97 protein-coding genes (2 of these 97 only partly in view) are annotated in these 112,248 nt (G+C 68.9%); 52 read left to right on the top strand and 45 right to left on the bottom strand.

Annotated features, from left to right (window positions below; all coding sequences use genetic code 11):
- The 5 genes from ACQ4L4_RS27625 to ACQ4L4_RS27605 all read right to left on the bottom strand — a co-directional run.
- Positions 1 to 30, bottom strand: the beginning of a protein-coding gene (locus ACQ4L4_RS27625; RefSeq protein WP_431101977.1) for an acetyl-CoA C-acyltransferase. The gene continues 1,185 nt to the left of window position 1, outside the view; the window shows 30 of its 1,215 coding nt (coding positions 1-30); the start codon lies at positions 28 to 30; the stop codon falls past the left edge of the window.
- A gap of 26 nt (positions 31 to 56) precedes the next feature.
- Complete coding sequence (locus ACQ4L4_RS27620; protein WP_431101976.1) at positions 57 to 2,453, bottom strand: 3-hydroxyacyl-CoA dehydrogenase/enoyl-CoA hydratase family protein; 2,397 nt, start codon at positions 2,451 to 2,453, stop codon at positions 57 to 59.
- Positions 2,454 to 2,532: 79 nt separating this feature from the next.
- Positions 2,533 to 3,015 carry a DUF2147 domain-containing protein gene (locus ACQ4L4_RS27615; RefSeq protein WP_431101975.1) on the bottom strand — a complete coding sequence of 161 codons (483 nt, stop codon included), beginning with the start codon at positions 3,013 to 3,015 and terminating at the stop codon, positions 2,533 to 2,535.
- A 96-nt stretch (positions 3,016 to 3,111) separates the two neighbouring features.
- A complete protein-coding gene (locus tag ACQ4L4_RS27610; RefSeq protein WP_431101974.1) occupies positions 3,112 to 4,902 on the bottom strand; it encodes an acyl-CoA dehydrogenase C-terminal domain-containing protein in 1,791 nt (596 codons plus the stop codon).
- Positions 4,903 to 4,957: 55 nt separating this feature from the next.
- Positions 4,958 to 5,722 carry a TetR/AcrR family transcriptional regulator gene (locus ACQ4L4_RS27605; protein ID WP_377157177.1) on the bottom strand — a complete coding sequence of 255 codons (765 nt, stop codon included), beginning with the start codon at positions 5,720 to 5,722 and terminating at the stop codon, positions 4,958 to 4,960.
- 316 nt (positions 5,723 to 6,038) lie between these two features.
- Here ACQ4L4_RS27605 and ACQ4L4_RS27600 point away from each other — a divergent pair, with 316 nt between their 5' ends.
- The 10 genes from ACQ4L4_RS27600 to ACQ4L4_RS27555 all read left to right on the top strand — a co-directional run bounded on the left by ACQ4L4_RS27600 (position 6,039) and on the right by ACQ4L4_RS27555 (position 18,576).
- Positions 6,039 to 6,545 (top strand): chemotaxis protein CheW, encoded by a 507-nt coding sequence (locus ACQ4L4_RS27600; RefSeq protein ID WP_431101973.1) that lies wholly within the window; start codon positions 6,039 to 6,041, stop codon positions 6,543 to 6,545.
- Positions 6,542 to 7,963 carry a CheR family methyltransferase gene (locus ACQ4L4_RS27595; RefSeq protein ID WP_431101972.1) on the top strand — a complete coding sequence of 474 codons (1,422 nt, stop codon included), beginning with the start codon at positions 6,542 to 6,544 and terminating at the stop codon, positions 7,961 to 7,963. The genes ACQ4L4_RS27600 and ACQ4L4_RS27595 overlap by 4 nt, the downstream gene beginning before the upstream one ends.
- Positions 7,960 to 8,520 (top strand): chemotaxis protein CheW, encoded by a 561-nt coding sequence (locus ACQ4L4_RS27590; RefSeq protein WP_431101971.1) that lies wholly within the window; start codon positions 7,960 to 7,962, stop codon positions 8,518 to 8,520. The genes ACQ4L4_RS27595 and ACQ4L4_RS27590 overlap by 4 nt, the downstream gene beginning before the upstream one ends.
- Positions 8,521 to 8,536: 16 nt before the next feature.
- Positions 8,537 to 9,997, top strand: coding sequence for a methyl-accepting chemotaxis protein (locus ACQ4L4_RS27585; RefSeq protein WP_431101970.1), 1,461 nt, complete (start codon positions 8,537 to 8,539; stop codon positions 9,995 to 9,997).
- A gap of 50 nt (positions 9,998 to 10,047) precedes the next feature.
- A complete protein-coding gene (locus ACQ4L4_RS27580; RefSeq protein ID WP_431101969.1) occupies positions 10,048 to 12,171 on the top strand; it encodes a hybrid sensor histidine kinase/response regulator in 2,124 nt (707 codons plus the stop codon).
- Complete coding sequence (gene cheB, locus ACQ4L4_RS27575; RefSeq protein ID WP_431101968.1) at positions 12,168 to 13,334, top strand: chemotaxis-specific protein-glutamate methyltransferase CheB; 1,167 nt, start codon at positions 12,168 to 12,170, stop codon at positions 13,332 to 13,334. Before ACQ4L4_RS27580 ends, cheB begins: the two co-directional genes overlap by 4 nt.
- Positions 13,331 to 16,309, top strand: a complete 2,979-nt coding sequence (locus ACQ4L4_RS27570) for a response regulator (RefSeq protein ID WP_431101967.1) — start codon at positions 13,331 to 13,333, stop codon at positions 16,307 to 16,309. The genes cheB and ACQ4L4_RS27570 overlap by 4 nt, the downstream gene beginning before the upstream one ends.
- Before the next feature lie 61 nt (positions 16,310 to 16,370).
- Complete coding sequence (locus ACQ4L4_RS27565; RefSeq protein WP_431101966.1) at positions 16,371 to 17,105, top strand: response regulator; 735 nt, start codon at positions 16,371 to 16,373, stop codon at positions 17,103 to 17,105.
- Positions 17,106 to 17,304: 199 nt separating this feature from the next.
- On the top strand, positions 17,305 to 17,865 hold the full coding sequence (locus ACQ4L4_RS27560; protein ID WP_431101965.1) for an HNH endonuclease: 561 nt from the start codon (positions 17,305 to 17,307) through the stop codon (positions 17,863 to 17,865).
- Between the two features lie 243 nt (positions 17,866 to 18,108).
- Entirely contained in the window at positions 18,109 to 18,576 is a 468-nt protein-coding gene (locus ACQ4L4_RS27555; RefSeq protein WP_377157203.1) for a glycine zipper 2TM domain-containing protein, read from the top strand.
- A gap of 88 nt (positions 18,577 to 18,664) precedes the next feature.
- On the opposite strand, the gene ACQ4L4_RS27550 is transcribed toward ACQ4L4_RS27555, so the two are convergent.
- From ACQ4L4_RS27550 to cyoA, 9 genes are all read right to left on the bottom strand, one after another.
- A complete protein-coding gene (locus ACQ4L4_RS27550) occupies positions 18,665 to 18,961 on the bottom strand; it encodes a HepT-like ribonuclease domain-containing protein (protein WP_431101964.1) in 297 nt (98 codons plus the stop codon).
- A gap of 63 nt (positions 18,962 to 19,024) precedes the next feature.
- Entirely contained in the window at positions 19,025 to 19,315 is a 291-nt protein-coding gene (locus tag ACQ4L4_RS27545; protein ID WP_431101963.1) for a nucleotidyltransferase family protein, read from the bottom strand.
- An 87-nt stretch (positions 19,316 to 19,402) separates the two neighbouring features.
- On the bottom strand, positions 19,403 to 19,975 hold the full coding sequence (locus ACQ4L4_RS27540) for a response regulator transcription factor (RefSeq protein ID WP_431101962.1): 573 nt from the start codon (positions 19,973 to 19,975) through the stop codon (positions 19,403 to 19,405).
- A complete protein-coding gene (locus ACQ4L4_RS27535; protein ID WP_431101961.1) occupies positions 19,962 to 21,371 on the bottom strand; it encodes an ATP-binding protein in 1,410 nt (469 codons plus the stop codon). The genes ACQ4L4_RS27540 and ACQ4L4_RS27535 overlap by 14 nt, the downstream gene beginning before the upstream one ends.
- Before the next feature lie 10 nt (positions 21,372 to 21,381).
- Positions 21,382 to 22,140, bottom strand: a complete 759-nt coding sequence (locus tag ACQ4L4_RS27530) for an SURF1 family protein (protein ID WP_431101960.1) — start codon at positions 22,138 to 22,140, stop codon at positions 21,382 to 21,384.
- Positions 22,140 to 22,562, bottom strand: a complete 423-nt coding sequence (cyoD, locus tag ACQ4L4_RS27525) for a cytochrome o ubiquinol oxidase subunit IV (protein WP_431101959.1) — start codon at positions 22,560 to 22,562, stop codon at positions 22,140 to 22,142. The genes ACQ4L4_RS27530 and cyoD overlap by 1 nt, the downstream gene beginning before the upstream one ends.
- The gene (cyoC, locus tag ACQ4L4_RS27520) at positions 22,559 to 23,167 is read right to left on the bottom strand and encodes a cytochrome o ubiquinol oxidase subunit III (RefSeq protein ID WP_431105026.1); all 609 of its coding nucleotides are present in this window, start codon (positions 23,165 to 23,167) and stop codon (positions 22,559 to 22,561) included. Before cyoC ends, cyoD begins: the two co-directional genes overlap by 4 nt.
- 38 nt (positions 23,168 to 23,205) lie before the next feature.
- A complete protein-coding gene (gene cyoB / locus ACQ4L4_RS27515) occupies positions 23,206 to 25,200 on the bottom strand; it encodes a cytochrome o ubiquinol oxidase subunit I (RefSeq protein WP_431101958.1) in 1,995 nt (664 codons plus the stop codon).
- 65 nt (positions 25,201 to 25,265) lie between these two features.
- Positions 25,266 to 26,249 carry a ubiquinol oxidase subunit II gene (cyoA, locus tag ACQ4L4_RS27510; protein ID WP_431101957.1) on the bottom strand — a complete coding sequence of 328 codons (984 nt, stop codon included), beginning with the start codon at positions 26,247 to 26,249 and terminating at the stop codon, positions 25,266 to 25,268.
- Between the two features lie 308 nt (positions 26,250 to 26,557).
- On the opposite strand from cyoA, the gene ACQ4L4_RS27505 reads away from it, so the two are divergent.
- The 6 genes from ACQ4L4_RS27505 (at position 26,558) to ACQ4L4_RS27480 (ending at position 33,907) form a co-directional block, all read left to right on the top strand.
- Positions 26,558 to 27,916, top strand: coding sequence for an MFS transporter (locus ACQ4L4_RS27505; protein WP_377157218.1), 1,359 nt, complete (start codon positions 26,558 to 26,560; stop codon positions 27,914 to 27,916).
- 270 nt (positions 27,917 to 28,186) lie between these two features.
- Positions 28,187 to 28,693: a MarR family winged helix-turn-helix transcriptional regulator gene (locus ACQ4L4_RS27500; RefSeq protein ID WP_377157219.1), complete on the top strand. Its 507-nt coding sequence runs from the start codon at positions 28,187 to 28,189 to the stop codon at positions 28,691 to 28,693.
- A 25-nt stretch (positions 28,694 to 28,718) separates the two neighbouring features.
- The gene (locus ACQ4L4_RS27495; RefSeq protein WP_431101956.1) at positions 28,719 to 31,112 is read left to right on the top strand and encodes an FUSC family protein; all 2,394 of its coding nucleotides are present in this window, start codon (positions 28,719 to 28,721) and stop codon (positions 31,110 to 31,112) included.
- Positions 31,109 to 31,327 carry a DUF1656 domain-containing protein gene (locus ACQ4L4_RS27490; protein ID WP_377157221.1) on the top strand — a complete coding sequence of 73 codons (219 nt, stop codon included), beginning with the start codon at positions 31,109 to 31,111 and terminating at the stop codon, positions 31,325 to 31,327. Before ACQ4L4_RS27495 ends, ACQ4L4_RS27490 begins: the two co-directional genes overlap by 4 nt.
- A 97-nt stretch (positions 31,328 to 31,424) precedes the next feature.
- Complete coding sequence (locus tag ACQ4L4_RS27485) at positions 31,425 to 32,375, top strand: efflux RND transporter periplasmic adaptor subunit (protein ID WP_431101955.1); 951 nt, start codon at positions 31,425 to 31,427, stop codon at positions 32,373 to 32,375.
- Entirely contained in the window at positions 32,372 to 33,907 is a 1,536-nt protein-coding gene (locus ACQ4L4_RS27480; protein WP_431101954.1) for a TolC family protein, read from the top strand. Before ACQ4L4_RS27485 ends, ACQ4L4_RS27480 begins: the two co-directional genes overlap by 4 nt.
- A 156-nt stretch (positions 33,908 to 34,063) precedes the next feature.
- On the opposite strand, the gene ACQ4L4_RS27475 is transcribed toward ACQ4L4_RS27480, so the two are convergent.
- Both ACQ4L4_RS27475 and ACQ4L4_RS27470 read right to left on the bottom strand, forming a co-directional pair.
- Positions 34,064 to 36,532, bottom strand: coding sequence for a CehA/McbA family metallohydrolase (locus tag ACQ4L4_RS27475; protein ID WP_431101953.1), 2,469 nt, complete (start codon positions 36,530 to 36,532; stop codon positions 34,064 to 34,066).
- 21 nt (positions 36,533 to 36,553) lie between these two features.
- Positions 36,554 to 37,288: a PEP-CTERM sorting domain-containing protein gene (locus tag ACQ4L4_RS27470; protein ID WP_431101952.1), complete on the bottom strand. Its 735-nt coding sequence runs from the start codon at positions 37,286 to 37,288 to the stop codon at positions 36,554 to 36,556.
- A 391-nt stretch (positions 37,289 to 37,679) separates the two neighbouring features.
- On the opposite strand from ACQ4L4_RS27470, the gene ACQ4L4_RS27465 reads away from it, so the two are divergent.
- Both ACQ4L4_RS27465 and ACQ4L4_RS27460 read left to right on the top strand, forming a co-directional pair.
- Positions 37,680 to 38,744, top strand: coding sequence for a flavodoxin family protein (locus ACQ4L4_RS27465; protein ID WP_431101951.1), 1,065 nt, complete (start codon positions 37,680 to 37,682; stop codon positions 38,742 to 38,744).
- Between the two features lie 59 nt (positions 38,745 to 38,803).
- Positions 38,804 to 39,052, top strand: coding sequence for a hypothetical protein (locus tag ACQ4L4_RS27460; RefSeq protein WP_431101950.1), 249 nt, complete (start codon positions 38,804 to 38,806; stop codon positions 39,050 to 39,052).
- Positions 39,053 to 39,141: 89 nt separating this feature from the next.
- On the opposite strand, the gene ubiE is transcribed toward ACQ4L4_RS27460, so the two are convergent.
- The 3 genes from ubiE to ACQ4L4_RS27445 form a co-directional block, all read right to left on the bottom strand.
- A complete protein-coding gene (gene ubiE, locus ACQ4L4_RS27455) occupies positions 39,142 to 39,873 on the bottom strand; it encodes a bifunctional demethylmenaquinone methyltransferase/2-methoxy-6-polyprenyl-1,4-benzoquinol methylase UbiE (RefSeq protein WP_431101949.1) in 732 nt (243 codons plus the stop codon).
- 58 nt (positions 39,874 to 39,931) lie between these two features.
- On the bottom strand, positions 39,932 to 40,366 hold the full coding sequence (locus tag ACQ4L4_RS27450) for a gamma-butyrobetaine hydroxylase-like domain-containing protein (protein WP_431101948.1): 435 nt from the start codon (positions 40,364 to 40,366) through the stop codon (positions 39,932 to 39,934).
- 241 nt (positions 40,367 to 40,607) lie between these two features.
- Positions 40,608 to 42,416 carry a S8 family peptidase gene (locus ACQ4L4_RS27445; RefSeq protein ID WP_431101947.1) on the bottom strand — a complete coding sequence of 603 codons (1,809 nt, stop codon included), beginning with the start codon at positions 42,414 to 42,416 and terminating at the stop codon, positions 40,608 to 40,610.
- A 413-nt stretch (positions 42,417 to 42,829) separates the two neighbouring features.
- Between ACQ4L4_RS27445 and ACQ4L4_RS27440 the strand changes: the two genes are divergently transcribed.
- From ACQ4L4_RS27440 to ACQ4L4_RS27425, 4 genes are all read left to right on the top strand, one after another.
- Positions 42,830 to 44,866 carry a M13 family metallopeptidase gene (locus tag ACQ4L4_RS27440; RefSeq protein ID WP_431101946.1) on the top strand — a complete coding sequence of 679 codons (2,037 nt, stop codon included), beginning with the start codon at positions 42,830 to 42,832 and terminating at the stop codon, positions 44,864 to 44,866.
- 411 nt (positions 44,867 to 45,277) lie between these two features.
- Positions 45,278 to 45,811, top strand: a complete 534-nt coding sequence (locus ACQ4L4_RS27435; RefSeq protein ID WP_431101945.1) for a hypothetical protein — start codon at positions 45,278 to 45,280, stop codon at positions 45,809 to 45,811.
- Positions 45,812 to 45,885: 74 nt separating this feature from the next.
- Positions 45,886 to 46,887 carry a Bug family tripartite tricarboxylate transporter substrate binding protein gene (locus ACQ4L4_RS27430; RefSeq protein WP_431101944.1) on the top strand — a complete coding sequence of 334 codons (1,002 nt, stop codon included), beginning with the start codon at positions 45,886 to 45,888 and terminating at the stop codon, positions 46,885 to 46,887.
- Between the two features lie 267 nt (positions 46,888 to 47,154).
- Complete coding sequence (locus ACQ4L4_RS27425; RefSeq protein ID WP_431101943.1) at positions 47,155 to 49,089, top strand: methyl-accepting chemotaxis protein; 1,935 nt, start codon at positions 47,155 to 47,157, stop codon at positions 49,087 to 49,089.
- A gap of 97 nt (positions 49,090 to 49,186) precedes the next feature.
- Here ACQ4L4_RS27425 and ACQ4L4_RS27420 read toward each other — a convergent pair whose 3' ends face one another.
- Entirely contained in the window at positions 49,187 to 53,110 is a 3,924-nt protein-coding gene (locus tag ACQ4L4_RS27420) for a DUF3683 domain-containing protein (protein ID WP_431101942.1), read from the bottom strand.
- 508 nt (positions 53,111 to 53,618) lie between these two features.
- Here ACQ4L4_RS27420 and ugpB point away from each other — a divergent pair.
- From ugpB to ugpQ, 5 genes are all read left to right on the top strand, one after another.
- A complete protein-coding gene (ugpB, locus tag ACQ4L4_RS27415; RefSeq protein WP_431101941.1) occupies positions 53,619 to 54,944 on the top strand; it encodes a sn-glycerol-3-phosphate ABC transporter substrate-binding protein UgpB in 1,326 nt (441 codons plus the stop codon).
- An 80-nt stretch (positions 54,945 to 55,024) separates the two neighbouring features.
- Complete coding sequence (gene ugpA / locus ACQ4L4_RS27410; RefSeq protein ID WP_431101940.1) at positions 55,025 to 55,912, top strand: sn-glycerol-3-phosphate ABC transporter permease UgpA; 888 nt, start codon at positions 55,025 to 55,027, stop codon at positions 55,910 to 55,912.
- A gap of 1 nt (position 55,913) precedes the next feature.
- A complete protein-coding gene (gene ugpE / locus ACQ4L4_RS27405) occupies positions 55,914 to 56,762 on the top strand; it encodes a sn-glycerol-3-phosphate ABC transporter permease UgpE (RefSeq protein ID WP_421034733.1) in 849 nt (282 codons plus the stop codon).
- 73 nt (positions 56,763 to 56,835) lie between these two features.
- Positions 56,836 to 57,921 (top strand): sn-glycerol-3-phosphate import ATP-binding protein UgpC, encoded by a 1,086-nt coding sequence (locus tag ACQ4L4_RS27400; RefSeq protein WP_431101939.1) that lies wholly within the window; start codon positions 56,836 to 56,838, stop codon positions 57,919 to 57,921.
- 47 nt (positions 57,922 to 57,968) lie between these two features.
- Positions 57,969 to 58,748, top strand: a complete 780-nt coding sequence (gene ugpQ, locus ACQ4L4_RS27395; RefSeq protein WP_431101938.1) for a glycerophosphodiester phosphodiesterase — start codon at positions 57,969 to 57,971, stop codon at positions 58,746 to 58,748.
- Positions 58,749 to 58,814: 66 nt separating this feature from the next.
- Here the strand turns inward: ugpQ and ACQ4L4_RS27390 are convergent, their stop codons facing one another.
- The 3 genes from ACQ4L4_RS27390 to ACQ4L4_RS27380 all read right to left on the bottom strand — a co-directional run bounded on the left by ACQ4L4_RS27390 (position 58,815) and on the right by ACQ4L4_RS27380 (position 62,836).
- On the bottom strand, positions 58,815 to 59,429 hold the full coding sequence (locus ACQ4L4_RS27390; RefSeq protein WP_431101937.1) for a GNAT family N-acetyltransferase: 615 nt from the start codon (positions 59,427 to 59,429) through the stop codon (positions 58,815 to 58,817).
- 17 nt (positions 59,430 to 59,446) lie between these two features.
- On the bottom strand, positions 59,447 to 60,841 hold the full coding sequence (locus ACQ4L4_RS27385) for an MFS transporter (protein ID WP_431101936.1): 1,395 nt from the start codon (positions 60,839 to 60,841) through the stop codon (positions 59,447 to 59,449).
- 363 nt (positions 60,842 to 61,204) lie between these two features.
- Positions 61,205 to 62,836 (bottom strand): gamma-glutamyltransferase family protein, encoded by a 1,632-nt coding sequence (locus ACQ4L4_RS27380; RefSeq protein WP_431101935.1) that lies wholly within the window; start codon positions 62,834 to 62,836, stop codon positions 61,205 to 61,207.
- A gap of 186 nt (positions 62,837 to 63,022) precedes the next feature.
- On the opposite strand from ACQ4L4_RS27380, the gene ACQ4L4_RS27375 reads away from it, so the two are divergent.
- A complete protein-coding gene (locus ACQ4L4_RS27375) occupies positions 63,023 to 63,295 on the top strand; it encodes a hypothetical protein (RefSeq protein WP_431101934.1) in 273 nt (90 codons plus the stop codon).
- 166 nt (positions 63,296 to 63,461) lie between these two features.
- On the opposite strand, the gene ACQ4L4_RS27370 is transcribed toward ACQ4L4_RS27375, so the two are convergent.
- Both ACQ4L4_RS27370 and bfr read right to left on the bottom strand, forming a co-directional pair.
- Complete coding sequence (locus ACQ4L4_RS27370) at positions 63,462 to 63,698, bottom strand: (2Fe-2S)-binding protein (protein ID WP_377157268.1); 237 nt, start codon at positions 63,696 to 63,698, stop codon at positions 63,462 to 63,464.
- Between the two features lie 242 nt (positions 63,699 to 63,940).
- Complete coding sequence (gene bfr / locus ACQ4L4_RS27365; RefSeq protein ID WP_377157270.1) at positions 63,941 to 64,417, bottom strand: bacterioferritin; 477 nt, start codon at positions 64,415 to 64,417, stop codon at positions 63,941 to 63,943.
- Between the two features lie 221 nt (positions 64,418 to 64,638).
- Between bfr and hemP the strand changes: the two genes are divergently transcribed.
- The 8 genes from hemP to ACQ4L4_RS27325 all read left to right on the top strand — a co-directional run bounded on the left by hemP (position 64,639) and on the right by ACQ4L4_RS27325 (position 73,447).
- Positions 64,639 to 64,863, top strand: coding sequence for a hemin uptake protein HemP (gene hemP / locus ACQ4L4_RS27360; RefSeq protein WP_067277199.1), 225 nt, complete (start codon positions 64,639 to 64,641; stop codon positions 64,861 to 64,863).
- Between the two features lie 176 nt (positions 64,864 to 65,039).
- Positions 65,040 to 67,247, top strand: coding sequence for a TonB-dependent hemoglobin/transferrin/lactoferrin family receptor (locus tag ACQ4L4_RS27355; RefSeq protein WP_431101933.1), 2,208 nt, complete (start codon positions 65,040 to 65,042; stop codon positions 67,245 to 67,247).
- Positions 67,248 to 67,263: 16 nt separating this feature from the next.
- On the top strand, positions 67,264 to 68,361 hold the full coding sequence (locus ACQ4L4_RS27350; RefSeq protein ID WP_431101932.1) for a hemin-degrading factor: 1,098 nt from the start codon (positions 67,264 to 67,266) through the stop codon (positions 68,359 to 68,361).
- Positions 68,355 to 69,236 (top strand): heme/hemin ABC transporter substrate-binding protein, encoded by an 882-nt coding sequence (locus tag ACQ4L4_RS27345; RefSeq protein WP_431101931.1) that lies wholly within the window; start codon positions 68,355 to 68,357, stop codon positions 69,234 to 69,236. Before ACQ4L4_RS27350 ends, ACQ4L4_RS27345 begins: the two co-directional genes overlap by 7 nt.
- A gap of 58 nt (positions 69,237 to 69,294) precedes the next feature.
- Positions 69,295 to 70,392: a FecCD family ABC transporter permease gene (locus tag ACQ4L4_RS27340; protein ID WP_431101930.1), complete on the top strand. Its 1,098-nt coding sequence runs from the start codon at positions 69,295 to 69,297 to the stop codon at positions 70,390 to 70,392.
- Entirely contained in the window at positions 70,392 to 71,180 is a 789-nt protein-coding gene (locus tag ACQ4L4_RS27335; RefSeq protein WP_431101929.1) for an ATP-binding cassette domain-containing protein, read from the top strand. Before ACQ4L4_RS27340 ends, ACQ4L4_RS27335 begins: the two co-directional genes overlap by 1 nt.
- A complete protein-coding gene (locus ACQ4L4_RS27330) occupies positions 71,177 to 71,944 on the top strand; it encodes an energy transducer TonB (protein ID WP_431101928.1) in 768 nt (255 codons plus the stop codon). The genes ACQ4L4_RS27335 and ACQ4L4_RS27330 overlap by 4 nt, the downstream gene beginning before the upstream one ends.
- A gap of 12 nt (positions 71,945 to 71,956) precedes the next feature.
- Positions 71,957 to 73,447, top strand: a complete 1,491-nt coding sequence (locus tag ACQ4L4_RS27325) for a DUF2325 domain-containing protein (protein WP_431101927.1) — start codon at positions 71,957 to 71,959, stop codon at positions 73,445 to 73,447.
- Between the two features lie 93 nt (positions 73,448 to 73,540).
- Here the strand turns inward: ACQ4L4_RS27325 and ACQ4L4_RS27320 are convergent, their stop codons facing one another.
- Positions 73,541 to 74,335 (bottom strand): hypothetical protein, encoded by a 795-nt coding sequence (locus tag ACQ4L4_RS27320; protein WP_431101926.1) that lies wholly within the window; start codon positions 74,333 to 74,335, stop codon positions 73,541 to 73,543.
- Positions 74,336 to 74,341: 6 nt separating this feature from the next.
- On the opposite strand from ACQ4L4_RS27320, the gene ACQ4L4_RS27315 reads away from it, so the two are divergent.
- Positions 74,342 to 74,551: a DUF2325 domain-containing protein gene (locus ACQ4L4_RS27315; protein ID WP_431101925.1), complete on the top strand. Its 210-nt coding sequence runs from the start codon at positions 74,342 to 74,344 to the stop codon at positions 74,549 to 74,551.
- Positions 74,552 to 74,563: 12 nt separating this feature from the next.
- On the opposite strand, the gene ACQ4L4_RS27310 is transcribed toward ACQ4L4_RS27315, so the two are convergent.
- Complete coding sequence (locus ACQ4L4_RS27310) at positions 74,564 to 75,370, bottom strand: SDR family NAD(P)-dependent oxidoreductase (protein ID WP_431101924.1); 807 nt, start codon at positions 75,368 to 75,370, stop codon at positions 74,564 to 74,566.
- A 112-nt stretch (positions 75,371 to 75,482) separates the two neighbouring features.
- Between ACQ4L4_RS27310 and ACQ4L4_RS27305 the strand changes: the two genes are divergently transcribed.
- A complete protein-coding gene (locus tag ACQ4L4_RS27305) occupies positions 75,483 to 76,022 on the top strand; it encodes a MarR family winged helix-turn-helix transcriptional regulator (protein WP_431101923.1) in 540 nt (179 codons plus the stop codon).
- A 60-nt stretch (positions 76,023 to 76,082) separates the two neighbouring features.
- On the opposite strand, the gene ACQ4L4_RS27300 is transcribed toward ACQ4L4_RS27305, so the two are convergent.
- On the bottom strand, positions 76,083 to 77,315 hold the full coding sequence (locus tag ACQ4L4_RS27300) for a serine hydrolase domain-containing protein (protein WP_431101922.1): 1,233 nt from the start codon (positions 77,313 to 77,315) through the stop codon (positions 76,083 to 76,085).
- A gap of 89 nt (positions 77,316 to 77,404) precedes the next feature.
- Between ACQ4L4_RS27300 and ACQ4L4_RS27295 the strand changes: the two genes are divergently transcribed.
- Both ACQ4L4_RS27295 and ACQ4L4_RS27290 read left to right on the top strand, forming a co-directional pair.
- The gene (locus tag ACQ4L4_RS27295) at positions 77,405 to 77,809 is read left to right on the top strand and encodes a tautomerase family protein (protein WP_431101921.1); all 405 of its coding nucleotides are present in this window, start codon (positions 77,405 to 77,407) and stop codon (positions 77,807 to 77,809) included.
- A 189-nt stretch (positions 77,810 to 77,998) separates the two neighbouring features.
- On the top strand, positions 77,999 to 79,117 hold the full coding sequence (locus ACQ4L4_RS27290; RefSeq protein ID WP_431101920.1) for an ABC transporter substrate-binding protein: 1,119 nt from the start codon (positions 77,999 to 78,001) through the stop codon (positions 79,115 to 79,117).
- A gap of 22 nt (positions 79,118 to 79,139) precedes the next feature.
- On the opposite strand, the gene ACQ4L4_RS27285 is transcribed toward ACQ4L4_RS27290, so the two are convergent.
- The 3 genes from ACQ4L4_RS27285 to ACQ4L4_RS27275 form a co-directional block, all read right to left on the bottom strand.
- On the bottom strand, positions 79,140 to 79,532 hold the full coding sequence (locus ACQ4L4_RS27285; RefSeq protein WP_431101919.1) for a GFA family protein: 393 nt from the start codon (positions 79,530 to 79,532) through the stop codon (positions 79,140 to 79,142).
- Positions 79,533 to 79,593: 61 nt separating this feature from the next.
- Positions 79,594 to 80,205: a hypothetical protein gene (locus ACQ4L4_RS27280; protein WP_431101918.1), complete on the bottom strand. Its 612-nt coding sequence runs from the start codon at positions 80,203 to 80,205 to the stop codon at positions 79,594 to 79,596.
- Between the two features lie 122 nt (positions 80,206 to 80,327).
- On the bottom strand, positions 80,328 to 80,792 hold the full coding sequence (locus ACQ4L4_RS27275) for a DoxX family protein (RefSeq protein ID WP_431101917.1): 465 nt from the start codon (positions 80,790 to 80,792) through the stop codon (positions 80,328 to 80,330).
- 459 nt (positions 80,793 to 81,251) lie between these two features.
- Here ACQ4L4_RS27275 and ACQ4L4_RS27270 point away from each other — a divergent pair, with 459 nt between their 5' ends.
- From ACQ4L4_RS27270 to ACQ4L4_RS27255, 4 genes are all read left to right on the top strand, one after another.
- Complete coding sequence (locus tag ACQ4L4_RS27270) at positions 81,252 to 82,403, top strand: carbohydrate-binding protein (protein WP_431101916.1); 1,152 nt, start codon at positions 81,252 to 81,254, stop codon at positions 82,401 to 82,403.
- Positions 82,404 to 82,563: 160 nt separating this feature from the next.
- Positions 82,564 to 83,073, top strand: a complete 510-nt coding sequence (locus ACQ4L4_RS27265; RefSeq protein WP_431101915.1) for a hypothetical protein — start codon at positions 82,564 to 82,566, stop codon at positions 83,071 to 83,073.
- Between the two features lie 34 nt (positions 83,074 to 83,107).
- Positions 83,108 to 83,656, top strand: a complete 549-nt coding sequence (locus tag ACQ4L4_RS27260) for a DUF2867 domain-containing protein (protein WP_431101914.1) — start codon at positions 83,108 to 83,110, stop codon at positions 83,654 to 83,656.
- Positions 83,657 to 83,701: 45 nt separating this feature from the next.
- The gene (locus ACQ4L4_RS27255) at positions 83,702 to 84,553 is read left to right on the top strand and encodes a class I SAM-dependent methyltransferase (protein WP_431101913.1); all 852 of its coding nucleotides are present in this window, start codon (positions 83,702 to 83,704) and stop codon (positions 84,551 to 84,553) included.
- 48 nt (positions 84,554 to 84,601) lie between these two features.
- On the opposite strand, the gene ACQ4L4_RS27250 is transcribed toward ACQ4L4_RS27255, so the two are convergent.
- The 3 genes from ACQ4L4_RS27250 to ACQ4L4_RS27240 are packed head-to-tail and all read right to left on the bottom strand — an operon-like array spanning position 84,602 to position 86,865.
- A complete protein-coding gene (locus ACQ4L4_RS27250) occupies positions 84,602 to 85,099 on the bottom strand; it encodes a hypothetical protein (RefSeq protein WP_431101912.1) in 498 nt (165 codons plus the stop codon).
- 1 nt (position 85,100) lies between these two features.
- Entirely contained in the window at positions 85,101 to 85,583 is a 483-nt protein-coding gene (locus ACQ4L4_RS27245; protein WP_431101911.1) for a DUF6869 domain-containing protein, read from the bottom strand.
- A 19-nt stretch (positions 85,584 to 85,602) separates the two neighbouring features.
- Positions 85,603 to 86,865, bottom strand: a complete 1,263-nt coding sequence (locus ACQ4L4_RS27240) for an MFS transporter (protein WP_431101910.1) — start codon at positions 86,863 to 86,865, stop codon at positions 85,603 to 85,605.
- 282 nt (positions 86,866 to 87,147) lie between these two features.
- Here ACQ4L4_RS27240 and ACQ4L4_RS27235 point away from each other — a divergent pair, with 282 nt between their 5' ends.
- The gene (locus ACQ4L4_RS27235) at positions 87,148 to 87,930 is read left to right on the top strand and encodes a CsgG/HfaB family protein (protein WP_431105025.1); all 783 of its coding nucleotides are present in this window, start codon (positions 87,148 to 87,150) and stop codon (positions 87,928 to 87,930) included.
- A gap of 199 nt (positions 87,931 to 88,129) precedes the next feature.
- Entirely contained in the window at positions 88,130 to 90,754 is a 2,625-nt protein-coding gene (locus ACQ4L4_RS27230) for an RICIN domain-containing protein (protein ID WP_431101909.1), read from the top strand.
- A 116-nt stretch (positions 90,755 to 90,870) separates the two neighbouring features.
- Here the strand turns inward: ACQ4L4_RS27230 and ACQ4L4_RS27225 are convergent, their stop codons facing one another.
- The 4 genes from ACQ4L4_RS27225 to ACQ4L4_RS27210 form a co-directional block, all read right to left on the bottom strand.
- Positions 90,871 to 93,693 (bottom strand): alpha-galactosidase, encoded by a 2,823-nt coding sequence (locus tag ACQ4L4_RS27225; RefSeq protein WP_431101908.1) that lies wholly within the window; start codon positions 93,691 to 93,693, stop codon positions 90,871 to 90,873.
- Complete coding sequence (locus ACQ4L4_RS27220) at positions 93,690 to 94,832, bottom strand: amidohydrolase family protein (RefSeq protein WP_431101907.1); 1,143 nt, start codon at positions 94,830 to 94,832, stop codon at positions 93,690 to 93,692. The genes ACQ4L4_RS27225 and ACQ4L4_RS27220 overlap by 4 nt, the downstream gene beginning before the upstream one ends.
- 54 nt (positions 94,833 to 94,886) lie before the next feature.
- The gene (locus ACQ4L4_RS27215; RefSeq protein WP_431101906.1) at positions 94,887 to 95,711 is read right to left on the bottom strand and encodes an endo alpha-1,4 polygalactosaminidase; all 825 of its coding nucleotides are present in this window, start codon (positions 95,709 to 95,711) and stop codon (positions 94,887 to 94,889) included.
- A gap of 182 nt (positions 95,712 to 95,893) precedes the next feature.
- Positions 95,894 to 98,782 (bottom strand): TonB-dependent receptor, encoded by a 2,889-nt coding sequence (locus tag ACQ4L4_RS27210; protein ID WP_431101905.1) that lies wholly within the window; start codon positions 98,780 to 98,782, stop codon positions 95,894 to 95,896.
- Between the two features lie 335 nt (positions 98,783 to 99,117).
- Here ACQ4L4_RS27210 and ACQ4L4_RS27205 point away from each other — a divergent pair, with 335 nt between their 5' ends.
- The 5 genes from ACQ4L4_RS27205 (at position 99,118) to ACQ4L4_RS27185 (ending at position 104,685) form a co-directional block, all read left to right on the top strand.
- Entirely contained in the window at positions 99,118 to 100,008 is an 891-nt protein-coding gene (locus tag ACQ4L4_RS27205; RefSeq protein ID WP_377157320.1) for an EamA family transporter, read from the top strand.
- A 51-nt stretch (positions 100,009 to 100,059) separates the two neighbouring features.
- On the top strand, positions 100,060 to 101,403 hold the full coding sequence (locus ACQ4L4_RS27200; RefSeq protein ID WP_431101904.1) for a D-tagatose-bisphosphate aldolase, class II, non-catalytic subunit: 1,344 nt from the start codon (positions 100,060 to 100,062) through the stop codon (positions 101,401 to 101,403).
- Positions 101,404 to 101,521: 118 nt separating this feature from the next.
- Positions 101,522 to 102,697, top strand: coding sequence for an SIS domain-containing protein (locus tag ACQ4L4_RS27195; protein ID WP_431101903.1), 1,176 nt, complete (start codon positions 101,522 to 101,524; stop codon positions 102,695 to 102,697).
- 93 nt (positions 102,698 to 102,790) lie between these two features.
- On the top strand, positions 102,791 to 103,804 hold the full coding sequence (locus tag ACQ4L4_RS27190) for a BadF/BadG/BcrA/BcrD ATPase family protein (RefSeq protein WP_431101902.1): 1,014 nt from the start codon (positions 102,791 to 102,793) through the stop codon (positions 103,802 to 103,804).
- 68 nt (positions 103,805 to 103,872) lie between these two features.
- Positions 103,873 to 104,685, top strand: coding sequence for a DeoR/GlpR family DNA-binding transcription regulator (locus ACQ4L4_RS27185; protein WP_431101901.1), 813 nt, complete (start codon positions 103,873 to 103,875; stop codon positions 104,683 to 104,685).
- A gap of 47 nt (positions 104,686 to 104,732) precedes the next feature.
- Here the strand turns inward: ACQ4L4_RS27185 and ACQ4L4_RS27180 are convergent, their stop codons facing one another.
- From ACQ4L4_RS27180 to ACQ4L4_RS27150, 7 genes are all read right to left on the bottom strand, one after another.
- Entirely contained in the window at positions 104,733 to 105,893 is a 1,161-nt protein-coding gene (locus ACQ4L4_RS27180) for a hypothetical protein (RefSeq protein ID WP_431101900.1), read from the bottom strand.
- Positions 105,894 to 106,132: 239 nt separating this feature from the next.
- Entirely contained in the window at positions 106,133 to 106,987 is an 855-nt protein-coding gene (locus ACQ4L4_RS27175) for a ChaN family lipoprotein (protein ID WP_431101899.1), read from the bottom strand.
- A 178-nt stretch (positions 106,988 to 107,165) separates the two neighbouring features.
- Entirely contained in the window at positions 107,166 to 107,516 is a 351-nt protein-coding gene (locus ACQ4L4_RS27170) for a hypothetical protein (protein WP_431101898.1), read from the bottom strand.
- Between the two features lie 171 nt (positions 107,517 to 107,687).
- Positions 107,688 to 108,749 carry a S49 family peptidase gene (locus tag ACQ4L4_RS27165; protein WP_431101897.1) on the bottom strand — a complete coding sequence of 354 codons (1,062 nt, stop codon included), beginning with the start codon at positions 108,747 to 108,749 and terminating at the stop codon, positions 107,688 to 107,690.
- On the bottom strand, positions 108,750 to 109,136 hold the full coding sequence (locus ACQ4L4_RS27160) for a Rieske (2Fe-2S) protein (protein WP_377157334.1): 387 nt from the start codon (positions 109,134 to 109,136) through the stop codon (positions 108,750 to 108,752).
- Between the two features lie 105 nt (positions 109,137 to 109,241).
- The gene (locus tag ACQ4L4_RS27155; protein ID WP_431101896.1) at positions 109,242 to 109,898 is read right to left on the bottom strand and encodes an HAD family hydrolase; all 657 of its coding nucleotides are present in this window, start codon (positions 109,896 to 109,898) and stop codon (positions 109,242 to 109,244) included.
- 19 nt (positions 109,899 to 109,917) lie between these two features.
- The gene (locus ACQ4L4_RS27150) at positions 109,918 to 110,958 is read right to left on the bottom strand and encodes an RluA family pseudouridine synthase (RefSeq protein ID WP_431105024.1); all 1,041 of its coding nucleotides are present in this window, start codon (positions 110,956 to 110,958) and stop codon (positions 109,918 to 109,920) included.
- Positions 110,959 to 111,737: 779 nt separating this feature from the next.
- Between ACQ4L4_RS27150 and ACQ4L4_RS27145 the strand changes: the two genes are divergently transcribed.
- Positions 111,738 to 112,248, top strand: the 5' end (the start) of a protein-coding gene (locus ACQ4L4_RS27145; RefSeq protein WP_431101895.1) for an Rne/Rng family ribonuclease. The gene runs 2,639 nt beyond the window's last position; only the first 511 of its 3,150 coding nucleotides appear in the window; its start codon is at positions 111,738 to 111,740; its stop codon lies beyond the right edge, outside the window.

The raw sequence follows: 112,248 nt of genomic DNA, 5'->3' as shown, positions 1-112,248 counted from the left end.
GATGTAGGCGTCTTGAACTTGCTTGCTCATGATGTGTTCCTTGTGTGCCGCTCGGATCAGTTGCGGACCGGCTTGCCGGTCTGCAGCATGCCCATGATTCGCTCTTGGGTCTTCGGATGCTCGAGCAGGCTGCAGAAGTGCTTGCGCTCCAGCGACATCAGGTATTCCTCGGTCACCAGCGAACCGGCTTCGACTTCACCGCCGCACACCACGTCGGCGATCAGCGAGGCCAGGTGGAAGTCGTGCGCGCTGATGAAGCCGCCGTCACGCATGTTGGCCAGTTGGGCCTTCACGGTGGCGATGCCGGAACGGCCCGCGACCGGGAACCTGGCCTTGAGCGGGGCGCGGTAGCCGGAGTCCGCCATCGCCTTGGCCTGGGCCGTGGCGACGAACAGCAGCTCGTCCTTGTTGGGGACGATGATGTCGCTGTCGAGCAGGTAGCCCAGCTTCTGCGCTTCCAGCGCGGAGGTCGCCACCTTGGCCATCGCGGCGTTGGTGAAGCCGTCCTTCAGGAAGGCGAAGATGTCCGCGTTGGCGTTGCCGGCCGAGGCCATCTCCGCCGCGCGGCGCGCGATGTAGGTCAGGCCGCCGCCGCCCGGGATCAGGCCGACGCCCACTTCCACCAGGCCGACATACGACTCCATGTGCGCGACGCGGCGGGCGCAATGCACCGCCAGTTCGCAGCCGCCGCCCAGCGCCAGGCCGCGCATCGCGGCGATGACCGGGACACTGGCGTAACGCACGCGCAGCATCATGTCCTGCAGCTTCTTCTCTTCCGGGGCGATGCCCTTGGCGCCCTTGCTCATGAAGACCGGCATCAGCGCTTCGAGGTTGGCACCGGCGGAGAACACGTCGTCCGGCGACCAGATGACCAGGCCCTTGTACTTGGCCTCGGCGATCTCGACGGCCTTGAGCAGGCCTTCCGTGACCGTCGGGCTGATCAGGTGCAGCTTGGCGTTGATCGAGGCGATCAGCACTTCGCCGTCCAGCGACCAGACGCGGACTTCCTCGTTCTTGAACTCTTCGGTGCCGGCCTTCAGCGGCTCGACGGCGCCTTCGCCGACCAGCGCTTCGGGGAAGGCCTGGCGCTCATAGACCGGCAGCTTGGCGCGCGGCTTGAACTTGCCTTCGGCGGCGCTCCACGAGCCGTCCTTCGAGTGCACGCCGCCGTTCTCGGCAACCGGGCCTTCGAAGACCCAGGCGGGCAGCGGCGCGCTCGACAGCGTCTTGCCGGCGTCGATGTCGGCCTTGACCCATTCCGCGACCTGCTTCCAGCCGGCGGCTTGCCACAGCTCGAACGGGCCCTGCTGCGAGCCGAAGCCCCAACGCATGGCGAAGTCGATCTCGCGCGCGGTGTCGGCCACGGTGTCCAGGTGCACGGCCACGTACTGGAAGGAGTCGCGCAGGATGGACCACAGGAACTGGGCCTGCGGATTGCTCGATTCGCGCAGCAGCTTGATGCGGTCGGCGGCCGGCTTCTTCAGCATGCGCGCGACGATTTCCTCGGCCTTGCCACCGCCGGTGACGTACTCACCGGTGGCGAAGTCCAGGCGCTGGATGTCCTTGCCGACCTTCTTGTAGAAGCCCGCGCCGGCCTTCTGGCCCAGCGCGCCCTTCTCGATCAGGCCCGCCAGCACCTTGGGCGTGGCGTAGGTCGAGTAGAAGGGGTCATCCTTCAGGTTGTCCTGCATCGTCTTGACGACGTGCGCCATCGTGTCCAGGCCCACCACGTCCGCGGTGCGGAAGGTGCCCGACGAGGCGCGACCCAGCTTCTTGCCGGTCAGGTCGTCGACGACGTCGACGGAGAGGCCGAACTTCTCGGCCTCGATCATCGTGGCCATCATGCCGGCGATGCCGACGCGGTTGGCGACGAAGTTGGGCGTGTCGTTGGCGCGCACGACGCCCTTGCCGACCGCCGAGGTCACGAAGCTTTCGAGCTGATCGATGACTTCGGGGTTGGTGGTCGGCGTGTTGATCAGCTCGACGAGGTACATGTACCGCGGCGGGTTGAAGAAATGGATGCCGCAGAAGCGCGGCTTGATCGATTCCGGCAGGACTTCCGACAGCTTGGTGATCGACAGGCCCGAGGTGTTGGACGCCACGATCGCGTGCGGCGCGACGAAGGGCGCGATCTTCGTGTACAGGTCCAGCTTCCAGTCCATGCGCTCGGCGATGGCCTCGATGATCAGGTCGCAGTCCTTGAGCAGCTCGAGGTGTTCCTCGTAGTTGGCCTGCTGGATCAGCGCGGCGTTCTCGGCCACGCCCAGCGGCGCCGGCTTGAGCTTCTTCAGGCCCTCGACGGCCTTGGTGACGATGCCGTTCTTCGGGCCTTCCTTGGCGGGCAGGTCGAACAGGACGACCGGCACCTTCACGTTGACCAGATGGGCGGCGATCTGCGCGCCCATCACGCCGGCGCCGAGCACGGCCACCTTGCGAACTTGGAATCGACTCATGGTTTCTCCAATGAACATCCCGAGGATGTAGGAATGTGGTTTGTACGGCGCGCTCATGTCGGCGCGTCCATCGATCGCTTTATTCGACGCGGATCCAGGTCTGCGTGCGGCCCAGCATCGGCATGCCGACGAAACCGCGGACCTCCAGCTTCTTGCCTCCGTCGACCGGACGCAAGCGGACGCGATAGACCTTGCCGTTGCCCGGGTCGAGGATGTCGCCGCCGTCCCAGAGCGCGGCGTCGCCGACGTTCTTCTTGACGCCGCGCAGGATGGTCAGGCCGATGATGGGCTGGCCCTTGCGCTCGTCGCTGCACTCGTCGCACTTGGCGTCCTGCTTGCCCGGATCCGTGATCTTCTCGATCTTGCCGGAGAGCACGCCGTTGGTCTCGCCGATGCGGACCGTCGAGCGCTCCTGCTTGGTGTCGTCGTCGATGGTCTTCCAGACGCCGACCGGGGTGGTGGCCGTGGCGGCAGTCCCGGCCGGGGCCGAGGCCTGCGCGAGCGCCAGGTTGGCGGACAGTCCGAGGCCCAGGGCGACGGCGGTGGCGAACAGCGGTTTCATCTTGTCTCTCTCCGATCTTTTATTTGGGAACGCAGCGGCGGACGCGCCAGGTGGAACGCGGGCGCCCCGCTCGAGGGGGCGCCCGTGACGCTGTCCTCAGAACAGCGCCTCGTCCATTTCCATCAGCGGGTTCAGGCCGGCGCGGGCGGTGCGGATCAGGCTCGCGGTCTCGGGCAGCAGCTTGGCGAAGTAGAAGCGCGCCGTCGCCAGCTTGGCGGTGTAGAACGGATCGCCGCTGTCCTTCTTCTCCAGCGCCAGCTTGGCCATGCGCGCCCACATGTAGGCGAAGCACAGGTGACCCACCACGCGCAGGTAGTCCACCGCGGCGGCACCGACTTCATCGGGGTTCTGGAAGGCCTTCATGCCGATCTCGGTGGTCAGCTTGGTGACCTTGTCGCCGATGTCGGCCAGCGGGTTGATGAACTCCTGCATCGCTTCGCTGGTGCCCTCTTCCTCGACGAACTCGGCGATCTTCTTGCCGAACTTCTTCAGCGTCGCGCCGTTGTTGCCCAGGATCTTGCGGCCCAGCAGGTCCAGCGACTGCACGGTGTTCGTGCCTTCGTAGGTCATGTTGATGCGCGAGTCGCGCACGAACTGCTCCATGCCCCACTCGTGGATGTAGCCGTGGCCGCCGAAGACCTGCATGCAGTGCGAGGTGGCGATCCAGGCGTTGTCCGAGATGAAGGCCTTGATGATCGGGGTCAGCAGGGCGACTTCGTCCTCGCAGGCCTTGGCCTCGTCGGCGTCGTCGCTGCTCAATGCCTTGTCCAGCTGCAGCGCGGTGTAGGCCGACAGCGCGCGGCCGCCTTCGGCGTAGGCGCGCGCGGTCAGCAGCATCTTGCGGACGTCGGGGTGGACGATGATCGGATCGGCCGGCTTGTCCGGCGACTTCGGGCCCGACAGCGCGCGCATCTGGATGCGGTCCTTGGCGTAGACGACGGCGTTCTGGTACGCCACTTCGGTCAGGCCCAGCGACTGGTTGCCGACGCCCAGGCGGGCGGCGTTCATCATCACGAACATCGCCTGCAGGCCCTTGTTGGGCTGGCCGACCAGCGTGCCGACGGCGCCGTCCAGCACGATCTGCGCGGTGGCGTTGCCGTGGATGCCCATCTTGTGTTCCAGGCCGCCGCAGTAGACCGGGTTGCGCTCGCCCAGCGAGCCGTCGGCGTTCACGTTGAACTTCGGCACGATGAACAGCGAGATGCCCTTGGAGCCTTGCGGCGCGTCCGGCAGGCGGGCCAGCACCAGGTGGACGATGTTCTCGGCCAGGTCGTGCTCGCCGGCGGAGATGAAGATCTTCTGGCCGGTGATCTTGTAGGTGCCGTCGGCCTGCGGCTCGGCCTTGGAGCGCAGCAGGCCCAGGTCGGTGCCGCAGTGCGGCTCGGTCAGGCACATCGTGCCGGTCCATTCGCCGGAGGTCAGCTTGGGCAGGTAGGTGGTCTTCTGCTCCGGCGTGCCGTGCGCGTGCAGCGCTTCATACGCGCCGTGGCTCAGGCCCGGGTACATGGTCCAGGCCTGGTTGGCCGAGTTCATCATCTCGTACATGAACTGGTTCAGCAGGACCGGCAGGCCCTGGCCGCCGTACTCCGGGTCGCACGACAGCGAGGGCCAGCCGCCCTCGACGTACTGCGCGTAGGCTTCCTTGAAGCCCTTGGGCGCCTTGACCTCGTGCGTGGTCTTGTCCAGCGTGCAGCCTTCCTGGTCGCCCGACAGGTTGATCGGGGTCAGGACTTCCGACGCGAACTTGCCGCCCTCTTCCAGCACCGCGTTGATGGTGTCCTCGTCGACCTCCGCATGCGCGGGCAGCAGCTTCAGCTCGTCGACTGCGTGCAGCAGCTCGTGCAGCACGAACTTCATGTCGCGCAGGGGCGGGTTGTACTGAGGCATGGGGGTCTCTCCTGAGGATTGGTTCTGTGAAAGGATCGAAAGGGACTCGCCCCGCTCAGGCGCGCTTGCGTCCCGAGGCCGCGGCCACGGTCGCGCCGGCGGCGGCGGAGTGAGGAGGCGTCTGCCGCGTCTCGGCATCGGCCTTGCGGCCGGCCGGCGTGGCGAAGCTGCCGAGGATGCGCTCCAGGCCCGTGCGGGCCCTCGCCAGCGCGCCTTCGCTGCGCAGGAAACGCGCGTCGTGATGCAGCGACAGGATCAGGCCGTGCATCTCGAAGAGGATCTGGTCCGGATCGGCGTCCGGCACGAGGTGACCGACCTCCTGCGCCAGCAGGATGGCCTTGCGGATCGCGGCGTGCCAGTCGCGCACCATGCCCACCAGCGCGTCGCGCACCAGGCCCGGCCGGTCGTCGAATTCGACGGCGCCGCTGATGTAGATGCAGCCCGAGTCGACCTCGACCGAGGTGCGGTGCACCCAGCGCTCGAACAGCGCGCGCAGGCGCGGCAGGCCGCGCGGCTGGCGGATCGCGGTGTAGAAGACTTCCTCTTCGAACTTGGCGTGGTACTCGCGCACCACGGCGATCTGCAGTTCCTCGCGCGAGCCGAAATGGGCGAAGACGCCGGACTTGCTCATCTTCGTCACATCGGCGAGCGCGCCGATGGACAGCCCCTCCAGCCCCATGTGCGAGGCCAGGCCCAGCGCCGCGTCGAGGATCGCGGCACGGGTCTGCGCGCCCTTCTGCAGCGAGCGCGAGCCGCTGCGCGAGGAGGCGAGCGGCTTGGCGGCGACAGGCTTGGCGGAGGTGAAGGAGGAGGTGGACACGGTGCCCGGAATAATAAAACGAACGATCGTTCTATTTTGAGCAGTTCCGGGCCGGAAACGCAATCCTTGACCACCCTTTTTTAGTGATGCCGGCCTAAAAAAAGCAAGCGGCTCGTCCGAGTTCAACAGCCCGGCATGACCGCATCACGACGATGCGGCCGCGATGACGACGCCGTGATGCGGGTTTACCCGACCCCGCGCGTCCGACTTCTCTGCGACGCTGGCTCACCCGCGGGGCGTGAGAGCCGAAGTGACCTTCGACGACACGCGCCCGCCAAGCGCCGGCATAGACTGGCGCAAACAGGGAGCCACAAGAATGCACCAGCCATCGAATGGCGTGTTCCGGGTTCTGGTGTGCCGGGTGCACGCCCGGCTGTGCGGCCTGCCGCTGGACGCCATCGAGGAGACCCTGCGGCCGCAGCCGCTGCGGCCGCTGGCGTCGCCGGTGGTCCATGTCCAGGGCCTGGCGCGCATCCGCGGCGACTGGCTGCCGGTCGTCGAGCTGGCCGGGCTGCTCGGCCTCGAGCCGGCGCCGCCGCGTCGCTACGTGATCGTGCGGGCCGGAGGGCGCCGCGTCGCGCTCGCGGTGACCGAGGTGCTCGGCCTGCAGGCCCTGCCGGCCGACGAGGTCCGCGCCCTGCCCCCGCTGCTGCGCGATCGCGAGCACGGCGCCATCGCCGCGCTGGCGGAGCGCGACAACGATCTGATCGCCGTCCTCGACCAGGCGCGACTGCTGCCGGAAGAGGCGCTGTCGGCGCTCCACGACATCGACGGACCGTCGGACGACGGGACGCTGCCGGCTCGAGCGGGGGCCGGCTCATGACGCGCGCCGCGCCGGCCGCCCTCGATCCTCCTCTGCTGCTGCCGCGACTGCGCGTGTTGCTCGCCGGCCGGCTGGGACTGCATTTCGACGAACGACAGGATGACCGTCTCACCGCGGCGCTCACGCGCGTCGCGGGGCCGGTCAGCCCGGAACGCTTCCTCGACCAGATGGAGCTGGCGCCGACGCGCGCCCGGCTCGACGCGCTGGCGGCGGAACTGACCGTCGGCGAAACCTTCTTCTTCCGTCACCCCGAACAATTCGACGCGCTGCGGTGCGACCTGCTGCCCCTGCTGGTGCGGGGCGCCTCGGGCGCCGCGGACAGCGCGCCCACCCGGCGACTTCGCGCGCTGTCGGCCGGCTGCGCCAGCGGCGAGGAAGCCTACACCCTCGCGATCACCCTTCACCGCGCCGGCCTGCAGGCGCAGGGCGTGGACTGGGACGTGCTCGCGGTGGACCTGAACCCGGCCGCGCTGGCCCGTGCCACGGCGGCCCGCTACGGCGAGTGGAGCCTGCGCGCGACGCCGCAGGAGCAGCGCGACCTCTGGTTCCGTGGCGTCGATCCCGGCCTGTGGACGCCGCTGCCGGCGATCCGCGAGCGCGTGCGCTTCGCGCAGCGTCACCTCGGTCAGCCGGACGCGATGTTCTGGGCCCCCGGCAGCTTCGACATCGTTTTCTGCCGCAACGTGCTGATGTACTTCGAGCCCACCGCGCTGCGCCAGGCGATCCGCAATCTGACCGGCGCGCTGGCACCGGGCGGCGTGCTCTTCCTGGGCCACGCCGAGACGCTGCGCGGCAAGGACGAGGCGCAGGAGGCCGGCCTCGTGCTGAGGCAGGCGCATGGGTGCTTCTTCTATCGGCGCGAGGCGCCCGAGACGGCGCCGTCCTGGCCCTTCGCATGGCCGGCCACGGTGCCGGGCCCCGCCGCCACGCCGGTGACGGAGACGCAGGGGCAGACCGCGGCCGCCGTCCCGGTCTCGTCCCGGGACGTCCCGCGCCCGGACGCGGGCGCCGACCAGGCCCTGCTCGACGAGGCGCTGCAACTGATCGAAGCCGGCCAGGTGGAGGACGGGCTGCGCGCCTGCGCGCGCCTGCTCATCCCCGGTACACCGGCCACGCTGCAGGCCGAAGGCCTGTTCCTGCAAGGACTGGCCATGGAGGAGCGCGGCCAGTTGCCCGCCGCCGAATGGCATCACCAGCGCGCCGCCGCCAAGGACGCCGCCTTCGCGCTGCCGCATCTGCGGCTGGGCCTGCTCGCGCGCCGGCGGGGCGAAATCGTCGCGGCCGGCCGCGAACTGCGCCGCGCGCTGGAACTGCTCGACCACGAATCGCCCGAACGGCTGCGCCGCTTCGGCGGCGGTTTCGACCGCGACGACCTGCGGCGCCTGTGCCGCGACGAGATGCAGGAGACCCGCGCATGACGCAAGCGTCCCGCGAGCTGCTCGCCGAATGGCGCGAGTCCTTCGACCGCTCGTTCGGCGAGCCGCGCCGCCACGCCGACGAGGAGGCGGTCCTCGACGTACTGGGCATACGGATTGCCGGCGACCCGTTCGCCCTGAACTTGGCCGACCTGGCCGGACTGACGCCCGCGATGCCCGCCGCCCCGTATCCCGCCGCCGCCCCCGGGCTGCTCGGACTCGCCGGCCATCAGGGTCAGGTCTTGCCGCTGTACGACCTGCAGGCGCTGATCGGCCGCGGCCCCGCGGGCGTCGTGCGCTGGTGGGCGATCGCGCGCGGCGCGCCGCTGGCGCTCGCCTTCGAGGGATTCGACGGCCAATGGCGGCTCGCCGCCGGCGACCGGCTGCAGCAGAGCGACGCCGCCGGCACCGGCTGGGCCGTGCGCTGCGGCGGCGCGCTGCGTCCGCTGATCGAGCTCGACGGCCTGATCGCCGCCGTCACGGCCAACGCCGACAACGGTGCGCCGACATCGGCGACGACCTTCACGACGACAACAAGCGCCGGCGCCGCCGGCCGATGACAGGGAGACCCGTGCCATGTGGACCTTCGGAAGAAAGCTGTCGGTGGGCTTCGCGCTGTCCTTCGCGCTGCTGCTGCTCATCGGGATCCTGTCCTACCGCGGCGTCGACGTCATGACGCAGACCAGCTACCAGGTGGCCCGCACGCATGCGGCGGTGGGTCACATCGGCACGGTGATGAGCCTGATGAAGGACGCGGAGACCGCGCAGCGCGGCTACCTGCTGACCGGCGAGGAGTCCTACCTCGAGCCCTATCGCAGCGCGGCGAACAACGTGCCGCGGGAGCTGGCGGAGCTCAAGGCGCTCATCCGCGACAACCCCGCGCAGCAGACCCGGCTCAACCAGGCGACCACGATGATCGACGGGCTGATGCAGCTGCACAAGGACCGCATCGAGACGCGCCGCGCCGGCGGCCTGGAGACGGCCTTGAAGACGGTGGCCCTGGGTGAAGGCAAGCGCCGCATGGACGAACTGCGCGCGGTCGTCGGTCAGATGGAGGAGGAAGAGAACGAGGTGCTGCGTGAACGCGCGCGGGAGGTCGAGTCCACCGCCGCCACGGTGCGCGCGGCCATCGTCTGGGGCACGGTGGCGGGCGCGCTGCTGGTCCTGATCGCGGCGCTGACGCTGAGCCGCGCGTTGAGCGGGCAGGTCGGCACGGCGGTGAAGCACGTGCAGCGCTCCTCGGCGGAGCTGCAGGCCGCGGCGAACCAGCAGGCCGCCGGCGCGCGCGAGACGGCGACCTCGATGACCGAGATCTCGACCACCATCTCCGAACTGCTGGCGACCTCGCGCCAGATCGCCGACAGCGCGCAGCGCGTCGTCGTCATCGCCGAGCAGACGGCCGGCCTGGCGCGCGGCGGCGACGGCACGCTGCAGTCGGCGCGCGAGAGCATCGCCGCGATGCGGCGGCAGATCGACCTCGTCGTCGACCACATGCTGGACCTGGGCCGCAAGTCGCAGCAGATCGGCGTCGTGCTGGACCTGGTGGGCGAGCTGGCCGAGCAGACCAACATCCTGGCGATCAACGCGACCATCGAGGCCACCGTGGCCGGCGACGCCGGCCGGCGCTTCAGCGTCGTGGCGGACGAGATCCGCAAGCTCGCCGACCGCATGACCGCGTCGACCAAGGAGATCCGCCTCCAGATCGACGACGTGCGCGGCGCGGTCAACACCACCGTGATGGCGACCGAGACCGGCTCGAAGGCGGTCGACGCCGGCGCGCGCCAGTTCGACGACGTCGCCGCCAGCTTCGCCAAGATCGCCGGTCAGGTCGTCACGACGACGGACGCGGCGCGCGAGATCGAACTCTCCACCAAGCAGCAGGCCACCGCCGTCGAGCAGCTCAACGTCGCGCTGTCCAACACCGCGCAGGCCTCGCGCGAGACCGAGGCCAGTTCCGGCCAGACCTCGCAGACCGCCACCGAGCTGGCGGAGATGTCGCGCGACCTGCTGCGCCTGGTGCAGTCGCAACCGACCTGACGCGGCGGCAACGCCTTCCACTCCACTGTCAACCCGAGACACCGATCGCCGTGGCCAAGGACCCCTACCGCTTCTTCCGCGTCGAAGCCCGCGATCTGCTGCGGCAGATGGGCGAGGCCGTGCTCGCCGCGGAACAGGCGCCCGCGCACGACCTGCCCCCGCGGCTGCTGCGGCTGGCCCACACGCTCAAGGGCGCCGCGAGCGTCGTGCGTCTGCCGGCGATCGCCGCGCAGGCGCATGCGATCGAGGACCTGCTGACGCCGCTGCGCGACAGCGGCGACGCGCCGGGCCGCGCCGAGCTCGACGCGCTGCTGGCGCTGATCGACGCCGCCGAGGCATCGATCACGGCGCTCGACGCGCCCGCGGCGGGCACGGGTGCGGGCGCGATGGACAAGGCGGGCGCCGCGGCATCGACCGGGAAGGCCGAGGCCTCCGCCGGGCCGGTCCCGGCCGCACAAGCGCCCGAACGCGTCGATGGGCGGGGCGATGGGCACGTCGATGGGCGCGTCGACGATCCTGTCGACGACCCCGTCGGCGCGTTGCTGACGATTCCCCAGTTGGTGCCCGAGGAACTCGACGGCTTGCTCGCCGACATCGCGCGCGCGCAGGGTCACCTCGCGCCGCTGGAGCGCGCCGGCTTGCTGCTGCGCGAACTGCGCGGCGCACTGGAAGACCAGCAGGAGATGCTGGCCGGCCCGCTGGCGCGCATCGAGGAGCAGATCGAACGCGGCGCGCGCCAGCTCGCGCGCGAGCTCGTCGCCTTGCGCGACAGCGCCGAGCAACTGCGTCTGCTGCCGGCGTCACAGCTGTTCGCGCCCTTGCAGCGTGTGACTCGCGATGCCGCGCGCTCGCAGGACAAGCAGGCGCGACTCACGGGCCACGGCGGCGACGTGAAGCTCGAGGCCGCGCTGCTGAACGCCATTTCCGCCGCGCTGGTGCAGATGGTGCGCAACGCCGTGGCGCACGGCATCGAATCGCCGGCTGAGCGCGTCGCCGCCGGCAAGCCGCCGCAAGGTCGCATCGAGTTGCGCATCGAGCGCCGCGGTCGCGACGTGCTGTTCTGCTGCTCGGACGACGGCGCCGGCCTGGACCTGGACGCCGTGCGGCGCACCGCCGTCGACAAGGGCGTCCCCGGCGCGGCCCATCTCGACGACGAGGCGCTCATCGACCGCCTGCTGCGCGGCGGCCTCAGCACCGCGCGCCGCGTGGACGCGCTGGCCGGCCGCGGCGTCGGCATGGACGTGGTCCGCGACACGGCCGACCGGCTCGGCGGCCGGTTGACGCTGCGCAGCCGGCGCGGCGAAGGCACGACGGTCGAGCTCTGCGTTCCGCTGCAGCTGGCCGCGTTGCGCGCGATCCGCCTGTGCGCCGGCAGCGTCTCGGCCTGGGTGCCGCTCGAGGCCGTGGAGCGCGTGCTGCAGCGTCCCGCGCTGAACGGCTCGCAGGTGGCCGTCGACGACGAACTCCTCCCCCATCTGTCGCTGGCCGAGGCGCTGCGCCCCGACGAAGCCGCCCCGCCGCCGCGCTCGGCGCTGGTGCTGCGCGCGGGCGGGCAGCGCGCGGTGCTGGGCGTGGATTCGCTGGACGGCGTCACCAGCGTCGTGCTGCGCCCGCCGCCGGCCCTGCTGCCGGCGTCGCCGCTGATCTCCGGCCTGGCACTGGACGCGGCGCAGCAGCCGGTGCCGGTGCTCGCCCCCGACGGCCTGATCGCCGCGGCGCGCCAGGCGCGCCCCCGCCCGGTCGCCGCGGCGCCGCGCACCGGGACGATCCTGGTCATCGACGACTCGCTGACGACGCGCATGCTCGAGCAGAGCATCCTGGAAGCCGCCGGTTATCGCGTGCACATGGCGGCGTCCGCCGAGGACGGCCTGGAAGCCGCCCGGCGCGAACGTTATGCGCTGATCCTGTGCGACGTGGAGATGCCGGGCATGGACGGATTCGAATTCATGACGCGCATCCGCGCCGACGCGGCGCTGCGCGACATCCCGGCGGTGCTGGTCACCTCGCGCAATGCGCCGGAGGACCTCGCGCGCGGCAAGGCGGTCGGCGCGGACGGCTACATCGTCAAGGGCGAGTTCGCGCAGAACGAGTTCCTGGCGCAGGTCGCGCGGCTGGTCGCGCGCTCGGCCGAGGCCGGCGCGGGCGGCGTGCCGCTGCAGGGAGCCTCGGCATGAGCAGCGGTTCCGGAGCATCGGGCGCGGCCGGCGGTGTCGGCGGTGTCGGCGGTGTCGGCGGTGGTGGCGGCATCGGCGGCCTGGGCGGCAGCGCGCCGCCGTCGACGAAGACGCTGCGGGTGCTGGTGGTCGAGGACTCGATCACCGTGATGGCGCACATCCGCGAGGTCCTGGCCGCGCAGCGCGACATCGAGGTCGTCGGCGAAGCCCACGACGGCGCGCGGGCCGTGGCGCTGTGCCAGCAGCTGCGGCCGGACGTCGTCTCGATGGACATGATGCTGCCCGGCATGGACGGCCAGGCGGCGACCGAGGCCATCATGGCCCACTGCCCGACGCCGATCCTGATCGTCTCGTCGTCGACCAACCGCGGCGAGCTGCTGCGCACCTACGAGGCGCTGGCCGCCGGCGCTGTCGAGGTGCTGGAGAAGCCCAGCGCCGGCCAGCCCGAGGGCGAATGGGAGGCGCGCTACGTGACGCTGCTGCGGCTGGTGGCGCGGATCCGCGTCATCACGCATGTGCGGGCGCGCATCGGCGCCCGGCCCGCCGGGGGCCTGTCCGCGCTCCCGCCGACGCCGCACCGCACGGTGCTGGCCCTGGGCGCGTCCACGGGCGGACCAGGCGCGCTGATGAAGGTGCTGCAGTCGCTGCCCGCGCCGGCGCCGTTGCCGCTGCTGATCGTGATGCACATCAATGCCGTCTTCAGCCGGGGCTTCGCCGAGTGGCTGGACGCGCAGACGCCGCACCGCGTGCGCTACGCCCACGGCGGTGAACGCCTGCACGACCTGGCCGGCCAGGTGGTGCTGGCGCCGCCGGACGTGCACATGGTCGTGCGCGGAGGACAGATCGAGCTCAGTCACGCGCCGCCGCGGCACTCGTGCCGGCCGTCGGTGGACGAGCTCTTCGAATCACTGGCCGCGGAGATCGGCCCGGGCGTCGCGGCGGCGCTGCTGACCGGCATGGGTCGCGACGGGGCGCAGGGCCTGCTCGCGATCCGGCGCGCGGGCGGATCGACGCTGGCGCAGGATGAAGCCAGTTCGATGGTCTACGGCATGCCGCGGGAAGCCGCCCAGCTGGGCGCCGCCGAGCGCGTGCTGCCGTTGACCGACATCGGCCCCGCCCTGTTGGGCTTGAGCGGCATGGCCTGGGGAGGGGCCCGCACATGAACAAGAGAACCCTCATCGTGGAGGACAGCCTGACGGTCCGCATGGACCTGCGGGAGGCGCTCGAGGATGCCGGCTTCGACTGCATCGAATGCGCGACCCTGGCGCAGGCCCGGGCCGCCCTGGCCGACGGCATGCCCGCGCTGGTCCTGCTGGACAACCAGCTGCCCGACGGCGACGGCGGCAACTGGCTGGCCGAGCTGCGCGCCACGCCGCAAGGCGGCGCCGACTGCATCGTGCTGATCCTGTCCAACGCCTCGCAGGCCGGCGACCGGCTGCGCGGCATCGCGCACGGCGCGGACGAGTACGTCGGCAAACCCTACGACCGCACCTACGTCGTCGACCGCGCCCGCGAGCTGGTGCGCCAGCGGCAGGCAAGCGTGGCGACGCCGGAGCCGCATGTCGCCTCCGTGCTGCTGATCGACGACAGCGAGACCTTCCGCGAGGCGCTGGGCGAGGCCCTGGAGCCGCACGGCTACGACATCCACATGGCGGCGCACGGCGAGGAAGGCCTGCGCCAGGCCGCGGCGCTGCGGCCCAACGCGGTGATCGTGGACCAGCACATGCCGGGCATCGACGGCGCCGCGGTGATCCGCCGGCTGCGCCTGGACCCGGCGCTGCGCCACACGCCCTGCCTGCTGCTGACCGCGGACGAAGGCCCGGAGGCGGAGCTGCGCGCGCTGGAAGCCGGCGCCGATGCGTTCGCGCGCAAGCAGGACGACGTGGACCTGATCCTGGCGCGCGTCGCCGCGATGCTGCGCAGCGCCAAGTCCAGCCTGCCCGAGCAGGGCGCGAGCCTGCTCGGCCCCAAGCGCCTGCTGCTGGTCGACGACAGCGCGAACGTGCTGGCGGAACTCGGCGCGACGCTGCGCGACGACGGCTACGACGTGATCGCCGCCGGCACCGGCGAGCTGGCGCTGGAGCTGCTCGCCGTGCAGCCGGTGGACGCGGTGCTGCTCGACGTGCAGATGCCGGGCATCGGCGGGCTGGAGACCTGCCGCCGCATCAAGTCCGCGCCGGCCCTGCGCGACATCCCGGTGGTGCTGCTGACGGCCTTCGAAGGGCGCGCGTCGATGCTGGCCGGCCTCGAGGCCGGCGCCGACGATTACGTCGTCAAGGCCAACGGCGAGGTCGAGCTGCTCAAGGCCCGGCTGCGCGCGCAGCTGCGGCGCAAGCAGTTCGAGGACGAGGCCCGCCGCGTCCACGCCGAGCTGCACAGCAACGCGCTGGAAGCCGCCGAGGCGCGCGCCGCGCGCGACCTGGCCGACAGCCGCGCGGAACTGCTGGCCGTGCTGCAGCAACGCAACGACGCGCTGGAGCAGCTCAATGCCGAGCTCAGCCGCGCCAGCAGCGCCAAGACCGCCTTCCTGTCGACGATGTCGCACGAGCTGCGCACGCCGCTGAACGCGGTGATCGGCTTCGCCCAGCTGATGCGCGACGGCGCGGCGGGTCCGGTCAGCGACCGGCAGTCCGAGTTCTGCAACCACATCCACAACGCGGGGCAGCATCTGCTGTCGCTGGTCAACGACCTGCTGGACATGGCCAAGATCGAGGCCGGCCGGGTCGACCTCGACATCGAGCCGGCGGACCTCGACGAGCTGCTGCGCGACGCGCTGGCGATCGTCCAGGAGCGCGCGCGGCTGAACCGCATCCAGATGGACTTCTTCGGCGTCGGCGGCGGCCAGCGGCTGTGCGTCGACCGCCGCCGTCTGCGGCAGATCATCTACAACCTGCTCTCCAACGCCGCGAAGTTCACGCCCAAGGGCGGCAACATCCGGCTCGAGGCGCGCCGCGTGACGCGGCTGCGCGCGCGCGAGGCGCTGCCGGGCTTCCCGGACGGACGCCGCTCCGAGCTGCCGGACAACGAGTTCGGCGAGTTCATCCAGATCAGCGTCACCGACAACGGCATCGGCATTCCGCCCGATGGGCTGGACAAGCTGTTCCAGCCCTTCAACCAGGTCCGCAACGTGCTGACGCACAAGGTCGAGGGCACCGGCCTGGGACTGGCGACGGTGGCGCGCCTGGTGCAGTTGCACGGCGGCGCGGTGGCGGTGAGCAGCGCGCCGGACCAGGGCAGCTGCTTCACCTGCTGGTTGCCGTGGCGCGAACCGGTGGTACCCGACGTCATCCTGCCGGACGAGCCCGGCGCGCGCCCGCTGGCGCTGGTGATCGAGCACAACGCGCCGGCCGCGGCGCTGATGCAGACGCAGCTGAACGCAGCGGGCTTCCGCGTGCGCCACGTGGCCTCCGCGGAGGCGGCGTTGGAGCTCGCGCCGCAGCTGCGGCCCGACCTGATCACGCTGGAGGTCAACCTGCCGGGCGGACTGGACGGCTGGGAGCTGCTGTCGCGCCTGAAGAACCTGCCGGGCTGGGCGCACATCCCGGTGGTGGTGGTGTCGGTGGACGCGGGGCAGGAGGTGGCGCTGTCGCTCGGCGCGTCGGCGGTGCTGCACAAGCCGGTGTCGCGCAAGGCGCTGAGCAAGGAACTGGAGATGCTCGGCTTCAAGCCGACGGCCACGCGCAAGTTCCTGGTGCTGGCGATCAGCGACGCGCCCGGCGACCTGCAGTCGCTCAGCGCGCACCTGTCGCAGCCGGGCTTCTCGGTGCTGCGCGCGACCGGCGGCAAGGAAGGCATCGAGCTGGCGCGGCGCCATGTGCCCGACCTCATCGTGCTGGACCTGCTGATGACGGAGGTCGACGGCATCGGCGTCGTCGAGGCGCTGCAGCGCGATCCGCTCACGGCGGCGATCCCGGTGATCGTCGTCGCGGCCTCGCAGCTGACGAGCCGCGACCGCGAGCTGCTGAACCGCCACGTGCAGCGCGCGACCGCCACCCGCGACCCGGCCGTCGAGGGGGCCGCGCCGGCACCCGCGCCGGGCACGCGCGCACCGCCGAACCCGCAGGGCCACTTCATGGACGAGGTCAAGCGCGCGATCAGCCGCACGAGCTGGGGCGACCTCGACCCGCTGGACGAATGAACACGAACGAGACCTGTGACGAGGGAGACACGACATCACGATGCAAGCGACCGCGATTCCCATGACCATCGTCCTCGTCGAGGACTCCCTGACCATCCGCCGCCAGCTGCTGCAGCGGCTCGACGCGGTGCCCGGGCTGCGCGTGGTCGGCGAGGCCGCCGACGAGGCCACCGCCCTGACGCTGATCGGCCACCTGCGGCCGGACGCCGTGCTGCTGGACCTGTCGCTCGCCCAGGGCGGTTCCGGCCTGGCGGTGCTGAAGGCGCTGCGCAAGCAGGGCTACGCGGGGCAGGTGCACGTGCTGTCGCACCAGACCGACGCCTACCGCGCGGCGGTGCTGGCGGCGGGCGCGAACGGCTTCTTCGACAAGGCCGAGGAACTCGACGTGATGCTGTGCCAGCTGATCGGTCGGACGGAGGTGCCCGCGCCCGAGCCGCTCTCGCCCGCGGCGCTGCGGGAGCGCCTGGACCAGACGGTGAAGCTCGCGATGCGGGACGGCGCCGAGGTCGTCGTGCACATGATCGCGGGGCCGCCCGCCTCGCTGCCGCCGCTGGCGGTGCAACTGATCGTCGCGCTGGACGGTGCGGACCTGGTCGGCTGGAGTGGCACGCCGGGCGATGCGCAGCTCTGCGTCGTGCAGCTCGACAGCGACGACACGCCCACGCTGCGGGAGCGGCTGGACGCGCTGGCGCCGGAGACGCGGCTGGGACAGGCGCGGCTGCCGGACGATGCGCTCTCGGCGGGCGGGCTGGTGGCGGTCGCGGAACTCCGGGCGCGGGGGAAATTGCCGTCCTGAGACGTGACGACCGTGCGACCGGGGGCATGACTCGAACGGGTCAGCGCATCCTGGTCATTCACCGACTTGAACCTCGGCCAATGGGCGCCTAAGTTCGGCGAACAGCTGAAATAACGTCTCGGCGGCACCACCGTGCCCGTCTGGCACTTGAGTTGCCCCCTCCGACTGGATTACTCTCTGTCGCAGGAGGTCAACGACCGTGGACGTTCTGCAGCTGGACATCTCGGGCCGACCGCAGGCCTGGATCTCGTCGAAGGAAGCAGCGGTTCTGTACGCCAGCGACGCGATCGCGTGGACGCTGGGGGCGCCCTTCCACGTCCTGCGCGGCGGGTACCAGCGTCTGACCGGTCTGCAGTCACGGATCGAGCTGCATCCGATCGTGGCGGTCCGCGGCGCGGTCCCGAGCCGCGCCTGGCGCCAGGCGCCGGCGCTCTCCAACTTCAAGCTCTTCGCGCGGGACCGCCATGTCTGCGCCTACTGCGGGCACGTGCTGCACGCCGACCTGCTGACGCGGGAGCACATCCAGCCGGTGTCGCGCAACGGCCGGGACACGTGGATGAACTGCATCACCGCCTGCCGCGCCTGCAACGGCCGCAAGGGCAACCGCACGCCGGAAGAGGCGCACATGTCGCTGCTCTACTTGCCCTACGTGCCCAGCCTGCACGAGGACATGATCCTGCGCGGCCGCCGCATCGTGGCCGACCAGATGGAGTTCCTGCTGGCGAGCGTGCCGAAGTCGTCGCGCTTGTATCTGCTCTAGCGCGACCTGCAGCCGATCCTCTCATCGCGCCGCAGTGCCCCGCACGCCTGGGAAGCCCCCTTGCCCGTGCTGCCGTTGCAGTCGTTCGCAAGCGCTTAAGAGGCACCAAAGCCGACTCCTGTAGAGTCACTCCATGCCCTGTTGCGGACGGCATGTCCCATGCCCGCGAGGTAAAGACTTGTTGCCTGGTCAACGGAAGGTCACAGATGTTCGTTGGCCGGTGCATCGATTTGGAGAACTGAGATGAAGAAGCTGCTGATTGCCACGATGGTGGTGGCCCTGGCCGCCTGCACGACGACGAATCCCGACGTGATCCAGCGCGGCGACGCGCAGCGTCTGTCGCAGGTGCAGGACGCCACGGTGCTGTCCTGGCGGCCGGTGACGGTGGACGGCTCGCAGAGCGGCGTCGGCGCCGTCGCGGGCGCGGTGGCGGGTGGCGTGGCCGGCGGCAGCGTCGGCGGCAGCCGGGAAGGCGTGATCGTCGGTGTGCTGGGCGCGGTGGCTGGCGCGGCGCTGGGCAACGCCGTGGAGCGCAGCACGACGAAGGAACAGGCTGTCGAGATCCTGCTGCAGCTGCGCAACGGCGAACGCCGCGCGATCGTCCAGGCGCAGGGCAACGAGAACTTCGCCTCCGGCGAGCCGGTGATCATCGTCACCACCGGCGGCAAGTCGCGCGTGATGCGCGCGCCGCAGGCGACGCGCACGAACTGAGCGGCTGCGCCAGCGAGCGCATGTTGCGCTCGGCAGGACGACAACGAAGGGGCCTCGCGGTCCCTTCTTGCGTTTCTGGAGCCCCTGGTCAGCCTTGGTTGATTGCAGCCACCCGCACTGCAGGCAATTGCCTCAACAGATCGACCAGACGGACATCCACCGTGTCCCAGATCAAGTGGATGTTGATGTCGATGGCGCGGTGGGCAATCCGATTTCGCAAGCCCCTCATGAGGCGCCACGGCACGTGTGCATTGGCGGCGAGAAACGCCTCATGCTCCGCCAGCAGCCTCGCAGCGGCTTCTTCCCAACACCAGGAGATTGAAAAGCACCGCGTGTTGCGTTTTCTTCTCTGCCAGAAAGTCGGCCTTGCCGAGTCCGTCCACATGGCTGCACGCAAAGCTCGCGGCTTCCTCCATGTGCTCCAAATGGTCGACCAAGCTGAACCTGCTCATACGGGTCGCGCCTCCGCGAGAACCTGGCTGCGATATTTGATCGGCACTTCAGGCGGCGTCAGCAGGCACACGGGAACGCCCAATGCCTCTTCGAGGTCGAGGTAGAGTCCCCCGAGATCGAACAGCGACGCCCCGGGCAGCGCGTCCACCAACAAGTCCAGTTCCTCGTTGTCCTGATCCTTGCCATGCACCACCGAGCCGTACACACGCAGGTTGGTGGTGGGATATCGGGCCACGATCGCACCCAATTGGTCTCGCTTCAGAGCGAGTGCTTCAGAGGGCCTCATTCATGCTCCTTTCGCTGCGGAAAGCTCACCGCAGTCAGAAAAGGATAAGGCCGCTCCGACGCGCTCAAAACGAGCGGTGTTGCGGAATCACTTCACCCGCTGCTTCTCGAGCTTGCGCGCCAGCGTGCGCCGGTGCATGCCCAGCCGACGCGCGGTTTCCGAGATGTTGAAGTCCGTCGCCGCCAGCGTCTCGTGGATGTGTTCCCACTCCAGCGTCTTGATGGACGTGGTCGCGCGGTCGGTGACCTCGACCTCGGCATCGCCCTGCGCGCGCGCGAACGCGGCCTCGATGTCGTCGGTGTTCGCCGGCTTGGCCAGGTAGTGCCGCGCGCCGAGCTTGATCGCCTCCACCGCCGTCGCGATGCTCGCGTAGCCGGTCAACACCACGATCACCATCTCCGGATCGTGCTCATGCAAGGTCTGCACGCACGCCAGGCCCGAACCGCCGCCTGCGAGCTTCAGGTCGACAACCGCGTACTCCGGCGCTTCCTCCGGTCCGCGATCGGTCAGCAGCTTCTGCACCTGCTCGGCGCTCGTCGCGCGCAGCACCTGGTAACCGCGGCGTTCGAACGAGCGCGACAGCGTCCGCGCGAACGCGTCGTCGTCCTCGACGATCAGCAGCAGGCGGTCGGTATCGGTGTCCAGGTCATCCGGCGTCATGGACGGCATTGTCGGGGAGTCCAAGGGGCGCCAGCGCGGACAGGGGCATTCGGATTTCCACCTCGGCGCCGCCGCCCTCCTCCGCCAGCCGGTTGCGCGCCTGCAGCTTCCCGCCCAGCGAGCGCACCACGTTCAGCGCGAGGAACAGCCCCAGCCCGCCGCCCGCGCGGCCCTTGCTCGATTGATAGGGCTTGCCGAAGCGCTCCAGCATCTCGGGCAGGAAGCCCGCGCCGCGGTCGCTCACCTGCAGCACCAGCTCGCCGTCCTGGGCGAGCGCACGCAGCGTCACCGGCCGGCCCGGCGCGGCCTCGAGCGCGTTGTCCAGCACGTTGTCGATCATCTGCTTGAGCCCGACGTCCGACACGATGCGCACCTTCGGCAGGTCCGGCGCCGGCAGGTAGGCCAGGCCGTGATGCGGCCGCGTCGCGCGCCAGTGCTCCGTCAGGTCGTCGAGGAAGACCTGCAGCGTGGTCACCACCGGCGCCTCGCCGCGCAGCTCGCCCGCCGACATCAGGATCCCGCTGACGATCGCCTTGCAGCGGCGCAGCTGGATCTGCATTTCCTCGATCTCCTCGCGCAGCTCCGGATCGCCGGCGAACGGCGCCATCCGCGACCAGTCGCCCAGGATCACCGACAGCGTCGCCAAAGGCGTGCCGAGCTCGTGCGCCGCGCCCGAGGCGAGCAGGCCCATGCGGACGATGTGCTCCTCCTCGGCGGCGCGCTGGCGCAGGTCGGCCAGGCGCGCGTCGCGCTGGCGCAGGTTGCGTCCGATGCGCTGGATGAAGATCACCAGCAGCGCCGCGTTGATCGCGAAGCAGATCAGCAGGCCGCCGATGTAGTGCGGCGGCAGGGCCAGCCCTTCCATGTCCGGCACCAGCAGCGGCAGGTGCCACTGCGTCAGCGCGACGAAGCAGCCGCCCGTCACCGCCACCGTGAACCAGATGTAGCGGGAAGGCAGCAGCACCGCGCCCACCGCGATCTGCAGCAGGAACAGGAAGATGAAGGGATTCGTGACGCCGCCGCTGTAGTACAGCTGGCCGCTCAGCACCGCGATGTCGACGAGCAGGCCGGCGAAGAGCTCGGCGTTGCGCACGCTCGGCACCCAGCGCGTGCGCAGCCAGCAGGCGACGTTGAACAGCACCAGGATCGCCAGCAGCGTCAGCATCTCCGGCATCGGCAGCCGGATGTGCAGCGCGAACTGCACCGACAGCACCGTGCCGAACTGCCCCGCCGCCGCCAGCCAGCGCAGCTGCACCAGCTGCTGCAGGTTGTTGCGGCCGGCCTGCAGCGCGCCCTCGCCGGACGAGTCCGCGATGCCCAGCGTCCCGGCCGCGCCGTCCAGGTAGCGGCTGTCGTCGGGGTGGTCGTCGTCCGGATCGGGACGGCTCAGCGGCATGGTGGCGGCCTCAGTCCGCCGTGCGGCGGCGCTCCGCGCGCCACAGCCAGAGGCCCACGCCCGCGAGCATCGCCGCCATGGCGAACCACGTCAGCGCGTACTGCAGGTGGTGGTTGTTGAAGCGCACCACCGTCAGCCCGCCGCGCGGCCACTGGGTCTGGTCGTCCGCCGCGGCGGCGTCGACGAAGTACGGTGCCACCGGCCCCTCGACGACCTTGCGCGCCTTGGCGATCGCGTCGACATCGCGCGAGTACCAGCGGTCCTCCGCCGGCACGTTCCTGCGCAGCAGGCTGCCGCCCGGCTCGCTCAGGCGCAGCAGGCCGATGACGCGGTCCTCGCCCTGCGTCTCCGACGCCGTGCGCGACGCGCGGGTCTTGAATTCCGGCGGCACGAAGCCGCGGTTCACCAGCACCCAGTCGCCGCGCTCGGTGCGCAGCGGCGTCAGCACCCAGTAACCGGTGCCGAGCTCGGTGCTCGCGCCGACCAGCGTCTCGCGCGAATGGTCGAAGGTGCCGGTGAGCGCGACCTTGCGGTATTCGTCGTCGACCTTGGTGATCGCGTCCCAGCGGTCCGCGCCGGGCGCGCGCTCGGGCGCGGCGGCCAGGCGCTTGTCCAGCCGCGCGATCAGGTCTTCCTTCCACGCCAGCCGCTGCACCTGCCAGACGCCGAGCGCCACGAAGACCGCAAACGAAAGGGCCGCGCCCAGCAGCAACGCCCAGAAGGCGATGCCGCGGCGCGGCCGCTGCGGTTCCGGAGGGAACGCCGTCATCAGGGCATGTTGCGCATGTCGTGGACCGGCATCATGTTGCTGTTCAGGTGGAACATCACCCAGATCGAGCCGGCCAGCATGATCACCACGACGGCGATCGTGAAGATCAGCGACAGCATGGACCAGCCGCCCTCGACCTTCGAGTTCATGTGCAGGAAATAGACCATGTGGACCACGATCTGCACGACCGCGAAGCCCAGCAGCACGATGCCCATCGCCGCCGACGACGAGATCGACTTGGTCATCACCAGGAAGAACGGGATCGCCGTCAGGATCAGCGACAGGATGAAGCCGATCAGGTAGCCCTTGACGGTGGCGTGGTAGCCGACGTCCTCGTGATCATCGTGGCCGTGGCCGCCATGGCCCTGATCGTGGCCATGGGCGTCATGCCCCTGGCCGTGGTCTTGGTGGTTGTTGCTCACGGCAGCACTCCCATCAGATAAACGAAGGTGAAGACACCGATCCAGATCACGTCCAGGAAGTGCCAGAACATCGACAGGCAGATCAGGCGGCGCTTGTTCTCCTTGGTCAGGCCCAGCTTGGAGACCTGGATCATCAGCGTCACCAGCCAGATGCAGCCGAAGGTGACGTGCAGGCCGTGCGTGCCGACCAGCGTGAAGAACGAGGAGAGGAACGCGCTGCGCTGCGGACCCGCGCCTTCGTGGATCAGGTGCGCGAACTCATAGAGTTCCACCGCCAGGAAGCACAGGCCGAGCACGCCGGTGATCGCCAGCCAGGCCAGCGTGCCGGTCTTCTTGTTGCCCAGCATCTTGATCATGGCGAAGCCATAGGTGATCGAAGACAGCAGCAGGAAACCGGTGTTCAGCGCCACCAGCGGCAGGTCGAAGAGGTCGGCGCCCGACGGGCCGGCCGCGTAGCTGCGGCCCAGGACCGCATACGTCGCGAACAGCACCGCGAAGATGAGGCAGTCGCTCATCAGGTAGATCCAGAACCCGAGGAGCGTGCCGTGCTGCGGGTGGTGGTCGCCGTTGTCGTAGAACACCGGCGTGCCGGTGTTGTTCGTCATGGTCGTTGCTTGCATGTTGGAGTTCGCTCGCTGCGCAATCAGGCCTGGGCGGCCAGCACCTTGGTGCGGGCTTCTTCCGTGCGGGCCACTTCATCCGCGGGGATGTAGTAGTCACGCTTGTAGTTGAAGGTATGGACGATCGCCGCGATGACGGTCACCGCGAAGGCGACACCCGCCACCAGCCACATGTGCCAGATCAGGGCGAAGCCGAACAGCGTCGACAGGCCGGCCAGGATCACGCCGGCGCCGGTGTTCTTCGGCATGTGGATCTCCTTGAAGCCGGCGACCGGACGCTGGTGTCCGCGGGTCTTCATGTCGTGCCACGCGTCGTGGTCGTGGACCACCGGCGTGAACGCGAAGTTGTACTGCGGCGGCGGCGACGAGGTCGACCACTCCAGCGTGCGGCCCTGCCACGGATCGCCGTCGAAGTCGCGCAGCTGGTCGCGCTTGAAGTAGCTCACCACCAGCTGGATCAGGAAGCTGCCGATGCCGGCCGCGATCAGCAGCGCGCCGAAGGCGGCGATCTGGAACCAGATCTGGAACGACGGATCGTCGAAGTGGCTCATGCGGCGCGTCACGCCCATCAGGCCGAGCACGTACAGCGGCGTGAAGGCGACGAAGAAGCCGATCTGCCAGAACCAGAACGAGCACTTGCCCCAGAACGGATCCAGCTTGTAGCCGAAGGCCTTCGGGAACCAGAACGAGATGCCCGCCAGCAGGCCGAACAGCACGCCGCCGATGATCACGTTGTGGAAGTGGGCGATCAGGAACAGCGAGTTGTGCAGCACGAAGTCGGCCGGCGGCACCGCCAGCAGCACGCCCGTCATGCCGCCGATCACGAAGGTGACCATGAAGCCGACGGTCCAGTACATCGGGACCTCGAACTTGATGCGGCCGCGGTACATCGTGAACAGCCAGTTGAAGATCTTCGCGCCCGTCGGGATCGAGATGATCATCGTCGTGATGCCGAAGAACGAGTTGACGCTGGCCCCCGATCCCATCGTGAAGAAGTGGTGCAGCCACACCAGGTAGGACAGGATCGTGATCACGACCGTCGCGTAGACCATCGACGCGTAGCCGAACAGCTTCTTCTGGCTGAAGGTCGAGACGACTTCAGAGAAGATGCCGAAGGCCGGCAGCACCAGGATGTAGACCTCGGGGTGGCCCCAGATCCAGATCAGGTTGATGTACATCATGGCGTTGCCGCCAAGATCGGTCGTGAAGAAGTTGGTGCCGACGTAACGGTCCAGCGACAGCAGCGCCAGGGCCGCGGTCAGGATCGGGAACGAGGCCACGATCAGGATGTTCGAGCACAGCGAGGTCCAGGTGAAGACCGGCATCTTCATCATGGTCATGCCCGGCGCGCGCATCTTGATGATGGTCGCGATCAGGTTGATGCCCGAGAGCGTGGTGCCGACCCCCGCGACCTGCAGCGACCAGATGTAGTAGTCCACCCCCACGCCCGGACTGGCGAGCAGCCCCGACAGCGGCGGATAGGCCAGCCAGCCGGTGCGCGCGAATTCGCCGACGAACAGCGAGGCCATGCACAGCACGGCGCCGCCGGTGGTCATCCAGAAGCTGAAGTTGTTCAGGAACGGGAAGGCCACGTCGCGCGCGCCGATCTGCAGCGGCACGACGTAGTTCATGAAGCCCGTGATCAGCGGCATCGCCACGAAGAAGATCATGATCACGCCGTGGGCGGTGAAGACCTGGTCGTAGTGGTGCGGGGGCAGGAAGCCCAGCTGGTCGCCGAAGGCGATGGCCTGCTGCGCGCGCATCATGAGCGCGTCGGCGAAGCCGCGCAGCAGCATGACCAGGCCCAGCACGATGTACATGATGCCGATCTTCTTGTGGTCGATGCTGGTCACCCAGTCGCGCCAGAAGGGGCCCCAGAGGCGGAACTTCGTCATCAGCGCGAGGAGGACGAGGCCGCCCAGCGCAACCATGGCGAAGGTGCCGATCAGGATCGGCTCGTGCAGCGGAAGCGCCTCCAGGCTGAGGCGCCCGAAGATGAGCTTTTGAACGTCAATCATCTTGGATCTCTGTTGTGCTTGCGATCCCGGCGCGGCTGGTCACAGCGAACGCACCGGGAAGCCGGTCAGTTACGGGTGGCCGAGGCCTGCCATTGCGAGGCGTACTGCCCCGCGTTGTCAGGCGTGCACAGCGCGGCCACGAAGATCCGCTTCTGCTCGTTGCTCCAGGGCTTGCTGGCCAGGCCGTCGATGGCGCCCTTGCCGCCGCCGCCGGCGGCGTCGATGGCCATCATCTGGCCCATGCACATCTTGGAACCGTCGACGCAGCGATTGACGACCGCGTCGAACAGGCCGGGGGCGACGCTCGAATAGCGGCGCACCGGCTGGCGCTCGGAGGGCTTCTCGAGATCGAGGTACAGCTCCTTGGTCAGCGCGACGCCGTCGGCCTTGTTGCGCTCGACCCAGGCGGCGAACTCGTCGTTGGACAGGCCGTGGAACTTGAAGCGCATGTGCGAGAAGCCGTCGCCGCTGAAGTTGGCGGAGAAGCCGTCGTACACGCCGGGCTTGTTGATCACCGCGTGCAGCTGGCTCTGCATGCCGGGCATCGCGTAGATCATGCCGGCCATGGCGGGCACGTAGAACGCGTTCATCACGGTCGACGAACTGATCTTGAAGTGGATCGGGCGATCCACCGGCGCGACCAGTTCATTGACGGTCGCCACGCCCTGGTCCGGATAGATGAACAGCCACTTCCAGTCCAGCGCCACGACCTCGACGTTCAGCGGCTCGACACCGGCGGGGATCGGGCGCTGCGCGTCCAGACGTTCCAGCGGGCGGAAGGGGTCCAGCTTGTGGGTGCTGATCCAGGTCATCGCGCCCAGCGCGATGATGATCAGCAGCGGCGCGCCCCAGATGATCAGTTCCAGACGGGTCGAATGGTCCCACTCCGGCGAGTAGGTCGCCTGGGTGTTGGACGCGCGGTAGCGGAAGGCGAAGACCAGCGTGAGGATGATCACCGGGACGATGATCAGCAGCATCAGCAGCGTCGATGCGACGATGAGCTGCGCCTGCTGGTTCGCGATGTCGCCCGAAGGTTTCATCACGACCATGTTGCAGGCGGTGAGGGGCAGCGCCAGAGCCAGCAGCCCGAGACGGGCCAGTGACCGGATGGGGCCGGCGGGACTTGTTTTTGCAGATGCTTTGAGGTACATGGGACTCAGCAGACCATCAGGCGTAGTTCACGCGGAACCCCCTTCCTCGCCTCGGGTTCCCCGTCAGCGGAAACCTGGTGGGGTTTCTTCCGAAGGGAAAGCGATAAAGGGGAAAACGACACTTGTCGACCGTTGCACGCCGGGCGCAGATTTTGCCCGATTGACCAAAGCTAACTATTGGACATTTTGTCCCAGGTAGGAGACGTATGAACAGCAGCACCCTTCCGACAGCCGGGCAACACCTCGCGACCGTGGGGCAGCCGCTGCCGCGAGGCAGCGGGGTGGCGACGAAAGAGGAACAGGACGCGGTCGCCCCGGGCGACATCGCGGTGGGCGTGGTGATCGGGCGGGCGTCGGAGTACTTCGACTTCTTCGTCTACGGCATCGCCTCGGTGCTGGTGTTCCCGTCGATCTTCTTCCCGCACATGGAGCGGCTGGAAGGGACGCTGTACGCCTTCGCGCTGCTGGCGCTGGCCTTCGTGGTGCGCCCGATCGGCACGCTGGTCGGCATGGAGATCCAGCGGCGCTTCGGCCGCAGCGTGAAGCTGACGGTGGCGCTGTTCCTGCTGGGGATCTCGACCTGCACGATCGCCGTCCTGCCCGGGTTCAACACCTGGGGCGGCGCGGCCATCGGCCTGCTGGCGCTGTGCCGGATCGGTCAAGGCCTGGCCCTGGGCGGCTCCTGGGACGGCCTGCCCTCGCTGCTGGCGCTGAACGCCCCCGAAGGCCGGCGCGGCTGGTACGCGATGCTGGGGCAGCTCGGCGCGCCGATCGGCTTCCTGATCGCCGCGGCGCTCTACGCCTACCTGTGGAGCAGCCTGGCGACCATCGACTTCCTGAGCTGGGGCTGGCGTTTCCCGTTCTTCGCCGCGTTCGCGATCAACGTCGTGGCGCTGTTCGCACGACTGCGCCTGGTCGTGACGCACGAGTACGAGAAGAACCTCGAGGAGCATGAGCTCGACCCCTGCGACGTCGACGAGCTGTTCGAGAAGCAGGGCGCCACCCTGTTCATCGGCGCGTTCGCGGCGCTGGCCAGCTATGCGCTGTTCCACATCGTCACGGTGTTCCCGCTGTCGTGGGTGATGCTGTACGGGGACCAGAACGTCACCCAGTTCCTGGTCGTGCAGATCATCGGCGCCCTGCTGGCGGCGGGGGCGATGCCCATCTCCGGGCTGATCGCCGACCGGATCGGCCGGCGCAGCACGCTGGGCATGCTGGCCACGACGATCGGCATCTTCAGCCTGTTCGCCCCGATCCTGCTGGACAGCGGGACCATGGGCCAGAACATCTTCATCCTGGTCGGCTTCGTGCTGCTGGGGCTGTCGTACGGCCAGTCCTCGGGCGCGGTGACGTCCAACTTCCTGCCCCACTTCCGCTACACGGGCGCGGCACTGACCTCGGACCTGGCCTGGATCATCGGCGCGGCCTTCGCCCCGCTGGTGGCGCTGGGGCTCTCAGCGAAGTTCGGGCTCTGGGCGGTCACCGCCTACCTGCTGTCGGGCTCCATCGTCACGCTGGTGGCGCTGCGGACCAACCGCATGCTGACGATGAAAGACAAGGATTGACCCCCGGCGCGTCCGACGCCTTGCGCGCCTGACGCCCAAAGTCGCTACACGGGCTTGACAGCCCGCGACGCGAAAAAGCAACGGCCGATCGGGAGATCGGCCGTTTTCCTTTGCCCCTCGCCCGACGCGCATCGCCCTCGCGCATCGCGCTCGCCCGTGCGAGCCGGGTGCGACCGACCGACCGACCGACCGACCGACCGACCGACCGATCGATCGACCGGAATGACCCTACTTAATTAGATAGCAAGCTACCTAATTAGAATCACGGTCATGACGTCCTCGAACTCCAAGCCCCCTCGCACCTTGACGCGCACCGCGCGCGAGACCGCGCTGATGTCGATCGGCATGACGCTGCCCGTGCTGGAGCGGGCGTACCGCGCGAAGGCCAACCTGGCCATGGCGCACGTGGGGCTGTCGCAGGCGCTGGCCTGGCCTCTGGTGATGATCGGCCGGCGCGGCGACGGCTTGCGGCAGGGCGAGCTGGCGACGCTGCTGAGCATCGAGGGCCCGTCGCTGACGCGTTCGGTGGACCAGCTGATCACCGGCGGCTTCATCGAGCGCCACGAGGATCCCGACGACCGTCGCGCCAAGACGCTACACCTGACCGCCTTGGGCGCGGACGCCTGCGAGCAGATCGAGGACACGCTGCGCGACCTGCGCAACGCGCTGTACGAGGGCATCCCGGACGCCGACATCGAAGCCGCGCTGCGCGTCTTCGCCACGCTGTCCGAGCGCGTCGGCGCGCCGAAGGCGATCGTGCCGCCGCGGCGCAAGTGAGGCCGACTTCCGCAGCCCCTCGGTCATGAAGTTCCCCGCCCTTTCCTTCCCCACCCTGCGTCGCCCCGCATGGCGACCGCCGTCGCTGCGCGCGCTGCCTCCGATGAGGCTTCCTCAGCTGCCGGCCCTGCTGCGGCCCGGCTTCACCGTCGCCGAGTGGCTCTTCTCGTTCAAGGCCTTCGCCGCCGCGATGCTGGCGGTGTTCCTGGCGAGTTGGGCCGGCCAGCCCCGGCCGTTCTGGGCGCTGATGACCGCCTACGTCGTCGCCAATCCGCTGGCGGGCGCGGTGCGTTCGAAAGGCCTGTTCCGCTTCATCGGCACGCTGGTCGGCGGCGCGGCGGCGGTGCTGCTCGTGCCTCGCTTCGCCAACGCGCCGGAACTGCTGAGCCTGGCACTCGCGCTGTGGGTGGCGGGCTGCCTGTGCCTGTCGTTGCGCGATCGCACGCCGCGCGCCTATGCCTTCATGCTGGCGGGCTACACGGCGGCGCTCATCGGCTTCCCGTCGGTGGACACTCCGCTGGCGATCTTCGACACCGCCGTCGCGCGCCTCGAGGAGATCGGCCTGGGCGTGCTGGCCGCCACGCTGGTACACAGCCTGGTGCTGCCCAACAGCCTGTCGACCTCGGTGCTGGGTCTGCTGGATCGCACGCTCGGCGACACACGCACCTGGCTGACCGACATCGCGGCGCGCCGCGACGGCGGCGCCGACCGCCGCCGCGTCGCCAGCGACATCACGCAGTTGCGGCTGCTGTCGATCCACATTCCCTTCGACACCAGCCACTTGCGCTGGACCGCCGATGCCGTGCAGGCGATGCAGGACGGCGTCGCCGCGCTGACGCCGATGCTGGCGGGCGTGGAAGACCGGCTGCAGGCCCTGGAGGCTCATGCCACGCGCACGCAAAGCGACGTCGATCCCGGCGCCGAGACCGGCACCGAGGCCGATCACGGCCGGCGGGATGCCCTTCCCGATGACATACGCGCGATGCTCGGCGCGATCGGGCCCTGGCTCGCCTTGCCGGCCGCGGAGGCCGAAGCCCGGCTCCCCGCCCTGCGCGCGCAACTCGCCGCGCTGACCGGCGACGCGCCGCGCAGCCGTCTGGCCGACGATCCCTGGGCGCGATTGCTGCGCGTCGCGCTGGCGGAACGGCTGGGCGAACTGCTCAACGGCTGGTTGCATTGCATGCAGCTGCGCGCGGACATCGACCGCGGCCTCTCGGGCGAAGCCATGCCCTCGCGGCCCGCGCCGGCGCTGCGCGGTCCCAAGCTCCACCGGGACATGGGCATGGCGTTGTGGTCCGGCGCGGCCGCGCTGATCGCGATCCTGGTCTGCTGCGCGTTCTGGATCCTCACCGGCTGGCCGATGGGCGCGGCCGCCGCGATGATGGCGGCGATCTTCTGCTGCTTCTTCGCGGCGATGGACGACCCGGTGCCGGCCATCAACGGCTTCCTCCACTGGACCGTGCTGTCGATGCCCTTCGGCGCGCTCTACGTGCTGGTGCTGCTGCCGCTGGTACAGGACATGTGGACGCTGATGGCCGTCTGCGCGCCGATGTTCCTGATCGTCGGCGCGTACGTCGGCCGGCCGTCGACCTTCGGCGCCGCATTGCCCTTCCTGTTCGGCGTGATCGGCACGCTGGTGATGCACGACACCGCGCAGGCGGATCTGACGAGCTTCCTGAATTCGATGTCGGGGCAACTGGCCGGCGTCTTCGTCGCGGCGCGGGTCGCGCGGCTGATGCGCTCCGTCGGCGCGGACTGGAGCGCCCGCCGCATCCAGCGCGCAACCTGGCGCGAGCTCGACGACCTGGCCCGCCTGCCGCGTTCCGCCGGCCGCGCGCAGGCCTACCTGCTGCGCATGCTGGACCGCATCGCGCTGCTGGCGCCGCGCGTGGCGCAGGCGGGCGGCTCGGTACCGGGCGTCCCGACCGACGATGCGCTGCACGACCTGCGCGTCGGCGCCGACCTGGTGGCGCTCCAAGGCGCGCGCGGCCAGTTGCCGGGCGAGTCGACGCTGCCGCTGCAGCCCTTGCTGACGGCGATCGGCAACTGGCAGCGCGCGCGCATCGCCGGTGACGCCGACGCGATCGCATCGCCGCCCGCCCTTCTGCTGGAACGGCTGGACACGGCGCTCGCGCGTCTCGTCGAGGTGTACCCCACTTCCCGGTCGCTGCCGGCCGAAGCGATCCCCGCCGCCAGCGCGTTGACGGGCTTGCGTCGCAACCTGTTCCCGCAGGCGCCGGAGCCGCGACTGCCCGTCGACGCGATCGTTTCCCCCGAGGGGCCGGATCGATCAGCAGAGGTCGGCCCCACCGATGAGATGGAGCCGACCAATGAGATGGAGTCGACCGACGAGAGCGAACCGATCGACACGACCGACTCGAGCCACTCGAGCGATCTGAACAAGGAGAACCCGGCATGACCGGCGCAGTGGATTTCTTCGGGCTCTACCTGCCCTGGCTGATGCCGCTCGCGGCGCTGGCGCTGCTCGCGCTGTCCGCCGTGCGGCGACTGCTCGCATGGGCCGGCGCATACCGCTGGATCTGGCATCCGGCGCTGTTCGACCTCGCGGTCTACGTGCTGCTGCTGTGGGCCCTGAGCGTCGCCTCGCTGCGCGTGCTGCACGGGCCGGGATGACGACGCCGACGACCTGCCGTCTTCAACGAGCGACCTCTCCGCATGACCGGTCGACCGATCAACGCATGAACGATTCCGGAAACCTGGACGCCACGACATGAAGCCTTCTTCCTTCCCCCTGCGCCGCGCGATCTCGATGGTGGTCACCCTGGCGGCGGTCGGCGGCGCCCTGTGGGCGGCCGGCAAGCTCTGGGACCATTACGAGCTCCAGCCCTGGACACGCGACGGCCGCGTGCGCGCCAACGTCGTGCAGATCGCACCCGATGTGTCCGGCCTCGTCACCGCCGTGCCGGTGCAGGACAACCAGCAGGTGGCCGCCGGCGCGCTGCTGTTCGAGGTCGACCGCGCGCGCTACGAGCTGGCGCTGCGGCAATCGCAGGCGCAGCTGTCGGCGCAGAAGGTCGTGCTGGCGCAGGCGCTGCGCGAGGCCGATCGCAACAAGGGACTCGGCACGCTGGTCTCGCAGGAAGCGAGTGAGCAGACCCGCAGCCGCGCCGAGCAGGCGCGCGCCGCCGTCGCACAGGCCGAGGTGGCCGTCGACAGCGCCAAACTCAATCTGGCGCGCGCCGAGATCCGCGCGCCGTCCGCCGGCACCATCACCAACTTCGACCTGCGCCAGGGCGCCTACGCGACCGCCGGGCATGCGGTGCTCGCGCTCGTGGATGCGGGCTCGCTGTACGTCGAGGGCTACTTCGAGGAAACCAAGCTGCCGCGCATCCACGTCGGCGACGCCGTCGAGGTCAAGCCGATGGGCGCGAGCCGCGCGCTGACGGGCCGCGTGGAGAGCCTCTCCGCCGGCATCGCCGACCGCGACCGCAGCACCAGCGCCAACCTGCTGCCCAGCGTGAACCCGACCTTCAACTGGGTGCGGCTGCCGCAGCGCGTGCCGGTGCGGGTGAAGCTCGATCCGCTGCCGGCGGGGGAGCGGCTCGTCGCCGGTCAGACAGTGACGGTGCAGGTGATCTCCGGCACGACGGCCAAGGGCTCGGCAACGGCAACCGCCGCGGCAACGGCGGGCTCGACAGCAAAGGCGGAGTTGAAGTCATGAGCGTCGTGATGAGACCGCTGCTGGCGGTGATCGCCGCCGCAGCGTTGGCGGCGTGCTCCACCACGCCGAAGGGACCGGACTATCGGGTGCCCGCCGACGCCGTCGTGATGAAGCCGCGCGCATCGGCGCCCTTCCTTGAACAGGCACGCGCCGCGGACGCCGCGAAGATGGCGAGCGCCGATGCCGGCGCGGATCGGACGGCGGCGACGCCGGTCCCCTTCGACGCGGCACCGCTGCCGCCGCATTGGTGGCGCCTGTTCCAGGACCCCAGGCTGGACGGTCTGGTGGAACGCGCCCTCGCGCGCAACACCGACCTGCGCCAGGCGGTCGCGAACCTGGAACGCGTCCAGGCCCTCGAGTCCGAAGTCGCCGGCGGCGAGAAGCCGACCGTCAGCGTCAACGGTGGTCCGAGCTACGGTCACCCGTCCGGCCTGTCGATGCTCAGGAAGGACTACGTGCCGCCCGACGCCTACCGCTACAGCGCGGGTGTGGGCCTCTCGTACCAGCTCGACCTGTTCGGCCAGATCCGCCGCGCGATCGAGTCCTCGCATGCGAGCACCGAGGCGGCCTCGGCCGCGCTCGACCTCGTGAAGGTCAACGTGGCGGCGGGCACGGCGCGCGCGTATGCGGAAGCCTGCGCGACCGGTCAGCGGCTCACATCCGCGCAGCATTCGGTCGATCTGCAACGCGAGGCGATCGATGTCACCGAGCGTCTGCAGCGCGCCGGCCGTGTCGGCGAGATCGACGCGGCGCGCGCCCGCAGCCAGCTCCAGCAACTGCGGGCGGCGCTGCCGCCGTTGCTGGCTCAGCGGCAGTCGGCGCTGTACCGCCTCGCGACCTTGACCGGCGAACTGCCCGAGGACTTCCCGCGCGAGTTGGCCGACTGCCACGTCGCGCCGCAGGTGACCGGCACGATCCCCGTCGGCGACGGTGCCGCGCTGCTGCGCCGCCGTCCCGACATCCGTCAGGCCGAGCGCGAGCTGCATGCAGCGACGGCGCGCATCGGCGTCGCGATCGCGGACCGCTATCCGAAGATCAGCCTGGGCTTGTCGGCCGGCTCGGCGGGCACGCTCGCGGGCTTCGGAAAGAGCGACACGCTGAGCTGGAGCCTCGGACCGCTGATCTCGTGGACCTTGCCCAACAACGGCGTCGCCGACGCGCGGATCGCGCAGGCCGAGGCCGGCACGCGCCAGGCCGCGGCCCGTTTCGACGGCACGGTGCTGAACGCGCTGCGCGAGACCGAGACCGCCCTCAACCAGTACGCCCGCGAGCTGGACCGCCGCGCGGCGCTGCAGGCCTCGCGCGACGAGGCCGCGATCGTCGCCGGACAGGCCCGGCGCCTGTACCAGGGCGGCAAGGTCGCCTATCTCGACGCGCTGGACGCCGAGCGCGCGCTCGCCGCGAGCGATGCCGCGCTGGCCGCCTCCGAGGCCACGCTGATCGACGAGCAGGTCCAGCTGTTCCTCGCCTTGGGCGGCGGCTGGGAGTCGAACGAGGAACGGCCCGACGCGCCGGTGCACGCCGCGCGCTGACGAAAAAAAGGCGGTCCTTCGCGGGACCGCCTTCTTCTGACTTCACCGGCTGCTGGCCCTCACCCCCACCCTCTCCCGCGAGCGGGAGAGGGAGCAAGGGTGAGAGCGCTCGCGCCGCCTCCTCCCCGGCCGCCCCTCAGCGGCCGTGTTCCTTCATCAGGGATAGCTGATCGTCAGCTTGTAGGGCGAGGTCGTGCTCGATCCCGAGTACGACATCACCTTGATGTAGACCGTCTGCGCGGTCGCGCCGTTCTGGTACGTCAGCGACTCCGTGCTGCCGACCGCTTCCGAGCGTGCCAGGCCCGTGCCGGTGGACTTCACCACGTACAGGTCGTAGTCGATGCTCGACGAGGTCGGGCCGGTCATGTCCACGCGCAGGCGCTGGTTGGCGGCGAGCGTGACCTTGAAGAAGTCGATGTCGCTGGCGCTGCCGATGAAGCCGGTCAGCTGGTTGCGGCTGCCGACGGCGTTCGCGGCGGAGATCGTGTTGTTGGGCTCGACCTCATCCGCCGCGTCGACCACGTTGTTGACGGTGAAGCTGACCGGCGTCGAGGTCGTCGTGTTACCGGCCGCGTCGTAGGCCTTGGCGGCCAGGCTGTGCGTGCCGTTGGCCAGCTGCGCCGAGTTGACGGCGATCGAGTACGGCGCCGTCGTGTCGATGTCGCGCAGCGCGCCGTCCAGCCAGAACTCGACCTGCGTCACGCCGACGTTGTCGCTGGCGGTGGCGGAGAACGTGATCGTGCCGGTGGTGCCGTTGACCGCGGCGGTCACCGAGGGCGGCGTGGTGTCGCCGCCGCTGACGCCCTGGTTGACCCAGATCGGCGCGGACCACAGCACCTTGCCGTCGTCCTGCGTGACCTTGGCGTAGTAGAAGTGCTTGCCGTTGGCCGGCGTGACGGTGGCGGTCGGGTTGCTGCTCAGCAGCGTGACCGTGCCGTTGCGGCCGGGCACGCCTTCCCAGATCTCGGTCTGCACGACGGTGCGGCCGTTCGGGTTGTAGAACCCGACGTTCAGCGCCAGCGCGCCCGCGTTGTCGAAGCGCTCGCCCATGATCTTGCCGTTGGCGCTGAAGATCAGTTGCGAGTTCTTGTCCAGCGTCGCGAAGACGCGGCGCGCCTTCAGCGCGTCGACCAGCGCGGCCTTGCTCAGCGGCGTACCCGTGGGGATCAGCACCGCGGTGCGGTTCGTGTAGGACTTGCCCCAGTTGGCGCAGTGGTTGTCCTGGTTGGTCGCTGGCGCCACGTGGAAGCCGCGCTCCAGCAGCTTCTTCCACGAGCCTTCGTACGAACTGCGCGAGGTCTCGGTCTCGGTCGTGTTGGACGAGAACGCCGAGGTGTTCATCACCTCCGACATCACCATCACCTCGTCGCCATCGGCGCTGTAGGCCATGTCGGTGCCGCTGATGATGAACTGGCCGCTCGAGTCCGGATGGTTGAACTGGCCGATCAGCCCCTGGGCGCGCATCACCGAGTACAGCGTGGCGTAGTCGTTCTTGGCGATGTAGCGGTCGCCGAAGAGCTCGTTCTGCGCGTTGTATTCCCACGAGAACAGCTCGTTGCTGTTGAAGATGTTCAGGTGGCCGCCGTTGCTGATGACGCCCCACTCCATGCCGTACATGGCCAGGAAGCCGGCGTTGGCCGCGGTGTAGTCGGCCGCGATCTGCAGGCCGCGCTGGTAGCGCGCCTTGGCCGCGGTGGCGCTGCCGCTGGTGTTGGTGCTGGACGAGCCGTCGTAGTAGTGGTTGTGGTCGGTGTTGGCGAAGATGTCCAGGCCCGCGTCCTTCGCGTACGGGAAGGCCGCGTCGGGACCGAAGGCGCCGCTCTGCGCCGGCTGCGACGAGTTGCAGCTGCCGATGGCGCCGCCGCCGTCGGAGTCGTTGGTCTGGCCGTGGAAGCTGCCGTAGTAGATCGTGTAGGGCCACGAGCCAGCGCCCACCGCCGCCGACTGCGCGCGCACGCGCTGGTCGGCCTCGCCCGCGGCGCCCATCGCCAGCGGACGCAGCGTGCCCATCGCGATCCTGGCCGGCTTGCCGATGGCGAAGTTCCAGCTCTGTTCGACCGCGTGGCCGCCTTCGCCGGCCTGCTGGGCGGCGAGGATCTCGGCGAACTGGGCGTCGCCGCCGCTGCTCTTCAGCGCGACGTCGGCCTTGGCGCTGAGCGCGGTCAGCGTCGCGGTGTAGATGCCGTCCGGCAGGCCGGCACTGCCGCGGCCGGCCCAGTTCAGCGTGACGCTCTTGACGTCGCCGGCGTACTTCTCGACGCCGCTCCAGCGCTTGACGACGGCACCGGCGGGCGAGCGCAGTTCGACGCGATAAGCCAGCAGCGTGCCGGCGGGCGCGCCGACGTAATCGAGGTGGACCGCGAAGTCGCGCGCGCCGGTGGTTTCGGCGCCGGTGAACGGCACGTCGAGCGCGGCGTCGAACTCGTGGTGGTCCGGGTACTTGGCCGAGGGATCGGCGGTCAGCGCGGTCGCGCGGTCATCGGGCGTGGTCGCCTGCTGCTGCGTCTGCGACTTCTCGCCGTTGAGGCCGCCGCCGCAGGCGGTCAGCACGACAGCCATCGCGCTCAGCGTGGTGAGGCGCAGCACGGCGCGTCCGGACTGGGGGAACAGGGTGCGGAAGTTCATGGGAGTTCTCCTCGACTTGGTTCAGGCCTGCTTGCGGCGGCGGATGCTCAGGCCCATCGCGCCCAGCGCGACCACGGCCAGCGCGATCGAGGCGGGCTCGGGCACTTCCGGCACGTCGACCTCGGGGATCAGCGAGCCGGCGAACTGGACCATGTCGTAGCGGATGGTTCCGCCGGTGCCGTAGTTGCCGCCGGTGCCGGCGTAGGCCTGCGTGCCGGGCGCGAACATGCTGACCAGTTGCACCGCGAAATTGGCGTTGTCGTCGACGCCGGCGATGTCGGAGAAGTTGAAGCCCAGCCCCTTCACGAAGGCGCTGTCGCGCAGCATGCGGAAGGTGGTGGCCTCGACCCAGTTCTCGCCGTCGATCGTGTACAGCAGCGCCGTCCAGGCGGACGCGGTGGCGCTGTTGCGCTGGTCGAAGGTCAGGACGATGTCCTGGAATCCGGTGGTGTCGATCGAGAACTGCACGCCGGTCGTGCGGTCGCCCGTGCCCTGGCTCGCGTAGCCGGCGGTGTTGAGCGCCATGCTGCCGCCGGTGGTGTCCGACGAGCCGGACTGGCTGACGAAGGTCGTGGACACGCCCAAGGTGTCCAGGAAGGCGCCGCCGTGGTCGGTGTAGGTCGGCTTGGTCGAATAGACCGGCTGGTTCTGGGCGTTGACGCCGACCTGGTTGAAGCCCCACAGCGCGACGGTGTCGGCCTGGGCCAGACCGGCCCACAGGAGACCTGCGGCGAGCAGGATGGATTTGAATTTCATGGCAACCCCGGACAGTCGTTTCGATGATTCAACGGTTTGCGCAAACGTTTACGGCAACAATTTGTCGGCAAATCATGTGAAGTTGTGCGCTTGACTTCACGCACATGAAGGAACGGGCGGAGCGTAGGGTCGCTTCGTGACAAGCAGGTTGCGGGGAACCCCGGAGACGGGAATGCCGCACCCCGCGTTTGAGGGGGAGGTCGACGGCGGGGTGCCCGCCCACGGTGCGATGCGCCGCGCAGGCCGCGTGATCAGGGTGCATGTCGCACCTCCCTGGACCGGTCGCCGCGAGACGCGTAGGACAACACCCGCCGCACAAGGCGCCGTCGTCCGACGGTGGTCTCCCGCGGGGCCCCGAATACTGTCCGCACCGCCACCCGAGGGGCCGCCGATGACCGTGATCCGCAAGGGCCAGCAGCCCGCGGAGCTGACCCGCGAGCAATTCCATGAGCGCTTCATGCGCCGCTTCCAGGACCCGGCCTACCGCGCCGAGCACGAGGCCATCGCGCGCCTGGAGGTCATCGCCTTCGAGGCGATGAAGGAGGGCCGCAAGTCGCCGATCACCCGTCCGGCGGGCAGCGGCTTCAAGGACCCGTCGTACGAGACCTCGGTCGAGTGGCTGGACGCGCATCAACGGCTCAAGCTGGCGCAGCAGCGCTGGAGCGATCCGGCCACGCGTTCGCGCGTGCTGCTCGTCTGCGGCAGCGACCGCAACGACGGCACCTGCCCGGGGGAGATGTCCAAGACCTGGCGTCTGACCCAGATCGCCAAGGACCAGCTGAGCCGGCACGACGTGATCATCGATGTCCTGGACCTGAGCCTGATCACCTCCGAGTACGGGCGCCAGATCCATCCGTGCAAGGGCTGCGTGTCCACCGCGATGCCGCTCTGCCACTGGCCCTGCAGCTGCTATCCGAATCACGCGCTCGACCAGTCCAGCGACTGGATGAACGAGATCTACGAGCGCTGGGTCTCCGCGCACGGCGTGATCCTGTTCACCCCGACCTACTGGTACCAGTCGCCCAGCGCACTGAAGCTGATGATCGACCGCCTGGTCTGCGCGGACGGCGGCAATCCCGATCCGACCTCCACCCACGGCAAGAAGGCCGCGGAAGCCAAGGCGATCGAAGAGAAGGGGTGGGACTATCCCAAGCACCTCGAAGGCCGCGCCTACGGCCTGGTGGTGCACGGCGACGTGGCGGGCGTGGAAGCTCAACGCCGCAACCTCGGCGACTGGCTAGACTGGATGGGCCTGATCGACGCCGGGAACCTGTCCCGGCTGGACCGCTACATCGGCTACTTCGAGCCCTACTTCAACAGCCACGAGGCGCTCGACCGCGACGAGGCCCTCCAGAACGAGGTCCGCCTGGTGGCCGACCTCGTCGGCGACGCGGTCAAGCAGTTGCGGGAGGGAAAGCTGCCCCGTTCCAATCGCAAGGCCGTCCGCCCGAAGTGACGACGGCCTTGCCATTCCGTACGACCTCCCCTCGACTCATCGATTCAAGGAGCACTCCGATGGCCCATTCCCCCTCCCATTCGACGCATCAACTCCGCCCGGAACTGCCAGCCGACACGCCGCCGTTCCCGACCTCCGATACCGACGTCGATTCCGACGACCTCGACAGCGTCTACGGCCAGCTCGTGAAGGGCGTGGGCCATGAGTTCGTCACCGACGGCAACGTCGACGAGCTCGCCCGTCGCGCCGAGCAGGACGGCCACCCCATCCTCGCCACCGAACTCCGGGAGTGGAAGGCGCCCTGCTGACGCCGGCCCGCTGATCTCCGTTCCCCAATGAGCCAGGGCCCCTTTCGGGGCCCTGTTTCTTGAGACGCGGGGTCAGGCCTTGCCGTCGCTCAGCACTTGATGCCGGCGTGCAGCGCCACGACGCCGCCGGTCAGGTTGTGCACATCCACATGACCGAAGCCCGCCGTCTTCATCATGGCCTTGAGCTCGGCCTGCGGCGGGTGCATGCGGATCGACTCGGCCAGGTAGCGGTAGCTGTCGGCGTCGCCGGCGATCAGCGAGCCGATGCGGGGCAGGATCTTGAAGGAGTACCAGTCGTAGGGCTTGCGCAGCGGCTCCGCGACCTGCGAGAACTCCAGCACCAGCAGCCGGCCGCCCGGGCGCAGCACGCGGTTCATCTCGGCCAGCGCCTGGTCCTTGTGCGTCATGTTGCGCAGGCCGAAGGCCACGCAGACCAGGTCGAAGGAGCCGTCCTTGTAGGGCAGCGCCTCGGCGTCGCAGAGGTTGGTGGGCAGGACCATGCCTTCGTCGATCAGACGCTCGCGGCCGGTGCGCAGCATGGCCTCGTTGATGTCGGTGTGCACGACCATGCCGCGCTCGCCGACCTTCTTCGCGAACAGCCGGGCCATGTCGCCCGTGCCGCCGGCGATGTCCAGCACCCGGTCGCCCGGCTTCAGGTTGGCCACGGCCAGCGTGTACAGCTTCCAGGCGCGGTGCATCCCCATCGACATCAGGTCGTTCATGACGTCGTAGCGCGCGGCGACCGAGTCGAACACGCCGCGCACGCGCCTGGCCTTGGCGGTTTCGTCGACGGACTCGAAGCCGAAATGGGTGGAGCTCATGGTGGGGTCCTGCTGAATGGGGGCGCGTCGGGGGCAATCGCCGCGCAAGGTCGATCGATCAATGGCTGCCGCAGCTGCCGCCGCCGTGCGAATGGCCGCCCGCGGCCTTCGTCGCCATGGGCGCGTCGCGGTCCAGGCCCGCGGCGGCCAGCTTCTCTTCGTACTCGCGCATCAGGCGGTCCTGGTCACGGCCGAGCTCGTACAGATAGGCCCAGGTGAACAGGCCGCTCTCGTGGCCGTCGGAGAAGGTCGGCTTCAGCGCGTAGTGGCCGACCTGCTCGACCGCGACGATGGTCACGTCGCGCTTGCCGGTCTGCAGTGTCTCCTGGCCGGGACCGTGGCCCTGCACTTCGGCCGACGGGCTGCGCACGCGCATCAGCTCGAACGGGATGCGGAAACGCACACCGTCGGTGAAGGCGAGCTCCAGCACCTTGGACTGCTGGTGCACGACGATGTCGGTGGGGAGCGGAGTGGTGGAATCGATGCCGGCCATGATCACGCGATCTCCCCGGCTGACCGGGCACATCGCTGCGAAAAACAAGCAGGCAGTGTACCGGTGCATGGTCTCGCACCAAGGGCGGCAGGTCGGGTGAGGGATCGGGGAGCCCGGCCGGCGGGGTGGGCAAAGAAAAAAATCCCGCCAGCTTTCACCGGCGGGATTCAACGGGAGCCCCGTTCGGGCCCGAGGCACCCGGCTTACCAAACGAGGAGAGTGGCAAGTCCTGCGGGGCTCCTTACCAGCTCAGGTTCAGCGTGTACGTGCCGCTGGTGCCCGAGTAGTAATAAGCCCGCACGTACACGACGATCGACGACGATCCGGTGTTCGCGTACGTGAAGCTGTCGACGGCGCCGGCGCCGTTTTCGCTGAGCTTGAGCTGCGTGCCGCTGCTGTTCTGCAGCTGCAGGTCGAAGTCCTTGCCGCTGGCCGGCGTCAAGGTCGCGCTCAACGTCTTGCCCGCGGGCAGCGTGACCTTGAAGTAGTCGTTGGTGTCGGAGGTCGACAGGCTGCCCGTCACCTGGACCGGCGCGCTGACGGTCTGCGGCGCGGTGCGGCTGTTGTTGGGCTCGACCTCGGCGATCGTGCCGCCGCCACCGCCGCCGCCCTTGATCGCCGTGATCGCGGCGTTCGCGTCCAGCAGGCCGGAACCGCACTGGCTGCAGGTGCCGGGGAAGGCGCGGGCGCTGCTCTTGAGCGCGGCCGTGATCTCGTCCGGCGTGGCGGTGGGCTTGGCGCTGTACATCAGGGCCGCGACACCGGCCACGTGCGGCGTGGCCATCGAGGTGCCCTGGTAGTAGGCGTAGCTGTCGGCACCCGGCGTGCTGGTGCCGTTGTTCAGCGTCGACAGGATGCCGTTGCTGGCGCTGGAACGGACGTCGCCGCCCGGCGCGGCCAGCGTCACGATCGAGCCGTAGTTCGAGTAGTACGCGCGGGCGCCGTTGCGATCCGTCGCCGCGACCACGACCACGCCCGAGCAGTTCGCCGGGCTGGAGTTCGACGCGTTCTGGTTCTCGTTGCCGGCCGCGACGATGACGCTGGCGCCGCGCGAGCGGGCGCCGTTGATCGCCGTCTGCGTCGTGGTGTCGCAGGCCCCGCCACCGCCCAGCGACAGGTTCAGCACCTTGGCCGGCGTCGCGTTGGTCGGCAGGCCGGAGACGCTGCCGCCCGAGGCCCAGGTCATGCCGTCGGCGATGTCGGAGGTGTAGCCGCCGCACTTGCCCAGCACGCGGATCGGCTGGACCTTGGCGTTGTAGGCGATGCCCGCCACGCCCAGGGCGTTGTTGGTCTTGGCCGCGATCGTGCCGGCCACGTGCGTGCCGTGCCAGCTGGACGTGGAGGCCGGGTCGCCGGCCTGGCACTCATTGGCGGCGTTGTAGTCGCCGGGGTCGCTCGGGTCGTTGTCACGGCCGTTGCCGTCCACGGAGACCGTGGTGTCAACGATCATGTCGTAGCCCGCGACGATCTGGCCCGACAGGTCCGCATGCGGCCGGTAGCCGGTGTCGATGACCGCGACCACGACGCCGGTGCCGGTCGCCTGGTCCCAGGCCGCCGGTGCGCGGATGCCGCCGACGCTCTCGGACAGGTCCCATTGCGAGCCGTAGCTGCTGTCGTTCGGCACGAACAGCGCGTGCATCTTGCGGTCGGGTTCGACGTATTCGACGTTGGCGTCCTGCGCCTTGATCCGGTCGCCCAGCTCGCGCAGTTCCTGCAGGTTCAGCCGGCGGTCGAGCTTGAACACGTGGGCGCCGGTACCCATCTGGCGCACCAGCGACAGCCGGGTGCCCAGCGGCGCCGCCAGTTGCTGCAGGCGCTCGGTGCGGGCGCCGATGGCATCGCTGGCCACCGATTGCGCCTGGATCGCGGCGCCCAGGCGCCCTTGCACGACGGTGCTGCCGTCCTTGTATTTCACGATCAGACGATCGGTCTGTTCGCTCAGTTGCCGCGGCGCCTTGTCGATGTCCACCGACGACACGCCCGCCTGGGCGGCGCCCATCGTGACGAGACCCACAGCCAGCGCGACGCTGAGCTTGTTCAATCGCAACATGCTTGTCATCTCCAGAGTTCTCGATCGACGCCGGGTTCGCCGACGCCTGCAAAGCCCCGAACGTCTGGCGCGTTGGCACCGCTGGTGGGGCACGCCGATCGGCCCAATCCGATTGGCGTGCGATGCAGTGTAGGAAGACAGTTGGGCGCCAACCGACCTACCTGAAACAGTTAACAGGAAGGAATACCCCTATAACCTATTTGTGTCAAAACGCAGACTTTGATCTGCCAATCGCCCCTTTCTTACAGCTAACGCCCTGATTCGTAATGTTTGCGCGCAGTTTGCGGACCTGCGCGAACGGCGTGCCCGGGGTGTCGGAAGCCATGCGCGGGACGCCTCGGATGGCGGGGGACAGGGGGGTCGATTAGCCTGTGCGGCTTGTCGTTTTCGCCACACATTGGTGACAAATAACCATGCTTCCACTACGCCTGATTGCCGCCGCGGCTGTCTCCACCCTGGCCCTGGCCGCAGCGCCGGCGCGCGCGCTGGATGTCGCAAGCTTCTCGCCCGACGTCCAGCCTTGCGCCGACTTCTATGACTACGTGAACGGGCCGTGGGTCGCCCGCACCGAGTTGCCGGCCGACCGCACCCGGATCGGGAGCTTCGACGCGCTGCGCGTGGCCAACGACCGGCTGCTGAGCGATGCGCTGGCGGAGCTGCTGGCCAAGCCGGAGCTGCAGAAGTCGCCGGGCCTGAAGCAGGTCGCCGCGTACTACGCCAGCGGCATGGACCGGGCCGCCATCGAGGCGCAGGGCCTGAAGCCGATCAAGCCGTTGCTCGATCGCGTCGCCTCGATGAAGTCGGCGGAGGACCTGCCCTTCGTGCTGGCGCAGTTGGGCCGCGTGGGCATCGCCGCGCCGGTGGGCGCCTCCGTGCGCGCCGACGTCAAAAACACCCGCGTGAATGTGCTGACGCTGGGCCAGTCGGGCCTGGGCCTGCCGGACCGCGACGACTACTTCAAGGACAGCGACATCGCCAAGAAGCTGCGCACGGCCTACCGGCTGTATGCGCAACGGTTGTTGTCGTCGGCGGGGTTCGACGCCACGCCGGCCGCGATCGACGCGCTGATGGCCTTCGAGTCCCAACTGGCCGACGCGACGACGCCGCGCGCGCAGCTGCGCGATCCGCTCAAGGTCTACAACCCGATGACCACGGCCGAACTCGCGGGCAAGGCGCCGGGGCTGGCCTGGGACGGTTATCTCAAGGCGCTCACCCGCAGCGACACGCGGGCCGGCGGCGTCGAACGGCTGATCGTGGCGCAACCTGACTTCCTGGCGCGCGTCGCGCAGATGGCCGGGAAGGTGCCGCTCGCCACCTGGCAGACCTACCTCCGGATGCGCGTGCTGGAGAACAGCGCCGCCCGCCTGCCGAAGGCCTTCGCCGAGGCGGACTTCGACTACCGAGGCGCGACCATCTCCGGGCTCGAGCAGCCGATGCCGCGCAACGAGGAAGTCATCCAGCTGATCGGCGGCCGCACCGGCGGCAGCCCGCTGGGCCTGGCGCTGGGCGAGCTGTTCGTGTCCAAGGCCTTCTCGCCCGAAGCGCAGCGCCGCGCGACCCTGCTGATCGGCGACGTCAAGGCCGCGATGAAGACGCGCATCCAGAACCTGGCCTGGATGAATCCGGACACCAAGGTCAAGGCGCTGGAGAAGCTCGAGGCGATGCAGCCCAAGATCGGCGCGCCCGCGTCCTGGCCGAAGTACGAGGGCATGACGCTCGATCCGAAGGACTTCGCCGGCAACCAGCTGCGCGCCGCGGCCTGGTTCCACGGCGAGCAGATCAAGGACCTGGACCGCCCGAGCGACCGCACGCGCTGGACGATGTCGCCGTACATCGTGAACGCGCAGGCGGGCGGCCTCAACGAGATCACCTTCCCGGCCGGCATCCTGCAGCCGCCGTTCTTCGACGCGAAGGCCGACGACGCCGTCAACTACGGCGGCATCGGCATGGTGATCGGGCACGAGATCGTCCACCACTTCGACGACCGCGGCCGGCAGTTCGACAGCATCGGCAGCCTCAACGACTGGTGGACCGCCGCCGACGCCGAGAACTACAAGGCACGCGCCGACCGCGTCGTGGCGCTCTACGAGAGCTACGAGCCGGTCAAGGGCACGCACATCAACGGGCGGCTCACGCTGGGCGAGAACATCTCCGACATGGCCGGCATGCCGATCGCCTTCGACGCGCTGCAGAACGCGCTGCGCCGCACGGGCAAGACCGACAAGATCGACGGCTTCACCCCCGAGCAGCGCTTCTTCCTGTCCAACGCCATGGTCTGGCGCAACAAGTCGCGCGAAGCGGCGCTGCTGAACCAGCTGCGCACCGACCCGCACTCGCCGGGCAAGTTCCGCGTGCTGGCGCCGATGTCCAACATGCCGGAGTTCGCCAAGGCCTTCAGCTGCAAGAGCGGCGACGCGATGGTGGCGGCGGATCCGATCAAGGTCTGGTGACGCGCCGACCCCGCCGCGGCGACACCGTGCCGCGGCCCCCGGGGCCTGCCCGCCGTGAGGCGCGGCAGGCCCCGTGCCATTCGGGACCCATGCCTTTCGGGACGGCCGCGCGGAAATCATGGCCCGAACCCATCACGCCGAGGGTCAGGTCTTGTCATCGCGTCGTCATGCGCTGCGGCGCCGATCGTCATGCATGACTTTCGACCCGATGGATACTGGGGAAAGTCGATTCACGGCTGGTCGCGACGATGTGCGTTTCGTCGCGGAATTCCGGCGCTCCGCCCCCCGCCTTCGACGCTTGGTCGCGCGCCGCTTGGTCGAGGCCCTCGTGCTGCCTACGCTGAAAAAAGACCGATCGTTCCGCCACCGAGACGCGGGCCGCGACGGTTCCTCAGCCCACAGGAGCACGACATGCACGCCACCATCCGCCCCGTCCGCCACGCCCCCGCGAACTTCCTCCGCGCCGCCGCCCGTCTCACCGCCGGCGCGGTCTTCGCCGTCCTGACCGCGGGCGCCGCGCAGGCGGCGCCCGACGACCTGCAGCGCGTCGAGATCTCCGGCCGCCGCCCCGGCGAGATCCCGCGCACCGACGTGCGCGCCACCTGCCCCGGTGTCGACAAGGCGCTGGGCGACCGCCTGGGCCGGGTCCAGTTCATCGAAGGCAAGGAAGGTCTCTCCACGGTCAGCTTCCGGCTGAACGGCAACGTCATCAGCGAGGTGCAGGACCGCGGCCCCCTCGCCTACCGCACCCCGCTGCGCCGGGCCGTGCGCGCGCTGCAATGCCAGGGCGCGGCGCGCGACACGCTCTACGTGATGCAGGTGTCGTTCCGCAACGAGGACTCGCGCGACGACATGAGCGGCCGCATCGCGCTGCTCGAGATGGCACCGCCGGCGGCAGGATCGACGGGCGGCGCGGCCAGCGCGGCGATGGTCGACGGGCGCTGATCGGGTTGTTCCGGGAGGGGTCTTCCCCGGCGGCTGGCTAGGATGGCCGGCACGACAACCCGGAGACCCCATCCATGCCCGTCCGCTCCACCGACGCCGCGCGCCGTTCCCTGCTGATCACGGGCGCCCTGGGCGCCAGCGCCGGCGCGCTGGGCTGGCCCGCCACGGCACGCGCGCAGGCCTGGCCGTCCAAGCCGGTCCGGTGGGTCGTCGCCTACCCGGCGGGCGGCGGCTCCGACTTCCTGGCGCGCCAGCTGGCGCCGGTGCTCGGCAAGGCGCTGGGGCAGACGCTGATCATCGACAACAAGCCCGGCGCGGCGGGGATCATCGGCACCGACAACGCCGCCAAGTCGCCGCCGGACGGCTACACCATCCTCACCGGCGACAACGGCGCGATGGTGTTCAACAGCGCGCTCTACAAGAAGCTGCCCTACTCGCCGGCGGACTTCGCGCCGGTCGGCTTCATGGCCCGCTTCCCGCTGCTGCTGGTGGTCAACCCCAACGCCGGTTTCAGCTCGGCGAAGCAGTGGCTGGACACCATCAAGGCCAGGCCCGGCAAGTACAGCTATGCCTCGCCCGGCGTCGGCAGCCCGCACCACCTCGCGATGGAGCTGCTGAAGGATCGTACCCACAGCTACATCGTCCATGTGCCTTATCGCGGCACGGCGTTCTCGACGCAGGACCTGATCGCGGGCGTCGTGCCGATGGGCATCCTCGACACCGCCGCCGCCCTGCCGCACCTGCGCGCCGGCAAGCTGAAGGCGCTGGCGGTCCTCGCGCCCAAACGCATTGCCGCACTGCCCGAGGTGCCCAGCTTCGACGAGACCGGCGTGACCGGCGTCGACGTCAGCGCTTGGCAGGGCCTCTTCGTCCCGAAGGGCACGCCCGAAGCGATCGTGGCGAGACTGGGCGCGGAGTTGGGGAAGGCGCTCACACAGCCGGAACTGAAAGCGAAGCTGGAGGATTTCGGCCTTGAGGTCGCGCCGGGCGACGCCGCCGCGTTGGCACGTTTCATCCAGTCCGAAACCCAGAAATGGCATGCGCTGATCCGCAGCCGCGGCATCTCGGCGGAGTGAGCCGTTGCACCGGCCGGGAGAGTCGACCGTCCGGTCGGTCATCCCCCGGGAGGTGATAGCGCTGTCCTCCTCTGAGGGAGACCGCGCTGATTACTTCACGTGACCGTGAAATAGCCACGGGTTATCCCTTGAAGGGCGATAAACGAAACGCCCTGACAGGCTTTCATACGCAATACAGTTTGACCAAGCGCAAAGACAAAACGACAACGACGCGCTAGGAGACCTCCCCATCACTCCAGTTCCGCCTCATCGCGGAGCCGTCCGGTCATGAACAACAACAACGCCGTGCGCGCGACGGTGGCCCGTCGCGTCTCCATCTGGTCCAGTGCCGCGATCGCGGTCCTTCTCATCGTCATCTGCGGCGCCCTGTCCTGGGTGCTCACCAATCAGGCGCGGCAGCGCACGCAGGATTACATGTCGGCGGAGGCGGCGTCGGTGGCGCGCGTCGCGGATGCCCTGGACCGCACGGCGCGGGATTCGGCCAACCGGCTGTACGACGTGCTGGCGGGCGACTTCGAAGGCGGCACCTTCACGCTGGACGGCGACGGGGAACTGGCCTTCAACGGCCAGAAGCTCAACGGCAATTTCGACGCGGTCGACCGTTTCACGCGTCGCACCGGCGGCGTGGCGACGATCTTCGCGCGCAAGGGCACGGACGACTTCGTCCGCATCACCACCTCGCTGAAGAAGGAAGACGGCTCGCGCGCCGTCGGCACGACGCTGGACCGCGCCGGCGCCGCCTTCGGCAAGCTCTCGACGGGCGACACCTATGTGGGTCCGGCGACGCTGTTCAAGGTGCCTTACATGACGCGCTACTCGGCGATCAAGGACGCGGGCGGCAAGGTCGTCGGCATCCTGTTCATCGGCTTCGACATGCGCGGCCTGCAGCAGGAACTCGTGAAGATGGCCGACGCGGTCAAGCTCTACGACACCGGCGGGCTGTACCTGCTCGATCCGGGCAAGACGCCGGCCGACGCGCTGCTGCGCGCGCACCCACGCTCGCAGGGCAAGAAGCTGTCGGAAGTGATGCCGGCCGACCAGGCCGAGCAGTACGTCAAGAGGCTCCTCGACGATCAGGACGGCGTGCTGGAGACGGTCCAGGCCGTCTACGGCGAGAGCTACAAGGACGCGTTCGCGGTGGCGCGCAAGTCTCAGGCCACCGGCTGGTGGGTGGTCGCCGAGGCCTCGCGCGCCCAGGCGCTGGCGGCGCACAACACCACGCTGTGGGTGCTGTGGGGGCTGATGCTCGCGACCGTGGTGCTGCTGGGGCTGGGCGTGACCTGGATGCTGGGACGCTGGGTCGGGCAGCCGCTCGCGGACCTGAACGAAGCCGTCGCCGCGGTCGCGGCCGGTGATCTGACCCGGCCGGTGATCGTGCGTCAGCAGGACGACCTCGGGGCCTTGGCCGCGGGCGTCGAACGCATGCGCCTGCAACTCGCGCGCACCATCAACGAGGTGCGCCAGGCCAGCGATTCCATCGGCACCGCGTCGGCGGAAGTCGCCGCCGGCAGCCGCGACCTGTCGGCCCGGACCGAGCAGTCGGCCAGCCATCTGCAGGAGACCGCCTCCGCGCTGGAAGAGCTCGCCAGTTCCATGAGCCAGACCGCCGCGTCGGCCGCGCAGGCCCATCAGCTCGTCGGCGAGTCCGACCGCGCCGCGCAGCGCGGCGGCAACGTCGTCGCCCAGGTCGTGACCACCATGGACGCGATCTCCGCCGCCAGCCGCCAGATCGGCGACATCATCGGCACGATCGACTCGATCGCCTTCCAGACCAACATCCTGGCGCTCAATGCCGCGGTCGAGGCCGCGCGAGCCGGTGAACAAGGTCGCGGCTTCGCGGTCGTCGCCGCCGAAGTCCGGCACCTCGCCCAGCGCAGCGCGGAAGCCGCCAAGCAGATCAAGGGACTGATCACCACCAGCGGCGAACGCGTGGAGTCCGGTGCCAAGCTCGTCGGCGACACCGGCGAGGCCATGCGCGACATCGTCACCAGCGTGAAGCGCGTGACCGACATCATCGGAGAGATCTCAACCGCGTCGCGCGAGCAGTCGCTGGGCGTCACCCGCATCAACGGCGCGGTGGCCCAGCTCGACCAGGGCACGCAGCAGAACGCCGCGCTCGTCGAGGAAAGCACCGCCGCCGCGGAAAGCCTGCGGGAGCAGGCGCATCGTCTGGTGGAGCAGGTCGGGCAGTTCCGGGTCTGACACGCACCGCACCGCCCCAATGAAAAGCCCGCCTTCCGGCGGGCTTTTTCGTTGGCGTCGCGCTGACGTCGCGTCGGCGCGTCGGCGGCTCAGCTCCTCAGACCAGCACCCGCTCGATGCCCCCGTTGTTGGCCTTGGCGACGTACTCGGGCATCCAGTTCTCCCCGAGGATCTTGCGGGCCATCTCGACGACGATGTAGTCCGCCTCGAGCAGGCCGTTCTGCAGATCGTCGCCGTAGCGGCTGAGCCCCTGCAGGCAGGACGGGCAGCTGGTGAGGATCTTGAGATTCTCCTCGGCGCCGACCTTGCCCGCCGCCCGCAGCTGCGTCTCCGCCTTGCGCAGTTCCTCTTCCTTGCGGAAGCGGACCTGGGTCGAGACATCCGGTCGCGTGACACCCAGCGTGCCGCTCTCGCCGCAGCAGCGCTCGCTCTTCATGACCTCGGGGCCGACGAGCGCCTTGACGGTCTTCATCGGATCCTGCAGCTTCATCGGCGAGTGGCAGGGATCGTGATAGAGGTAGGCCTGCTTGGTGTCGAGCTGGATGCCCTTCTCGAGCAGGTACTCGTGGATGTCGATGATGCGGCAGCCGGGGAAGATGTCCTCGAACTTGTAGCCCTGGAGCTGGTCGTAGCAGGTCCCGCAGCTGACCACCACCGTCTTGATGTCGAGGTAGTTCAGCGTGTTGGCCACGCGATGGAACAGCACGCGGTTGTCGGTGATGATCTTCTCGGCCTTGTCGAACTGACCCGACCCGCGCTGCGGATAGCCGCAGCAGAGGTAGCCCGGCGGCAGCACGGTCTGCACGCCGGCGTGCCAGAGCATGGCCTGCGTCGCCAGCCCGACCTGGCTGAACAGCCGCTCCGAACCGCAACCCGGGAAGTAGAAGACCGCCTCCGCTTCCGCCGAGGTCTTCTGCGGATTGCGGATGATGGGGACGTAGTCCTTGTCCTCGATGTCGAGCAGCGCGCGCGCCGTCTTCTTCGGCAGGCCGCCCGGCAGCTTCTTGTTGATGAAGTGGATGACCTGTTCCTTGATCGGCGCGGGTCCCACGGTCGCCGGCGGCGCGCCGGTCTGCTTGCGCGCGACGCGCTTGAGCAGGCTGTGCGCGATGCGCTGCGCCTTGAAGCCGACGCCGACCATCGCCGCCCGGGCGATCTTGATCGTCTCCGGGTTGGTCGCGTTGAGCATCAGCATCGCCGCCGCATTGCCGGGGCGGAAGCTCTTCTTGCCCATCTTGCGCAGCAGGTTGCGCATGTTCATCGTGACGTCGCCGAAGTCGATCTTCACCGGGCACGGGTTCAGGCACTTGTGGCACACCGTGCAGTGGTCGGCGACGTCCTCGAACTCCTCCCAGTGCTTGATCGACACGCCGCGGCGGGTCTGCTCCTCGTACAGGAAGGCCTCGACCAGCAGCGAGGTCGCGAGGATCTTGTTGCGCGGGCTGTAGAGCAGGTTGGCGCGCGGCACGTGGGTCGCGCACACCGGCTTGCACTTGCCGCAGCGCAGGCAGTCCTTGATGGACTCGCTGATCGCGCCGATGTCGCTCTGCTGCATGATCAGCGACTCATGCCCCATCAGCCCGAAGCTGGGCGTGTAGGCGTTGGTCAGGTCGGCGAAGGTCGTCTGGCTGCCATGGCCGCCGGTCCCCGGGCGCAGCAGCTTGCCCTTGTTGAAGCGCCCTTCCGGATCGATCCGGGCCTTGTAGCCGGCAAAGCCCGCCAGCTCCTCATCGGTGAGGAACTCGAGCTTGGTGATGCCGATGCCGTGCTCGCCGGAGATCACGCCGTCCAGCGAGCGCGCCAGCGTCATGATCCGCGCGACCGCCTCGTGCGCGGTCTGCAGCATCTCGTAGTTGTCCGAGTTCACCGGGATGTTGGTGTGCACGTTGCCGTCGCCGGCATGCATGTGCAGCGCCACCCAGACGCGACCGCGCAGCACTTCCTTGTGGATGCGCTTGCAGGCCTCCAGGATCGGCGCGAAGGCGCCGCCCGCGAAGACGTCCTGCAGCGGCTTGAGGATCTGGCGCTTCCAGCTCGCGCGCAGCGTGTAGTCCTGGAGCTGCTCGAAGTAGGAGCGATCGCCTTCACGAGGGACGTCCAGCTCCTGCATCCAGGTGCGCCATTGCAGGCCGGTCTCGTCCAGCAGCGCCAGCGCCTGCGCCACGCGGTCCTCGAGCAGCTCCGCGCTCGGGATCTCGCCGGCGTCGTCGCCCTTGCCCAGCGGCAGGTTGCCGTCGGCGAAGAAGGTGCGCAGCGCGTCGATCAGCGCCAGCTTGTTGCGCAGCGACAGCTCGATGTTGATGCGCTCGATGCCCAGCGTGTACTCGCCCATGCGGGGCAGCGGGATCACGACGTCCTCGTTCACCTTGAACGCGTTCGTGTGCTTGGAGATCGCCGCCGTGCGCTTGCGGTCCAGCCAGAACTTCTTGCGCGCATCGGCGCTGACCGCGACGAAGCCTTCGCCCGAACGGCCGTTGGCCAGGCGCACGACCTCGCTGGTGGCGCGCGCGACCTCATCGGCGTCGTCACCGACGATGTCGCCGATGAGCACCATCTTCGGCAGCCCGCCGCGCTTGCTCTTGGTGGCGTAGCCGACCGCCTTCAGGTAGCGGTCGTCCAGATGCTCGAGGCCGGCGAGGATGGCCCCGTTGGGCTTCTTCATCTCGCCGAACATGAAGTCCTTGATGTCGACGATGGACGGCACGCAGTCCTTCGGATTGCCGAAGAACTCCAGGCAGACCGTGCGCACATGCGCCGGCATGCGGTGCACGATCCAGCGCGCGCTGGTGATCAGGCCGTCGCAGCCTTCCTTCTGGATGCCCGGCAGGCCCGCGAGGAACTTGTCGGTGACGTCCTTGCCCAGGCCCTCCTTGCGGAAGGTGCGGCCCGGGATGTCCAGGCGCTCGGTACGCTCCAGCGTCTTGCCGGTCGCGTCGTAGTAGTGGAGGTCGAAGCTCGCGACCTCGACGTCATGGATCTTGCCCAGGTTGTGGTTGACGCGCACGACCTCGAGCCACTTCGCATCCGGCGTCACCATGCGCCACGAGGCGAGGTTGTCCAGCGCCGTGCCCCAGAGCACCGCCTTCTTGCCGCCGGCGTTCATCGCGATGTTGCCGCCGACGCACGAGGCCTCGGCCGAGGTCGGATCGACCGCGAAGACGAAGCCGTGCAGCTCCGCCAGGTCCGACACGCGCTGCGTGACGACGCCGGCCTCGGTCCAGATCGTCGGGATCTCGCGATCCAGGCCGGGCAGGCGCTGCATCTCGACGCCACGCATGGCCTCGAGCTTCTCGGTGTTGATCACCGCGCTGTTCCAGACCAGCGGCACCGCGCCGCCGGTGTAGCCGGTGCCGCCGCCGCGCGGGATGACCGTCAGCCCCAGCTCGAAGCAGCCCGCCACCAGCGCGGCCATCTCGGCCTCGGTGTCCGGGGTCAGCACGACGAAGGGGTACTCGACACGCCAGTCGGTCGCGTCGGTCACGTGCGCGACGCGCGACAGCCCGTCGTACTTGATGTTGTCCTTGGCGGTGGTCTTCGCGAAGACCTTGGTCGCGCGCTTGCGCAGCTCGGCCACCTGCTCGAACTGGTGCGAGAACGCGGCCACCGCCGCCTCCGCCGCGGTCAGAAGTTCACCGACCCAGGCGTCGCGCTTGGCGTCGTCTTCCGGATGACGGCGGCGCTGCACTTCGCCCAGGCGATGGCGCAGCGCGCCGATCAGCGCCTCGCGACGCTTGGGGTTGTCCAGCAGGTCGTCCTGCAGGTAGGGATTGCGCTGCACGACCCAGATGTCGCCGAGCACCTCGTACAGCATCCGCGCGGAGCGGCCGGTCTGGCGCTCGGTGCGCAGCTGGTCGAGCAGCTGCCACGCGCGGGCGCCGAGCAGGCGAAGGACGATTTCGCGATCGGAGAAGGACGTGTAGTTGTACGGAATCTCGCGCAGCCGGGCGGCGGGCGCGTGCGGCTGGATCAGGTCGCCGGCCATCGCGGGGTCGGCGGGCATCAGCAGATGCGGTGCATTCATGGCGGCCAGGTGCTCGCGCACCGGGGTTGCGGCAGGCCGGCGTCCAGGGGAGCGGACACCGATGCCAGGCTGGAAAGACAGGCGGAGAAGGCAAGGCCCCGCGACCGGACAGCGCCCTGGACTTGTGGTCCCCGCACCCGCTGGACACGGGCATGGAAGCGGCGTTCGCGAATGGCCGCGATCGGCGGCCGGCCCGGTCTGGGCAATGGTCGGAATCCTAACCCACCCCCAGAGGGCCATCCCCGGCGAGGGACTCTATAAACCTCGGCGTCCCCGCGGCCGATGCGGCATCGATTCGGGATGCACCGCTAGGCGCAAGCCACAGCCATAGCAACGCTATGGCGAGGACTTGCAACGACGCGGGGCGCCCGAAGCGATGCTGCAGCGGCTGCGGGGAAGTTCGCCAGTGTCACAATGGTTGCATAAGCTCGCCGGCCCTCGGCGGACCGTCCACCCGACGATGTCCGCCGCGGACCGCAGAACCACCCTCCCCGAGCATCGGAGACCCATGAAGCACCTCCCGACTTCCCTGTTGGCCACATCGGCCGTCGCGCTCGCCGCGCTGATCGCCCCCGCCGCCGCGTCGGCGCAGACCGAGATCCAGTGGTGGCACGCGATGGGCGGCGCCCTCGGCGACTGGGTCAACGACCTGGCCAAGGACTTCAACGCCAGCCAGAAGGACTACAAGATCGTCCCGACCTACAAGGGCAGCTACGACGAGTCCATGGCCGGCGCCATCGCCGCCTTCCGCGCCGGCAACGCGCCGCACATCCTGCAGGTCTTCGAGGTCGGCACCGCCACGATGATGGCCAGCAAGGGCGCGATCGTGCCGGTGGGCCAGGTCATGCAGCAGGCCGGCGTGAAGTTCGACAACGGCGCCTACGTGCCCGCCGTCGCCGGTTACTACACCGCGCCGAACGGCCAGATGTTGAGCTTCCCGTTCAACAGCTCGACCACCGTCTTCCACTACAACAAGGACGCGTTCAAGGCCGCCGGCCTGGACCCGAACAAGCCGCCGAGCTCCTGGCCCGAGGTCGTCGCCGCCGCCGCCAAGCTCAAGGCCGCCGGCCACAAGTGCCCGTTCACCACGAGCTGGGTCAGCTGGACGCAGCTGGAAAGCTTCTCCGCCTGGCACAACGTCGAGTACGCGACGAAGAACAACGGCTTCGGCGGCCTCGACGCGCGGCTGGCGTTCAACTCGCCGCTGCACGTGCGCCACATCGAGAACCTGGCCAACATGGCCAAGCAGGGCCTGTTCGTCTACAAGGGCCGCGGCAACAGCGCCGACGCGACCTTCTACTCCGGCGAGTGCGCGATGGAGACCGGCTCCTCCGGCCTCTACGCCAACATCAAGAAGAGCGCCAAGTTCGCCTCCGGCATCGCGCCGCTGCCCTACTACCCCGACGTGCCCGGCGCGCCGCAGAACACCGTCATCGGCGGCGCCAGCCTGTGGGTGATGTCCGGCAAGAAGCCGGCCGAGTACAAGGGCGTGGCCGCGTTCTTCCAGTACCTGTCCAGGGCCGACGTCGCGTCCGAGAGCCACAAGCGCACCGGTTACCTGCCGGTGACCAAGGCGGCCTACGAGCTGACCGAGCAGAGCGGCTTCTACAAGCAGAACCCGGGCACCGACGTCGCCGTGCAGCAGATGATCCGCAAGACGACGGAGAAGTCGCGCGGCGTGCGCCTGGGCAACTTCGCGCAGATCCGCACCGTCATCGACGAGGAGCTGGAACAGGTCTGGGCCGGCAAGAAGCAACCCAAGGAAGGCCTGGACGCCGCGGTCAAGCGCGGCAACGAACTGCTGGAACGCTTCCAGAAGGCCAACAAGTCCTGACCCCCGGCTGAGCCGACCGGGGCGCCGTCGCGCTCCGGTCTGCCCGCCCTTTCCGATTCCTCTTTCGACGCCCTCCCCGGATGTCCCAACAGAAACGCGTGGTGTTCCGATCGCGCTGGCTGCCCTGGCTGCTGCTGTCGCCGCAGGCGCTGGTGATCGGCGTGTTCTTCTTCTGGCCCGCGGCGCAGGCGCTGCTGCAGAGCCTGCAGCAGCAGGACGCCTTCGGCCTGTCGACCGAGTGGGTCGGCCTGGCCAACTTCCAGAACCTGATCGAGGACGACAGCTACCTCGCCTCGTTCAAGACGACGGCGGTGTTCTCGCTGCTGGTGGCGGTGATCGGGCTGGCGGTGTCGCTGCTGCTGGCCACGATGGCCAACCGCGTCGTGCGCGGCGCGCCGGTCTACAAGACGCTGCTGATCTGGCCCTACGCGGTCGCGCCGGCGATCGCGGGCGTGCTGTGGCTGTTCATGTTCGCGCCGTCCATCGGCGTGGTCGCCTACGGCCTGCAGCAGATGGGCATCAACTGGAATCACCTGCTCAATGCCGACCACGCGATGACCCTCGTCGTGATGGCCGCGATCTGGAAGCAGGTCTCCTACAACTTCCTGTTCTTCCTGGCCGGGCTGCAGTCCATCCCGAAGTCGCTGCTGGAGGCCGCCGCGATCGACGGCGCCGGCCCGTGGCGCCGCTTCTGGACGATCACCTTCCCGCTGCTGTCGCCGACCTCGTTCTTCCTGCTGGTGATCAACGTGGTCTACGCCTTCTTCGACACCTTCGGCATCATCGACGCGGCCACCCACGGCGGCCCCGGCAAGGACACCGCGATCCTGGTCTACAAGGTCTACTACGACGGCTTCAAGGCGCTGGACCTCGGCGGCTCGGCCGCGCAGAGCGTCGTGCTGATGGTCATCGTGATCACGTTGACGGTCCTGCAGTTCCGCTTCGTCGAAAAGAAAGTGCAGTACTGACATGGTCGAGCGTCGCCCCGCCCTGACGATGCTGTCGCACCTGATCCTGGTGCTCGGCGTGCTGATCGTCGCCTTCCCGCTGTACATCGCCTTCGTGGCGTCGACGCAGACGGCCGCGGAGATCGTCCAGTCCCCGATGCCGCTGCTGCCGGGATCGCACTTCCTGGACAACTACGCCGCCGCGCTGTTCGGCAACACCGGCGGCGGCTCCAAGGCCCCGGTCGGCCAGATGATGTGGGTCAGCTTCGTCTCCGCGATGGTCATCGCGGTGGGCAAGATCGCGATCTCGCTGCTGTCGGCCTTCGCGATCGTCTACTTCCGCTTCCCGGCGCGGAACTTCTTCTTCTGGGCCATCTTCGTCACCTTGATGCTGCCGGTGGAAGTGCGCATCGGCCCGACCTACCAGGTCGTCTCCGACCTGAAGATGCTCAACACCTACGCCGGGCTGACGGTGCCGCTGATCGCCTCGGCGACCGCGACCTTCCTGTTCCGGCAGTTCTTCCTGACGATCCCGGACGAGCTCGTCGAAGCCTCGCGCATCGACGGCGCCGGTCCGCTGCGCTTCTTCCGCGACGTGCTGCTGCCCTTGTCGAAGACCAGCATCGCGGCGCTCTTCGTCATCCAGTTCATCTACGGCTGGAACCAGTACCTGTGGCCGCTGCTGGTCACGACCGACGAGCAGATGTACCCGGTCGTCATCGGCATCAAGCGCATGATCAGCGGCGGCGACGCGGCCAACGACTGGAACATCATCATGGCCACCGCGATGCTGGCGATGATCCCGCCGGCGCTGGTCGTCGTGCTGATGCAGCGCTGGTTCGTGAAGGGCCTGGTGGACGCCGAGAAGTAAGCGCCGGGAAGCAACCGCCGAGAAATAACCGCCGACCACCAAGCGCCGACAAGTAAAACGAGAGAAGACTCCGATGGCAAGCATTTCCCTGCGCAACGTCGTCAAGCAATACGGCAGCGGCGCCAAGGCCAACCCCGTGATCCACGGCGTCAACGCCGAGATCCGGGACGGCGAGTTCGTCGTCATCGTCGGCCCGTCGGGCTGCGGCAAGTCCACGCTGCTGCGCATGGTCGCCGGCCTGGAGGAGATCAGCGGCGGCGAGATCGCCATCGGCGAGCGCGTCGTCAACGAGATCGAGCCCGCCGACCGCGACATCGCGATGGTGTTCCAGAACTACGCGCTCTACCCGCACATGAGCGTGTTCGAGAACATGGCCTACGGGCTGAAGATCCGCAAGCTGTCCGAAGCGCAGATCCGCGAGCGCGTCGACAAGGCCGCGCGCATCCTGGAACTCGCCCACCTGCTGCAGCGCAAGCCGCGCGAGCTGTCCGGCGGCCAGCGCCAGCGCGTCGCGATGGGCCGCGCGATCGTGCGCGACCCGCAGGTCTTCCTGTTCGACGAGCCGCTGTCCAACCTCGACGCCAAGCTGCGCGTGCAGACGCGGTTGGAGATCCAGAAGCTGCACCGCGAGCTGGGCGTGACCTCGCTGTTCGTCACGCACGACCAGGTCGAGGCGATGACGCTGGCGCAGCGCATCGTCGTCATGAACGGCGGGCGCATGGAGCAGTTCGGCACGCCCGACGAGGTCTACGGCCGCCCGGCCACGACCTTCGTCGCGAGCTTCATCGGCTCGCCGGCGATGAACCTGCTCAAGGGCCGCGTCGAGGGTCGGCGTTTCGTCATCGGCAACACCGCCCTGCCGCTGCCGCAAGCGGCGCCGCGCGAGGGCGAGCTGATCCTCGGACTGCGGCCCGAACACGCGCTGCCGCACGATGGGCAGATCGTCGCGGGCGAAACCACAGCCTGGCCGCTGAAGGTGGACATGGTCGAGATGCTGGGCGCGGAACGGCTGGTGTACGGCCGTCTCGGCGATGCGGCCTTCACGCTGCGCATCGACGGCACCGACACGCCGCCGCAACCGGGCGCGGAAGTGCAGCTGAAGGCGCCGGCCGAGCGGCTGCACTGGTTCGATCCCGCGACCGGGCAGCGCGTCGACTGAGCGCGCGCCTTGCCTGGCGTCGAGCATCCACGATCAGGGAGAACGACATGACGAACCGGACACCGATCCTCGACGACGAGACCAACTGGCCCTGGTCGCTGCCCTTCTGGGTCGCGCATCGCGGCGCGGGCAAGCTGGCGCCGGAGAACACGCTGGCGGCCTTCCGCGAAGGCGCGCGCCACGGCTACCGCGCCTTCGAATGCGACGTGAAGCTGAGCGCCGACGGCATTCCGTTCCTGCTGCACGACGCAACGCTGGACCGCACGACGACCTCGCGCGGCCGCGCCGCGGACCGGACCTGGAGCGAGCTGTCGCGGCTCGACGCCGGCCGCTGGCACAGCCGTGCATTCGCAGGCGAACCGCCGGCCAGCCTCGAAGCCATTGCCGCCTTCGTGCGCCGCAATCAGCACGCGCTGAACATCGAGATCAAGCCCACCCCGGGCGACGAGTTCCGCACCGGCGAGGTCGTCGGCGGCGAAGTGCTGCGCCTGTGGGAAGAGACGGCGCCGGACTCGGTGCTGTTCAGCAGCTTCCAGCCGGAGGCGCTGCGTGGCGCGCGCGAATCCGCGCCGCAGGTGCCGCGCGGTCTGCTGCTCGACAAGCTCGAGGGCGACGGCTGGCTGCAACTGGCGCAGTCGCTGGGCTGCCGCGCCGTCATCACGCATTACGCGCTGATGGATCAGGCGCTGGTGGCGCGCCTGCACGAGGCCGAGATGAAGGCGCTGGTCTACACGGTGAACGACGCCGCTGCCGCGCAATGGCTGATCGCCAACGGCGTCGACGGCATCATCACCGACGCGGTCGACCGCTTCAGCCCGACGGCCTGACCCCCCGATCGAGGAACCTCGGCAGACCTGGCCGGACGACGCGGCGCCTCGTGCGCGCGATCGCTTTCAGCGCGAGGGATCGATCAACTCGTTGATCGAGATCATCCCGTAGATGCAGGTATCGCTGAGCTGCCCGGTGACGTTCAGCGCGTCGTCGCGCAACAGCCCTTCGAGCGAGAAGCCGCAGCGCTCGGCGACCGCCCGACTGGCCGCATTGCGCGAATCGGTGCGGATCTCCAGGCGACGCGCGCGCAGCTGGCCGAAGGCCATGCGCGCCAGCGCGATCACTGCCTCAGACACCAGCCCGCGCCCGGTGTGCGACGGGCTGATCCAGTAGCCGAGCTCGTAGCGGCGCACCTTCCATTCCAGCGTGTGCAGCCCCGCGCCGCCGATCAGCTGGCCGGGTTGGCCGTCCGGCTCGCGCTCATGCAGGTAGTAGGCGAGGTGCTGCCGCTGCAGGAACTGCGACTGCATGCGCCGCGCGATCGCCTCGGACTGCTCGACGCTGGGCGTCTCGTGCGCCCAGGGCATCCAGGGCTTCAGATGCTCCTGGGCGTCGAGCACGGCGCGGTTGAGGACGGGCCCGAGGCCCGCGCGCGGCGCCAGGAGCAGGAGACGCGAGGTCTCCAGGCGCTCGGGAACGTCGATGAGGATGGGGTCGTCGGCAGGCATGACTCGCATGGTGGAAGGCGGTCCTGTCAGTTGCCGTTGGCCGGCTGCAAGTTCGTGCCGCCCGTCTGACTCGCAGGAGGGACGCCAGGCATCGCCTCGGCCCCCAGCGGGGGCTCTTCATCCTCGACCTTGGGCAGCACCTTCACCGAACGGATGGCCTGGACCTGCCAGGCCAGCGCCGCCAGCAGCAGCGCGCCCACGCCGGCGAAGGCCAGCGCGGCGCGCAGGCTGACGTGCTCGCCGAGCCAGCCGCCGATCAGCGCGCCGGGACCGGCGGGGATCAGGATGAGCCAGCGCATCGTGCTGGTCATGCGGCCCAGCAGCGGCCCGGGCGTCACCGCCTGTCTCAGCGACAGGAAGTTGATGAAGATGAACACCGCGCCGATGCCGAACATGAACAGCGTGAAGGCGAAGGCCGCGACGCCCCAGGCGTTGGCCGGCGCGACGCACAGCGCCGCCCAGCCGACGCCGCACAACGCGAAGCCGCTGACCAGGCAAGGCCCGGGTCCGAGGCGCGCGCTGACGCGGTGGCCGATGGCGCTCGCCAGCACCGTGCCGGCGCCCAGCGCGATGTAGGACAGGCCGACGCTCTGCGCCGACAGCCCGAGCACGCGCGTCGCGAACAGGATCTGCACCACCTGCGCCGCCTGGTTGAACATCTGCCAGCCGCCGACCGCGCAGGCCAGCGCGACCAGCATGGACTTGCCGCGCACGAAGGCGACGCCGGCCTTCAGGTCGCGCCAGAAATCGGCACCGTCCAGGCGATGCAGGGTCTCGTTGATCTTGACGCCGCGCAGGATTGCCGCGGAGGCCACCAGCAGCAGCGCGTCGACCGCCAGCGCCAGCGGCGCGCCGACCAGCTTGATCAGCGCGCCCGCCACGCCGGGACCGGCGACTTCCGCGCCCGACGAGGCCAGGGCGTTCTTCGCATGCGCCTCGACCAGCCGGTCCCGGCTCACCACCTGCGTCAGCACGATCTGCGAGGCGCTGCCCGCGATCGTGTACACGGTGCCGAGCAGGAAGCCGACGAAGTACAGCCAGGGCATGCCCAGCCAGCCCAGCCAGTGCGCGATCGGCACGCTGGCCACGGCCACGGCCAGCGTGAGCTCCCCGACGATGTAGACCGGCAACTTGCGCACGCGATCCAGCCACACGCCGGCGGGCAGCGAGAACAGCACGAACGGCACGAGTTCCATCGCCGTCAGCACGCCCATCTGCGTCGGCGACGCATGCAACAGCACGGCCGCGGTCAGCGGCAGCGCCAGCAGCGTGATCTGCCCGCCCAGCGAGCTGATCAGGATCGACGTCCACAGGCGCCGGTAGACGAGGTTGCGCAGCAGATCGCCGGCGGGGAGCCGGATGAGATCCAGCAGGCGGTCGAGCAGACGGTCGACCCACGTGGTTGTCCTCTTGGGCAACATGATGAAACTCCGGATGCGGACCGCGCGGGGCGTCGTGCGCCGGGTGCGGACCGGGCGAGCGGGACGCGTCGGCGTCGCGGTCGCGGAAAGCCAGGGACCTGGGAGTCCGGCCGCAGCGGGCCGGCGGGCATCGTGAAGATGCCTACGGCCGTCGCGCCCAGCCGGCCTGGCCAAGCGCGCGCACCGACGCCAGGGCGTCGTTTCTGGTGCGGTCGAGCAGCTTGGTCATCAGTCGGCTCCGATCGTTGATCGTGGCGTGAGAGCTTCCGGGGAGGAAGAAGGCGTCGATGCTATCAGCGCCGTCATGTCGTCCACAAGTGAGGAAAGGCAGGGGCGCCGCCCTGCCTCGCACGCGCCGCGGGTTCACCACCCCGCGGCCGCACCGTCGCGCCGCGGATCGCTCGCCGCGACGTAACCCTCCACCGCCGGATCGCCGAGGCGCCAGATGAACTGCCCCGCGCCGAAGTCCTGGTAGCTGTCGCTGATGCCGGCGATCTCGTGGCCGAGCGCCCGCAGTCCCGCGACGGCTTCAGGGTTCATCGTCGACTCGACGTTGATCGACAACCCCGCGTTGTAGCGCCAGCGCGGCGCGTCGCAGGCGGCCTGCGGATGCTGGCGGTGGTCGAGCATGCGCACCAGCGTCTGCATGTGGCCTTGCGGCTGCATGTTGGCGCCCATCACGCCGTAGCTCATCTGCGGCTGGCCGTCCTTCATCAGGAAGGCCGGGATGATCGTGTGGAACGGCCGCTTGCCCGGCGCGACGACGTTGGCATGACCCGCCTCGCGCGTGAAGCCATGACCGCGGTTCTGCAACGACAGGCCGTAGCCCGGGACCACGACGCCCGAGCCGAAGCCGTGATAGTTGCTCTGGATGAAGCTGACCATCATGCCGTTCTCGTCGGCGGCGGTCAGATAGATGGTGCCGCCCTTGACCGGATTGCCGGCCTGGAAGTCCTGGGCCCTGTTCCGGTCGATCAGCTTCGCGCGCTCGGCGAGGTAGCCCGGGTCCAGCAGTTCCGCGACCTGGACTGCCATCGTCCGCGCATCGCTGACGTAGCGGTAGGTGTCGGCGAAGGCGAGCTTCATCGCCTCGATCTGCAGGTGATGGGAAGCGGCGCTGTCCGCGGGCAGCGACGCGATGTCGAACTGCTTGAGGATGCCCAGCGCGATCAGCGCCGCGATGCCCTGCCCGTTCGGCGGGATCTCGTGCAGCGTGTGGCCGGCGTAGTCCATCGAGATCGTGTCCACCCACTGCGGCGCATAGGCGGCGAAGTCGGCGGCGGTGATCGCGCCGCCGGTCTCGCGCGCGAAAGCCGCGGTGGCCTCGGCGATCTCGCCACGATAGAAGGCTTCGCCCTTCGTCTGCGCGATCAGGCGCAGCGTGCGCGCGGCCGCGGCGAAACGGAACACCTCCCCCACTTCGGGCGCGCGGCCCTTGGGCAGGAAGGCCTCGGCGAAGCCCGGTTGCGACACGAGGTCCGCGACCTCGGATGCGAGGCGCCACTTGCCCTGCACGATCACGGGCACGGCGTAGCCGCGCTCGGCGATCTCGATCGCCGGCGCCATCAGGTCGGCGAACGGCAGCTTGCCGTAGCGCTCGCTCAACGCGACCCAGCCGCCCACCGCGCCGGGCACCGTCACCGCGTCCCAGCCGCGCAGCGGCAGCGATGCGCCGGCGCCGTGCTTGCGGTCGAAATAGTCGGGCGTCCACGCCTGCGGCGCGATGCCGGAGGCATTCAAGCCCTGCAAGGTCTTGCCGTCCCACACGATGGCGAAGGCATCCGAGCCGAGGCCGTTGCTGCAGGGCTCGAGCAGCGTCATGCAGGCCGCGGCCGCGATCGCGGCGTCCACCGCGTTGCCGCCCTGCCCCAGGATGCGCAGACCGGCCTGCGCGGCCTGCGGATGCGAGGTCGACACGACATTGCGCGCGAAGACCGGGCTGCGTTGACTCGGGTAGCCGAGGGTCCAGTCGAAGGTGGCGTGGGGGGCTGTCATCGGGGTCTCCTGAATGCGTGCGCGGCATCTTGCCCGATGGCTCCGGGGTCGGACAGCGCGCAAGACCTGACCCGTGAAGAACCCGTGCGGATTGCGTAACCCATTGCAAAGCTGCACGGGGCTGTCAACACATCGTGTCGCGGCGTCGTTGTCTGCTCACCTTGTTCAACCTGCTGGAGAAACCAGATGCAAGCCTTCAAGACCATCAAGACCCTGGCCCTGATCCCCGCCCTGCTGATTGCCGGCGCCGCGATGGCCCAAGGCACCGCCGCCCCGGCAGCGCCCGCCACGCAAGCGGCTCCGGCGGCGACCGCCGCCCCGGCGTCCGACGCCAAGGCTGAGCACAAGGGTGCGAAGCACCACAAGGCCACCGGCGACAAGACCGCCGCGCACAAGGCCGGCCACAAGAAGGCTGACAAGGCTGAGAAGCCGGCTGAAGGCGCCTCCGCCGCCAAGTAATCGGCGCGGAAGTCGAAGGCGCCTCGCGCGCCTCGACGCCCAAAAAAAAAGGAAACCGCAGCACCGGGTGACCGGTCTGCGGTTTTTCTTCGTCCGGCGCTGTTGCCGGAAGCGGCTCGTTCAGCCGCCGGGCATCAGGACGCCTTCGCGAGCAGGACGCCTTCGATCAGGCGGCCAGTTGCGCGATCGGGATGACGCGCGACGTGCTGGCGCAGGTCACGCCATGGGCGGCGGCGCAGTGGCGCAGGGCTTCATTGAAGACATCGCGCGCGCAGTCGTGGCAGCTGCCGCAGGCGGAGGCCACCTGCGTCTCGTCCTGGAGCACGTCGAAGTTGTGAACGCCGTCGGCCACGGTGCGGCGGATATCGCGGTCGGAAACTCGATGGCAGAGGCAGACGATCATGGCGGCGGCGAGTCAGGATGAACCTGGGATGGCCGGAATACTAACGCAAACGCGAATCCCTCTCAATTGAGTTGCAGAGTCCCCTCAGCGCGTCGGACAACTGTCGGTGAACAACGACACGGATGACGACCCCCGTCCTCCAGACGCAGCCTGACCCCCAAGCCGGACGAAAAAAGGCCCCGGCGAGCGGGGCTTCGGGGTTCCTGGCGGCGGCTGGGGCCCCGGGATGGGCGGGCTGGCGTTTAACTCGCGTCGCCCATTTGGCTTTGCAGCCAGTTTTGTTCGCCGATCTGCGCGATCAGCTCGATCTGGGTTTCCAGATGGTCGATGTGCTCTTCGGTGTCGGCGAGGATCTCCTCGAGCACCTCGCGGGAGATGTAGTCGCGCACGCTCTCGCAGTAGGCGATGGCTTCCTTCAGCAGCGGATGGCTGCCCATCTCGATCTTCAGGTCGCAATGCTGGGCCTCGACGGCGTTCTCGCCGATGTAGAGCTTGCCCAGGTCCTGCAGGTTGGGCAGGCCTTCCAGCAGCAGGATGCGATCCATCAGCTTGTCGGCGTGCTTCATCTCCTCGATGGACTCGGCGTACTCGTGCTTGGCCAGGCGCTCCAGGCCCCAGCTCTTGTACATCTTGTAGTGCAGGAAGTACTGGTTGATCGCGGTCAGCTCGTTCTTCAGCTGCGCGTTCAAGTACTCGATGACCTTGGCGTCGCCCTTCATGTTCTTCTCCTGGAATTCGGTGGGATTGGGCGCATTGTCCTCATCCCTACGACGAATGGGGACAAGACCCGGCGCCCCCGCTCTGCATGCGAAGTATTCGCAGCCCGTTTCCGTCGGCGCCGCCTCTGAGGAGATGCCGTCCGGAGGCGATCCGACAAGAAAAATCCAATCGTCGCGATTCTTGGTTGCTATTGCGAATCGTTCTCATTAAGATGCGTCGCATGAATGCCCACCACCACCCCCATCTCGAAGCCCTGCAAGCCGTTGCGCTGGACAGCGCACGGGTCGCCGCAGGTTCGCCGCGCGAAGCGGTTCCGTTGGTCCAGCGCCGCCGCATCAGCAGCCAGGCGCTGATGGGCAACGACCGGGAGGTCGAGATCGAACACGCCGGCTCGCTCTACCGGCTGCGTGTGACATCGCTGGGCAAGCTCATCCTGACCAAGTGATCCGCCGGGCGGCGGCCGGCCGAGGACCGGTCCGCCGCTCGCGATCGCTGTCGCGGTTTCCCTTTCCGTTTCGCTTTCCCTTCTGAACGCCGGCCGTCCGCGAGGACCGCCCGCCGCACCAGCCCGCGTCGTGCCAGCCCGTGCGAGATCCCGAGAACTACAAGGATTTCGTCACCATGCAATTGCGCCCGACGCCCGTCGCGCTCGCCCTGTCCCTGGCTTTCCCGCTGGCATTCGCCCAGACGACGACCGCCACGACCCCATCGAACGCCGAGAACCCCCAACAGCTCGGTGAACTGACCGTCTCCGCGACCCGCACCGAACGCTCGGTCGACGCGGTGCCCAACACGGTCACCGTCAAGAACCGCAAGCAGCTTGATCGCCGCGACGCGCGCGACCTGAAGGACCTGCTGTCCGACGAGGTCGACCTCGACGTGAAGGCGATGACCCCGCGCTTCACGGCCGCGGGCGCGTCCACGGGCCGCTCGGGCAATGAAGGCATCAACATCCGCGGCCTGGAGGGCAACCGGGTGCTGATGATGGTCGACGGCATCCGCCTGCCGCAGAGCTTCTCGTTCGGCGCGTTCGCGAGCGGCCGCGCGGACTTCGTCGATCTCAACAGCCTGGCGAGCGTCGAGGTCCTGCGCGGCCCGACGTCCACGTCCTACGGCAGCGACGGCCTGGCCGGCGCGCTGAGCCTGCGCACGCTGTCGCCGGAGGACCTGCTGGTGAACGGCAAGACCTTCGCCGGCTTCGCGCGCCTGGGCGCGATGAGCGTCGACGACTCCAAACGCGCCAGCGCCGCGGTCGCCTTCGGCGCCGGCGACTGGAGCAGCCTGGTGCAGGCGTCGGTCCAACGCGGCCACGAGACGAAGAACGAAGGCGACAACGGCGCGGCCAACGCCACCCGCACCAAGCCCAACCCGACCGACGTCGACACCCACAGCGTGATGGCCAAGCTCGGTTATCGCGTCAACGCGAACCATCGCCTGATGGGCGCGCTCGAGTACCGCGAGCGCAAGATCGACACCAACGTGCTGACGGCCGTGACCGCCCCGCCGGCGACCGGCACGCTGCCGTCGACGGCCGTGCTGGCGCTGGATGCGCACGACAAGATGGACCGCACGCGGGTCTCGCTGGAGCACCGCTACGAGGACCTGAACGCGACCTGGCTGCAGCAGGCGACGACGCATGTCTACGTGCAGGACAGCGAGACGCGTCAGTTCTCCTACGAGGACCGCAACACCGCCGCGGACCGCACGCGGCTGGGCACGTACAAGGAACGCGTGATCGGCCTGAGCTCGCAGGCGCAGACGCAACTGGCCCACCAGCGCCTGAGCTACGGCATCGACGTCAGCCGCAACACGATCGAAGGCGTGCGTGACGGCACGGTCCCGCCGGCCGGCGAGACCTTCCCGAGCAAGCCCTTCCCCGACACCAGGTACACGCTGGCCGGCGCCTTCGTGCAGGACGAGATCGAGGCGGGCGATTTCACTCTCATTCCCGCGCTGCGCTTCGAGCACTACAAGCTGTCGCCGAAGCAGGACGGCTACACCGGCCAGATCGTCTCGCTGTCGGACCAGGCGGTGACGCCGCGCATCGGCCTGATCTGGCGCGCCACGCCCGCCGTCCAGCCCTACGTGAACTGGGCGCAGGGTTTCCGTGCGCCGACGCCGGACCAGGTGAACAACGGCTTCGCCAATCCGATCCAGGGCTACCAGAGCATCGGCAATCCCGACCTGAAGGCGGAACACGCCAACAGCTGGGAACTGGGCCTGCGCGGCAAGCTGATGGAGACGCTGCGCTGGCAGCTGAGCGCCTATGACAACCGCTATCGCGACTTCATCTCGCAGGAGATGGTCGGCGGCGCCTTCACGCCCGCGAACCCGGCGATCTTCCAGTACGTCAACCTGAGCCAGGCCCGGATCAAGGGCGTCGAGGCGCGCTTCGTCTGGGACATCTCGTCGACCTTCAACGTGAACGCGTCGGTGGCGAAGTCGCGCGGCCACAGCATCGAGAACGGCGTCGAGACACCGCTCGACAGCGTGCAGCCGCTGCGCGGAAAGATCGGCGCGCACTACGAGTCCGGCCCGTGGGCCGTCGAAGCCAACTGGCTGCACAGCTCCGGCAAAAAGCCGTCGGACGTCAGCACGGCGACCCAGTACACGCCGAAGAAGTATGACGTGGTCGACCTCGGCGGCGCGTACCGCTTCGACAAGACCTTCTCGATCTCGGCCTACGTCACCAACCTCTTCGACAAGAAGTACTGGCGCTGGGGCGACGTGACCGGCATCAGCGCCGCCACGCCGACGGCCCTGGCCGTGATCGACAGCTACACCGCCCCCGGCCGCGCCTTCCAGGTGACGCTGCGCGCCGATTTCTGACCAGGAGTCTTCCGCCATGCAAGCCAGCTTCACCGCCCTGCGACAGGCCTTCGCCACCGCGCGCACGGAGCGCAAGGCCCGCCACCGCGACATCGCCAGCGACCTGCGCATCTCCGAAGGCGCGCTGCTCGCCGCCCACGCCGGCCCGTTCGCCGACGACGAGTCCCCGCTGCGCGCGCGCCGTCTGCGCGCCGAGTGGCAGGACCTGATCGCCGCGCTCGAGCCGCTGGGGCCGGTGATGGCGCTGACGCGCAACGAGTCCTGCGTCCACGAGAAGGTCGGCGTCTACACCGCCGTCAGCGCGCAGGGACCGCAGCGCCAGGTCGGCCTGGTGCTGGGTGGCGCGATCGACCTGCGCATCTTCTACAGCCACTGGCGCCACGGCTTCGCCGTCGCGGAGCGGCTCTCGGACGGCGCGCTGCAACGCAGCCTGCAGTTCTTCGATGCCGCCGGCCAGGCCATCCACAAGGTCTTCGTGAAGCCGGAGAGCGACCTCGCCGCCTACGAGGCGCTCGTCGAGCGCTTCCTGGCGGAAGACCAGCAACCCGGCTTCGAGCCCGGCGATGCGTGGCAGGACGCGGCGGAGATCGCCGACGAGCGCGTCGATGTCGCGGCCTTCCGCAGCGAGTGGGCGTCGCTGCGCGACACGCACGACTTCTTCGGCCTGCTCAAGCGGCACGGCCTGAGCCGCACGCAGGCGCTGCGCCTGGCCGAGCCGCGCTTCGCGCAGCCGCTGGCCCTGTCCAGCGCGCAGGAGCTGCTGAGCCGCGCCGCGCAGGAGAACGTGTCGATCATGGTCTTCGTCGGCAACCCGGGGATGATCCAGATCCACAGCGGCCCGGTGAACAAGGTCGCGATGATGGGGCCGTGGATCAACGTGCTGGATCCGGGCTTCAACCTGCATCTGCGCGAGGACCACATCGCCTCGGCGTGGCTGGTGCGCAAGCCCACGGTCGACGGGCTGGTGTGCTCGCTGGAGCTGTTCGACGCGCAGGGCCGCACGATCGCGATGCTGTTCGGCGAACGCAAGCCCGGTCAGGCCGAGCGCTGCGATTGGCGCAATCTGCTGGAGAGCCTCGTCGAAGGCGCGCCGGCGGAGACCGTGCCGTGCTGAGCCGCCGCCACGTCCTGTCGCTGGCGCCGGTCGCGGCGCTGCTGTCGATCAGCGGCCGGGCGTGGGCCGCGCCGCAGCGCATCATCGCCGTCGGTGGCGCGTTGACCGAGCTGATCTATGAGCTGGGCGCGCAAGGCGATCTGGTCGGCGTGGACAGCACCTCGCTGTATCCGGCCGCCGCGACGAAGCTGCCCAACGTCGGCTACGCGCGCACGCTCGCCGCCGAAGGCCTGCTGTCGCTGGCGCCGACGATGGTCGTCGCGACCGAGGAAGCCGGCCCGCCCGCGGTGCTGCGCCAACTCGAAGCCGCGAAGGTGCCGCTGCACGTGCTGCGCGCGGAGCACCGCTTCGAAGGCGTGCTCGAACGTACCCAGGCGCTCGGCGATCTGCTCGGCCGCCAGCAGCAAGCCACCGCCCTGTCGCAGAAGCTGCGGGCCGAATGGACCGCCAGCCGTGCCCAGGTGACGAAGCTGGCCGCCGGCCATCGCGCGCCGCGCGTGCTCTTCGTGCTGTCGAACGCGGGGAACCAGGCGCGCATTGCCGGCGCCGACACGGCGGCGGACGCGATGATCGGCTACGCCGCCGCGACCAATGCGCTCGGCGAGGCCCATGGCTACAAGATGCTCTCGCCGGAGGCCGCGATCGCTGCGGCGCCGGACGTGATCCTCGCGACGATGCAAGGCGTCGAGGCGAGCGGCGGCATCGACGGTCTGCTGAGGCTGCCGGGCCTGGCGCAGACGCCGGCCGGTCAGAACAAACGCGTGATCGTGATGGAAACGATGGAGCTGCTCGGCTTCGGGCCGCGCACGCCGAAGGCGCTCTCGACCTTGGCTCAGGCCCTGCATGCGTCGGCGGGTACGGGCAAGACGGCGTGAGCGTCCAGCGTCGGACAGCACGACGAACGGCACGGCCAACCACACGACGGACAGCACGATGAGCACGATCGGATCCGCCTTGCCCTCGCGATCCTCGCCGGTGGCCGCGACGTCGGCGCGGCACGCGTGGTCGCGCCACGCGTGGTCGCGTCCGATGTTGCTGGCGGTCGCACTGGTGCTCGCGATCATCGTGGCGGTGCAGTTCGGCGCGGTGCCGATCGCGGCGGCGGACTGGCTCAACGGTCCGTGGAGCGACGCCCCCAAGACCGGCGGCGCGCACGTGCTGTGGCAACTGCGCTTGCCGCGCCTCGGGCTGACGCTCGCGGTCGGCGCGGCGCTCGGCCTGGCCGGCGCGCTCAGCCAGGCGCTCTTCCGCAATCCGATGGCCGAGCCCAGCCTGCTCGGCGTCACCAGCGGCGCCGCCGCGGCGGTGGCGCTCACCCTGACCGTCTTCGCCGGCCTGCACGCCGCGCTGCCCGCGGAGGCGCGACTGTGGCTGCTGCCGCTGGTCGGCTTCGGCGGCGCGCTGGCGGTGTGCTTCTCGCTGGACCGGCTCTCGCGCTGGCTGGCGCCGGGCTCGATCGCGGCGCTGCTGCTGTGCGGGCTGGCCTTGCAGGCCATGACCTTCGCGATCGTCGGCCTGTGCAGCTTCATCGCCAACGACGAGCAACTGCGCGCTATCAACTTCTGGACGCTCGGCTCGCTGGCCGGCGCCAACTGGATCATGGCCGCGGTGATGGGCGTCGCGTTGCTGGTGCTCGGCGCGATGGCGCTTCGCATCGCACCGCGCCTGAACGCGCTCGCGCTCGGCGAGGCGGCGGCCGCGCATGTCGGCATCGATGTCGAACGGCTGCGCTGGGGGTGCATCTCCATGGTCGCCCTCCTGTCAGCGCTGGCGGTCGCCTGGTGCGGGAACATCGGATTCATCGGCCTGATGGCGCCCCACCTGGCCCGGCAACTGGTCGGCGCCGACCAGCGCCAGGTGCTGCCCAACGCGATGCTCGCGGGCGCGCTGCTGCTGGTCGTGGCGGACACCTTCGCGCGGACGTTGGCGGTGCCGGCGGAGATCCCCGTCGGCGTGTTCAGCGCGCTGATCGGCGCGCCCTGGTTCCTCGTCCTGCTGCGCGGCGCGGTCCGCCGCCTGGGGAACGCGTGATGGCCTCGCTGCTGACCTTGCAGGACGTGCGCGTGACGCTGGGCAACGCAACGATCGGACCGGTGACGCTGCGCGTCGATCCTGGCGAGCGCATCGCGATCCTCGGCCCGAGCGGCGCTGGCAAGTCGACCCTGCTGCGGCTCATCGCGCGCGAACTGCGTCCGGCATCGGGCACGCTGAATTTCGACGGACGTCCACTCACAGGCTGGGCGCCGGCCGAGCTCGCGCAACGACGCGCGGTGCTGCCGCAACAACATGGCGTCGCGTTCGGCCTGCCCGTCGAGCTGGTTGTCGCCTTGGGCCGCGTCGCGCGTCAGGGCGACGGCCGCCAGGATGCGATCGTGCGCGAAGCGCTGGCGCACGCGCAGGCCGATCACCTCCTCGGTCGCCGCTTCGACACGCTGTCCGGCGGCGAGCAGGCGCGCGTGCAACTGGCGCGCGTGTTCGCGCAGGCCTGGGATGCGCGCGACGGATTGCTGCTGGTCGACGAACCGGTCGCGGCGCTCGATCCAGGACTGAGCGTCTCGCTGATGGCGGCGATGTCTGACTTCGCGGCGGAGCGCGGCCATGCGCTGGTCGCGGTGCTGCACGACCTCAACCTCGCGATGAATCATGTCGACCGGCTGTGGCTGATGAAGTCCGGCCGGCTGCTGGCCGACTGCGACGCGCTGCCGGCCACGCTGCCGCTGCTGGAACAGCTCTACGACACCAGACTGCGACTGCTGCGCGACCAGCATGGACTCGCGATCCTGCCGGTGCTCGGCAGCGCGGTGGGAGCGCGGGCATGAGTGCCACTGCCCTGCAACTGCACGGCCGGATGCCGCGATGGAGCGGCTGGGCCATGACCGCCGCGATCCACGCGGCCCTGCTGCTGGCGCTGGCCGGCGCCTTCGCGCCGAAGCGCTCGCCCGCACCGGCGCCGATGACGATCAGCGCGCGACTGGTGCCGTCTCCGACGGCACCGACCGCGACGATCGCGCCGTCGATCCCCATCGAACTGCCGCGCTCGGCGCTGAGCATTCCTCCGATGCCGGACATCCCGGCGCCGCCCGTGCAAATCGAGGCAACGCCGCCGATCGCAGTCGCGCCGACGCCGCTCCGATTCGATCCACCGGCGGCCGCGACGGCCGACCAGGACCCGGCCGCGACCCGGCCCGTCGCAGTCGCCGCGGCCGCCATGGTCGTCGCCACGACGGCGGTCGTTCCGCCTGCGCCGATGCCCTTGCCCGCACCGGCCACCGGCGAGTCACCAGTCCAGATGCCCGCCGACCACCGCGCGTGCAGTGCCCAGCAGACCGCGCGCCACTATCCGGCGATGCTGCGTGACCGCGGCATCCAGGGTCAGGTCGTGCTGCGCGTCAAGGTCGACGCCGACGGCCACGCCGCGGAGGTCGTCGTGGCCGGCGGCAGCGGCTGGCGGCTGCTGGACGAGGCGGCGCGCCGCGTCGCCGAATCCTGTTCCTTCATCCCGGCCCGGCGCGGCAACCAGCGACTGGTCAGCTGGGTCGAGTACCCGGTGCGCTTCGCGCTCCAGGCGTCCCCCTTGCAGTAAGGAGTCCACTCCATGTGCGACAAGCCCATCCCCACTTCGCTCCTGAGCCTGCTGGCGCGTCCCGACGCGGGCGCTTCCGACCCGCTGGGCGACTCCCCCGTGCTGGCATCCACCGCGGGCGCGGTGACGGGAGGTGGCGTCTTCATGCAGGAGGGCGACGCTGTTCCGGCCGCCGTGGCGGGACTGCCGCTGGCGCAGGCGCTTGCGCGCGGCGAGGCTTCGCCCTTGTCCTCCGCCTCTTCGTCCTCGTCGTCCGACGACACGCCGGTGCCGCGCGGTTCGCGCCGTCGGCGCCTATGGGAACTGCCGGCGCAGGCGCTGTGCCCGGTGATCGGCGTGTGCCTGCCGATGCCGGTGCTGCGCCGCAAGCTGGGCAAGCTGCTCGGCGGTCAGGCGCTGACCAACGATTACGAGATGCACTGCGGCGCGATCAACGAATGCGCGCGCCGCGGGCCGGTGTCGGAGATGCTGCAGAAGGAGCTGGACCAGCGCTTCTCGATCGCGCTGCGGCAGTCGGCGCAGCACAAGACGGCGGAGTCGCTGACGCGCTGGTGGAACGCCGCGCAACAGGGCAACGACGTCGGCGGCGCGCTGTGGGGCGCACTGACGCATGCGCGGTGCGACGCGGCGCTGCAGGAGCAGGTGCTGCGCGACATCCACATGCTGCAGCACCAGGTCGGCGCGGCGAACCGCGCGGACCTGCAGCGGCTCGACGAGCTGCAGGACGAGCACGCGATCCTGACGCGCGAACTGGCGCACGCGCAGTCGCGCAGCACGCGGCTGCTCGCGGAGCGGGCCCGTGAACTCGACCTCTCGCAGGCCGAGTGCCTGCGCCTGCGCGGCGAGCTGCTGGCGCGCGACACGCTGGCGGCGGGACTGCGCGACGAGCTGCAGCAACTCGAAGAGAGCATCCCCGGCCTGCGCCATCGCCACGAGCAGGCGAAGCAGCTGCAGACGCAGCAGGACCGCATCCATCAACTGGAGCGCGCGCTGCTGATCTCGCGCCAGCAGGCGGAACGCGAGCAGCGCCGCGCGGACGAACTGCAGCAGGCGCTGGCGATGTCGGAGCGCCAACGGGACCAGCAGCAGACGCAGGCATCGCTGCAAGCCGATTCACAACCGGGCACGGAAGGCGCGCTGCCGTCGCTGGACGAGCGCTCGGTGCTGTGCGTCGGCGGCCGACCGGCGGTGGTGCCGATCTACCGCCAGCTGATCGAGCGCACCGGCGGACGTTTCCTCCACCACGACGGCGGCGAGGAAGACGCCGTCTCCAAGCTCGACGCCAGCCTGGCGGCGGCGGACCTCGTGATCTGCCAGACCGGTTGCATCAGCCATGACGCCTACTGGCGCGTGAAGGACCACTGCAAGCGCCACAACAAGAAGTGCGTCTACATCGAATCGCCGAGCGCGAGCGGCATGCGCCGGGCGCTGGGCTCGCTGAGCGGCGGCGACGGCGAGGTCGATATGGTCGGCAGCGCGCCCTTGCCGGCCCGCGAATCCTGAGTCCTTCCGCGGAGTCCGGCGACGGCAGCGGCCGTTTCGCATCGCCGGAAACAACAAGGCCCCGAAGACCGGGGCCTTGCTCCAGCAGCGCGTTCAGCGCACGAGATGCTCGAACACGCCTTCGACCATCGTGGCGAAGGACACATGCGCGTCACCGCACACAGTCGGCACGATCGCCAGAAAGTCCGACGCCAGCAACTTCTCGGTGAACCTGCGCCGAGTACTGGCGTCCAACATCCACTCGCGAATCTCCTGCCGGAACGTTCCGCGATCCGAGGCAAAGGGATTGCGATAGTCATGCTCGTGCCAGAAGTCCCAATGGCTCTGCTTGACGAACTGCACGGTGGACATCGGGTCATCGCATTCCAACCAATGCGCCAACAGCGGCTGGATCGCGATTCCTCCGCCATCGAACATCAAGAGCACCTCGAAAGGATCATCCGGCAATACTCGCCCGCGCGGATCGACGACGCCGCCACGGATTGCAAGCGCAAAGTAGGCCGACGCAAAGCGCAACAGGGCCGACTGTTGCGTCACCGTCCAACTGCCGGGTGGACATCCCCCCATGCGATCCAAGGCAATCGCAAGCGAGTGACGGATCTCGGCCCCCTCCGCCAGCAGCTCCAACATGCGCGGCACGAAATATCCCACCTCTGCAGGGTTCTGCACCTGACTCTTTGCGGAATCGCCGTACTCAAAAAGATGCTCGACCGTCAGCCGCTTCAACGGCCACTCGTGCAACTGCTTCGCCACTTCTTCCGGCACGCAGCAGACCGTGCAGACATCCAGCGGCAGGGCTGGCCTGCGGAACTCGGCGAAGGCGGCGTATGTTTCCTCCACCGCGGCGCGAAGCATCTGCAAGAGTTCGGCGTGCTCGGTGGCTGTCATTGGATCGTGCTGGGAGAAGGCATCGATTCTGCCTGCCAGACCGGGTGCATCAGCCACGACGCCTACTGGCGCGTGAAGGACCACTGCAAGCGGCACAACAAGAAGTGCGCCCACATCGAGTCCCCGAGCGCCAGCGGCATGCGCCGCGCGCTGGGATCGCTGAGCGGTGCCGAGACCGAAGACACCGCAGCGCATCAGACCGCGCGGGGACTCTGACCGACCCGGTCCTCAGGCAACGCCGTAGCGCGACGCCGGCTTGCCCGTCTGCGTCGCGGCGAACAGCTGGGTGCGAGCGGCGTCGTACGCCTTCAGCAGGCCGTCGTTCTCGACGGAGGGCAGCGTGACCAGCTCGCCCTGGTCCAGCCCGCGCAGCGCTGCATCCACGCAATCCTCGGCGCTCATGACGGTCTCCTTCGCCAGCGCCTCCAGCGGCACGCCGGAGACCTTCTCCGACCAGATCTCCGTGGCGGTCGACGCGGGCAGGACGGCCTGCACGCGGACCTTCGAATTCGACGCGGCCAGCTCGCCCTGGATCCCGCGCGTGTAGTTCAGCACGTAGCCCTTGGTGCCGCTGTAGATGGCGCTGATCGGCAAGGCATGGAGCGCCAGCACCGAGGCCACGTTGATGATCGTGCCCGCATCGCGCTGCTTGAACAGCGGCAGGACGGCTTGCGTCAGACTGGTCAGTGCCACGATGTTCACCGCGATCTGTTCCGCGGTGCCTTCTGCGGCCGCGCCGACCACGGAGCCCAGTCGCGCCAGGCCGGCATTGTTCACCAGCACCTCGATGCTGGCGTCTTCTCGCAGCACTGCTTCGACCTTGCGGACGTCGTCCGACTTCGCGAGGTCGGCGACCACGGTCCTGACGGTCACGCCATGCTTGCTGGCGAGATCCTTCGACAGCGCCGCGAGGCGATCCGCCCGGCGGGCGACGATGACGAGGTCATAGCCGCGCGCGGCCAGACGATCGGCGTAAACGGCGCCGATGCCCGAGGAGGCACCGGTCACGACGGCAGTTTTCTTGGAGGAAGCCATGGCGTACTTTCGACAATTCAGTTGAGTACTCAATGAAATTCATTGAGGGCTCAAATGTACACTTGGCGCTCTGGGGTCTGTCAATGGTTTTGTGCTCAACTTTTCCCGCTGAATGAAGAACACCCGAAGCCGCGCGGCGCCGCGAACCGAGCCGCAGAACACCGATGAACCGGGCGCATGGGTCCTGCCCGCGTGCAACAACACGTCATTGCGCCGGGCGGCGCGACGCCTGGGAAGTCTGTATGACGCGGCCCTGGAGCCGCTCGGACTGAAGGCGACCCAGTTGGGCCTGATGGCCGAGATCGAGCGGATCAAGGCCGAGAACGAAGGCCAGGCACCGACGCTTCAGGCGCTGGCGACGAAGCTCGCCATCCAGATCTCCGCGCTGACGCATGCGCTGCGACCGCTGGTGCGCGACGGCCTCATCGCGCTCCAGGTGGACGAGCGCGACAAGCGCGCCAAACGCGCCGTGCTGACACCGGTCGGCACCGCCCAACTGCACGCCGCGCTCGCGAGCTGGGCGGAGGTCAATCAGCGATTCGAGGCGGTGCTAGGGGTCGAGGCCGCCGCAGCCCTGCGCGCAGTGGCGGACCACGTCGCGTCCGACGAGTTCATGTCGGCGTTCGAGGCGGATCGCGAGAGCAAGAGCTAGCAAGGACTGACCCTTGCGACGGTGAACCGGCCAGTGGGATTCCGTTGGGCGATTCGCTGCTCAGCCATACACCGCGCGCCGCACATCCCGATGCAGCGCCTCGTCGAACGGGAACTTCTGGGCGAAGAACACCACCGCGAGCCGGTTCGCCGGGTCGACCCAGAACAGGGTCGACGCCGCGCCACCCCAGGAGAACTCGCCCACCGCGCCCGGCGGCTCGCCGGCCGTGGTCGGCGCGATGCGCACCGAGCCTCCAAGACCGAATCCGAGACCCGGGCTCTTCAGGAAGTGACGTGGCGAGATGGCCGGATCCAGGTGATCGACGAGCATGAGCTTCACGGTCGCCGGGCGCAGCACGCGCACGCCGTCGAGCTCGCCTTCGCCCAGCAGCATGCGCGCGAAGCGCAGGTAGTCGTCGATGGGACCGATCAGGCCCGCGCCGCCGCTGGCGAAGGTGAAGGGCATGTCCGGCTCTCGCTGAGGCGGACCACCGTCGGGCAGGCGGTAGGTCGCGGCCATCCGGTGCTTCAGCGCTTCGGGCTGCGTCCAGTCCGTCTCCTGCATCCCCAGCGGCCGCAGGATTTGACGGCGGACGTGTGCGTCGAAGGGTTCGTCGCCCAACACTTCCACCAGCCGGGCCACGATGTCGGTGGAGGTGCCGTAGTGCCAGGCCGTGCCCGGCTCGTGGCGCAGCGGCAGCGCGGCCACCGCGCGGCTGAACGCCGCCAGGTCGGGCGCCGTCTCGAGCGGATTCGCCGCGCGGAACGCGCGGTCGGCCGGGCCGTCTTCCATCGCATATGTGAGGCCCGACGTGTGCCGCAGCACATCCCGCACGAGGATCGGACGCTCGGCCGGGCGTTCGCCGCGACCGTCGTCGGCGTGCACGCGCATGGACTTGAACTCCGGCAGGTAGCGCGCGATCGGATCGTCGAGCCGGAAGCGCCCCGCATCCCACAGGCGCATGAGCGCCACCGACGCCACCGGCTTGGTCATCGACCAGATGCGCGCCAGCGTGTCGCGGGCCATCGGCCGACGCGCTTCCACATCAGCGAGACCGAACGCGCCGAAGTAGCGTTCCGCCCCGCCCTGCCAGACCACGGCCGACACGCCCGCGGCGCGGCCATCGGCCACGGCGCCGCGGAGCATCCGCTCGATGCGCCGCGGCGAGAACCCGGACCAGGGCGTGCCGGCGGAACGGGAAGTCCCGCCCGGGCCGGCCGTTGCGGCAATGGCCGCGGCGGGCGCCGCCAGTGCAGCGCCGAGGAGATGGCGACGAGAAGGGGCTTGCGTCATGACCCCATGCTAGAGCCGTACCTGCCTGTAATCTGAGGCGCCACGCCCCCCCCTTTCGCAGATCATCTGCATCAAGCTCTGGAGTCCCCGTGCCCTACCTGCAGCTGGACGTCAACGACCACTACCCCGCCGCCACCAAGCAGCGCCTGGCCGAGCACATGAGCCGCACCTACGCCGAGATGATGTCCGTGGACATCCGCCGCATCAGCGTCGCGATCCGCGAGCTCGGCGAGGGCGGCGTCTGGCGCATCCCCGACGCGGACGGCCCGCCAGTGCCGGTCTCGCTGATGATGCTGGACATCCGCCAGGGCCGGCCGCCCGAACTGCGCATGGCGCTGGCCAAGGCGCTGTGCGCCCATTGCATCGACATCCTGGGCTTGCGCGAGGATCGGCTCAACGTCGAATTCACCCAGCACACCGGAGACGAGATGTACCACCCGACGCTGGGCGGCTTCAGCCCGGACTGGACGCCGGGCGAGGGTTCGCTTCCGTAGGGAAGCCCTGCACCACTTGCCGCGACGGCGGTGGAGAGTTGTGCAGAGCGTCCCAGAACCTTCTTTCGGCTGGCAGCTGCCGCTTGTCGCCGCACCCGGCCGCCGTTCTCCCAGTCGCCCAACTGTTACCGCAACCATCATCGTATTGATCACAATGTCCGGTCCTGCACGCCTGTCGCCGCATTGACCATGACCCTCGCCTTCGCCCGCCGCGCCCGCCGCCTGATCACCCTCCTGTGCCTCGCGGCCGCCTCGACGGCGCATGCCGACATCGTCATCGGCCAGGTGGCCCCGTTCACCGGCCCGCAGGCGGTCACCGGCAAGGCGATCCGCGCCGGCGCCAAGCTGTGGATCGACGAGGTCAACGCGCGCGGCGGCGTCCGCGGCCAGAAGATCAAGTTCGTCACCCGCGACGACGCCAACAAGCCCGAGGACACCGTCCGGCTGGTCAAGGAACTGATCGCCGCGGACGCGCCCACCGCCCTGATCGGCACCGTCGGCACCTCCAACCTGGAGGCGCTCAAGCAGGACGGCGTGCTGGAGAAGACGCGCGTGTCCATGGTCGGCGCCGTGTCCGGCGCCAACAGCGTGATCACGGCGCGCGGCATGTACCCGGTCAAGGCCAGCTACCGCGAGGAGGTCGACCGCCTCTTCAAGCAGCTCAGCGAGATGGGCCGCACCAAGGTCGCCATCGTCTACCAGGACGACGGCCTGGGCCGCGACGCGCTGGCGGGCGCACAGACCTCGGCGAAGACCTATGGCCTCTCGCTGGTTGCGCAGTCGGGCTACGCCCGCAACACCACCGAGGTCGGCAAGGCGGTGGCCGACATGATCAAGCAGTCGCCCGACGTGATCTTCCTCGCCGCGACCACCGCGGCCGCCATCGAGTTCACCGACAAGTACCAGAGCGCGGGCGGCCGCGCCGGCCTGTACGGCATGTCCATCATCGACGTGCAGGCGTTGCTGGCCAAGCTCGGCCCGGATCGCGCGCGCGGCTTCGCGTTCTCGCTGGTGCTGCCCACCGACGACCGCGCCGACCGCGAAGTCGTCCGCGACTACCAGCGCCTGCGCGGCAACGCCAAGGACGCGGACCTGTCCTCGCGATCGCTCGAAGGCTTCATCGCCGCCCGTGCGCTCGTGAAGGCGCTGGAACGCACGCCGGCCGCCGGACCCGCGGCCCTGAGCGAAGCGCTGGAACGCGGCTTCGAAACCGACGTCGGCGGCCATCGCCTGACCTTCGGCAAGGGCCCGACCTCGCGCTACGTGGACTTCGCCGTGCTGGGCGCGGGCGGCAAGCTGGTGCGTTGAGCCCGGCGCCGCGAGGCGCGCCTCAGTAGTGCTCCGCCTCCGCCGGCGGAACGACCCAGCCGTGCTTCCGACTCTCGTAGACCGACACGCCCGGCGCCGGAAAGCCCGGATCGGCGAACGCGCCGACCGGGACGGCGATGAAGTCCGGCATCGCCTCCATCTCGTAATAGACCGTCGCACCACAGGTCGGACAGAAGTGGAAGATCGCGCGGGTGCCTTCATCACCGGTGATCGCGTAGGTCGACGAGACGCCCGACGGGGTCACGTCTTGACGACGGAACCTCGCCTGCTGGGCGAAGGGTCCACCCGTCCTGCGCTGGCAGTTCAGGCAGTGGCAGATGGAGATGCGGACCGGCTCGCCCACGACCTGGGCCGTGAGCTGACCGCAACTGCAGGAGGCGAGGCGCTGAGTCATGGCGGCAGACTACCACCGGCCCGGGCCGGCGGTCTCACCGCTCGGCAGGGATCGGGTCCGGTCAGGCTTGGGCGGGCATGAAGGTGCCGATCAGCGCCATCACGATGAACAGGCTTCCCAGCACGATGGCGATCCAGTTCAGCGCGCCGAAGCGATCGTTGCGGGGCTGGCCCGGCGTGACGGTCTCGTTGACGGCGTTCATCCCGCTCTGCACCGGCATCAGGAAGGCCGGCGCGACCATCGCGATCCACCACACCGGATCCGGCGCCTTCCACATCAGCGAAAAGACGATCCAGGCGGCGGCCAGGCCGCCGGCACTGAGCGCGTCCTTCGCATTCACGCCCGCGCCCAGCTGCGAGTCACGCACTCGGCCGAACAGCGACCAGACGAAGAACACCGCGAAGATCGCGCGCATCGCCGGCAGGATGGACGACTTCTCGCGGTCGCGCACCAGCGTCCATTGCTTGTAGAGCCAGTAGACGCCGTAGAGCTGGAGCGTGACGGTGCACATCACCAGCAGCTTGAGCGGCGAGACGGAGAACCACATCGGCTGGCCCAGGGCCTGCTCGGGCGCGACGGCCTCGACCCGGGCCTGGGGCGGCGCGAAACGCGCGGCGATGTCGGACGTGGTGTCGGTCGGCAGCGTCGCGGCCGACTCCGGTTGCTGGGACATGAGATTTCCTCCCTGAAGGCATTGAACAAGACGCCGGGCCGGGGCGCGAGTCTGTGGCTCGCTGCCGCGCCGGCGCGCAGGGCGGCATGATGCCCGCTGCAGGAAATGCCTCAGGTCCCGATCTACCCTTTCCTTGCCTGGGTGCGTGACGGATTGAGCATCCTTCCATCCATCGCATACGCCCCGCCGCCTCGCACGACGACGTAGGCCGCGAACACCGCCATCAGCACCGGGTACTCGATGCCCCGGTCGATCCACGGCCAGGTCGGACCGAGCGCGGCGCAGATGCCGATCATCTCCATCGTGAACGCGAGCGCCACCCAGCGCGTGCAGAAGCCGATGGCCAGTGACACCGCGCCGACGGTCTCCAGCAGCATGACGAGGAAGGCCAGCTGCGGCGCGAAGGGCAGGCCCATCACCTGGTCGATGAGCCGGATCGAGCCGGCCATCGGATCCGCCATCGACCCGTGCGAAGTCCCCAGCGCCTTCGGCAGTCCATGCGTGAACAGGATGGCGCCGAAGGCGAACCGCAGCAGCGCATACGCCGCCGGTTCCAGGCGGGCGGCCGCGCCACGTAGCGGCGTCACACGCCGTGAATCCGGAAGGGGGACGGTGGCCATCGCGGGGACTCTCCAGTTGCTGTTCGAGCGCATTCTTCGGATCCAGGCCCCGCCGGTCGAGAGGCGCTCACGAGCTTGTGAATTCAACGCGTCTCAACAATGGCCGCGCCCACGCTGCGCGGATCGTCACGAGGGCAACACCTGGATACCGGCGTGCCCTCCGACTTGCCACCGCACAACCGCTTGTCACCAACGAAGCGAAGTTCCCAGGGTTTTCCCGAGAGACATACTGAAAGCGCTTTCAGATAGTCATGCCGGAGAGGCGGCGGCGCATCGACGAGCGATCGGCGATGCGCCAGCAGCCCCACGGGCTTACTTGATCTCGGGCGTCGACACCCGGTCCTTGCGGCCGGGCCCCCTGGAGACGCCGCTCCTGTCCTTCGCGCGCGTTTCCTCCATCACCACCACTGGTTCCGAGGAGATCCCATGACACGCTGGATTCGATCGCTCGCCGCGGTCGCGGTCGCCCTGACGGGCGTCGCGGCGCAGGCACAAAACTGGCAACTCGTCTGGCAGGACGAATTCACCAACAGCATCGGCCCGCAATGGCGGTTCGAGACCGGCACCGGCTCGGGCGGCTGGGGCAACAACGAGCTGCAGTACTACCGGCGCGAGAACGCCACCATCGAGAACGGCCAGCTCGTGATCACTGCGAAGCGCGAGGACTTCGGCGGCATGCGCTACACCTCCGCGCGCATGACGACGCAAGGCCTGGCCACCTTCAAGTACGGCCGCATCGAGGCGCGCATCAAGGCGCCGTCGAGCTCCGGCATGTGGCCCGCGTTCTGGATGCTGGGCAGCAACATCACGTCGGTGGGCTGGCCCGCCTCGGGCGAGATCGACATCATGGAACACGTGAATGCCGACGCCGACATCCACGGCACGATCCACTGGCAGGGTCCGGACGGCAGTCACGCCTCCTACGGCGGCCACACGGCCACCAACGTCGCGGACTATCACGTGTACGCGGTCGAGTGGGACGAGCGCTTCATCCGCTGGTTCGTCGACGGCCGCGAGTTCCACGTCGTGGACATCACCAACAGCGTCAACAGCACGGAGGAATTCCATCGCGACTTCTTCCTGCTGCTGAACCTGGCGGTGGGCGGCAACTGGCCGCAGTGGAACATCGACGAGAGCAGGCTGCCCGCGAAGATGTACGTGGACTACGTGCGCGTCTACAAGAAGGACGGCGGCACGCCGGCGTTCACGACGACGCTGCAGGCGGCCAACTTCGCGCTGCAGTCAGGCATGCAGCTCGAGGCGTCGAGCGAAGGCGGCCAGAACCTCGGCTGGATCGAGACCGGCGACTGGGCCGTGTGGAACCTCAACCTGCCGCAGGGCGGGACCTACACGGTCGAGTACCGCGTCGCCAGCCTGAACGGCGGCGGCAGCCTGCAGCTGGAGATGGCGGGCGGCACGCCGGTGTACGGCGCGGTGAACGTGCCCTCGACCGGCGGATGGCAGAACTGGACGACGGTCTCGCACCGCGTCACGCTGCCGGCCGGCCAGCAGCAGATCGCGGTGAAGGCCAACGGGCCGGGGTGGAACCTGCGGTCGGTGAAGATCACGAAGTCGTGATCTCTGAGTCTCGTTTCCCCTGTTGGGGCGAATGACGCGAGGCTCCGGGGCTGGTCCAATCGGCCGGCTCCGGAGCCTTTTCATTTCTGTCCCCCTCATGTCCCGTTGGTCCTCGCTCTCGCCTCGCTGGCGTCTTGAACTCCTGTCGCTGGTCTGGGCCATGCCCCTGCTTCTCGCCATTTACGGCGCGAGCACCGGATTCGCTCCGTCCAGCGAGATGGTGGGAAAGGCGGCCTATGTCGCCGCGCCGCTCGCCCTGCTGCTCGTCATCACGATGCCCCGCAAGGCGGATCGTCCGCCCCTGCGATTCGGGCAGATCGTGTTTCTTGTGCTTGTGGGCCCTCCCCTGGCCTATGGGCTGGCGCTCTTCACTCTGGCGTTCGGTGCAGGGCACCTCATCAACGAGGCCGCCGGTCGGCCTGAGGCGCAACCCTTCGCGGTGGTCAGCAAGACCGACGAGCGTTGGAAGTTGTTCCCAGGCTGTGAGCTGAAGGTGCGCCTCGAACATCGAGACAGCGGCGAGCACGTCACGCCCTGCACCCCCGAGGAGTTCTGGAATCGCGTGGAGGTGAGACAGGACCTCCTGCTGCTGGTGCAGGCATCCTGGGCGGGGACTCGCGCGCTGCGCGATGCCTCGCCCGCCGACGCCGCCTCGTCCGCGGCTCGCTAAGATCGCCGCTCCTCCACGGCCCGGTCGCTTCCTGATGTCCATCGTCCGCCGCGTCTCGCCGCCGCGCGAGAGTCAGCTCGCGTCGACCTACGCCGGCGCGAACCTGGCCGACGCCTTCGCCATCACGCTGGCGCACGATGCGCCCGACGACGCGATGACGCTGGCCCGCGCGACGCTGGCCGATCCGCCGTTCTGGTTCCGCGCGCTGCTCGCGATCCGCGATGCGGCGGTGAAGCCGCTCGGGCTGAAGACCTCGGCGGCGATGCGCCAGCACCTCGATGAGATCGGCGTCGAGCACGTCGACATCTTCCGCGTGCTCTCCGCGACGCGCGAGGAGGCGATCTTCGGCGAGCAGGACCAGCATCTCGATTTCAAGCTGTCGATCCTGGTCCGTCGGGTGGACGGATCGACACGTCGCGAGGCAGTGGCGACAACAGTCGTGAACTGCCACAACCGGCTCGGGCGGTTCTACCTTGCGCTCATCCTGCCGGGCCACGTGCTGGTCGTGCGCTCGCATCTGGCGGCGGCGGCGCGGCGTTTCGGCGCGACCTCGCAGAAGTCCTCGGAGCCTCCCGGCGGCTGATCGGTCAGAATCGACGGACACTGGACCAGCGGAAGCGGGGACACGATGGACTGGCGATTGAAGGTGGGCCGACAGGCCGTCCTCGCACGGCTGCCTTTCGGTCAGGCGCTGCGCGGCGTCAAACGCAGGCTGCTGGGCTACCGCCCCGATCCGGACAACCTCGGCCAAACACTGAAGAACTGGTCGCAGATGCGGGCGGCTCTCTCGCACACCGGCGGCTCGATCGAAGGCGCCACGGTGCTGGAGATCGGCACCGGCTGGTTTCCGACCATTCCGATCCTGCAATGCCTGCAGGGCGCCAGGCGCGTCTTCATGTCCGACCTCAACGTCCACCTGGACGATGTCAGCTTCGCGGCAACGATGGACTTCCTGCGCCAGGTCGATCCCGGGGACGCGCGGCTGCGGGCGATCCAGTCGCGCGCCGACCTGCCGCTGACCTACCTGGCGCCGTTCGATGTGAACGCCATCCCGGACGGCTCGATCGATCTGGTGACCTCTCGCACGGTGCTTGAGCACATCCCGCCGGACGTGCTGCTCGATCTGTTCAAGGCTTTGCGCCCGAAGCTCTCCGCGCGGGGCCGCATGGTGCATCTGGTGGACCACTCGGACCACCTGGAACACTCGGACAAGTCGATCAGCAAGATCAACTTCCTGACCTGGCCGGACGGCAAGCACGCGTGGATCAACCGGCTGACGCGCGAAGGCGAGAACCGCCTGCGGCATCACGAATATCCGCCGCTGTTCGCTCAGGCCGGCTACCGCGTCGTACTTGAGCAGCACAAGGTCCACGAGCCGACACGGCAGCTGGCGAAGTCGTTGCCGCTGCAGCCGCACTACGCGGCGATGACGCCGGAACAGCTGGCGACGATGTCGTCGCTGTACGTGCTGGAGCCGTGAGCGTCGACGGCGCTCGAGCGCATTCGAGCATGCCTCTCGTGCGTACTCCTAAGGAAGATCCGAAACTTCCCTCTGACCTGTCACGACGCCCTTCATGATCGTGATCAGCAGATAGCGCTCGTACCTGGACTTGTAGCCCATGTGGACGTACTCGATCATTCGGCCACGCGGCACGACCAGGCTTCCCGAATACCAGGTCGCTGGAATCCGCGTCACGGTGAGCGGAAACAGCACATCGAGCGGGACCGATCGCGGTTTGTCGCTGCAAGGATCGGTGACCAAGGCAGTCAGGAACAGCTTGCCGTCGTCGATCGCCCACGTGCCGCGATAGCCGCGCCAGGCGCCGCTGCAGACGTCCTCAGAGACGTACGGGCGGAGGCGGTCCAGGTTCTTGTCCTCGCGGAGAATGACGTTGAGCGGCTCCGTGAGGAGCTGCTCCACCCTGCCATCGAGCACGATCTCCTCAGGGATCTGGGCGGTCGCGTGCGCCGGGTTCGCAAGGAGTGGGCCGGCAACCAACAGCAGAGAAGCAAGGATGCTGCGCATATCAGTCCGAAGGTATTCCGTCCCAACCTCGAAGATCCCACGCGGCCTGCACGCGCGCCCAGATGTCATCGGTCATCTGGAATTGCCAGACGCCTCCGAGGAGACTGGCGAACTTCGGGTTGAGGGCCGCTTCAGACTCGACGCGATCGATGAACTGGGAGCCGTGTCGTGACAGCAGGCCCTCCAGCGGACCCGCCGCAAACGTGGCCATGAACGGCGGGAGGCGTTCGTCATGTGTGGCGGCCAGAATTGCCGCCCATGCATGTTCGGGATGGCGGTCGACGATCCAGTCGAACTCAGCAAAGCCAATCAGGTCGTTGCCATTCTCCGACCGAGGCTCGGGCTGCCTGATCCAGGCCGCCCACAAGAACCACTCGTCGAGCAGTTCGGGCACCGGCATCGGCACGGGCGACTGATCGACGTCCTGGTCTGGTCGTTGCTCCCCGCTGAGCTCGTACAACACGTCGGGGCGCTCCACTGTCATGACGTCGCACCTCCGGAGGTCAGGCGGCCGGCGCCGCCTTCTCCTGATCGCGCCTGCCGGCGGTGAGCCACAGGATCACCGCGAACACCGCGCCGCCCACGCTGGCGAGGCCGAAGAACAGCATCATCGACTCGTAGCCGGCGGGGTTCTGCGCGCTGGCACCGGCGCGGTCGTTGAGCCAGCCGGCGACGAGGTTGGCCCCGGCGATGCCGGCGTTCTGCGCCACCCACATCAGGCCGATGGCCGTGCCGAAGCGCGCGGGCGAGACCAGCTTGCTGGCCAGCGGCCACATCACCGCGGGCACGAGCGAGAAGCTCACGCCGATCAGCGCGGTCGAGATCCACAGGCTGGCCGAGGTGAAGGCCATCGTGGCCATCGCGATGGGCAGCAGCACCGCGCCGAAGGCCAGGAACGGCGCGTAGCGGCCGAAGCGATCGCACAGCCAGCCGAAAGCCGGCGTCGCGAAGACGGCGGCGAGGAACACGTAGCTGTTCATCGCGCCCGCCGAGGCCAGGTCCAGGCCGTGCGCGTGCTGGAAGTACTTGATCGAGAAGGTGCTGCGGAACGCGAGGATCACGGAGTACCAGAGCACGCACAGCGTCAGCAGGTACCAATAGGCCTTGCCGAAGTGCAGCAGGTCGCGCCACACGAAGGGCTGGGCCTGCTTCTCGATCTCGCCCTTGGCGGAGGCCGCGATGCGGCGGTCCATCGCCCAGTAGCACAGCGCGGCGCCGAACGAGGCCGCGGCCATCGCGGCGGCGATCATCAGCGGCGGTTGCCAGCCTTGCGCGTAGGCGGCGGGGAACCAAGTCGGCGACATGTCGGAAGAGAACGACCCCAGGCGGCCGATCGAGAGCGCCAGTCCCATCGAGAACGCGACGTTGCCGCCGACGAAGTACTGCGCCAGCGCCGCGAGTGTCGCGATGCCGAAGGTCTCGGCGCCGATGCCGAACAGCAGCCGTCCCGCGGCCATGCCGGCGAAGCTGGGGCTGAGCGCGGTGAGCAGCGCGCCGAGGAAGCAGATCGCGGCCGTCCACAGCGTCATGCGCGCGGCGCCGAAGCGGTCGACGAGCACGCCGCCGACGAGGATCAGCACGACGTTGGGCAGGCTGTAGATCGCGTTGAGCAGACCGATCTGCTGGTCGCTGAAGCCGCGCTGGCTCTGCAGCGCATCGGCGACGGGACCGATGGAATCGTAGACGTAGTAGTTGCCGTACAGCGCCGCGGCGATCAGGGCGCACACCAGCCACGCGGTGGCGCGGCTCGGGGACTTGTCGTTCATGAGGAAAGCCTCGGGGATCTTGTGCGGTCGCGGGGAACCGAAGGGGCGGATTCTCGCCTCCCCCTGGTAACCGCCCGTAAAGCTGCCGTCACGACGCGACATTCCGCGACGCAGCCACCCATCAGTGGGGGCTGGGTTCGCCCGCATTTGGGATAAGGTCCGGGCCGTTCCCGCAGCCCTTGCGTTCAGGAGATCCTCATGGCATTCGCGCGTTCCTTCGCCTCCATCGGCCCTTCTCTGCCCCGCGTGGGCGGCGTGATCGCCGCTTGCGTCGCCGTGGCGATGCTCGCCGGTTGCGGCAAGCAGGGTGCGACGCTGGGCGACGGCAGCTCGGAGATCACCGGCTCCGCCGGCCCGGCCGGCGCCAACAAGGCCAACCGCGAGTTGATGAAGTGCGACGCGCCGGTCGCCACGCTCTCGCTGATGGAGAACCCCAACGGCTACACGATCAGCGCGCCCAACGGCCTGCCGAATTCGCCGCTGCCGCTGGTGCGCCTGCTCGCGCAGCAGAGCGGCTGCTTCCGCGTCGTCGATCGCAACTCGGGCCTCAAGGCCACGATCAAGGAGCAGGAGCTCAAGGACGCCGGCATCCTGCGCCAGCAGGGCAGCACCGTGCACAAGGGCAAGGGCTACGAAGCCCAGTACACGCTGATCCCGAGCCTGACCTTCAGCGAGCAGGACGCAGGCCGTCAGGTCGGCGGCATCCTCGGGATGATCCCGGTGCTCAACAAGTTCGTCGGCGCGGCCGAGCACATCAAGCTCAAGGAAGCGCAGGTCGCGCTGTTGCTGACCGACAACGAAACGACCGAGCAGGTCGCCGCCGCCACGGGCTCGGTGCGCGTCACCGACCTGGGCATGGGCGGGCTCGTGCTGGGCAAGCTCGGCGGCGCCGCGGGCGCAGGCTGGGCCAACAGCAATGAAGGCAAGGTCATCGCCGCCGCGTTCCTCGACGCGCACAACCAGCTCGTCGTCCAGGCCCGCATGCTGCAGGCCAAGGACCTGCCGGATCCGGTGCCGATGAAGAAGGCCGGAGACACCGCCAAGAAGGCCCCGGCCGGCGCATGACCTGACCCGCCGCGCGGCCTGCGGCGGCGCGACCTCGATGGCGACGACCCAGGCGCCATCGAGCGTTCAGCAGCCCCCTCCTCGGGAGAGGTAGTGTGTCCATCGACGCTTACCGCTGATTGCAGCTCTTGCGTCTCCCCGTTGGAACCGCTTTCAAGGCACGGGAAGAATCTCCGTCGACTCACAACGAGAGACGAGCATGACCCTTGCTTCCAGCCCGAACTTCGGAAGGCTCCAGGCCGCGCCGACCGCGATCGCGCTGGCCGTCAGCCTGCTGCTGAGCGCCTGCGGCGGCGCCGACTCACCCGACTCGACCGCCGGCCCCGCCGGCACGGCGGCCTCCGATCGTGCGAGCGCCCAGGCGCAGTCGACGACGTCGCAGACCGCGTTTCCCGTGGGGCAGTACAGCCTGCGCGGCGTTCAATCGGAGATGTGCATCGACATCGAAGGCGCGAGCACGGCCGACGGCGCCAAGACACTGCAGATGCCGTGCAACGGTGCGGCCAGCCAGCGCTTCGACATCAGCGCCGCCGCCGACGGCAGCTACGCCTTCCGGAATGTCCGCAGCGGCAAGAACCTGGACGTCAGCGACATCTCGACCGCCAACGGCGCACTCATCCAGCAATGGGGCTACGGCGGCGGCGCGAACCAGCGCTTCGCCGTCACGGCCAAGGGCGATGCGTTCCACATCATCGCGAAGCACACCGGCAAATGCGTGGATGTGAAGGACTTCAGCCTCGTCGCCGGTGGCCGCATCCAGCAATGGGACTGCGGCAACAACGACAACCAGCGGTGGACGTTCGTGGCGGCCGGCACTCCGGCTCCAGCTCCCGCACCAGCTCCCGCGCCTGCGCCTTCCCCTGCCCCCGCGCCATCGCCCGCTCCGGCGCCCTCGCCTGCACCAGGCCCGTCCCCCGCACCGGCCCCGTCGCCCGCGCCATCTCCGGCGCCGGCGCCTTCACCGGCTCCTGCTCCAGCCCCTGCGCCGGGACCGGCTCCCGCGCCAGCCCCCGGTCGCGGCGCCAACGTGCCATGGGTCGAGTACCAGGCCGAAGACGGCCAGACCAATGCCCAGATCCTCGGCCCGAGCCGCCAGAAGTGGGACGCGAACCACATCGAGGCTGAAGCCATCGGCCGCAAGGCGGTGCGTCTGAACCGGACCGGCGACTACGTGTCCTTCAAGACCACCGCGGCCGGGAACGGCGTGGTGGTGCGCTACTCGATTCCCGACGCGCCGAACGGCGGCGGCATCGACGCCACGCTGGGCCTCTACGTGAACGGCGTGCGCGTGAAGTCGCTGCCGCTGACCTCGCGCTACAGCTGGTCCTACCAGGGCGGCCTGATCGGCGACCCGATCGTCGACAAGCCGGCCGGCCAGCCGCACACCTTCTTCGACGAAGTGCGCACGCTGCTGCCCGACAACATCCCCGCCGGTGCGACCGTCATGCTGCGCCGCGACGCGCAGGACACGGCGGGCTTCTACGTGATCGACCTGGTCGACATCGAGCCGGTGCCGCAGGCGCTGACGATGCCGGCGGGCTTCACTTCGGTGACGGCCTTCGGCATCCAGCCGGGTGACGGCAAGGACCATGCGAACGACGTGCTGCGCGCCCTGCGCTCGACCAGCAAGCTGTGGTTCCCGCCGGGCGACTACCTGCTGCAGAAGATCGACGGCGGCAACGTCGGCCTGGACAACCCCGGCATCGAGGTGCGCGGGGCCGGCATGTGGCACACCAACCTGCGCGGTCCGAAGTCGATGTTCTTCTGCTACGGCGCGAGCGCCCGCTGCGTGTTCGGCGACTTCTCCATCCTCGGCGAATCCAAGGCCCGCGCCGAGGAAACCGAAGGCGTGCAGAAGGCCTTCGCCGGCCCGATGGGCGCCAACAGCCTGATCGAGAACGTCTGGATCGAGCACGTGGTGGGCGCGATCTGGGTCGGCAACGATCCCCCGTACCAGACCCAGCCAACGCAGAAGCTGACCATCCGCAACTGCCGCATCCGCAACACCTACGCGGACGGGATCAACTTCGACAACGGCACGTCCAACTCGCTGGTGGAAAACTGCCACCTGCGCAACACCGGCGACGACGCGCTGGTGGTGTGGTCCATCAAGTGGACCGACTGGGTGAAGGACAAGACCTGGCAGCTGGGCGACGGCTTCATCTCGCCCGCGGGGAAGAACGCGCCGGACCAGGGCCAGGGCGTCAACAACGTGTTCCGCAACAACACGGTGCAGATGCCGTGGCGCGCCAACTGCTTCGCCGCCTATGGCGGCGCGGGCAACGTGTTCAAGGACAGCGTCTGCGAGGACGTGCTGACCTACCCGGGCATCCTGATCGACAACGAGTTCAGCCCCTACCCGTTCGGACCGGGGACGACGACCTTCAGCAACATCGCGCTGATCCGCGCGGGCGGGCCGATGTTCAACGAGAACACGGGCAACCCGTGGTTGCATGGCGCGCTGAAGTTCTACCTGCGCGAGGGCGACGTGAACGACATCCTGGTGGAGAACGTCGACATCATCGACCCGACCTACTCGGGCATCGAGTTCCGCGGCTTCGGCACGGCCTTCGTGCCGCCGGGCGAGAAGTTCCACCCCGACCTGCTGCGCGACGCCGACAACGCGAAGTTCCGCAACGTGAGGTTGAAGAACATCCGGATCACCAACCCCGGCCGGTACGGCATCGAGGTGATCGACAACGGCGGTCGCGGCGCGGTCAACTTCGACGGCGTGGTGGTGACCAATCCGGCGCTCGGCGGGCTGAAGCAGGACAACGCGCCGGGGAGCTTCTTCATTCGAGGAAGCGGCAACGCGGGCTGGTGACTCCCTGTCTCACATCTCTCTCCGCGCACGGGGAGAGCAAGAGCGCTGGCGTACTTCCACCGCCGCTGGCCCTCACCCCTGCCCTCTCCCGCAAGCGGGAGAGGGAGTAAGACGGGCTAGGCTTCGAGTCGCAGTTGTCCGAACGCAGCAGGCACATGGAAGTTGGCCTTCTCGCTGCCCGTCGGATTCCAGGCGCTGAACTGCCGCGACGCCTTGTTCCCTTCGATGCGGAACAGGTTGATCCGCCAGCCGTCGAGCGACTGCGCGTTGCGCGGCATCGGCACGACCAGCTCCGCCGTCCACATCCGGTGAACCTCGTCCACTGAAGTGCGTGCCCGGCTCTCGCCGATGAAGCGCTTGCGGCCCTGCCCGCGCACTTCGAGGTCCATCACCAGGCCGTTCGGCGAGACCTCGACCTCGCGGTAGCGGTCCGTGCCTGCGTCCTGCGGGGCCTGCAGGAAGACCTCGACGACGTCGCGCTCCCACAGCGGCCAGATGTCCGTCGCGGAGACCTCGCGCTCATAGGTCGTCAGCGCGTTGTAGCGGCTGCTGAAGCGCAGGTGCAGCGCGCCGTCCGCGTGCAGCAGCTGCACGCGCGTCGACTGCGTGCCGGTCAACGGCCGGCCGCGCCAGTCGTGCGCGAAGAACAGCGCCGGCGCCTCCTCCCATGCCGAGGCCAACGCGAAGCCATCGCGGCCGATCAGCCGTGACGGCAGTCGCGCTGCGCGTGCGAGCGGGCGCTCGATCGCGGAACTCAGCACCGCCTCGATCAGCAGGTTCTCCTTGAAGCTCACCTTCAGCGTCGGCCTCGCCGCGTCGACCGAACCGAGCTCTGTGCCGTTCACGTAGTCGCGGATATTCCAGACGCCCGGACCGAGGCCGCGCAGCGTCACCGAGCCGTCGAAGCTGGGCGCGTAGAACGCGTAGTGCATCACCCCGTTCTTCTCGACGACGTGCGTCTCGGGCTTGTCGAATGCGATGTCGTAGAGCTCGCCGCGATAGACGCCGTCGGACAGGCCCTTCGCGTTGTGCGCGGTGATCCACTTGCGCCAATGCGTCTCGCGCTCCGGCGTCAGCAGGAAGGAGTCCTTCGGCTTCGGATCCTCGGGCCAGGTGAACTTCGTCGACACCACGCCGCCGACGCCCACCGCGGACGCGAAGTCCTTGCCGCCGGTCGACAGCTCGACGTGATCGCCGGCATACGCCGACCAGCGTCCCATCTGCGCCTTCAGCGCCTTGCCCTTGTGACGCACCTGCCAGCTCGACAGCGGGTCCGACGCCGGCGCCTGGTCGATCCACGGCATGTTGTGGAACGCGTAGCTCGTGCCGCAGGGGCAGACCTCGACCACGGCCTCCGGATTCACCGAATGGCAGGACTCGAACATCACGCGGTAGAAGTCCGCCATGTGCTCGTACGAATCCTCCGGCTTCTTGTGCTGATGCTTCGGGTTGAAGCACGACGCGACGCCGTTCAGGTGCTGGCCGTCGACCTTCACGCCGTCGAAGCCCCAGTCCTTGATGATCTTGCGGAACATCGCCGCCGTGCGCTCCTGCGTTCCCTTCGCGCCCGGACACAGGTAGAGGCAGTTCCACCACGTGATCATCTGCGGCGCGCCGTTCTGGTCCAGCAGCAGCAGATCCGCGTGTTCATGCAGCTCGTCGCTGCCCGGCGCCACCGCCAGCGGCGCGATCCACAGCCGCGCCTTCATGCCGCGCGCATGGATGTCGGCGACCAGCGCCTTCATGTCCTCCTCGCCGCGCGGGAACTTCTTGAGGTCGATGTCAAACCAGTCGCCCGTCTGGCGCTGCCAGCCGTCGTCGAGCACGGCCCACTTCAGGCCGAGTTCCTGCGCCTTCGGCAGCGTGGCGCGCACGCGCTCCAGGGAGAAATCGCGCTCGTAGCCCCACGCGCACCAGACCGCGTCGTGCGCGCTGCGTGGCGGCTCCGGCGCGGCCAGGCCTTGTGCGTTCATGAGTCGCCGATAGCGGTCCAGCGGCACGAAGCAGTCGCCCTCGTGCACCGCGACGAAGGCCAGCGGCAGCGCCAGCGTCTCGCCCGGCGCGAGCGTGCGCGGCTCGTCGCCGCGAAGCGCGATGTCGACCTGTTCGCCGACGGCCTTCACCGGCAGCGAGACCAGGCGCGGCAGTTTGTCCAGGTGGCCGACCGCGACCCCCAGGTCGCGCCGCCACACGTCCACCAGCGGCGTGCCGCCGCCGTAGTCGGACGAATCCATGCCGAGGAAGTTGCGCTGCTCGAAGCCGCGTTTGACCGGCTGCATCCAGTCGCGCCGGTCCGTGTGCGTCGAGCCCGAATAGGTCCACCACCCGCCCGCATGCCGCGGTGCGGCCAGCAGCCGATGCGACGCGACGGTCCAGCCCTGGACCCTCAGCGGCTTGTCGGAGCGGTTGATGAAGGCAACCTCGATCAGCGCGACGCCGGGGTGCTCGTCGAGCAGCGTCACCGTCATCGTCTTCTCGACGGCGGCGCCATCAGCCCTGCCCGTCAGCGTCAGCCGCTGGCCCGCGCCGAACGGCGTGGCGCCGCTGCTCGGGACGGCGCTCGTCAGCGCGAAGCGTTCGAGCGTCCGGGTCGTCATCGGCGGCGGCGCGCCGGCCGCTTCCGCGCCGAGCGCCGTGGCTGCAGCGCCAGCCGCGACCGGCTTCAGTTCCGCGATGATGAGTTGCTCACCCGCGTCGAAGCCGGTCAGCGCCAGCGGACGCGCGCCACCAAGGCGAACGATGCGGCTGCGCATGCGCTCATCGAATTGCAGCGAGAGCCGCTCGTCCTGCAGCCGCACGTGGCCGCGACCGAGGTCGGCCGCGCGCGACGCCGCGGCCGCCCCCGGCGACGCGGCCGTCGCGGCCAGCGCCAGCTTCGGCGTGATCGTCGCGACCGGGGCCGCTCCCAGCCACTGGAGGAATGCGCGGCGCCCGGTCATCGGGCCGCCTTCCAGGCGGTGGGGAAGCTCCGCTCGGCGTTGAGGTGGTACAGCTTGTCGACGACCGCCTTCGGCAGTCCCAGGCCCTTCACCGGCTTCTCGAGATCGGACACCTTGAACGACTCCTCCGTGTTGAAGTAGCGCCAGTGCATGCGCCACACCGGCTCGACTTCCTTCAGCAGCTCGGCCCCCGATTGTTGCGGCGGTTGCGAGACGTCGGTCCCGTACATCAGGCGGTCCTGGTACTTGATCATGAAGGCGCGCACCTTCGCGCGGTCGCGCTGGCTCTGGTACTGCAGCTGCCCGATGCGCGCGGCCAGATCGACCTTGGCCAGCGGGAAGCGGTCCAGGAACGCGGCCAGCTCGTCGACGTTGCGTTCCAGCGAGGCCATGTGCATGCCGACGAACTTCAGCCTCGGATGGGCCGCGACCATGCGGTCGCGCGCGGCCATCTGGTCTTCCCAGCTCGGCATCTCCGGATGCAGCGCCATGTGGTACTGCGGGTGGTGCGCGAAGTACTCGCGGTCGTTGATGACCGTCATCTTGTCCAGCGGCAGCCAGCAGTTGTGCGGCTCGCCCTGGTGACCCAGCATCGTGATGCCCTGGTCCTCGAACCACGTGAACAGCGGCTTGAAGCGCGCGTCGTCGATCATCACCAACTTGCCCTGCTTGTCGCGCAGGCTCATGCCGATGTTCTTCCAGACCTTCACGCCGACGGCGCCGGCGCGCAGGCCGGCATCGACGCGCTGTTTCGTCGCGTCGAGCCAGCCTGGTTGATCCGAGGTCTCCGACGAGAAACTCACCGCCCACGCCACGTCCGCCGGACGTGCCTTGCGCAGCTCGATCGCCGCCTGCTGCTGCTCGTCCAGCGACGGGAAGTCCGGATAGTCGACGTTGATCGTCAGCACCTTGAAGCCGAGCTTTCGCGCGGCGTCGATGAACGCCGGATCGGCGTTGTGCAGGTGCACGTGCGAATCGATCTTCGGAACCTTCGCGAAGTCCGCCATCGTGTAGCGGGCTCCGTCAGCTTCCTTGGACTTCGGTGCCGCCAGGACGCCAGAGGAGGCGACCATCGCGACGGCCGTCAGCGCGGCGCTCAGCAGGACCGGCAGCGCGGCGCGGACGGGAGTTCTCGTCATGTGGGTCATGGGATCAACAACAGTGGAAACAGTGGGAACTGATGAGAGCGACGGTCAGTTGCAGCTGTAGCGGTAGGCGTCGTTCAGATCCAGCGGCAGCACCAGCGTGCGGATTTTCGCGGCGGTCATCTTCGCGCAGAGCTTGTCGCGCGCGCCGTTGGTGTTCTTCTTGTACTTGGACGCGTACTCGGCGTTGAACACGGGCTTGTTCTTGCTCGTGAAGACCGAGTAGCCGCCGCACTCGTCGTACTGGTTGCACTGCTCGTTGACGGCCATGTCGAAGTAGGGCTCCAGCTGGGCCAACTGGTCGACGTCGTTCTTCAGCGCGATCGCCAGGCCGCGGCCGTGGGCGGCGTTGGCGAGGTACTTGTTGTAGTCGAGCTGCGTGGCCGACGTCAGCGGGAAACCGGTCGAGTTGGTGTAGCCGTCGACGTTGTCCGGCTCGACGCCGTCGCAGCCCTTCGAGACGGCCAGGTCCAGCCGGCTCAGCATCACCGCGCGCACGTTGGCGGAGCGCGTGTCCAGCCACTTCTCGCCGGCCCAGCCGTCCAGCGCGTTGCCCATGTCGGCGGCGTTGAAGCTGCCGAAGTCGGCGCGCCAGTTCTCCGAGCTGCCGGCGGAGAAGTAGCAGACGACCTTGCGGCCCTGCGCCTTCAACCCGGCGATCGTCTGCGCGGAGGTGTCGAAGAGGTCGATGTCGTACACGGCCACGTTGTAGCCGGTGTTGAGCGTGCCCGTCAGTTGCCACTGCCAGGTCGTGTTGACGCCGGGCTTCCACCACGACTGCGCTTGCGCGCCGGTCGCGGCGGTGAGGCCGAGCGTGAGCGCGGCGGCGGTGGCGAGGCTGGTGGCCATCGAACGGATCAGCGATCGTTTCATGAGTTCTCCTGGGATGCGGCCGGCAACGCGGCCTGCTTGTTGTGGAACGCCCAACGTCCTCTCAAGAACATCCCGACTCGAATGCGGCGACCGGATGACGCCGACTGGATGGCCCAATCCGACGTCTCCCGTCTGTCCTGCTTGCTTGTCTAGCTCGTGTTCTTTTTTTGATCAGCGCAGCATCAGAACTTGATGCTCGCCCCGATCGTGAACGCCCTGCCCCAGCGGTTGTAGCCCTGCGGCAAGGTGATGTCGCCGTTGCCCAGCGTGTACTCCTGCTTGGCGTCGGTCAGGTTGCGGCCCTCGATGGAGATCCGCAGCCACTTGTTGACTTCGTACGCGGCCTGCGCGGTCAGCCAGGTGATGGCCTTGGCGCGCTCGTTGAAGCCCGGGCCGATCACGTTGATCGCCGACACGAACTCGTCCGTGTGGTCGGCCGTGGCGCTGATGCTCCACGGACCCTTCTCGTACAGCAGGCCCAGCGACGAGGTCGCCGGTGCGATGCCTTCCAGCGGCCGCTTCTCGCCGCCCACCCAGCTGTCGGAGCGGTTGCGCGTGTACTGCGCCCGCACGCCGAAGCCGTTGTCCCACAGGTGCTGGAAGCCGATCTCCATGCCGCGGACCTTGGCCTTGTCGCCGTTGATCGGCTTCATCACGTTGAACAGGTGACCCGGCACGCCGATGTCGACGCCGGTCTCCCAGCTGGTGGTGATCTGGTTCTTGATGTCCTTCTGGAACACCGCGAAGGTCAGCGCCGAGTTGCGCGCGTAGTACCACTCCAGCGACGCGTCGTACTGCTTGGCGCTGTAGGGCTTCAGGTCGGCGTTGCCGCCGAAGACCTGCGTGAAGTCGCCCCAGGCGACGCTGGCCGTCGTGCTGGTCGGCGCGAGCTGCTCGACCGACGGACGCGCCATCGTCTTCGCGGCGCCCAGGCGCAGCTGCAGCTTGTCGGTGAAGTGCCAGACGAAGTTGGCCGACGGCAGGCCGTAGGTGTACTCGGCGTTCTGGCTGATCTCGGTCGGGTCCGCGTAGACGGCGGAGTAGTTGAACGGGCCGTTCTCGGTCAGGCTCTCGATCTTGGCGTCCCAGGCCTTGGCCGTGGTCTTGGTCTTGACCAGGCGCACGCCGATGTCCGCGTTCCACTTCTCGCCGGAGAGGTCCGCCTCGATGAAGAACGAGGTCGTCTTCTCGCGCACGCGGTAGCTCTGCAGCGGGTTCCAGACCGGGCCGGCCTGGCTGAAGTCGTAGGTGCCGCCGTCGGGCCGCGGCTTGCCGTTGTAGGCCTGCAGCGCCGCCAGGTAGTTGGGCACGTCGAAGCCCAGGAAGCTGCGCGGGAAGCTGCCGCTGACGCCGTTCATGAAGTTGGGCGGGGTCAGGTGCTCGTTGAGCACGTTGCCGCCGAGCTGGCCGACGTTGATCGCGTTGGTGCCGGAGTAGTAGTTCTCGCCGCCGTTGATCGCGTTGTCGACCAGGTCGCGGTTCTTGTCGCGCCGCGTGGCCTGCACGCCGAACTGGATCTGGTCGACGTTGAAGCGGTCCACCGACCAGGCGCCGTTCAGCGTCAGGCCGCGGATCTTGTCGTCGATGTTGTCGCCGCTCAGGCCCAGGTAGTGGGTGTTGAAGTCGCTCGGGCCGAAGGCGCCGCTGGCCAGGCCGGAGATCAGATCGCGACCGTCGGAGAAGGTGGTCTTGATGTCGGGCACCTGCGAGCCGGTCAGGTTCACCGTCGTCACGTTGGGCTGGTTCATGCGCAGCACCGTGTAGGTGTCCTGCCCGCCCGAGTGCCGCTTGGAGGTCGACTGGTAGACGTCGCCGTTGAACTTCAGCGTCTCGGTGGCCTTCCACTCGGCGTTGATGCCGTAGACGGCGCTGTCGACGACGCGGTGCGTGGTCAGGTTCAGCAGCTCCGGATTCAGCATCAGGTCCGGGTCGGTGCTGTCCATCGTGAAGCCGGTGACGACGCCGTTCTGGGTCTTGATGTTGGACCAGCGGCCCGGCGAGAACAGTGTGTAGAACGACTGCTGGTAACCGACCTGCGGCGAGTTCAGCCGCGTCTTGATCCCGTCGACGGTGACCTTGAGCGCGTCGCTCGGCCGCCATTCGACCTTGCCCGACAAGGCGGTGCGCTTCTTCTGTTCCTGGATGGTGCCGACGCGGAACTGGCCCGGGCCGATCAGGCCCTCTTCATCGGGGTCCAGCACGCCGTTGCCGTTCGGATCGATGCTGCCGCCCCAGGCGTTGCCGGTCCAGTTGGCGGCCGGGTCGGAGATCGGATTGCGCGTCCAGCCGCCGTCGTTGCCGGCCGTGTCGGTGCGGACCTTGCGGTCGGCGTAGACCACGCCGAACAGCACGCCCAGCTCCTTGCCGAAGGTGTTGCTGTAGGTGGCCGAGACCTTGCCGCCGTTGAGCTTGGACATCGTGTTGCGGTCGCCTTCGACGCGCAGGATGCCGTGCTGGCCGGGCTGGTCGAAGGGGCTGGCGGAGCGCAGGTTCACCAGGCCGCCGATGGCGCCTTCCATCACCGAGGCCTGCGCGGACTTGACGACGTCGGCGCCGCTGATGATGTCCGAGGGCAGCACGTCGAACGCGAAGTCGCGGCCTTCGCCGTCGGTGGCGAGGATGCGGTTGTTGAAGGTCGTCAGCGTGTACTCGGGACCCAGGCCGCGGACGCTGACCTTCTGGCCTTCGCCGCCGGCGGTGCGCGAGATCGACACGCCGGTGATGTGGCTCAGCGAGTCGGCGACGTTGTCGTCGGGGAAGCGGCCCAGCTCGGTCGCGCTGATGCTGTCCTGCACGCCCGACGCGCTGCGCTTGAGGTTCAACGAACGCTGCAGGCTGGCGCGGGTGCCGGTGATCTCGACGCGCTCGAGCGTCTGGTCGGCGTCCTTGGCCTTGGCGTCGGCCTTCGATTCAACGGGCTGGGTGTTGGCGGGCGCCGAGGCGGCGGCGGCCGGGGGCTGGACCTGCGCCTGGGCCGCGCCCACGGCGGTCAGCGCGGCGATCGCGGCGGCGGCGGCGACGGGCCGCGGCGCAAAACCGGCAATCAGGAGGGAGGACAGGGGAGCTCGCATCTCATGGTTCCTTTTGTTGGCTTGTCCGCTGCCAGTCCTGGACCTCGACCGGCTTGCCGCAAGTCTACGTAGTCTTTCGATTAATTTCGCATATCGTTTTTACCGACGTTTATTCTTTCGAATTGATGACGCACGAAAGAATTCGAGCAGAACAATCACCGTCGTGCACCTCGACAGCGCCCGATTCCTCCGGGTTTTCCCGCGAAATGCGCCGGTTCTGGGCCTGTCACGGTTTCTTCCGTTGTGTTTCCGGTTTCCTTGCCCTATTCTTTCGTTCGAAAGCTCTCGACGATCCACCGAGCCCGTCGAGACCCTCCAAGAAAGAAAGCGATCCCATGCAACGACATTGGCTGACCTACGCGCTTGTCACGACCCTGTTCTGGGGCGCGTGGGGGGCGCTGACGGGCTTGTCTTCCGAACGCGGCTTCCCGGACACGCTGGTCTACGTCGTGTGGGCGCTGACGATGATCCCGCCGGCCGTGTTCGTGCTGGCCCGCGCCGGCTGGAAGCTGCAGCGCGACCGCCGCGCCGTGATCCAGGGGCTGACCGTCGGCCTGCTGGGCGCGGGCGGACAGATGCTGCTGTTCCGCGCGGTCGAGTCCGGCCCGGCCTACCTGATCTTCCCGATCGTGTCGCTGTCGCCGGGGGTGACGATCGCGCTGTCCTTCGGACTGCTGCGCGAGCGTACCGGCAAGCTCGGCGTCGCCGGCATCGTGCTGGCGCTGTGCGCACTGCCGCTGTTCGACTACCAGCCCGGCCAGCAGAGCCAGGCGCTGGGACTGTGGTTCGCGCTCGCCGTCGTCGTGATGGCGGCGTGGGGCCTGCAGGCCTACTTCCTGAAGACCGCCAACAACGCCGCCAGCGCGGAGAGCGTCTTCTTCTACATGACCGTCAGCGCGCTGCTGTGCATCCCGGCCGCGCTGTGGATGACGGACTTCTCCAAGCCGATCCCGTGGGGCTGGGACGGCCCCGGCCTGGCCGCCGTGATCCAGGTGCTCAACGCGATCGGCGCACTCACGCTGGTCTACGCCTTCCGCTACGGCAAGGCGCTGGTCGTCTCGCCGCTGGTCAATGCCGGCGCCCCGCTGCTGACGGCGCTCGCCTCGATGGCGATGAGCGGCGCCACGCCCGGCGGCTTCAAGTTGGCCGGCGTCGCGCTGGCGCTGCTCGCCGCGCTGCTGCTGGCCCTGCAACCCGAAGGCGACAGCAAGGACAGCAAGGCCTGACCCCGGCGTCCCGCCGTCCGCCCCACCCTCATTCGACAGGAAGGATTCCCCTTGAAGCTCATGCTCGATCTCGTGCGGCGCCACAAGCAGTCGGCGCCGGGATCTCCGGCCGGCCCGGCGATCGGCACGGCCGGTCCGGACATCGGCACGGCCGCTCCGGCCATCGGCATTCCCTCGATGTGCTCGGCCCATCCGGTCGTCATCGCCGCGACGCTGCGCGAGTGCGGTGCGCTCGGCCGCCCCGCGCTGATCGAGGCGACCTCCAACCAGGTCAACCAGGACGGCGGCTACACCGGCATGACGCCGGTCGACTTCCGCCGCTTCGTCGAGGCGATCGCGAAGGCCGAGGGCGTCGCCACCGATCTGCTGATCCTCGGCGGCGACCACCTCGGCCCGAACGCCTGGCGCAAGTTGCCGGCCGCGCAGGCGATGGCCAAGGCGGAGGTGATGGTGGCGCAGTACGTCGCGGCCGGCTTCCGCAAGATCCACCTGGATTGCTCGATGTCCTGCGCGGACGATCCGGTGCCGCTGTCCGAGGCCGAGATCGCCGCCCGCGCCGTGCGCCTGTGCCTGGCCGCGGAGGCCGCCTGGCGCGACACGCCCGACCGCGGCGAACCGCCGGTCTACGTCATCGGCACCGAGGTGCCGGTGCCGGGCGGCGCGCACGAGGACCTGGAAGACCTCGCGGTGACCTCGCCCGAAGCGGCCGGCGCGACGCTGGCGCTGCACCGCGATGCCTTCGGCAAGGCCGGACTCGAAGCGGCCTGGGAACGCGTGATCGCGATGGTCGTGCAGCCGGGCGTCGAGTTCGACCACCACAAGGTCATCGACTACCAGCCCGAGAAGGCGCGCGCGCTGAGCGCGTTCATCGCATCGCAGCCGGGCCTGGTCTTCGAGGCGCACTCGACGGACTACCAGACGCCGGAGCGGCTGGCGCAACTCGCGCGCGACCACTTCGCGATCCTGAAGGTCGGCCCGGGCGCGACCTTCGCGCTGCGCGAGACGCTGTGGGCGCTGGCCGCCGTCGAGCGCGAATGGCTCGGCCCGCAGGCCGGCCAGGGCAACCTGATCGACACGGTGCTCGGCGTGATGCGCGCGGAGCCCGGCCATTGGCAGCCGTACTACCAGGATCCCTCGCGCCTGCAGGTCGATCTGGCCTACAGCCTGAGCGATCGCATCCGCTACTACTGGGCGCATCCGAAGGTCCAGACCGCCTGCGCGGCGCTGCTGGACCGGCTGGAGCATTCGCCGCCGCCGCTGACGCTGCTGAGCCAGTTCCTGCCGCGCCAGTACGACGCGATCCGAGACGGCCGCTTGCGCAACCGTCCCGCGGAACTGCTCCGCGACGGCGCCGCGCAGTCGCTGCGGCCCTACCTCGCGGCCTGCGCCGCCTGAAGGCCTGAATGCTTGAACGCCCGACCGTCCGGATGCCAGAACGCGTGACCACCTGAACGCCTGAACGCCTGAACCGCTCCGACACCCGGCCCTTTCCCACAGAACAAGACCCGTCACGATGAGCCTGCTCCACTTCGAACCCGCCGAACTCGACCGCCGCGGCGCCACGCACACCGCGCGCGAGATCGCCCAGCAACCGCAAGTCTGGCGCAGCGTGCATGCGCTGGTGCAGTCGCAACGCGCGGCAATCGACGCCTTCCTGCAGCCGCTGCTGGCGCTGCCGGACCTGCGCATCGTGCTGACGGGCGCGGGCAGCTCCGCCTTCATCGGGCAATGCCTGACCCCCGCGCTGCTGCAGCAACTGGGCGCGAAGCCCGGCCTCCGCGTCGAGGCGATCGCCACCACCGACATCGTCTCCAACCCCGCGCAGTGCCTGCAGCCCGGCGTGCCGACGCTGCTGGTGTCGTTCGCCCGCTCGGGCAACAGCCCCGAGAGCCTGGCGGCGGTGGACCTGGCCGACGCGACCCTCGGCGAGTGCCATCACCTCGCGGTCACCTGCGCGGCCGAAGGCACGCTGGCGCGCCGGCTCGGCGAGCGCGAACGCGCCCACGTGCTGCTGCTGCCCGACGAGACGCATGACCGCGCCTTTGCGATGACCTCGAGCTTCACCGGCATGCTGCTGGCCGCGGCCTGGGCCTTCGGCATGGCGCTGCCGTCGGCCGAGACGCTGGGCGACGCGGCGCGCCAGCTGCTCGCCACCGAGGCCGCCCGCCTGGACGCGCTGAACGCGCAGTCCTTCGAGCGCGTCGTCGTGCTCGGCAGCAACGGCCTGCAGGGCCTGGCGAAGGAAGCGGCGCTGAAGGTGCTGGAGCTGAGCGACGGGCGCCTGGTCGCGCTGGCCGATTCGCCGCTGGGTTTCCGCCACGGCCCGAAAACCATCCTGAACGACCGCACGCTGGTGCTGATCGTGCTGTCCAACGACAGCTACACCCGGCGCTACGACCTGGACCTGCTGCGCGAGCTGCGCCGCCAGGGCCGCGGCCGGATCGTCGCGCTGAGCACCTCGGCGCTGAACGCCGAGGACGCGCTGGCCGCGGACGACGTGCTGCTCGACCTGCCGGTCAACGCGCCCGATCTGGCGCTGACGCCGGTCGCGCTGGTCTTCGCGCAATGCCTGGCGCTGCTGGCCTCGCTCAAGCTCGGCATCACGCCGGACAATCCGAGCGCATCGGGCACCGTGACGCGCGTCGTCAGCGGCGTCATCATCCATCCGCTCGCCGCGGCGGCGCCTTGAGTCGCCCGGCGCCCGCACCCGGCTTGCACAGCGGCGCGCCCCACGGCTTCCACCCGCATCGCCCCGACCTCCGACCAGCCCAGTGATCCGCTCATGACTCCCGGCACCCACGACGCCACCGACCGCCCGATCTTCCTCGGCATCGACGGCGGCGGCACCAAGACCTCCTTCCTGCTGCTGGACGGCGACGGCCGGCTGCTGGCGCGTCACGTCGGCAGCACCAGCTACTACCTCGAGATCGGCTTCGACGCGCTGCGCGCGCTGCTGCGCGACGGCGTCGCCGAGACGCTGAAGCAGGCCGGCCTGGCGGCGTCGCGGGTGACGTCGACCTTCGCCGGTCTGCCCGCCCACGGCGAGGACAGCGCGCTGCTGGCCGACTTCGACGGTCTGCTGGCCGACGTGCTGCCGCGCGCGGTCATCGGCAACGACATGGTCTGCAGCTGGGCCGGCTCGCTCGGCGGCGACGACGGCATCAGCCTCGTCGCGGGCACCGGCTCGATCGCCTACGGCGAATGGCAGGGGCGCGGCGCGCGCTCCGGCGGCTGGGGCGAGGTCTTCGGCGACGAGGGGTCGGCCTACTGGCTCGCGCGGGAAGGCCTCGCGCTCTTCTCGCGCATGGCGGACGGGCGCGCCGCGCCGGGACCGCTGCTCGGGCTCGTGCGGGAACACTTCCAGCTCGCACACGACCTGGACCTCTGCGCGGCGATCAACGGCGACGCGGCGCGCAGCCGGCTCGCGCAGTTCGCGCGGCTCGTGTCCGCGGCGGCGGCCGACGGCGACGCGCAGGCGATCGCGCTGCTCGAGCGCGCCGGCGAGGAGCTCGCCGCGCTCGCGGGCGCCATCGCCCGGCTACTGGCGCTGCCGGCGGACGCGACGGTGCCGGTGTCCTACACCGGCGGCGTCTTCGAGGCCGGCGCCACCGTCACCGATGCGCTGCGGCTGGCGCTCGCGCGCGAGGTCCCGGGCGCCGAGTTGATCGTGCCGCGCTTCGGTCCGGAGATGGGCGCAGCCATGTACGCCGCTCGGCTGGCGGGCGTGCAGCTCCGGCCTGCGACGGCCGCTGGCCCTCACCCCCACCCTCTCCCGCAAGCCGGAGAGGGAGCCTGAGGGTCGGGCCGGGGCTTGCGAACATCGCCGGATCGATATCATCCGAAAGTTCATCGCTTCCGTTTCCCATGACCACCACCACTACTTCCACCATCGCCGAGAAGCCTGACGCCGCGCTGCTGATCGACGAGCGCCGGCGGCTGATCCGCGAGCAGGTGCAGGCGCAGGGCAAGGTCACGGTGGAGGAGCTGGCCGAGCGCTTCGGCATCTCGGTCGTGACGATCCGCAGCGACCTGAACGCGCTGGCGTCGACGGGCGCGCTGCTGCGCACGCACGGCGGCGCGCTGGCGCATCGCGACACCGAAGAGGTGCCGATCAGCGTCAAGCAGAAGCTGCACCACGAGCAGAAGGTGCGCATCGCCGTCGAGGCGGCCAAGCTGATCCGCGATGGCGAGACCATCCTGCTGGACTCCGGCTCGACGACCGAGGAGATCGCCAAGCAGATCCGCGGCCTGCGGCTGCAGTCGCTGAACGTCATCACCAACGCGCTGAACATCGCGGTGCTGCTGGCGACGGTGCCGGGCGTCAACGTGATCATGCCGGGCGGCCTGCTGCGGCAGAACTCTTACTCGCTGTCAGGCCCGCAGGCCGTGACGGCGCTGCAGAGCCTCTACGCGGACCGCCTGTTCCTGGGTGTCGACAGTCTCGATCCTGAGATCGGGCTGATGACGCCGCACCTGCTGGAGGCGCAGCTGAATGCGCAGATGATGAAGATCGCGCGCCAGATCGTTGCGGTCGCGGACGCCTCCAAGCTGATGAAGCGCAACCTCTCCGTGATCGCGCCGGTCGAGCAGATCGACATGCTGATCACCGACAAGGAAGCCGACGAGGGCATCGTCGGGGAACTGCGACGGCGTGGCGTCGAGGTCGTGCTGGCCTGACGTCGAAGGCGAAACGGCGCTTGTGAGGCGTGCCGTTCCGGCATGCGTCAAAGCACGGCAGTCGATGACACGGCGATGTCGATCAATTGGTACGACTCGCCGCTCGACAACAGGAACGTCTCGATCTCAAAGTCGGCCTGGTGACCGTTCCTGATGGTGACCCTTCCGTCGAACGCGCCGTCCACACGATGGATGTCGATCACCACATCGTCACCGTTCCTGTAGCGACTCAGTTGCTCGAGCTGGATGCCTTTGCCGAATGCGAGCGTGTCGATGTTGCCGGCCGTGCTGTCCTCGTCGACGATCGTGTCGTTGCCTCCGCCAAGCCTCACCCGGTACCAGTCATCGCCGCGATAACCGGTCAGGACGTTGTCCTTCTTGCTGCCCTCCAGGCGATCGGCTGCGTCGGTACCACCGATGTTCTCGATGCTGGCCAGTTGGTCCACGCCGCCCGCCCCCCATTTCACGGTCTGCTTCGCCAGCGACACCTCAATGCCGGCCTTGGGCTCCTTGAAGGCGCCGCGGTAGTCCGCCGTGTCGTTGCCGTGGCCGCCGAGGACGTGCTTGTTGTCCAACCGGTCTGCCGCCGGGGACAGATGTTGCACATGAATCGTGTCGTCGCCGCCTCGCGCCTTGGCTGTGTGGACGCCCGCATCCATCGTGAGGTTGTCGTCGTCAGAGGTGCCGAGCACCAGTTTGACTTCATCGTCGTCCCGCACACCACTTGCAGCCGATGCGGGGGGACTGGCGGCAGACGTCTTTTCCTCAGGATGCACAGTCGTTCCGTCACCTTCAGCCGGTGCGGAGATCTGGGCGGCACGGCGCATGAGATCAAACAACCTGGCCCGATCGGGAAGATATTCGGTCTCGTCATAAGAGAGTTCCTTCCGACGAAAGGACCCGTAATCCACCGCCTCGGCAGAGGCGCCGTTGCGGAACTGGATGTCATCGACGCGCCAGGCGGCGGGGTTCTCATACCACCCCTTCAGCAGCAACCGATGGAGTCCTTCCGGAAGGTGAATGCGGAGGTCGTTGCCGTCCCGGTTGAGCCGCACGTCTTCCGAAGAATAGAAAGCGCCCCCGGTCACCTGACGGATCACCAAAGCTGTCGCTCCGGGCGTTGGTGAAAATTCCCAGTCTCCCGCGTTGCTGTCCCACTGATAGGCGCGCTGAGCGATATAGCCGGCTGGCTCTCGGGGGTTCTCCATTGAATGCTCCTTGAAGGTCGATGCAGCCCTCGCAAGAGCACTGCAGTCCGCATGCCGACGCCGCCCGTGGCCCTTCCATCGGGTGGTCATCCCATGCATCCCTCTTGGTCAACGCTCGCATCGGGCGGGTTGGCGTGCCTCCATGGCAAGCCTGCAGGGCGAAGCACCCGCAGATCCTTCGGACGGGGTGGTCACACCCACGAATGGGGAGCGCGTGTTCGAGCCGCTCCTGTTCCTGATCAGCGCTTGAACTGCGCGCAAGGATCCTCACGCGACGGCGCGGGCGCACGCTCGACGCGGTCGTAGCCGTCGACCGGAGCCGGGCTCCCCGTCTCCAGATACGCGATGGCATCGATGTCCGAGGCTGGCACCCCGGCCGCCTGCAGGTAAACCGGCACGGCGACATCGCGGCGCACGTGCCCGTTCCCCGCGATCAGCACGACGCGCTTCGCGCCCGACTTCCTCGCATCGAGCATTGCCTGCGCCATCGCCGCGTCACGCGCGCGTTGCGCCTGGACCATGCCGGGCAGCATGGCCTCCGGCATCGCGCCGCAGTGGCCGTCCTGGATGTCCTTGCGCAGCGCGTCCTGCTGCGTGCCGTTCCAGACGGTGCGATCGCGCAGCGCGATGAGATCCGCGGGCCAGGCGGTGTCGCCTTCGCGGACGATCTTGCGGACCTGGTCGCGATCGATGTTGCCGCCGCGGACTTCCGCGCCGGATTGCAGCGCGACGTCGAACAGCGGTTGGTGGAGCGGCCAGCGCCAGCCCTTGCGATCGAGCTTCGCCGCATCGATGACGGCGTTCACATCGCCCGGAGACGTCTTGCGCGCCCGTGCGACGGCCGCGTCCTCGCCGCGCGAGAACTGCTCGAAGACGACCACCGTCTTCGGCTCCTGCGCGATCAGCCGACGCAGTTGCTCGGCGCGGGCGCGGTGGTGTTCGGGGTTGTCGTGCAGCTCGCCGAGCAGCACGAATTCGGGCTCGACCTGGGAGGATGCCGGCGTCGTCCGCGGCGCCTCGGTGGTGGAGGACGCGCACGCCGCGAGCAGGAGAGGAAGAAGCACCGACGCGGCGCCGCGAGAGGCAATGTTCATGGAAGCAGTCCTGGGGGCTGGGAGTGTGAACAGGCCTGGCGACGTCGCCGCGGTGCGCGGAAGGCGCGCTCGCGGCGATGGCTGGGTCGGGCCGGCATTGTCGGGCATCCGACCCGCGGACACGACGGCCGGCATCACACGAAGCCGGCCGCCGTCCCGCTCCCGGAACGGCGCGGGCTCAGAGCACCGCGTTCGCCTGCTCGACCCCATGCGGCTGATTCATCAGCACGCCTGGGTTGATGCCAACAGCGATCCGCAACACGCTCTCGGCCAGTGCGTCCGCCGCCATGCGGTCGACGTCGCTCGTGGCCAGGAACCCTGCCGAGATGGCCTGGATCAGCTGCTGCTCCTGCGCGTCGGGCAAGGCCGCCTTCACGGCCGAGCCATTGAATTCAGCCCATTCCCCGGCAAACGGGAGGAACCAGGTCGACTGACTCAGGATCGAACCCGCGTATTCCAGCGCGAGCATCGACGATTCGACATCGACGATCGTCGTGGTCTGGGGCGTGGACGGCAATGAAGTCGTCATGAGAAGTTCTCCTTCGGAAGAATGGCACGTCAGGCGTGCCGGTACGGAACGCACCGGCCGTGCGCCGCCTTGCGGCGCACGGCGAAGATGCCGCGCCGTAGTCCTCTTCCGCTGGGGATCGGATCGCCGGATCGCCGGATCGCTGGATCAGCGGATCAGCGGATCAGCAGATCAGCGGATCGTCGTCATCGAGCGCATCGCCTTGACCGCGCCCTCGCCCATCGATGCGCCGAAGCGCTTGGCGATGCGTTCGGCGACGTTGTCGCGCGGCGTGTAGTCGACGACGTCCTCGGCCTTCACCACCTCGCGGGCGACGTAGTCGAGGTTGCCCGTCCCGTCGGCCAGGCCGAGTTTGATCGCCTGTTCGCCGTTCCAGAACAGGCCGGAGAACATCTCCGGCGTCTCCTTGAGCCGCGTGCCGCGCCCCTCGCGCACGACCGCGATGAACTGCTGGTGGATCTGGTCCAGCATCGCCTGCGCGTAGGCCTGCTGCTTCGGGGTCACCGGCGAGAACGGATCCAGCATCCCCTTGTTCTCGCCCGCCGTCATCAGGCGGCGCTCGACGCCGACCTTCTTCATCACCTCGGTGAAGCCGAAGCCGTCCATCAGCACGCCGATCGAGCCCACCACCGACGCCTTGTCGACGTAGATCTCGTCCGCGCCCGCGGCGATGTAGTACGCGCCGGAGGCGCAGATCTCCTCGACGACCGCGTAGACCTTCTTCTTGTGCAGCGCCTTCAGGCGCTTGAGCTCGTCGTTGACGATGCCCGCCTGCACCGGGCTGCCGCCCGGCGAGTTGATGCGCAGCACCACCGCCTGCGACCCCTGGTCCTCGAACGCGGCCTTCAGCGCGGCGTTGATGAGCTCGGCACTGGCCTCGGTGTCGGGCGCGATCTCGCCGCGCACCTCGACGAGCGCCGTGTGCGGCCCGGTCGTCGCGCCACCATGGTGCTTGGTCGCGAACATCGACCAGATGAACAGCAGCAGCACCGACACCCAGATCAGCCGGAAGAAGGTCTTCCAACGCCGGTCGCTGCGGCGGTCGCGCAGGTAGTCATGGGCGAACTGCTCGATCACGTGCTCGTAGCGGCCCGACGCGGGCGACGCGGCCGGTGCGGCCTGCGCTGCCGCGGCGGGCGCCGCGGCCTTCAGGATGTCCTCCGGGCGCGCCGTCGCGTCGGGGATCGGGCGCGGCAGGTCGCTGCCGGCGCTGGGGTCGTCGTTGGGGTTCATTCAATCCTCGAAAACGGGTCGCGTGTCGCGGGAGGGATACCAGAAGACCTGGCCGTCGCGCTCGCGCACGTCGAGCTTGGTCAGGCCGAAACGGCCGCACATGCCGGTCACGCAGCGTCCGTCCCGCGGGTGGTACACGGCACCGTGGATGCTGCAGATGATGTATTCCTTCTTGCTGTCCAGGAACTCGCCCTCCTGCCAGTCCATCTCGGTCGGCACATGCGCGCAGCGGTTCAGGTAGCCGACGACCTCGCCGTCGAAGCGCAGGACAAAGGCCGAGGCGGGCTGGCGGAACTGCAGCACGTCGAAGGTGTGCGCGCGACCGCGTTCCTCCAGCTCGGAGGAGGCGCACAGCGGCACCGGGGGCAGGTCTTGCTCGGGGGTCATTCGGGAGGGGTCCGGGAAGCGGGACAGATCGGAGGGAAATCAGGAAGCAGTCAGGCGTGGGTCGGACGTTGGTCAGGCGTTGGTCAAGCGTTGGTCAGGCGTTGGTCAAGCGTTCGTCAGCAGCCAGTCCCGCAGCGTCGGCACGTCGTGCGCGATCAGCAACGGCTCGAAGCCGCGCAGCGACTCGTGCTCATGCGCGCCGTAGGTGACCGCCACCGCCGGGCAGCCGGCGTTGCGCGCCAGCTGCAGGTCGTGCGTCGTGTCGCCGATCATCAGCGTGCGCTCAGGGTCGGCGCCGAACTCCCGCATCAGCTCCAGCAGCATCTGCGGATTCGGCTTGCCGGCGGTTTCGTCCGCGGTGCGGGTGCCGTCGAACAGCGTCTTCATGTCCACGGCGGCCAGCGCCTCGTCCAGGCCGCGGCGGCTCTTGCCCGTCGCGACGGCCAGCCAGTGGTGTCGCGCCTTCAGGTCGCGCAGCAGTTCCGGCACGCCGTCGAACAGCGTCACCTCGTGCGCCGACGCGAAGTAGTGGTGCCGGTAGCGCTGGCCGAGCTCCGGATACCGCGACGGGTCCAGGCCCGGCAATGCGTACTGCAGCGCCTCGATCAGGCCCATGCCGATGACGTAGGCGGCGCGCTCGCGCGACGGCGGCTCCAGGCCGAGGTCCGCCGACGCGGCCTGCATGCAGCGCACGATCAGCGCGGTGGAGTCGAACAGGGTGCCGTCCCAGTCGAAGACGATCAGATCGAAGCGTTGAGGCATGGCAGTCCGCAAGAGGTCGTCAGGGCGCCGGGCGGCGCAGCGCGGCCAGCAGTTTCTCGCACTCCGGCGGCAAGGGCGCCTCCAGGGTCAAGGTCTCGCCGGTCGCCGGGTGCACCACGCGCAGTTGGCGCGCATGCAGGAACATCCGGTCGAAGCGCAATGCGCCGCGGGCCAGCGCGCGGTTGGCCTCGAAGTCGCCGTACTTGGGATCGCCGACGATCGGGTGGCCCTCATGGGCCAGGTGGACCCGGATCTGGTGCGTGCGACCGGTCTTGATCGTGACGTCGAGCAGGCTGTAGCCGCCGCTGCCGGCGGCCTTGCCACTGCCGCCGCCGCTGTCGCCCGGATACGCTTCGACCACCTTCACCAGGCTGATCGACCGCTTGGCCTGGTCCGCCTGCGGATCCTTGGGATCGGGCACCGCCCTCACCCAGCGCTCGCCGTCGCTGCCGACGAACTTCAGCAGCGGGACGTCCACGACCTTCTTTCCCTTCGCCCACGCACCGGCGACCAGCGCCGCGTAGGTCTTGCCGGTCTCGCGGTCGCGCAACTGGTCCTGCAGGTGCGTCAGCGCGCTGCGCTTCTTGGCGATCATCAGCAGGCCCGAGGTTTCCTTGTCCAGCCGGTGCACCAGCTCCAGGAACTTGGCCTGCGGGCGTGCGCGCCGCAGCTGCTCGATCACGCCGAAGCTCACGCCCGAGCCGCCGTGCACCGCTACGCCGGCAGGCTTGTCGACGACGATCAGGTGCTCGTCCTCGAAGACGATCGGGAACTCGCGGGCGGGAACGGCGGCGGCCTGCTCGGCGGGCTTCTCCGCCAGGCGCACCGGCGGCACGCGCACCACGTCACCGACGGCCAGCCGCGAGTCGGCGCTGCAGCGGCCCTTGTTGATGCGCACCTCGCCGGACCGGATGATCCGGTAGACCAGCGTCTTGGGCGCGCCCTTGAGTTCGCGGATCAGGAAGTTGTCCAGCCGTTGTCCGGCGGAGCCCTCGTCGACGGTCAGTTGACGAACCTGCGCCGAGGCGACGGGCGTCACCGTCGCCGCGGGCGGCGGCACGGCCGGCGCCGCCGACACGGTCGACACCGCCGAAGCGGTTTTGGGGGGCGCGGCCCCCCTCGCGGCACTGCGGGCAGTCCCTGGGGCGGCCTTGCGGGCTTTAGCCCCTATAATGCTGCTTGCCACGTTTCCGTTGTAAGTATTTGATTTTTCTCATTTTACTCGGACGTGCGCGTTCGAGGTCGACGAGAACGTGGCGGTGAGCAGTCATTGTGAGTAGGCTGCTCATCACTTTTGGTGATGCAACGTCAGGTCATCGAGGTCGGGCCCGCTTCCCAAAGCGAGCGGGCAGGCACCGAGGCCGGACGGCAGAGCAACGTCGTCAGAACCATGCCCATGTGGCCGGTCGCATTCCAGGATGTCGACAGGCGGCGCGGGCAGCACAACAAGGTTTCACGACGTCAGAAGACGGGCGCAAGCCCCGGCGCTGACGTCAGCACCCAGGCTCCGTTTCCGGATGTTTTCTTCGGTCCATTCCACCCCCCGCCGCCTGCGAGCGCGTGTTGGCTTCGTCCACACGCCAGGCTCCGGCCGTGGTCGGGTCGCGCCTCAGTCGGCGCGCTTGAGGACCCAAACAGCCGATCCGGGGCCCGCGGCGCACGCGCCAACGCTGCATCGCTGAACGGTCGAACGAGCCGTTCAATTTGCAGTCCAGGGCGATCCTTTCATTGGTTCTTTCGCGTTTCTCGTGCATCGGTCGAATCGCCCGCCGGTGAATCTCCGGCGGCGGTTCTGAGGTACGCGCGTCAGCGGCAACGCCCTGGCGTGGAGGAGAACTGATGAAACGCATGCTGATCAACGCGACGCAGCAGGAAGAGCGTCGCCTGGCCATCGTCGATGGCCAGAAGCTGTTGGACTTCGAGACCGAGATCGAAGGCCGCGAACAGCGCAAGGGCAACATCTACAAGGCGGTCGTGACGCGCGTCGAGCCGTCGCTGGAGGCCTGCTTCGTCGATTACGGCGAGGACCGCCACGGCTTCCTGCCGTTCAAGGAAATCTCGCGCACCTACTTCCGCGAAGGCGCCGACGTGCGCTCCGCCAAGATCCAGGACGTGATCAAGGAAGGCCAGGAACTGCTGGTCCAGGTCGAGAAGGAAGAGCGCGGCAACAAGGGCGCGGCGCTGACGACCTTCGTGTCGCTGGCCGGCCGCTACCTGGTGCTGATGCCCAACAACCCGCGCGGCGGCGGCGTCTCGCGCCGCATCGAGGGCGAGGACCGCGAGGAACTCAAGGACGCGCTCGACCAGCTCGAGTACCCGAAGGGCATGTCGCTGATCGCCCGCACCGCCG

The organism is Roseateles noduli, assembly GCF_050626985.1.
GTDB classification, from domain to species: Bacteria; Pseudomonadota; Gammaproteobacteria; order Burkholderiales; family Burkholderiaceae_C; genus Roseateles; species Roseateles noduli_A.
Note: the sequence above shows the minus strand (reverse complement) of the source record. Positions and strands in the feature narration are given on the sequence as shown.

What these genes read in the sequence shown, in the direction of transcription:
- ACQ4L4_RS27310 (WP_431101924.1), bottom strand. Translation starts at nt 75,370, where the DNA reads ATGGCTTCCTCCAAGAAAACTGCCGTCGTGACCGGTGCCTCCTCGGGC.
- ACQ4L4_RS27530 (WP_431101960.1), bottom strand. Translation starts at nt 22,140, where the DNA reads ATGACGGCGTTCCCTCCGGAACCGCAGCGGCCGCGCCGCGGCATCGCC.
- hemP (WP_067277199.1), top strand. Translation starts at nt 64,639, where the DNA reads ATGAATGCCCACCACCACCCCCATCTCGAAGCCCTGCAAGCCGTTGCG.
- ACQ4L4_RS27255 (WP_431101913.1), top strand. Translation starts at nt 83,702, where the DNA reads ATGGACTGGCGATTGAAGGTGGGCCGACAGGCCGTCCTCGCACGGCTG.
- ugpE (WP_421034733.1), top strand. Translation starts at nt 55,914, where the DNA reads ATGGTCGAGCGTCGCCCCGCCCTGACGATGCTGTCGCACCTGATCCTG.
- ACQ4L4_RS27425 (WP_431101943.1), top strand. Translation starts at nt 47,155, where the DNA reads ATGAACAACAACAACGCCGTGCGCGCGACGGTGGCCCGTCGCGTCTCC.
- ACQ4L4_RS27590 (WP_431101971.1), top strand. Translation starts at nt 7,960, where the DNA reads ATGACGCAAGCGTCCCGCGAGCTGCTCGCCGAATGGCGCGAGTCCTTC.
- ugpB (WP_431101941.1), top strand. Translation starts at nt 53,619, where the DNA reads ATGAAGCACCTCCCGACTTCCCTGTTGGCCACATCGGCCGTCGCGCTC.
- ACQ4L4_RS27325 (WP_431101927.1), top strand. Translation starts at nt 71,957, where the DNA reads ATGTGCGACAAGCCCATCCCCACTTCGCTCCTGAGCCTGCTGGCGCGT.
- ACQ4L4_RS27220 (WP_431101907.1), bottom strand. Translation starts at nt 94,832, where the DNA reads ATGACGAGAACTCCCGTCCGCGCCGCGCTGCCGGTCCTGCTGAGCGCC.
- ACQ4L4_RS27225 (WP_431101908.1), bottom strand. Translation starts at nt 93,693, where the DNA reads ATGACCGGGCGCCGCGCATTCCTCCAGTGGCTGGGAGCGGCCCCGGTC.
- ACQ4L4_RS27155 (WP_431101896.1), bottom strand. Translation starts at nt 109,898, where the DNA reads ATGCCTCAACGCTTCGATCTGATCGTCTTCGACTGGGACGGCACCCTG.
- ACQ4L4_RS27430 (WP_431101944.1), top strand. Translation starts at nt 45,886, where the DNA reads ATGCCCGTCCGCTCCACCGACGCCGCGCGCCGTTCCCTGCTGATCACG.
- ACQ4L4_RS27205 (WP_377157320.1), top strand. Translation starts at nt 99,118, where the DNA reads ATGCAACGACATTGGCTGACCTACGCGCTTGTCACGACCCTGTTCTGG.
- ACQ4L4_RS27160 (WP_377157334.1), bottom strand. Translation starts at nt 109,136, where the DNA reads ATGACCCCCGAGCAAGACCTGCCCCCGGTGCCGCTGTGCGCCTCCTCC.
- ACQ4L4_RS27540 (WP_431101962.1), bottom strand. Translation starts at nt 19,975, where the DNA reads ATGACGCCGGATGACCTGGACACCGATACCGACCGCCTGCTGCTGATC.
- ACQ4L4_RS27475 (WP_431101953.1), bottom strand. Translation starts at nt 36,532, where the DNA reads ATGAACTTCCGCACCCTGTTCCCCCAGTCCGGACGCGCCGTGCTGCGC.
- ACQ4L4_RS27170 (WP_431101898.1), bottom strand. Translation starts at nt 107,516, where the DNA reads ATGACGACTTCATTGCCGTCCACGCCCCAGACCACGACGATCGTCGAT.
- ACQ4L4_RS27335 (WP_431101929.1), top strand. Translation starts at nt 70,392, where the DNA reads ATGGCCTCGCTGCTGACCTTGCAGGACGTGCGCGTGACGCTGGGCAAC.
- ACQ4L4_RS27165 (WP_431101897.1), bottom strand. Translation starts at nt 108,749, where the DNA reads ATGAACCCCAACGACGACCCCAGCGCCGGCAGCGACCTGCCGCGCCCG.
- ACQ4L4_RS27610 (WP_431101974.1), bottom strand. Translation starts at nt 4,902, where the DNA reads ATGCCTCAGTACAACCCGCCCCTGCGCGACATGAAGTTCGTGCTGCAC.
- ACQ4L4_RS27495 (WP_431101956.1), top strand. Translation starts at nt 28,719, where the DNA reads ATGAAGTTCCCCGCCCTTTCCTTCCCCACCCTGCGTCGCCCCGCATGG.
- ACQ4L4_RS27175 (WP_431101899.1), bottom strand. Translation starts at nt 106,987, where the DNA reads ATGAACATTGCCTCTCGCGGCGCCGCGTCGGTGCTTCTTCCTCTCCTG.
- ACQ4L4_RS27545 (WP_431101963.1), bottom strand. Translation starts at nt 19,315, where the DNA reads ATGAGGCCCTCTGAAGCACTCGCTCTGAAGCGAGACCAATTGGGTGCG.
- ACQ4L4_RS27370 (WP_377157268.1), bottom strand. Translation starts at nt 63,698, where the DNA reads ATGATCGTCTGCCTCTGCCATCGAGTTTCCGACCGCGATATCCGCCGC.
- ACQ4L4_RS27270 (WP_431101916.1), top strand. Translation starts at nt 81,252, where the DNA reads ATGACACGCTGGATTCGATCGCTCGCCGCGGTCGCGGTCGCCCTGACG.
- ACQ4L4_RS27445 (WP_431101947.1), bottom strand. Translation starts at nt 42,416, where the DNA reads ATGTTGCGATTGAACAAGCTCAGCGTCGCGCTGGCTGTGGGTCTCGTC.
- ACQ4L4_RS27300 (WP_431101922.1), bottom strand. Translation starts at nt 77,315, where the DNA reads ATGACGCAAGCCCCTTCTCGTCGCCATCTCCTCGGCGCTGCACTGGCG.
- cyoB (WP_431101958.1), bottom strand. Translation starts at nt 25,200, where the DNA reads ATGATTGACGTTCAAAAGCTCATCTTCGGGCGCCTCAGCCTGGAGGCG.
- ACQ4L4_RS27350 (WP_431101932.1), top strand. Translation starts at nt 67,264, where the DNA reads ATGCAAGCCAGCTTCACCGCCCTGCGACAGGCCTTCGCCACCGCGCGC.
- ACQ4L4_RS27505 (WP_377157218.1), top strand. Translation starts at nt 26,558, where the DNA reads ATGAACAGCAGCACCCTTCCGACAGCCGGGCAACACCTCGCGACCGTG.
- ACQ4L4_RS27265 (WP_431101915.1), top strand. Translation starts at nt 82,564, where the DNA reads ATGCCCCTGCTTCTCGCCATTTACGGCGCGAGCACCGGATTCGCTCCG.
- ACQ4L4_RS27595 (WP_431101972.1), top strand. Translation starts at nt 6,542, where the DNA reads ATGACGCGCGCCGCGCCGGCCGCCCTCGATCCTCCTCTGCTGCTGCCG.
- ACQ4L4_RS27620 (WP_431101976.1), bottom strand. Translation starts at nt 2,453, where the DNA reads ATGAGTCGATTCCAAGTTCGCAAGGTGGCCGTGCTCGGCGCCGGCGTG.
- ACQ4L4_RS27460 (WP_431101950.1), top strand. Translation starts at nt 38,804, where the DNA reads ATGGCCCATTCCCCCTCCCATTCGACGCATCAACTCCGCCCGGAACTG.
- ACQ4L4_RS27210 (WP_431101905.1), bottom strand. Translation starts at nt 98,782, where the DNA reads ATGCGAGCTCCCCTGTCCTCCCTCCTGATTGCCGGTTTTGCGCCGCGG.
- ACQ4L4_RS27390 (WP_431101937.1), bottom strand. Translation starts at nt 59,429, where the DNA reads ATGCGAGTCATGCCTGCCGACGACCCCATCCTCATCGACGTTCCCGAG.
- ACQ4L4_RS27450 (WP_431101948.1), bottom strand. Translation starts at nt 40,366, where the DNA reads ATGGCCGGCATCGATTCCACCACTCCGCTCCCCACCGACATCGTCGTG.
- ACQ4L4_RS27195 (WP_431101903.1), top strand. Translation starts at nt 101,522, where the DNA reads ATGAGCCTGCTCCACTTCGAACCCGCCGAACTCGACCGCCGCGGCGCC.
- ACQ4L4_RS27340 (WP_431101930.1), top strand. Translation starts at nt 69,295, where the DNA reads ATGAGCACGATCGGATCCGCCTTGCCCTCGCGATCCTCGCCGGTGGCC.
- ACQ4L4_RS27235 (WP_431105025.1), top strand. Translation starts at nt 87,148, where the DNA reads ATGCTCGCCGGTTGCGGCAAGCAGGGTGCGACGCTGGGCGACGGCAGC.
- cheB (WP_431101968.1), top strand. Translation starts at nt 12,168, where the DNA reads ATGAGCAGCGGTTCCGGAGCATCGGGCGCGGCCGGCGGTGTCGGCGGT.
- ACQ4L4_RS27375 (WP_431101934.1), top strand. Translation starts at nt 63,023, where the DNA reads ATGCAAGCCTTCAAGACCATCAAGACCCTGGCCCTGATCCCCGCCCTG.
- ACQ4L4_RS27290 (WP_431101920.1), top strand. Translation starts at nt 77,999, where the DNA reads ATGACCCTCGCCTTCGCCCGCCGCGCCCGCCGCCTGATCACCCTCCTG.
- ACQ4L4_RS27185 (WP_431101901.1), top strand. Translation starts at nt 103,873, where the DNA reads ATGACCACCACCACTACTTCCACCATCGCCGAGAAGCCTGACGCCGCG.
- bfr (WP_377157270.1), bottom strand. Translation starts at nt 64,417, where the DNA reads ATGAAGGGCGACGCCAAGGTCATCGAGTACTTGAACGCGCAGCTGAAG.
- ACQ4L4_RS27440 (WP_431101946.1), top strand. Translation starts at nt 42,830, where the DNA reads ATGCTTCCACTACGCCTGATTGCCGCCGCGGCTGTCTCCACCCTGGCC.
- ugpA (WP_431101940.1), top strand. Translation starts at nt 55,025, where the DNA reads ATGTCCCAACAGAAACGCGTGGTGTTCCGATCGCGCTGGCTGCCCTGG.
- ACQ4L4_RS27420 (WP_431101942.1), bottom strand. Translation starts at nt 53,110, where the DNA reads ATGAATGCACCGCATCTGCTGATGCCCGCCGACCCCGCGATGGCCGGC.
- cyoA (WP_431101957.1), bottom strand. Translation starts at nt 26,249, where the DNA reads ATGGTCGTGATGAAACCTTCGGGCGACATCGCGAACCAGCAGGCGCAG.
- ACQ4L4_RS27555 (WP_377157203.1), top strand. Translation starts at nt 18,109, where the DNA reads ATGAAGAAGCTGCTGATTGCCACGATGGTGGTGGCCCTGGCCGCCTGC.
- ACQ4L4_RS27465 (WP_431101951.1), top strand. Translation starts at nt 37,680, where the DNA reads ATGACCGTGATCCGCAAGGGCCAGCAGCCCGCGGAGCTGACCCGCGAG.
- ACQ4L4_RS27245 (WP_431101911.1), bottom strand. Translation starts at nt 85,583, where the DNA reads ATGACAGTGGAGCGCCCCGACGTGTTGTACGAGCTCAGCGGGGAGCAA.
- ACQ4L4_RS27485 (WP_431101955.1), top strand. Translation starts at nt 31,425, where the DNA reads ATGAAGCCTTCTTCCTTCCCCCTGCGCCGCGCGATCTCGATGGTGGTC.
- ACQ4L4_RS27260 (WP_431101914.1), top strand. Translation starts at nt 83,108, where the DNA reads ATGTCCATCGTCCGCCGCGTCTCGCCGCCGCGCGAGAGTCAGCTCGCG.
- ACQ4L4_RS27500 (WP_377157219.1), top strand. Translation starts at nt 28,187, where the DNA reads ATGACGTCCTCGAACTCCAAGCCCCCTCGCACCTTGACGCGCACCGCG.
- ACQ4L4_RS27615 (WP_431101975.1), bottom strand. Translation starts at nt 3,015, where the DNA reads ATGAAACCGCTGTTCGCCACCGCCGTCGCCCTGGGCCTCGGACTGTCC.
- ACQ4L4_RS27550 (WP_431101964.1), bottom strand. Translation starts at nt 18,961, where the DNA reads ATGTGGACGGACTCGGCAAGGCCGACTTTCTGGCAGAGAAGAAAACGC.
- ACQ4L4_RS27470 (WP_431101952.1), bottom strand. Translation starts at nt 37,288, where the DNA reads ATGAAATTCAAATCCATCCTGCTCGCCGCAGGTCTCCTGTGGGCCGGT.
- ACQ4L4_RS27320 (WP_431101926.1), bottom strand. Translation starts at nt 74,335, where the DNA reads ATGACAGCCACCGAGCACGCCGAACTCTTGCAGATGCTTCGCGCCGCG.
- ACQ4L4_RS27435 (WP_431101945.1), top strand. Translation starts at nt 45,278, where the DNA reads ATGCACGCCACCATCCGCCCCGTCCGCCACGCCCCCGCGAACTTCCTC.
- ACQ4L4_RS27355 (WP_431101933.1), top strand. Translation starts at nt 65,040, where the DNA reads ATGCAATTGCGCCCGACGCCCGTCGCGCTCGCCCTGTCCCTGGCTTTC.
- ACQ4L4_RS27480 (WP_431101954.1), top strand. Translation starts at nt 32,372, where the DNA reads ATGAGCGTCGTGATGAGACCGCTGCTGGCGGTGATCGCCGCCGCAGCG.
- ACQ4L4_RS27385 (WP_431101936.1), bottom strand. Translation starts at nt 60,841, where the DNA reads ATGTTGCCCAAGAGGACAACCACGTGGGTCGACCGTCTGCTCGACCGC.
- ugpQ (WP_431101938.1), top strand. Translation starts at nt 57,969, where the DNA reads ATGACGAACCGGACACCGATCCTCGACGACGAGACCAACTGGCCCTGG.
- ACQ4L4_RS27565 (WP_431101966.1), top strand. Translation starts at nt 16,371, where the DNA reads ATGACCATCGTCCTCGTCGAGGACTCCCTGACCATCCGCCGCCAGCTG.
- ACQ4L4_RS27285 (WP_431101919.1), bottom strand. Translation starts at nt 79,532, where the DNA reads ATGACTCAGCGCCTCGCCTCCTGCAGTTGCGGTCAGCTCACGGCCCAG.
- ACQ4L4_RS27600 (WP_431101973.1), top strand. Translation starts at nt 6,039, where the DNA reads ATGCACCAGCCATCGAATGGCGTGTTCCGGGTTCTGGTGTGCCGGGTG.
- ACQ4L4_RS27230 (WP_431101909.1), top strand. Translation starts at nt 88,130, where the DNA reads ATGACCCTTGCTTCCAGCCCGAACTTCGGAAGGCTCCAGGCCGCGCCG.
- ACQ4L4_RS27250 (WP_431101912.1), bottom strand. Translation starts at nt 85,099, where the DNA reads ATGCGCAGCATCCTTGCTTCTCTGCTGTTGGTTGCCGGCCCACTCCTT.
- ACQ4L4_RS27330 (WP_431101928.1), top strand. Translation starts at nt 71,177, where the DNA reads ATGAGTGCCACTGCCCTGCAACTGCACGGCCGGATGCCGCGATGGAGC.
- ACQ4L4_RS27585 (WP_431101970.1), top strand. Translation starts at nt 8,537, where the DNA reads ATGTGGACCTTCGGAAGAAAGCTGTCGGTGGGCTTCGCGCTGTCCTTC.
- cyoC (WP_431105026.1), bottom strand. Translation starts at nt 23,167, where the DNA reads ATGACGAACAACACCGGCACGCCGGTGTTCTACGACAACGGCGACCAC.
- ACQ4L4_RS27190 (WP_431101902.1), top strand. Translation starts at nt 102,791, where the DNA reads ATGACTCCCGGCACCCACGACGCCACCGACCGCCCGATCTTCCTCGGC.
- ubiE (WP_431101949.1), bottom strand. Translation starts at nt 39,873, where the DNA reads ATGAGCTCCACCCATTTCGGCTTCGAGTCCGTCGACGAAACCGCCAAG.
- ACQ4L4_RS27535 (WP_431101961.1), bottom strand. Translation starts at nt 21,371, where the DNA reads ATGCCGCTGAGCCGTCCCGATCCGGACGACGACCACCCCGACGACAGC.
- ACQ4L4_RS27305 (WP_431101923.1), top strand. Translation starts at nt 75,483, where the DNA reads ATGAAGAACACCCGAAGCCGCGCGGCGCCGCGAACCGAGCCGCAGAAC.
- ACQ4L4_RS27490 (WP_377157221.1), top strand. Translation starts at nt 31,109, where the DNA reads ATGACCGGCGCAGTGGATTTCTTCGGGCTCTACCTGCCCTGGCTGATG.
- ACQ4L4_RS27570 (WP_431101967.1), top strand. Translation starts at nt 13,331, where the DNA reads ATGAACAAGAGAACCCTCATCGTGGAGGACAGCCTGACGGTCCGCATG.
- ACQ4L4_RS27400 (WP_431101939.1), top strand. Translation starts at nt 56,836, where the DNA reads ATGGCAAGCATTTCCCTGCGCAACGTCGTCAAGCAATACGGCAGCGGC.
- ACQ4L4_RS27280 (WP_431101918.1), bottom strand. Translation starts at nt 80,205, where the DNA reads ATGTCCCAGCAACCGGAGTCGGCCGCGACGCTGCCGACCGACACCACG.
- ACQ4L4_RS27380 (WP_431101935.1), bottom strand. Translation starts at nt 62,836, where the DNA reads ATGACAGCCCCCCACGCCACCTTCGACTGGACCCTCGGCTACCCGAGT.
- ACQ4L4_RS27240 (WP_431101910.1), bottom strand. Translation starts at nt 86,865, where the DNA reads ATGAACGACAAGTCCCCGAGCCGCGCCACCGCGTGGCTGGTGTGCGCC.
- ACQ4L4_RS27215 (WP_431101906.1), bottom strand. Translation starts at nt 95,711, where the DNA reads ATGAAACGATCGCTGATCCGTTCGATGGCCACCAGCCTCGCCACCGCC.
- ACQ4L4_RS27180 (WP_431101900.1), bottom strand. Translation starts at nt 105,893, where the DNA reads ATGGAGAACCCCCGAGAGCCAGCCGGCTATATCGCTCAGCGCGCCTAT.